The following is a 114,635-nucleotide window of genomic DNA, read 5'->3' as shown; positions in this document are numbered from 1 at the left end:
GCGGTCGGCCAGAGCGACGTGGTGGCCGCCGTCGGGCGTCCGGTAAACGTTTTTGACGCCGGAGAGCTTGCCCCGCTTGGAGATCGGCTCGCCGTCTATTTCCACGATGTCGAGGCTGAAGTCCACCGAGTCGGCCCCGGTGATGTGACTGCCGACGCCGAACCCGTCGGCAACGTCGCGCAGGTTGCGGATCGACGCGGGCTCGAGGCCGCCGCTGCAGAAGATGTCGACGTCCTCGTGGCCGCGGGCGTCGAGTTCCCAGCAGACTTCGCGGACGATGTGTCGGAAATCGCCCCGTCGCGAGCCGGTCGTGTCCAGCCGGACTCCGTCGAGATCGTCACCGAGCGTTTCGGCCGCCAACAGGCTCTCGCTCTTCTCGTCCCAGAACGTGTCCGTCAGCGCGATTCGAGGAACGTCCTCGCCGACGGCCTCGTCGAACGCCGTCCAGGCCTCCGCCTGGTTGCCCTCGCCGAAACAGAACATGAGCGCGTGGGGCATCGTGCCGCCGGCCGCTCGGCCCAGGATCTCGCCCGCCGCCACGTGAGAGAACCCGTCGAGACCGGCGAGCAGCGACGCGCGTTCGACCGTCGACGCGATCGAGGGGTGGACGTGACGCGCGCCGAAGGAGAGCACGAGCGAGTCGGGGGCTGCGAATCTGGCCTCGAGTGCGGCCGTCGCGAACCCGCTCGGTTGCGACAGGAAGCCCAGCAGCGACGTTTCGAGTTCGGCGAACTCGAGGTAGGGGCCCTCGATCCGGCAGACGGGACCGCCGTCGAACAGCTGTCCGTCGGGGAGCGCGTCGACGTCCACGGACCGACCCTCGAACAGCGTTGCGACGTCTTTCACACCGGTGAAAACCTCGGACTCCCCGGTCGGAAACTGGTCGGCGGTCACTTCGGCGACGACGTGGGGGTTCTTGCCCGCGTGCTCGAGCGTGGCCCGCGTGCGCTCGAAGTAGGCGTCGGTGGCGTCCCCCTCGAGAATCGCTTCCGGCGGGACGGTTCCAAACGGATTTGACATATCGTCGGTTTCCCGTGGGAGGCAAAAAAGCTACCCGTCTGCCGGCGAACGCGGCGTCGACGGCGGTGCCTCAATCGACGTCGCTGCAGTCGAGGAGGCGGGGGCCGTCTGAGCGCGGGTGACTGTCGGCCGGAGTGCCGGCGCGGGCTCGAGCGAACGGTTCACGGCCGGCTTGGTGGCGTGGATCCCCTCGAGGTCGTCGACGGTCGGCGCGCCGACGATCTCGACCGTCTCGCCGGTGACGGAGACGCGGTACGCGCCGGCGAAGGGGTCGCCATCGGGAATGCGGTAGATCCCATCGCCAGCGGTTTCGACGGAGTCAGCGCCGCGGTTCGTGAGCAGCCGGCGGTACGCGTCGGCGAATTCCGTCGCGTCCCCCGGGCTCTCCCAGGAGAGTCGCCAGACGTGGCCAGTTCGGTTGGAGTCGTTCGTGTGCTGGTAAACCCGAACGCTATCGCCGGCCCAGCCCTCGGTCGCGGGATGCGAGTAGTTGTACTGAGAGTACCCGGAAGCGCCCTCGGTGAGCGGGCGCTCGATCACCCCGTTGGCCCAGAGCGTCGCGAACAGCGTCGCCTCGCCGATCGTCTCCGTCTTGGGCTCGCCATCGGTGCTGTCACCGTCGCCGGAGCGATCCGTTATCGGCTGCCACTCGTCGCTCGAGCGGTCCGCGATATCGACGGCGACCGGCTCGGTATCGGGATAGCGATCGGGGTGGAGGAGCTGTGTGGTGCTCCGGGGCGGATTGGCGTGAGCGCGATCGATAGCGTCCCAGCCGCCGCGGTCGTGGAGGTCGGCGACGAACGTCGGTCCCTCGGCGTAGGGGACGTAGATGGAGAGGAAGAGACCGACGTTGAACGGGCGTTCGGCGAGCGCCTCTCCCGAGGCCGTCGAGAAGTGACGGTCCGGCAGACACTGCCAGTCGTCGCCACAGCGGCGATCGTACCGGGTCGGAACGTACGCAGCCTCGCCTTCGAGGAGCCCGTTTTCGGCTCGCAGCCCGTCGATGGTTTCGCTCTCGCGGCCGATGCCGAAGTGCTGATCCTGCAGCGCGTGGGTCAGTTCGTGGACCAGCGTTCGGCGGTTGATTCTGATATTCTGGGTATCGTCGGCGATAATGACGATCCGGTCGTTCACGTAGTAGCCCTGCACGGAATCCCCGTAGAGGTCGTCGAACGCGCGATTGACGTCCGTCTCGCCGTCGACCACGAACGCGCTCCGCCAGACTTCGTTCCTGAACGCCGACGCGTTCTCGGTGCCGGCCGCTCGCTGGGCGCGATACTCGGATCGGTTCATCACCTCGAGGTCGACGTCGCGTTCGTACTTCAGCCCGCGAACCACCTCGATTCGGGCCATCGAGCGGTATTTGACGGCCTCGAGTTGGGCCTCGGTGAGGCCGTCGCTGGTATCGAAGTCGAAGACGTCGTCGTGGGAATAGTCGCCCACGGACCCGAGTTCCCGGTCGGTGTCGAACGCGCCCGGGTTGCCGGGAAGCGCACAGCCCGAGAGGACGACCAGCACGAGAACGGCGACCAGTCTGAGCCTCATTGAGTCACTGTTCGACGAGACGGTAAAATGGGCGTCGATCGGTCCCGTCGGTGATCAGTCGCGGTCACGGCGCTCGCTGGGCGTCCGACGGCGGCCGACGACGATCCGGCTTCCCGCCCCGAACAGTACGATCGCGATCGCACTCACTGCGGCGGTCGGACCGAATCCGGGGATGGTGTCGATACTGCCGCCGGTGTCGCCCACCTCGCCGGTCTCGAGCGTATCCTCGCCCTCGGGTGCGGCGCCGGCTTCGACGTTCGACAGCTCGTCGACCGAGGGCGCACGGACGATCGTCAGCGTCTCGCCGGTCCGGTCGAGATAGTACGCGCCCGAATAGCCGCCGTCGTCGATCACGTAGGTATCCTGGCGACCGTCGACGGACTCGGCGTCATGATTCTCGAGCAGCTGGAGGTAGCCGTCGATGAACTGCCGGGTGTCCGTTCCGGACTGCCACTGCGTTCGCCAGACGTAGCCGGCGTGGCCGGCCGCCTCGGCCGGATCGCTCGTCGCATTGGCGTCGTCGTTCGTATAGATCACCAGTTCGTCGCCGGCCCACCCGTTCGTGTACGAGTGGTTGTAGTTGTACCCCGTCGTCCCACTCTGATAGAGGTCGGTGGCTTCGATCACCGAGTCGCGGTCCTCCGCGAGCGCATCGGCGGCGAACATCCCGACCATGCCCGCTTCGCCGACGGTATCGCTCCCGACCTCGCCATCGACCCGTAGCTGTCGCCAGTCGTCACTCGACCGGTCGGGGACCGAGACGTCGGCCGGTTCGCGCTCGGACCCGGGGTGGATCACGGCCGACGAGGTCCGGGGCGGGTCGTCGTATGCTGCGTCGACCGCCGACCAGCCCTCGCCCTGCTGGCGCAGGTAGTCGACGTAGTCGGGACCGTCGCTGTAGGGCTGATAGACGGTGAAGTAGATGCCCCAGTTGACGTCGAGCGACTGAGACTGCTCGCCGTCGCTGGGAGTGAGACAGGACCAGTCGGTCCCACACCGCCGCTCGTACTCGCGTTCGACCCGCCCCGCGTCGCCCTCGACCAGGCCGTCGATCGCGAGCGATTCGTCCTGCGTCGCTCCCTCGAGCGCCGACAGATTGAACCGCTGATCTTGCAGCGCGTGGACGAGTTCGTGCCCGAGCGTCAGTTCGTTCAACTCGGGCGTCTGGGGGTTCTCGGAGACGATGACGATCTCGTCGGTCGCGGGATCGTAGTATCCCTCGACGGCACCGCCGTACAGCGTCTCGGTCGCGTCGATCGCTGCGGTGTCCCGGTCGACCATGAACAGCGCTTCGTAGCCGACGTTCTGCTCGAGGCGGTTCGCAGACGTGATGTTCGTAAAGCGGTCGCCGTTGGTCTCCCGATACTCCTCGCGGGAGATGACGTCGACGCTGACCGCCTCCTCGAAGGTCACGTTTCGGATCCGTTCGACGCGGGCCATCGCCCGGTAGACGACTGGATCGAGGTCCTCCTCGTCGACGACCGCGTCGGACTGATCGTCGACGGCCAGCTCGTCGTCGTACCAGTAGCCCTCGACGTAGCCGACGGTGTCCTCGGTCGAGGGGTTCTCGGGGCGGTCGTCCTGAACGGACGCGGACGGGCCCGCGTCGCTCGAGGCGTCCGTCGCGGCGAGGGCGTGAGTCGAAGTGACGGGCGCGTCGGTGGACGGCGTCGGGCCCTCGGCAGCGGTCGCAGCTGCCGGACCGGCGAGGCCACCGATCACGAGTACCACGGCGAGCGCCACCGCGAGGAAAGAGCCGATACCGGACGAACGGACTCGCGCGAATCTCATTTAGATGCGATAGCCGCCCGTACGGACGGGAGTCCAAAAAGCACGACGGTTACGCCGTTCGGGCCGCCCGAAGCGAGCGACGGGGCGGTCAGTTCGCGTCGTTCGAGGCGAGACGGCGACCGAGAATCACGCCGCCGACGGCCGCCGCGAATCCGGCGAGCGCAGCGAGCGCGCGCCGGTGCATCGACGTCCAGAGCTGGTAGCTCCGCTCGCGCGCTCGGTCGTCGAACGGGCCGTGTGCGCCGAAGTCGCCGGTGACCGGCTCGTACAGGTTGTGATCTCGGTCGGGATCGACCGGTTCGTCGGTCTGCTGAGAGTCGTAGCCGCCGCGCGCGAGATAGTCGTCGAGTCGCCGAGGGATCAGGCGGTTCCCGAGAATCGCCGTCACCGTCGACCGCCCGACCCACAACTCGTCTCTGCCGTGGTCGACGGTCCAGCGGATCGCTCGAGCGGCGACCTCCGGCTGGTAGATCGGCGGGACGGGTTGTGGTTTCCGGGGTAATCGACGTTTCGTCCACTCGAACTGCGGGGTGTTCATCGCGGGCATCTGCACCATCGAGAGCTGCACGTCGCAGCCGTCGTGGATGAGTTCCGTCCTGACGGACTCGGTGAAGCCCTGTATCGCGTGTTTCGCGCCACAGTAGGCCGACTGAAGCGGAATACCGCGGTAGGCCAGCGCCGAGCCGACCTGGACGACCGTCCCCTCGTCGCGAGGGCGCATTCGCTCGAGCGCAGCCTGCGTGCCGTAGACGTAGCCCAGATAGGTGACCTCGGTGACCCGGCGGTAGTCGTCGGCGGTCATCTCCGCGGCCCGCGAGAAGACGGATACCATCGCGTTGTTCACCCAGACGTCGATCGGACCGAACGCGTCCTCGACGGTTTCGGCGGCGGCCTCGACCGCGTCGGGATCGGCGACGTCGGTCGGGACGACCACCGCCTCGCCGCCGGCCGCTTCGACGTCCTCGCGTGCGGCCTCGAGACCGTCTTCGCCGCGCGCGAGGAGGCCGATCTTCGCGCCGCGTTCGGCGAAGGCGCGAGCGGTTGCTCGCCCGACGCCGGCGGATGCGCCCGTGACGACGACGACTTCGGAGTCTGTGGATTCGGACATGGTTAGCTGCTGAGCGGGTTCAATCGGTCGACCGTCTCGAGGGTCGCGTAGCGCTCCCAGCCGCCGTAGCGGTCCGCGATCGGGCCGCGCGGGACGCTGAGGATCACGACGAGCGCGCCGGCGACGGCGGCGTTGATCGCGGCGATCGTCGGAACCCCGGCGAACAGCCACGGAGCGACGATGATCCACGCGGCGAGCGGGACGTTACAGAACCGGATGGCGCGGGCGGGTTCGGCGGTCGCGATCACCGTAAACGAAACGACCAGCGAGCCGACCAGGTGGCTGCTGTCGGCCATGAGTCCCGTCGTCCCGAAGAGGGTCGGCGAGAGCATGAGCCAGACGCCGAGCCCCATCGCACCGAGCAGGGTCCACGGGATCGAGACGCCCCAGAACGGCTCGCCGATCGGCGAGTCGCCGATCGGGCGCGTCGCCGTCTCGTCGACGCCGGCTTCGTCCTCGGGGATCGTCCCGCCCATCCAGAAGGCGGTCCAGAGGCTGTCGCCCTGACGCATCAGTCGGACGACGAACTGCCCCATCGCGACGACCTCGTCCACCGTCAGCGAAATCATCCAGAGCATGCCGAAGGCCGACAGGAGACAGAGGGTACACCACGTCCCGACCATGATCGGCTGGGTGATGACCAGCAGCACCTGGGCGAAGCCGAGCGGGATCACGACGACGCCGAAGAAGGCGACCATCCACGGCATCGTGCGCCACCGTCGTCGGTCGCCCATGAATCCCATCAGGGCCTCGACCGAGTAGGCCACCGCGCCGAGGCCGGCGTCGGAGACCGGGAACGCCTCCGAGACCTGCGACGTCAGTATCGCCTCGGTCCCGGGGTCGTACAGCGGATCCCAGACGCTCTCGATGTACCCCAACTGGAAGGCGGCCATGTACCACGAGGCGAAGAAGCCGAATATCCCGAGCGCGATCAGCGGCGCGCGCTGTGCACCCGTCGAGGGGTTGTACGACCAGCCCGGCGGGACGGTCGGGCCGTCCATCTCGGAGCGCATCACGATCAGCACCGAGAACGTGATCACCATGGTACCAACGAGCGCGTGGTTGGCGTACGCCGCCGCCGACGGCGCCCAGAAGGCGATCGGCGAGAACAGCACCCACAGGCCGACGAACCCGTTGGCGTAGTTGGCGTAACCGCTCTCGCGGTAGATCGTCAGGCCGGCGAGCGCGACGAGAACGAGCCCGCTGACGACGCCGTTCCAGATCATCAGCGCGCTCCCGTAGTCCAGCGCCGGCGTGCTCGCGACGAGCCAGATACCGAGCGAGATAACGGCGTACTGGGGCCATATCTCCTCCGTCGGGTGAGCGAGCATCATGTCGCCCGGCCGCATCGAGTCGCCGTCGTCATCCGCTCCGTTCCCGGTATCGCCGTTCTGACCGCCGCCGGTGTCACCGTGCCGACCGCCGCCGTCTCGGCGTCGCTCGCCGTCGTCACCCCTCGAGCGTCGCTTTCGAGCGTCGGTCGTCACGGCGGTCGATTCCCCGTTCGAGTCGTGATCGCTGTCGTCGTTCATGATCTCTCACTCTCACTCGTCGTCGGTCGATTGCCGGACGATCTCCCCGCTCGAGACGGCGTCGTCGAGCGATTCGTCGCGCCCGATCGGCAGCGATCCGGCGCTCGAGCCGCCCGCGTGGGCCAGCGAGAGCGCGCCGTTGAGCAGGCCGATGTGGCTGTACGCCTGCGGGAAGTTTCCGCGTTGCTCGCCGGTTTCCTCGTCGACCGCCTCGGCCAGCAGGCCGAGCGGGCTGGCGTACTCGAGGACGGACTCGAAGCGGTCGGTCGCCTCGTCGGTCCGACCGGCGAGCGCGAGCGCGGTGACGAGCCAGAAGCCGGTGACGACGAACGGATTGTCGGTCCCGGGAAGGCCGTCGTCTCCTTCGTATCGCCGGACGAGACCGTCGTCGGTCGCCAGCCGATCGATCGTCGCGTCGATCGTGCCCAGCACGCGATCGTCGTCCGGGGGGAGGAAGCCGACGACCGGGACGAGCAGGTTGGCGGCGTCCAGCGTGTCGTCGTCGCCGAACGCCCGCACGAAGCTGTTCGTCTCCGCACTGAACCCTCGCTCGAGGATCGCTTCCCGAACGTCCTCGCGACAGGCACGCCAGCGCTCGAGGGGCGCATCGACGCCGTCGGCCGCCTCGGCGATCCTGATTCCCCGATCGAGCGCCGTCCAGCACATGACCGCCGAGTAGACGAACCGTTCGGGGTCGCTGCGGACCTCCCAGATGCCGGCGTCGGGCTCGTTCCACCCCTCGCAGACGTAGTCGATGAGGTCGCTCATGACCGCCCAGTCCTCGGCGGTCACCGCCTCGCCGTAGCGGATGCTCTCGTAGATCGCGAGGATCAGCTCGCCGTAGACGTCGAGCTGGTGCTGGTTCTGGGCCGCGTTCCCGACGCGAACGGGTGCCGATCCCCGGTAGCCCTCGAGGTGATCGAGGACCCGCTCCTCGGGGACCGTCTCGCCGTGGAGGTTATAGACGGGCGACACTGCCCCGGGATCGTGTCGGCGACAGTGGTCCAGACACAGCTCGAAGTAGGAACTGGCCTCCGCGAGATGGTCCAGTTCGGACAGCGCCCGGACCGTGAACGCGGCGTCGCGGATCCAGTTGAACCGGTAGTCCCAGTTGCGCACACCCCCGATATCTTCGGGCAGCGACGTCGTCGGGGCCGCACACACCGCGCCCGTCTCTCGGTGAATGAGGAGCTTGAGAACGAGCGACGACCGGACTGCGAGGTCGTGCCATCGGTCACCGAGCGGGCAGTCCGCCTCGTCGCAGTCGTGGATCCACGCCCGCCAGTAGTCGACGACGGCCGCGAGCGTCTCCCGGTGCTGTGACGGCTCGAGGGGGACCGCATCGCCGTAGCCGAGGACCAGCCAACGCGTCTCGCCGGCCTCGATCGTCACCGCCCCGCTCGCTCCCTCGCCGTCGGGCGACGGCTCGAGCGGCACGTCGCTCGAGAGGACGACGCGGTCGTCGTCACCGGTCGCGACGACGCCGTCGGCGGTCGATTCGACGTCTGGCACGTCCCGCGCGTAGTCGAAGCGGGGGTCGAACTGCACCTCGAGTTCGATCGAGCCGTCCTCGCAGTCCAGTTTCCGGTAGATCGCGGGCGGCGAGGCGTCGGCCCCGGTCGCCTCGGTGACGGGCATGAAGTCCGTGACCGTCGCGCTCCCGCCGGCGGTTCGGAACGCCGTCTCGAGGACGTTGGTCCCGTCGCGGTACCGCTGGACGGACTCGAACGACTGCGTTGGCCGGACGGAAAAGCGGCCGCCGCGGTCGGCATCGAGCACCGCGGCGAAGACGCTCGGCGACTCGACGTGCGGGAACGGACACCAGTCGATCGAGCCGTCGTGACCGACGAGGGCGACCGTGTTCCCGTCACCGATCGCGCCGTACTCCTCGATTGGGTTGTACTGCATGGACAGGGGCGGTCTCGTTGTCAGCTCGGCCGGATAGCTCGCGACCGGTCAGACGGATCACCGGTTATCGCCGCATCCGCATTTCCGTTCGGCAGTCACACGAAAGGGCGGGGCGCGGACGACGTCCGTCACGGCGGCTCACTCGGTCAGTCGTCCGCCGATTGGACGTCCGACACCGGTTCGTCGCCCTCGCTGCGGAGCCGGAAATCGCCGCTGCCGTACGGAGACGCCGACCCCCGTCCGACGCCGATGGAGAAACCATCCCTCGCCGGCCCGCCGCGAACGTTTTTACGGTCCCGGGCGTATCACCGCGTAGACATGCACCTCGAGCCAGCGAACACGGCAGTGGTGGTCGTCGACATGCAAAACGGGTTCTGTCATCCCGAGGGCTCGCTGTACGCACCGGGCAGCGAGGACGTCATCGAGCCGATCGCGGATCTCGTCGACCGTGCCCGCGACGCCGGCGCGCGCCTGCTCTTCACCCGCGACGTCCACCCGCCGGAACAGTTCGAGGACGCCCACTACTACGACGAATTCGAGCAGTGGGGCGAGCACGTCCTCGAGGGCTCGTGGGAAGCCGAGATCGTCGACGAGCTCCCCGTCGAAGCCGCCGACAACGTCGTCGAGAAACACACCTACGACGCCTTCCACAACACGGAACTCGAGGGGTGGCTGAACGCGCGCGGGATCGACGATCTGGTGATCTGTGGCACCCTCGCGAACGTCTGCGTGCTCCACACCGGCGGCAGCGCGGGCCTGCGGGACTTTCGACCGATCATGGTCGAAGACTGCATCGGTGCGATCGAGGACGAACACCACGAGTACGCGCTCGATCACGCCGCGTGGCTGTTCGGCGAGGTCGAACCGAGTTCTGAGATCGAGTTCGCGTGAACCGGCGACGACGCGTCGGGACCTTCGCTTTTTCAAGCCGTCCGGTCCAACGAATCGGTATGGAACCACTGCAGTCACGCCGCACGGAATCGACGACCGAACCGCGCCTCGAGCCCGCGACGGACGGTGGCGGCGAATGAACAAACGGCGGCTGCGACCGGTGTACCTGGTGGGAATCGCGCTCAACGCGGTCGCGTTCGCGTACGCGGTCACGAACGGAACGTGGCTCTACGCCGGCGCGTTCGCGTTCGTGGCGGTCTATCTCGTCGTGCGCCTTCGAATGCTGTCCGCGGATACCTAGGACGCCATCGGAGACGCTCGCTCACGGACCGACACGAGTGGCGGGCGGCCGACTGCGACGACGAGTCGAGTTTCGAGTGGACACCGTTTACCGTCGTCCGGCCGACGAACGGGTATGAGCGGGATCCGAACCGGACGGACGGCGGCGACGAATCGGCTGCGACCCAGCCCGGAACCAGAGGGAACGATCGAATGAACGACCGACAGCTTCGGCCGGTGTACCTGATCGGAATGGGCGGAAGCGCCTACGCGCTTTGGTACTTTTACTCGGTGGGCGAAACCCTGCTCGCCGTCGCGTTCGCGGTCCTAACGGTGTTCTGCGTCGTCCGGCTTCGGAAGCTCTCGACCGACACCTGAGACCGGGCGGACGATTCGAGTCAGCGGTCCGCAAGCTGACCGACGTGTTCCGACCACCTCGAGGCTACGTCGACTGCCCGTCCGGCCTACTCCACGAGATGATGCCACTGACTAACCGTTCCGCCGTGGTCGTCGACGAACGCAGTGGCTTCCTCGTAGTCGGAAAAGGGGAGGTACTCGTCGCCCATCGCCCCGCGGACCCCGCTGTCGACGACGTAGTAACAGTCCGTCGCGTCCGCGAAGGCCGCGACGTCGGCGTGCGTCGAGATCCGGCGGCTGCCGTCGCGCTCGTTTAGTTCGTAGTCGACGCTCGAGTAGTCGGTGACGAAGGTGGCACGTACCGTCCAGCCGCGCGCATCGCGTCGGTCGCGGTAGTTCAGCAGTTCCGCGACGCTGTCGAAATAGGCCGGGCCGTCCCGCACCTCGGGCTTGTCGTCCGCGTAAAATATCTGTCCGGCGGGGCCGTAGTGATCGGCGATCGTCATCCCGCAGACGTCACACGTCCGGCCGTCGGTGAGGGCGATCGGTTCGGCGGGTTCCGCCTCGCCGGCGTCGGCGAGACAGCCGGCGAGACCCGCGCTTGCGAGCGCCGCCGTCCCGATCAGGATCTGCCGGCGGGGGGTCGACGTTCGATCCGGCCGTCGCCCCGTCATAGTCGTCGTCGGTTGACGGCGAGAGCCGCGAGCGCGATCGGGACGACGATCCAGGCGACGAGGGCGGCGGTCAGCGACCCCGTCGACAGCCCCGCCTCGGCGAGGACGGCGGCGAATCCGGCGTCGCCGCCCGCGCCCAGCGCCCCGAGGACGAGCGCCCGGAAGACGCCGGTCGGATTGGCCAGGACCATCGCGGAGACGGCCGCGTCGGGCAGCGAAAACGCCCCGATCACGCCCAGCGCGAGCAGATCGTGGACGAGGACGAACCAGGCCCACGCGAGGAGCGCGACGCCGAGCGCGTGGGTCTTCTCGCGAGCCAGCGTCGACAGCAAGACGCCGATCGCGAGGAAGACCAGCCCGAGGCCGACCGCGGCGAGCAGGAAGCCGACGTACGCCTCGAAGCCGCCGAACCCGTACTCGCGCAGGAGCAGGAGGCCGGCGATCCCGAAGCCGATGATCGTCGCGCTCGCGAGGACGGTCGCGCGGCCGGCGGCGGTGCCGAGGACGACCCACGACCGCGAGACGGGCAGCGAGAACAACGTCTGGAGCCAGCCGCTCTCCTCGCGGCCGACGATGGCGTCGTAGCTGAACGCGAGCGCGACCAGCGGCACGAGGTAGACGACGAGGGCCGCCAGGCTCGCGACGATCCGGTCGAAGCCGGCGGGACTCGCGTCCGCGCCGCTGAACGTCGCCATTCCGAGGGCGAAGACGGCGAAGATCGCGGTGAGTGCGATCGCCCAGCGGCTCCGTACCGCGAGTCGGTACTCCGTCTCCGCGACGACGAACAGTTGGCCGGCGGTCGAGCCGGACTCTCCGCCGTGAGCCACGCCCACGGCAGTCTCGTAGCCACCGTCCGGTTTCGGTTCCGCGGGGTTCGGCTCCGCGGAGTTCGATTTGCGAGATTCCGGCTCGGCGTCGGGAGCGGTTCCAGCCGTCTGGTCTCCATCGCGGTCGTCCCGTCGGCGATCGGGCGTCATGCCGGCACCTCCTCGGGTTCGGTATCGTCCGCGAGCGCCTCGTGGAACGCCGCCTCGAGGCCCGGTTCGCGGACCTCGAAGCCGTCGACGAGGTCCCGCCGCTCGCCGAGCGCGGCGACGAGGTCGAATGCGGCCTGGCGCTCGCAGGTGATCTCGATCGTGTCGCCGGTGTCGGTGACGTCGCCCCGTCCCTGAACGGCCTCGAGCAGGGCGGCGCGGTCGTCGGCGGGCTGACAGACGACGGTCACGCGATCGTCGACCCCCTGACGCAGGTCGTCGATGGAACCGGTCGCGCGCAGTCGGCCGTCCTGCAGGATGGCGACGTCCTCGCAGAGGCGTTCGATTTCGCTCAGGACGTGCGAGGAGACGACGACCGTGGCCTCGGTGTCGCGGTCGATCCGCTCGACGATCCGGTGAAACGCCGCCACGCCGCGGGGGTCCAGCCCCGCGGTCGGCTCGTCGAGGACGAGCACGGGCGGGCGGGAGAGCAGGACGGACGCGAGACCGAGCCGTCGGGCCATCCCGTTGGAGTAGCCCGAGACCGCGCGGTCGGCGGCGTCGGGGAGGCCGACGAGCTCGAGACACTCCGCGATCCGTTCGCGGCGGTCCGCGAGCCCGCGGAGACGGGCGTGGACGTCGAGCACTTCTCGACCGGTCATCCTCGACGGGAAGCCGCTGTGTTCGGGCATGTACCCGACACGCTCGCGGACCCGGTGACCCGCGGTTTCGACGTCGAGCCCGCCGACCTCGATCCGTCCCGCGTCGGGGCTGTCGTGGCCGACGAGGAGTTTGAACAGCGTCGTCTTTCCCGCACCGTTCGTGCCGAGGACGCCGAACGTCGACCCCGAGGGAACCTCGAAGGAAGGCCCGTCGAGGGCGACGACGTCGCCGTACCGTTTGTGAACGTCAGTTATCGTGATTCTCATAGTAGGACCTCCAGTGTTCGTGGGGCGAGTCGGCCAGCGGTCGGTGGTCGACGATCCCCGGCGTCTCGAGGACGGGGAACGAGCTCTCCGCCAGTTTGACCGCGTCGAAGGCCGGGCTCTGGGCGAAGACGGCCGCCTGCGGCTTCTCGTGGACCAGCCGCTCGACGGTGCCGGCGGGTCGGTGGCGGTTCTCGCTGATCCCGTCCTCGTCGAGGTCGGCGACGCGGGCCGCCGACCAGTAGTTGCCCCGGTCGGTACCGTTCCAGCTGGTCTGTGACTTCGTCTCCGCGAACGCCGCTTCGCCGTTCCGGATGAAACTGTTGCCCGAGACGGTCTCGCCGCTGCTGCCGCCGGTAATGTGGACGCCCACGTCGTTCGCGAGGACGAGGTTCGACGCGAGGCGGTTGTCCTGGGAGTTGTGGACGTACAGCCCGTTGCCGTTGCCGACGAGGTCGTTGCCGATTACCTCGCTGTCCTCGACGTCTTTGAGTAGGATGCCGTGACCGCTCGTGCCGTCGTTGTTCACGGCAGTGTTGTTCAGCAGCGTCAGCCGCTTCGAGACCATCAGCGCGAAGCCGACGTCGTTGTCGAAGGCGACGTTGTCCTCGAGGCGGTTGTCGTCCGAGTACATGTAGTGGACGCCGTAGCGCATGTCCCACATCGTGTTGCCCTCGGCGACGATTCCCTCGGCCCACTGGTAGTAGATCCCGTCGCGGACGGTCGTCACGGAGTTGTTTCGCACCTCGGCGTCCGTCGCTTCCCAGAGGTGGATGCCGTTACCCCGCTCGGCCAGCGGCACGTCCTCGCGGCCGGCGACGATGGAGTCCTCGACGGTCACGTCGTCGACGCTCCCGATCCAGACGCCGAACTGGATCTCGGTCAGTCGGAGCGCCGACAGCGTCGCGTTCGAGCCGTTGACCACGACGCCGCTGTCGGTGTCCGCTCGCTCGAGGCCGGAGTTACGGATCCAGACGTTCTCGAGGGTGACGTTCTCGGCCTGAATCTCGACGACCGTCCCCTCCCCGCCGCCGTCGATCACCGCACCGTCGCGTTCGACGGCCGCGATCGTCACGTCTCGCGTGTCGACGACGACCCGTTCGTCGAACCGCCCCTCGAGGCGAACGGTGTCACCCGGGTCGGCGGCGTCGACCGCCGCCTGTACCGAGTCGAACTCCCTGTCGTCGACGGTCGCGACGCCGTCGGATTGCGGTTCGTCGACGTCGTGGACGGCCGGCACGTCCGCCCGCCAGCCGTCGACGCTCTCGGACTCGGCCGATCCGCTCGTCGCGGCGACGGCCGCCCCCGCGAGCGAACACACGAGGACCACCGCGGCGGCGACGGCGAAGGTACCGTCCCTCATCGGGGATCACCCTCCGGCGACGGTCGCGAACGGTCGCTCACAGTCGGTTCGTCGGTCGGTTCGCCGGTGGGGGTCGGTTCGTCGGCTGGTTCGCCGACGGTGGTCGATTCGTCAGTCGTTTCGACGGCCGGGTCCGATCCGTCGTCTCGAGTTCGCTGGCGGCTTCCGTCGTCGCTGTCGCGACGGCGAATCCGATTTCGCCCCCGCTCCCACCCGTTTCGAAGGAGTCCGGGCAGATCGCCGACCGTGGCCGTCGAGTCTCGGAAGACGACGGCGACACCCAGCAGGGCGACCGCACCGACCAGCATGTAGCCGCCGGGACCGAACCAGGCGGTGCCGCTGATGTTCGCGACCTCGTAAGATCCCAGCAGCGGCGGCGTAAAGCCGTCGACGCCGTTGAGCGGCGCGTCGGGGTCCAGCGAGTGACCGGCCTGGTAGAGCCGGTACTGGATGATGGCACCCATCGCACCGAAGATCGCGATCGAGCTGGCAAACAGCGCGCTCAACCCGCGCGAGATCCGTCGACTCGGGAGGAGCGAAACGACCGCCGAGGCCGCGCCCATCCCGAGGAACACGACCGGACCGAGCACCCACTCGGGGACGTCGATCGCCTTCTCGTGGGGCTCGTAATTGGGCTCGGCGTACACCGGATCCGGGTAGTAGAACCCGACGTACTTGTTGAGCCCCCTGACCTCCTGCCAGTCCCCGCCGATCCGGGGGTGGGCGTAGAGCTCCACGACGAGCGCGTCGACGTACTGCGGTGCCGTCAGCGTGATCCGCCACACCGGAACGCGCAGGGCGAGCACGAACAGCACGGCTGCGACGAGCGGGAGGAGCCGTCTGCACTCGAGCAACCGCGTGAGGCGGGATCGGGTCATCGTGAGATCACTCCGCGGGTTCGACGATCAGTCGCGAGCGCATCTCGAGGTGGAGTGCGCTACAGAAGAACGCACAGTACATCCAGTAGACGCCCGGCTCGTCGGCGGTGAACGTCACTTCGCGCGTCTCCTGTGGTGCGAGCTTGATGTTGATGTCGTGCTCGGGGATCGCCAGCGAGTGGAGGATGTCGGCGGTCTGTTCGATGTTGGTGACGGTCATCGTCACCTCGTCGCCCTCCGTGACGGTGACCTCCTCGAAGCCGAACTGGTTGCGGGTCGAGTACATCTTCACGTGGACGCGACCGTCCTCGCGGGAGATATCGACGTCCTCGGTATCGACGAACTCCTCGTCGTAGTCCTCGGGGTCGTAGACTTTCGCGGGGTCGATCTTGTCCGCGCTGACGATCGAGGCGTCGTGGGGCTCGGCGTAGGAGGGCGTGTCCTTGACGAGGGACATCCCCTCCTCGTCGTCGCCGATGTAGATCAGCTGGTCGTTCTCGGGGTGCATCGGCCCGACCGGCAGGAACCGATCCTTCGAGAGCTTGTTCAGCGAGATCAGCCAGTCACCCTGCGGGTCGGCCGTGTACGACTCCGCGGCGATGAGGTGGCCGGGGTTGTAGTGGACGTCGATCTTCTCGATCACCGGGTCGGTCGACTCCTCGCTGGCCTCGACGGCGGCCTCGATGTCCCACTTGACGACCTGCGAGTCGATGAACAGCGTCGTGTAGGCGTGGCCGCGGCCGTCGTAGGCGGTGTGAAGCGGCCCCATGCCGAGTCGCGGGCGGCCGACGATCGATTCGTTGGGATCGTCGGCCTCGGCGAGCGTCTCGATGTCGACGACGGTCGCCGTCGGGTCGAGTTTCCCGCTGGCGATCGCGTACTGCCCGTCGGGCGTGACGCTGACGCCGTGGGGACTCTTCGAGACGTCGATGTAGCGGACGATGGGACGATCGCCCTCGTTCAGCGAGCTGTTTCGGGTGCCGTCGACGACCGGGACGCCGCCGATCTCCTCGTACTCGCCGGCCTCGACGGCCTCCTCGATGGCGGGCACGTCGAAGGCCTTCAGCCAGTCAGTGTCCGTCGAGGACATCTCGCTCTCGGTGACGGCGTGCTCGCTGTTGTAGCCGGTCGCGAAGAACCACCGGCCTTCCTTGCCGCCGTCGCCGTTGTCCATGTTGCCGTCGACCAGCACCTCCCACTCGACGTTCATCGTCTCGGGGTTGATCGCGGCGATGGTCGAGGTGTAGCTGTCCGGATCGGTGAGGTCCCGCCCGTCGTTGGGCATCGGGACGCGGAACTCGCCGACGCCGAAGACGTACTTCGTGTCCGGTAGCAGACAACAGGCACCGTGGGTCCCCTGCTGGTTCGGAATGTCGACGATCGCGTCCGTCTCGAAGTACTTCAGGTTGATCCGGGCCATCCGACCGTTCGCCTTGTCGTTGACGAACGCCCAGCGGCCGTCGTAATCGTTGTCCGTCTGACTCACGCGCGGGTGGTGTGCGTCACCCCACGAGTAGCCGCCCGCGTCCTCGAGCATCTCGCTCGTGCGGTCGTCGTAGCCGTAGCCGCGGGCGCTCTCGGGCTGGAACACGGGAATGCGCATCAGCTGTCGCATCGACGGGAGGCCGTACACGCGGATTTCGCCGGTGTGGCCGCCCGAGAGGAACGCGTAGTAGTCGTCGTGCTCGCCGGGCTCGACGTCGGTCTTGACGTCCGTCAGGGACGTCGATTCGTCATCACCGCCGAGCATCCCCGTACAGCCGGCCAGCGAGGCCATCGCGCCCGTCGCTGCCCCGGCCTTCACGAAGTCCCGTCTGGGGATCCGGGAGAACAGCGGATCGCGCTCCGAATCGCTCCCGGCGTCGATCGCGGATTCGGTCGAACGGTTCGTATCGGCGGGTCTGTCGTCGGCGTCGGTGGGTTGGGTCATTGTCGTTCAGGGTGTGGCTCGAGGCCACGGGTTCCGTCCGCGCACCCGGTGGAACGCGGTGGTACGGAGGCGGCAGATACCGACCTGCCGCCCCGCTCGGTACAGTTCACCCTCGAGAGTCCACCGTAATAGGTGAGAGATGAATTCCTACGAGGTGGAAAATAGACGGAACGTGTTCGGCGACAGCTAGTGGTTCGCTCTCGGCGGTCGGGTTTCCATCCCGCTACAGACGGGACATCTCGCATCGAACCGTCGCTCGAGGCAGCGTACTGGTTGCGAGTCGGCCGGCGCGCGACAAAACACGACGGTGAAAGAGACCCGCTGATCCGAACGGACGAGACGGCTACTCCGAGCGGAACACGCGGTAGGCACCCTGTCCGATCGCCACCGGCTTGGTCTCGCCGTCGGGAGCCGTGCTCTCGACGGTGATCTCGCTGACGCCGACGCTCCCGCCGACACGGATCACGTCCGCGGTCGCCACGAGGTCCGCCGTCGCGGGGCGGAGGTAGTTGACGTTCAGGTTGATCGTCGCGATCCGGACGCCGAAGGGGTCGTCGATCGCCGTCCGGAGCGCGAGCCCGCCCACGGTGTCGATGAGGGTAGCGGCGACGCCGCCGTGGAGGTCCGCCTGCTCGTCGTCCGCGGCGTTCGGCCGCATGTTCGTCAATTTCTCGTCGTAGGGGATCGACATCGTCATCGACCCGTCGCCGACGTTGTCGACGCTCGTGCCGAGCCACGAGAGGAAGTCCTGATTCTCGTCGAGGAAGTACTGGAGCATGCTCTCGAGGTCGTCGAACTCCTCGAGCGCGTCCATCGTCGGGGCGTCCTCTGACATAGCCACCCGTCTGTCGGCGAGGGTCTTGACGGCTACGTTTCCCGCCCTCTCCGTTGTCGAGGGTTGATTCGTTCCGAACCCGTACGTCGACCCATGACCGGTGACTCCGAAACCGGCGACGGCCCCGAGTACGACGTCGATTTCCGCGCCGATCCCGACGCCTACGAGATCGGTCGCGGCGAAGAGGGCGTGTTCAAGGTCGAACCCTACAAGAGCGAGTTGCTCCCGCTGTGGTCGTACCGGGACGAAGCGGCCGCCGAGGAAGCCGCCGAAGCGATTTACGAGCGGTACGAGCGCTATCGCGAGAACGACGAGTTCCCCGGGATGGACATGGCACGGAAGTACCTGCAGATGGGGTACACCCGGGCGATGCGGTACGCGAAGTATCCCGGCGGTCGGAAGTACGGCGACGACGGGGTCGAACGCGACCCACAGGAATGGGCCAACGCGGACAAACGAGCCGCTGCGCTCGTCTTCGAGGAATACTGGAAACGGGTCCGCGAAGACGACACCTACCAGCGGGCGAAAGCGCGCCACCGAGAGCGGACCGACTAATACGGTCCGGCTCACCCGCCGGACGCGGCGAGCAACTGTCGGTGCGGTCCGCGCTCACGGCTCAGCGCTCACCGCTCGTCACTCGAGCGAACACGCACCCGAACCCGCTCGCCGCGCTCGAACGACCGGTCCGGGCAGATCAGTTTCGCACCGAAGTCGCCGTCTCGAGCGCAGAACAGCGACAGCCCGGTGATCGACTCGCCGTTGGCGGTCACGGTCACGTCGTCCCACGCGATCGTGCGACCGTTCGCGACCCCGATCCGGTCGCCGTTCAGCGAGACGACGGTTTCGGAGGGGTCGTCGGCCTCGGTCGACCCGTTCTGCCGGAGCAATCCGCCGCCGTCGTAGTGTGGGAGTCCGCCGTCGAGGACGCCGCCCTGGTCGGCTCGGACGCCAACGAACTCCGCGCCGGGGTTCGGATGTGTCGGTGTGTCGAGCACTGCGTAGGTGTCTCCGACCGAGACAACGTGGCCGGTGCCGTCCCACTCGAGCGGCCGAACCGACGCCCCGAGTTCGATCGGAAGCGATCCCGACGCCCGGTAGGGGTTCTGGTCCGGACCGCGGAAGCCGACGTGGAGGTGGTTGTCGACCCACGGTGCGAAAAAACCGGCTCGAACGAGGCTGCCGAGCGAGTCGCCCCGTTCGACGACGTCGCCGGCCTCGACCGAGGGATCGACGTGGAGGATTCTGACCGTCAGTCCCGCGAACAGCCCGGACTCCGACGGCTCGAGCAGAATGAGATGGTCGTGCTCGGGCGCGTAGGGTTTCAGCGGGGCGCGGACCGCACGGGTCTCGCGGACAGTCCCGGCGACCGGGCTCGGTGCGGCGGTCGTTCGGCCGTCGACCAGCGTACCGGGATAGAGATCGATCGCACAGCCGCCGTCGTGGGCGGGGTACGGCGAGTTGTAGAGCGAGAACCGCTCGTACTGTACCAGCGCGGCCTCGGGAAGCGTCACGGCCATCGATTGTGGGTGTGTGAGTAGCGGGAGCGTTTAGATGCACCGGGTCCAACGTCCGGTATGCGCGTATTTCGCGGGCGGGCACCGACTCTCGAGCGCGATCGCGACGCGAGCCGGCGGCTGTTGTCGGTCGCCACCGACGGTGAATCCGCCGTCCGCGTCTGGGCTCCTCACCGCCAGGTCGCGTTCGGTCGCCGGGACGTTCGTCTCGAGGGGTATGACCGAGCCCGTGAGACCGCACGTGAGCGGGGGTTTCACCCAGTCGAGCGCGACGTCGGGGGTCGAGCGGTCGCATACGACGGGACGACGACGCTGGCGTTCGCCCGCGCCGAGCCGGTCGCGGACTTTCGCTCCGGGTCGACGGATCGGTACGAACGCGCTACAGCGGCCCTCGAGCGGGCGCTTCGATCGCTCGGGCTCGAACCGAGTCGGGGCGAACCCGACGACTCGTTCTGTCCCGGCACGCACTCGCTGTCGGTTGCGGACGCGAGCGGCGACGAACGGCAACGGCGAAAACTCGTCGGCATCGCTCAGCGCGTCCGGCAGGACGCCGCGCTCGTCGCGGGTATCGTGCTCGTAGACAATTGCGGAGCGCTCGCGAGGGTGCTCGAGGCGGTCTACGACGCGCTCGCCATGGGGCTCGATCCGGCGTCGGTCGGTACCGTCGCGGACGCTGGCGGCCCGTCGGATCCCGATACCGTTCGGACGGCCGTCGAGGACGCCCTGATCGGGGCGGAGACCGATGTCTCGGTCGAGAGCATCGGGGACGAACCGTAACCGAGACCGTTTTCGACCTGCGAACCGGCGGTGTGGCATGGGAGAGAGATACGACGAAGCCAGAGAACTCGCGTCGTTCGCCGGCACCGTCGCGGCCGCCGACCGGGACCCGGTGGTCGTCATCGCAGGGTGTGGAGCCGGGGCGACCATCGAGGGGCTGCGCGAGCACGGCGTGGCCGCCTACGGCTTCGATACGTCGCGATCCGCACTGGACGCGATGGACGAGGCGACGCAGGAGTGGGCGATCGAGGCGGATCTGCGCGACGACGACCTCGTTGCGTCGCTGCGCGAGGCGTTCGGGATCGACGGGATCGACGTCTTCGTCACGGAGTGTGTCCTGTCGTTCCTGACCCTCGAGGAGGCGACGGCGGCGCTGGCCCGGATTCGGGAAACGGACGGCGTCGGCGTGCTAGCCCACAAGGTTCGGATCGATCCCCCGATCGCTGCGCAGAACGGCGACATCGACGCGACGATACTGCCGCCGACGGAGTGGCAAGCGGCGTGTGACCCCGCGGATGCGGACATCTGGCGCGACGGGCTGGAGCGGTGGGAGCTGCCGCCGTCCGGGACGGACCCCGCCGACGAGACGTGACCGAAGACCCGCGCCGGTGAGTACCCGAGCAGTTCGTTTCGGCCGTCGCCGGCGAATCGGCAGTGAGGTAACGTTTTTCCGCTCCGACTCGTCGGACTCGAGTATGACGACACGAACGCGACCGGAGGGTATGCGATGACGGCGGACGACGAGTCGGCGACGGACCCGCTCTGGACGGACCTCCTCGAGGACGCGCAAGCCATCGCCGAGGAGTACCGCGAGGACGGCTGGGACGCCGTCGTCCTCGAGCCGGCCGACGTCTCGCCGGTCGAGCGAGACGAACGAGTCGGACTGGACGTCGCAGTCAGCGCGGCGGAGTACGAGGTCGTCCACGACCTCGTCGAGGAGGGAGGCGTCACGATCACGGCGGCCGACGTCTACTACCGCCCCCTGGCCGAGGACGGGAGCGATCAGCGAGTCGCGCTGACGGTCGAGCGCGACGACGCGAGCGAGACGGCGATCTTCGTTCCGCTCGAGTACGATGTTACGGCCTGCAAATCGGTCTTCGAGACGGCGCTCCTCGAGGAGGAGCTCCTGACCCACGTGACGACCGAGTCGGCAGACCAGTGGGTAAGCTTCTCCCACGACGATCCGTCGCTGTTCCTCGAGGAATCCGACGTCCGCGCGTGGAGCCCGGAGACCGAGTGACGGCCCTCACTCGTCGGTTCGAAACGACAGATCCAGCGACGGTGCGGAGTGCGTGAGCGACCCCATCGAGATCACGTCGACGCCGGTGGCGGCGTAGTCGGGCACGTCCGCGACGGAAATCCCGCCGCTGGCTTCGGCCAGCACGCCCTCGTAGTCGGCGAGTTCTGCGACTGCTCGCCGGGTTTCCTCGGGCGTCATGTTGTCGAGCAGGACGATATCGGCACCGGCGGCCGCAGCCCGTGGCGCGTCCGCGACTGTTTCGACCTCCACGTCGATCTTCGTCGCAAACGAGGTCTGCTCCTGGAAGTGAGCGATCGCCTCCTCGAGCCCCAGCTCGGCGATGTGGTTGTCCTTGACCATGACCATGTGGGAGAGATCGAGGCGGTGGGTATCGCCGCCGCCCGCGACGACGGCGCGTTTCTCGAGGCCGCGCAGCCCGGGCGTGGTCTTTCTGGTCGCGGCGATGGCAACGGTGTCCGATTCGGGTCGGTGCTCGCGGCCCGTGGCCGCTCGCGTTTCCGAGGCCCGTCGCGCCTCGCGGGCTGCGTCGACCGCTTCCCGCGTCCGCGTCGCGATCCCCGAGGCGTGGCCCGCGAGATTCACCGCGACGCGCTCGCCCCGGAGAACCTCGCGTGCAGCCCCCTCGACCCGAAGTAGTTCGTCGCCGGGGTCGACGTCGGCTCCCTCTGCGAGGCGTTCGGTCACGGCCACGTCGAGGTAGTCGAAGACGGCAGTTGCGGCCTCGAGACCGGCGGCAGTTCCCGATTCCTTCGCGACAAGCCTGCCGATCGTCTCGCCGGGGACCTGATTCGTCACGTCGTGGTGTCCGACGTCCTCACGGAGCCAGCGTTCGACCTGTGTATCAGTGATCATGGGCCTCTCAATCGTCGGCCGGCGGTTCGGCCGTCGATTCGTCGCCGTCTGTCGCGACGTAGTGACAGCCGACCGACTCCGTGTTCTCGCTCGCCGCCCGCGCGATCAACAGCGAGACGATGCTGGCGTTCCGCAGTTCGTAGAGGTCCCGCGCCGTCCGCGTGCGGATGTAGGCGTCAATCTCACCCTTGAGCCGCCGAAGGACAGAACTCGCACGGGCGATCTCCTCGGGATCGCGCTCGAGCCCCAGATACTCGTCCATCGTCTGCCTGAGGCGGGTGAACTTCTCGGCGGCGAAGCGCTCGGGGAGATCGGGATCCCGGTTTCGGAGTTCGGATGCCTCGACGGCCTCAGCTTCGAAACCGGTCGCAGCGTCGCCAGCTCGGAGCCCCCAGACGAGTCCCTCGAGCAAACTGGTACTGGCCAATCGATTCGCGCCGTGGACGCCAGTCCGAGCGCACTCGCCGACGGCGTAGAGCCGATCGAGGGAAGTGCGGCCGCGCTCGTCGACGTCGATCCCGCCACACAGGAAGTGCTCGCAGGGCGCGACCGGGATCTCGTCGCCCTCGATGCCGCGGTCGCGGCACTTCTCGGCGATGGCGGGGTACTCGACCTCGAACTCGAGTGGACTCACGTCGAGGACGACCTCACCGGTCTCCTCGCGTTCTGTCTCGACCGCGCGGGCGACGACGTCCCGGGGCGCGAGATCGCCCTGCGGGTGGTAGTCGTCCATGAACTGTTCGCCGTCACCGCTGCGCAGTACTGCGCCCTCGCCGCGCAGCGCTTCGGAGAGCAGGAACGGATCGTCGCCTGCATAGGCCGTCGGGTGGAACTGGACGTACTCCATGTCCTCGACGTCCGCACCCGCGAGCGCGGCCATGGCGATCCCGTCGCCGGTCGCGTCGTCGGGATTGGTCGACCGGCCGTAGAGCGCGCCGATCCCGCCGGTCGCGAGGATCGTCGCGCCCGCATAGATCGGGTGACCCACGGGTTCCTCGTCGCTGACGACGCCGTGGACGCGTCCCTCGGCGGTGATCAACTCGAGGGCGGCGGTATCCTGCCGGACCTCGATGCGCTCGTGGTCGTCGACGTAGTGCAGGAACGGCCGCAGGATGTGGGTCCCCGTCGCGGCGTCGACGTGGAGGATGCGGTACTCCGAGTGGGCGGCCTCGCGCGTGTAGTCGAAATTCCCGTCGTCGGCTTCGTCGAAGCCGACCTCGAGGGTGTCGACGAGCACGTCCTCGACGGCGTCGTCGGCGTTCTCGACGAGGACGTCGACGGCAGCGGGATCGGCCGTGCCGTCGCTGGCGTCGATGATATCTTCCTTGAGCGACGCCGGATTCCCGCGCGTCGTCGAGATGCCGCCCTGTGCCCAGTCCGTGCTGGCGTCGGCGGGTTTCGTCGCTTTCGTCAGGAGGAGGACGTCCGCGCCGTCCCTGGCGGCCGCGAGCGCGGCCGCACAGCCCGCGATCCCACTGCCGACGACGAGGACGTCCGCAGTCTCGCCGTCGGTCGTCGTCGCCGTGCTGGTATCGGTTTCGGTCATCTCAGATCTCGAGCATGCGATCGAGCGCGACGCCCGCGAGTTCCTTCTCCTCGGGGGCGACCTCGATCACGTTGTGTTCGCGTCCCTCGGCGAGCTCCTCGAGCACCCAGGTGAGGTAGTTGGGGTCGATCTGGCGCATGGCGTTGCAGTCCATGCAGGCGTCGCCACAGAGTGGCACGACGTCGACCTCGGGGTGCCAGCGCTGGAGGTGGTTCGTCAGGTGGATCTCCGTCCCGATGGCCCAGGTATCGCCGGGGTCGGCGTTCTCGATCGTTTCGCAGATCGTCGCCGTCGAGCCGGCCACGTCCGCCGCTTCGACGACCTCGCGGCGACACTCCGGGTGGACGATGACGTTGGCGTCCGGGTTGTCCGCCCGGATCTCCTCGATGTGCTCTTCGCGGAACCGCTCGTGAACCTGACAGTAGCCGTCCCAGAGGATGATGTCGCTCTCGGCGACCTCGTCGGCGTCTTTCCCCTCGGGGTCCCAGGGGTCCCACTCGGCGATCTCGTCTTCCATGCCGAGCCGGTGGGCAGTGTTCTCCCCGAGGTGTTTGTCGGGGAGGAAGAGGACCTTGTCGCCCTCGTCGAAGGCGTACTCGAACGCCTTGTGAGCGTTCGAGGACGTACAGACGAGCCCGCCCTGACTGGCACAGAAGGCCTTCAGGTCGGCGTAGGAGTTCATGTAGGTGATCGGGATGATCTCGTCGTCGGGCGCGGCCGCCGTGATCTCGGCCCACGCGCTGTCGACCTGGAGCGCCTCGGCCATTCCGGCCATCGGACACGAGGCCTCCATGCTCGGGAGGATCACGGACTGGTCGTCATCCGTGATGATGTCCGCGCTCTCGGCCATGAACGTGACCCCGCCGAAGATCACGTACTCCGCGTCGGCCTCCGCCGCCTCCTTAGAGAGCTGGTAGGAGTCGCCGATGAAGTCCGCGTGCTCGACGATCTCGCGTCGCTGGTAGTTGTGGCCCAGGATTACGACGTCGTCGCCGAGTTCCTCGAGCGCAGCCTCGATGCGGTCCGTTCGTTCCTCTTCCTCGAGGTCCCGGTATCGGGACGGGAGTTGCTCGAGGGTGTCGTATTTGAACAGACTCAGGTCGGTGTCCAGCTCCGCCGTTTCCATTTTGACCATCTTACGTCACCTGTGGATGTTTGCACATCAGTGCCGAGTATTGAATAACTTTTTCCTTCAATAATGGGTACCGAGGGAATACCATCGAGGTATACCACGATCGAAAACCGATGATCAGTTGTTCGTCCGAACCGATTGGTTCCGATCACTGACGGTCAGGAATCCGGTCAGTGGGGCCCTTTTCGGTGGGATTCGTAGGATCACTATGGCACTCGAGGACGCCTTCGCGAACTTCACGCGACGGGACTGGGAGGGCGAATCGGTTTCGGGAACGGTCCGACTCGCGGTCGTCGGGGTCGGCGGCTTCGCACGTCAGCGCGCATTACCCGCGATTCACAACGGGAGCTACTGCGAGGCGACAGTACTGGTCACGAGCTCGCCCGATCGTGCGACCGACATCGCCGAGGAGTACGACGTCTCACACGTCATCGATTACGACGCGTTCCTCGCGGGCACCCATACGGACGCTTACGACGGAATCTACGTCGCAACGCCGAACGCGTTCCACGGCCAGTACGCGACCGCGGCGGCCGACTTCGGAAAGCACGTCATCTGCGAAAAGCCGCTCGAGACGACCGTCGAGCGCGCTCGGGAGGTCGTCGACGCCTGCACCGACGCCGGCGTGACGCTGATGACCGCCTATCGGCTCCAGACCGAGCCGACGGTCCGGCGCACGCGGGAACTCGTCCGCGAGGGCGTGATCGGCGACGTCGTGCAGGTCCACGGCGGCTTCTCGCACCCGCTGCTCGAAACCGCGAGCCCCGACACGTGGCGGCTCGACCCCGACCTCGCCGGCGGCGGCGCACTGGTCGACCTCGGGATCTATCCCCTCAATACGATTCGCTTCCTCCTCGACTGCGAGCCGACGGGCGTCTACGCCACCACCTACTCGAGCGGCGGCCCGTTCGCGAACGTCGACGAACACGTCGCCTTCCAGATCGAGTACGAGACCGGCACGACCGCCTCCTGTACGGCGAGTTTCGACGCCCACGCCAGTAGTCAGCTCGAGCTGGTCGGTACGGAGGGAAAGGTCCACATCGAATCGCCCTTCGGCGGCGTCGTCCCCCAGGAGATGGTCGTCGAGAGCGGCGACATCCGGATGGAGTATACGGGACCGACGGTCGACGAAGTTTGCGAGGAGTTCGACTACTTCGGCCACTGCGTGCTGACGGGCACGGCTCCCGAACCCGACGGCGAGGACGGACTCGCAGACCTCCACGCGATCGAGGCCGCCTACGAATCGGCCGAGACGCGGTGTCGGGTCGCGCTCGAGTGAACCCTGTCCCGTTCAGTTGGGATTCGTTCGATAGCGGTCTCTCTTGGGGTGACTCGAATGCCTGCTCAGAGGTGACAGAAAGAAGAGAGACAGTTACTCTGGACACACGAAAAACGTGTTCAGCAAATGGAACGCAGGAAGAGCCTAGGCCGGGATTTGAACCCGGGCTCTCGTCCTTACCAAGGACGCGCTTTACCGCTAAGCTACCCAGGCGCGCACTTCTTCGTTGACCGGAGATGTCTTTATGGGTTTCGATTCCGACGGGCCGTGCGCCGAGTTGTCGTAATCCCCTTCTCGGTCGCGTCCGGCGATCACGGATCCGTCGCCGAGGTCGCCCGATCGGTCACGTGGTCCTCGAGGGACTGCTCCCGGATCGATGGCTCGAGATCGTCGAGGTACTCCTCGGCCGGGGGAAACGACGTGCTGACGGCGTCGGCGAGTCGCTCCGCGATGGCGAGGAGGCGCGGCGACGGGGTTTTGTCGACGGCGACGGCGCCGGTGAGAACGGCGAGTTCGAGCACGTCTCGCTCGAGGTTGGCGTCGATCGATGCCGGGTCCGTGCCGTCGGTCTCGATCCCCGCCGCGGTCTCGGTGTCGGCATCTCGATTGGACGAGGGTGTCTCGAGGTCGCTATCGCCGGCGGCGAGTTCGGTGCGGCGGGTCTGGTCCCGTCCGAACGACTGGACGGTCCGGACTGCTTTGCCGGCGGCGTCGGTGCGAGCCAGCAGGTAGAACCCGCGGGCGACGAGGATGTCGGCGGCGAGGATCGCGAGGTCACCGTCGCCGGCGTCGGCGTCGCTCGCCGACCAGGGTTCCTCGTGGGAGAGCGATCGGGTCAATCGCAGCCCCTCGTAGATGAGTTGGACGCCGGCCGCGTGAGTGACGACCCCGTCGAGTTCGCGATCCGGGTCCCCGTCGTCCGCCGGCTCCTGTCCCCCCTCGATCCCGGACTCGCTGTCGACGTACCGGTCGTCCTCGGAGACGCGGCCCTCAGCAGCCATCATCGCGGCGCTCTCGAGTGTGAGCGTGCCGGGGACCATCGACGCGCGCTCGAGGGTCGCTTCGATGTAGTCGTGTAGCTGTGACGGTTCGACGTCCGCGACGGCCTCGGCGGCGGCACGCCGACAGCTGTCGGCATTCTCCATTAGCGGGGGGTTACGACGGGGGAGCCAAAGACCTTTGGAAACGCCCGATCGACTGCTGACATGATCGATGTCGCCGCAGACGGACCGATTCGGACCGTGACGATCGACCGCCCCGAGGCGCGCAACGCACTGACAGTCGACGGCCTGGAGACGCTCGAGGCGGCGATCGACGAGGCCGAGGAGTCCGTGATTTACCTCCGCGGACGCGGCCCGGCGTTCTCCGCGGGGGCCGATCTGAACGAGGTCGCGGCGCTCGAGGGGGATCGCGACCGCGCGGCCGAGTTCGCGCGTCTGGGGCAACGCGTGGCCCGGACCATCGAAGACTCGCCGGCGGTCGTCGTCGCGGGGATCGACGGTCCCGCACGCGGGGGCGGCCTCGAGCTGGCGTTGGCCTGCGACATCCGGGTCGGGACTCCCGACTCGACCTACGGCGAACCGGGGGTCAGCTTCGGCCTGTTCGGCGCCTGGGGCGGCACCGTCCGACTACCGCGCGTGCTGGGCGAGGGCGACGCCCTCGAGTTCGCGCTCTCGGGCCGATCGATCGACGCCGAAGAGGCGCTCCGGATCGGCCTGATCTCGCGCATCGAGGACGACCCCCGCTCCGTCGCCGAGGAGATCGCGGGGAACGCCGCGGACGCGCTCGCTGCCCTGAAACGACGGATTCGGGACGACGGCGAGCGCGCCACGCAGGAACGACGCGAGGCCGACGCGTTCGCCGACCTCGTCGCCGCCCACGCCGACGATATCGACGCGCTGCTCGAGTAGGCGACGTCGTTCGAGTACCCGTTCCGAAACGATTTTTGAAAAGTGATTTGGTGAGTGACAACTACGGGGCGGATATGCCCGGCCCAGTGTTTCTGGACGCCGACCGCGTGACGCTCCGACCGATCGAGGAGGAGGATCTCGAATTCCTGCAAGCGAAGGTCAACGATCCGACGATTTGGCGGGCGATCGGGCGATCCCGCCCTCTCAACAGCGAGCAGGAACGCGACTTCTTCGAGAACGTGGTCTGTGGGGACGACACCGTCGATCTGCTGCTCGTCGCCGATTCGACGCCGATCGGAACGATCGGCTTCTTCGACTTCGACTGGGAAGCCCGGACCGCCGAGATCGGCTACTGGATCGCACCCGAGCACCACGACCAGGGGTACGGCACCGAAGCGACGGAACGCGTCGTTCGGTACGCCTTCGACCAGCTCGGTCTCCATCGGCTCTCCGCCCACGTGTTCGAGTTCAACGAGCCGTCACAGCGGCTTCTCGAGGGAATCGGGTTCACCCGAGAGGGCGTTCATCGCGACGGCGAGTTCGTCGACGGCGAGCACTGGGACGTTTACTGGTACGGCCTGCTCGAGGACGAGTGGCGAGAACGAGCGGACTGACGAGAGGGGTGGCGATTACTCGAGCGTCGGCGGTGCCGGCGGGACGTTCCGTTTGTGCTCGCTTTGCTCGTACATCTCGCGGACCCGTTCGACCGTTTCGTCGTCGACCTCGAGGAGCCGGCAGGTCGCGGCGACCGGAAGCGGCCCGTCGATGTGGGTCGCGAGTATCGAGTCGAGCGTCTCGTAGCTGAGTCCCAGTTCCTCCTCGTCGGTCTGGTTGGCCCACAGCTCCGCGGTCGCGGTCTTGGCAGCCAGTTCCTCAGGGACACCGACGTGACGGGCGAGCTGGCGGACCTGTCCCTTGTAGAGGTTCCCGATCGGGTGGCAGTCGACGGCCCCGTCGCCGTACTTGGTGAAGTAGCCCACGGCGGCCTCACTGCGATTGCCCGTCCCCAGAACGAGTCGACTCTCGTGGTTGGCGACGAGATAGTTCATGACCCCCCGGACGCGAGCCCGCGCGTTTCCGACCGCCTCGCGGTCGCCTTCGGCCTCGGGGTAGGCCGCCAGCAGCGAGTCGACGATCGGTTCGATCTCGATCACGTCGTACGTGATCTCGAGGTCCACGGCGACCCGTTCCGCGTCGCTCATGTTCTCGTCGCTGCTCACGGTCGCCGGCAGAACGAGTCCGTGAACGTTCTCCGCGCCGAGCGCCTCGACGGCGAGCGTGCCGGTCAGCGTGCTGTCGATCCCGCCCGAGAGCCCGAGGACGGCACCGTCTGTCCCCGCCGCGTCGACTTGGTCGCGAATGAAGTCCGTGATGTGTTCGCGCCGCTGCTCGAGCTCATCTTCCGAAAACCGAAGATCGATCATGGGAGAGAGTAGGGGTGCGACGGCCTAATAGGCTCCCCTCCCCGGAAAAAACTGACCGGACGGTCGATTTCGACTGACGGGTAGCGTACCAGTCATCAGAACGTGGGAGTCCGGTACGAGAAGCAAACTGCACGTCTCAGCCAACACACGTTGAGCATCGCCACCATCCCAATCCGGACACACTTCGTCTTGTCGTACGTCTCGCTATCACGGCAGAGACGTGCTGAGACTCCGCAGCGGCTGCACCTCGAGGCCGAACTCTCGGTCGTCGTACAAAAAATCGCTCGAGAGCGCTACGTTGAAGTGTAGTCGTCGAGTAAATCCGTGCGAGCGCCGATGGTCCAGTGGTAGGACATGAGCTTCCCAAGCTCATAGCCCGGGTTCGACTCCCGGTCGGCGCACTTTTCGAACGAGCGAAAACTCGATAGTGACAGCTTCGTCGTCTGAGACTCGAGAGAATACGTTTTGCGTCCGATTTCTAAAACCGACTCTAGTCGACCGCCCTACTCGTGAATGCCCATCGCTTCGATCTGCTCCTGATACCGGTTCCGGATCGTTACCTCGGTCACCTGCGCGACGTCCGAGACCTCGCGCTGGGTCTTCTTCTCGTTACAAAGTAGCGAGGCGGCGTAGATCGCGGCCGCGGCGTAGCCGGTCGGCGACTTGCCCGAGAGAAGCCCCTTCTCGGTCGTCGTATCGATGATCTCGTTCGCCTTCACCTGCACCTCTTCGGAGAGTTCGAGTTCCGAGCAAAACCGCGGCACGTACTTCTTCGGGTTGACCGGTTCCATCTCGAGGTTGAGTTCCTGTGCGACGTAGCGATAGGTACGGCCGATCTCTTTGCGTTCGACCCGGGAGACGGCGGCGACTTCCTCGAGCGAACGGGGGATGCCTTCCATGCGGCAGGCGGCGTAGAGCGTACTGGTCGCGACGCCTTCGATCGAACGGCCGCGAATGAGGTCTTCGTCGAGTGCGCGTCGGTAGATGACGCAGGCGACTTCGCGGACGGATCGCGGAATCGCCAGCGAGGAGGCCATCCGGTCGGTCTCGGAGAGGGCGAACTGAAGGTTCCGTTCGCCGGCGTCCTTGGTTCGGATTCGTTCCTGCCACTTGCGCAGGCGGCGCATCTGATTGCGTTTGTCCGAGGAGATCGAGCGGCCGTAGGCGTCCTGATTCTTCCAGTCGATGGAGGTCGTCAGGCCCTTGTCGTGCATCGTCTGGGTCGTCGGCGCGCCGACGCGTGACTTGTTCTGGCGCTCGGAGTGGTTGAACGCGCGCCATTCCGGGCCGTGGTCGATGTTCGTTCCTTCGACGATGAGACCGCACTGATCGCAGACGAGTTCGCCCTGATCCTCGCTCTTGACGAGCGTTCCCCCGTCACACTCGTCACACACCCGCTCACGCTCCGGTTCCTGCGTTTTTTCTGTCGTTTCAGGATCGCGCTCGCGTTGACGGGTGGGGCTTGCCATGTCGTGTAGATAACGATGTTGCAAGGACTTAAGGGCTCGCCACCAGCAAATCGCGCTTTAATCAGCGGATCGGTACCGCCAGTATCGACGAAACGACGGAATACGGTACGCTACAGGTACCCGAGGAGCGTTCCGGCCAGTACGAGCAGCCACATCGCCGTCCCGACCAGCAACATGTCGTTGAACTTTTCGTTTCGGGACGCCCGTTTGGCTGCGCCGCCGGCGATCAACCCGAGGGCGACGACGACGAGCATCCGTTGCACGACGACGTCGACCGGGAGCGAGTTGACGCCGAGCAGACTGTAGTCGATCCAGATCGCGACCGCGAGCGAACCGGCGGCGACGACGGCGGCGTCGAGTCGTCGCGTGAGTCCCCGAGCGAGCAGGTACGTCGCGACCGGAATTCCCACCCCGATCACCGGGTAGAGGATCGCGGCGATCTGATGGGGTGTCAGGAACGACGCCTGGCGCTCGAGGGCGAGGCCGCCCATTCGAACGCCGAGGAACAGCGCGACGATGGTAAAGAAGAGGAGGAGGTGGCCGGCCTCGAGGCGGTCGGCGGCGGCGGCGAGCCGCTGGCGGTCGACGTCGGTCAGGTGGTCGTCGATCGCGTCCGCCGTCCGATCGGTGATGTGGGCTTCGGTGGTGCTGGACGCGCTTCCACCGCGTCTCCCGGCTCGGATGCCGACGAGCGTCGGGACGACGAGCAGTCCGGCCAGTTCGACGAGGGTCGCCCAGCCGTCGGCGTCGGCGGAGTTCCTGTTGTCGAGGTAGATGCGGCTCACGTCCTCCTTGACGTCGACCTGCGGGTGTTTCATGAAGTCGGTCTCGACTTTGGTCTGAGCGTCCTGGGAGCCGTGGACTCGGTGGCGTAGCGTGAACCAGTCGAAGTGTTCCGAGTGGGTCTGCATCGCGACCCAGTCGTCGTCCTCGTTGGGGCTCTCGTAGAGCCGGATGTGGTAGCGCTGTCCGTAGTAGTCGCCGTCATCGAGCTGGCGCGTCTCGGTGATCCAGTAGCCGCTCTCGTTCGGTCCGGGATCGACGTAGGCATACCGGGTTCCACCGTCTGCCTGCCCCCAGTCGAGGTCGGGAAGGGCGACCGGGGTCTCGTTCGACGCCTCGTCCTCGTCGGTCGCGTTCTCGGTGGAGGCGTTGGCCGTCGTTTCGGTATCGGCTTCGGGCACGGCTTCCGTTTCGTTGTCGGTCTCGTTCTCATCGGTGAGCGAGAACGTATCCGGCAGTGCCTCCTCCTCGGACTCGTTCATCTCCTCCCAGTTACCGCCATCGGCCTCGGTCAACACACGCTCGACGTCTTCGATGTCGCCGCGGACGACCACGTTGATCGGGCTTCGCTTCTGGAAGCTTTTCGTCGAACTGAGGTACTCCCAGAAGCCGCTTTCGGAGTCCTCGAGCGTAACGAGCTCCGGCGTCGGCTTCGTCTGGGTCGGCTGGGCGGGCGTGTCCGCCGTCGTCTGGCTGGTCGACACCGAGAGCAACAGCGACGGCCCACCGACCAGCAGGAAGGCGAGAACGAGCAGCACACCCGCGATTACGATCGATCGGCGCATCTCCTACTCACTACCCACGGAGACCATATCAAACCATCCGTGACGGTTCTCGACGGCGTCCGACCCGATCAAACGTCGGGACCGACGGTCGTAACGGGAACGGGCGCGTCACGGACGACGCGCTGGGAGACGCTTCCGACGACGTTCCGTTCGTACTCGTCGCCGCTGGTTCCCATGACGATCAGGTCGGCGTCGACCGTCGCGGCGGAATCGAGGATACACTCGACCGGGTTGCCGGTGTCGACCGCCGTCGTCGTCTCGATACCGTGGTCGGCGGCACGGGTCGCCGCCTCGTGGGCGCTCGTTCGGAGGTCATCGCGGACTCGTTCGATGCGTTCGTCGTCGAGAACCAGAAAGGCGCGGTCGTCGACGACCGAGAGAACGTGGAGCGTCGCGTCCCTCGTGGCTGCGATATCGATCGCGTGGTCCGCAACGGTCGCCGCGTGGTCGCTGCCGTCCGTCGGGAACAGGATCGTCTCGTACATCGTTGGCTACTCGGATCACTCGAGCGAACGACCAAAGCGGTTCCCCACGTTCTCGCCCGATGGGAAGTCCGGGGTCGGCCTAGACGCCCGGAATGCCGAGCGCGTCGGGCGTGACGAAGCCGACTACCGCGAGCGCGTAGAGGATGCCGACTGCGACGATCCAGGCGACGAAGCCGATCGCGGCCGCGGATCCCCAGCCGCCGGGGTAGCGCCAGTTGATGACGCCGACCCAGATGATCAGCATCAACACCACGCCCAGAATTGGGATCCAGCCGACGAAAAAGCTCGTGATCGCCCAGGCGGCCGCACCGATCAGGGCGGTCACCGCCGCGTTGACGAAGCTCGCGTCCCTGTCCAGCACGAGCCGCGCACCCGCGAGGATGCCGATCGTTCCCACGATCAGACTCAGGACGAAGATGAGGATGGAGTCCGCGGCGGCCATGTTAGGGTTTCCAGCTCAGTTCGATCTCGACTGTTTCACGGTTCCCCCGGAGCATCGACGAGCGTTCGACGACCTCGACCGAGACGTCGATGTTGTGAGGCGGGCTGAGTGACACGTTCTTGTTCCCGACCGGAACGATCACCTCCTCGTCCTCGCCCTCGAACTCCCTCGCGAGGTCCTGAAAGTACGCGGCGAGTTCCTCTCGCGGCAGTGTCTCGTCGGCTGTCGTCCGTTGCGCCATGCGGATCAATCGGACACCTGTCCGCAAAAGTATGGGCCATGAACGCGCCGATAAGTGTCCCTTACTGGACTGAAACGCGCTGTCGCGGCCACTCGCTGGAACGGTGGCGCGACGAGGGCTAGAACAGATTCGCCTGCTGATAGACCGAAATTCCCTCGTTCGTGATCTCGTAGGGCTTCTTTTCCCGAGAGTGGTTCGCATCTCGGATCTTCTGAATCTCGATCGCGAGCCGGGTCTCGCGGAAGTCATCGGGCCGGACGTACTGCAGGACGAAGACGGCGTCCGTGAGATACTCGACGATTCCGTATCGCGAGGCGTAGGGCGTCTCCTCCGACGCCTCGCTGGTCAACAGCGCGGTAACGCCCGCCTCTTTCAGGCTCCGGGAGAAATCGTAGATTTCGTTCCGCCGTTTCGCCCGGTCCTCGTACATCATCTCGAGCAAGGAGACGGAGTCCAGCACGAGCCGCGAGGCGTCGAATTCCTCGACGAGCGCGGGGAGTTCGTTGCGGATCGACGCCAGACTGTTGGCCATCTCGATGGGATCGACGTCGACGACGGCCAACTCGCCGTCGTCGACGTACTCGTCGAACGCGTAGCCCTTCTCGGTCGCACTGTTGATGACCCGGTCGCGACTCTCCTCGAGCGTGATGAACACCGCACGCTCGCCTTGCTCGAGGCCGTGGTGGAGAAACTGGAGGCCGAACGTGGTCTTGCCGGTCCCGGCGCTGCCCATCGCGACGATCAGCGAGCGCTCGGGAACGCCGCCCTGAATCATCCGGTCGAGGCCGTCGATGCCGAGATCGAGGCGGGGCAGTTCGGAGTCGATCTCCTCGTCGAAGTCGGGTTCGTCACTCCCCTCGAGGACGAAATCGAGGTCGTCGAACCCTTCGGGGCCCGCTACCGGGCCGTCAGCACCGTCTTCGTCGTCGATCGCGGGTGTCTCGACGTCCTGCAGTGCCGAGCCGAAGCCCTCGTCGAACAGGGAGTCGTCCTCGGCGTCGTCGGGAGTCGCCGTTCCGTCCTCCTCGGACGGCAACTCGTCCTGCTGTTCGGTTGCCGGAGCACCACCGTCGGGCGGCCCATCGGAATCGGCGCTCTCCGCAGTATCCGAGGGATCGTCGTCGCGCGGAAACTCGGTCCACTCCTCGTCACCGTCCGTCTCCTCGTCCGCATCGCTCGCGTCTTCGCCCTCGAGCGCGTCTTCGAACCAGTCGCCGTCGTCACTCACGGCGATCACCCGCGGGTAGCCGGGACGGAGCGAAAACGCACGGGTCCCTCTCCGCCGCCAGCGACGGTACGACGACGGGGAGACGCGGGTGGACGGAAGCCATACTGGACACTGCGACGAGGTCGTCGCGATCGTTCACGTGACCGGAGTCACTCCATCCCGATTAACTTTGTTGCTGTCGGCCGGACAAGCGTGGGTTTTTGACGGCGGGGCGGGTAGCCGCCGACGATGGACGTCGCCGTCGGAATCGTCGCCCAACGTGACAACGAGCATGCACAGGCGCTGGCCGTCGACCTCGTCGACGCCCTCGAGCGCGACGGAGCGAGTGTCGTCGTCGACGAGTCGACCGGCGGTGCGATCGACGCGACCGCCGTCCCGGTCGCCGCGATGGCGGGTCGCGACCTCGTCGTGAGTATCGGCGGCGACGGAACGCTGTTGTTCGTCGCCCGAGAAGTCGGGTCGACGCCGATCCTCGGGGTCAACCTCGGCGAAGTCGGCTTTCTCAACGCCGTCGCTCCCGCCGACGCGCTCGGCGTCGTCACCGACCTCGCGGACGAACTCGCCGAACGGGGAAGCCTCCCGGAACGCGAACTGTCGCGGCTGCAAGCGAGCGGCGTCGACGCGGACTGGACGCTCGAGCCCGCACTCAACGAGGTCGTCGTTCACGGGCCGCGACGGGGGAACGGCGGCGGGGCGACTATCGAGGTCCAGGTCGACGGACAACAATACGTCGAGAGCCACGCGGACGGCGTTCTCGTCGCCACGCCGACGGGCTCGACCGCCTACAACTTGAGCGAGGGCGGACCGCTGGTTCACCCCGGGGCCGAGGCGCTCGTCGTCACGCAGATGGCCGCGACCGACTCGATGCCGCCGCTGGTCGTCGAACCGGATACCGAACTCGTCCTCACCGTCTCCGGAGCCGAGGCCGGCTACGCGATCAGCGACGGACGCAATCGACAGCGACTCGAACTGCCTGCGACGGTCTCCGTCTCACTCGCGGCGGAGCCGGTCAGGCTCGTCGGCCCGCAGGCGAACTTCTTCGACGGACTCGACAAACTCGAGTGAGCGGTCTCGATACTCGACCGGTCCCCTACCGGTCGCCCTCGACGAGTCGCTCGAGGTGTTCCGGCGGGACCGAGCCCCGGGCGGCGTGGCCGTCCGAGACGAACGTCGGCACGCCGGTGATCCCCTTCTGTTGAGCCTCGGCGAACCTGTCCTCGAGTTCCGCTCGGATGCCGTCGTCCGCGACCGCGTCGCGGATCTCGTCGACGGGGAGATCGGCGTCCGCCGCGAGGTCGGCCAGGACCTCGACGTCGCCGATGTCGCGTCCGTCCTGCCAGAGCGCCGTGTAGATCGACTCGTCGAATTCCGCCCACTGCTCGGGGTACTCCTGCTTGACGTACCACGAGGCGACCTGCGCGTTCAACGAGTCGACGTCGGTCGCGATCTCTTGGGCCATCTCGACGCCGTACTCCTCCTGCAGCCGGCGGACGTTCTGTCTCGCCTGCTCGTAGTACTCGTCGCCCTTGCCGTCGTCGGCGTCGTGGTCGATCGAGCCGTCCGCGTTCCGCTTCCCGCTACGGAGGTCGAAGGGGTGCCACTCGACGTCCAGCGGCTCGTCGCGCCCCTCGCGGTACTGCTCGAGCGAGCGCGTGCCGAGATAACAGAACGGGCAGACGTAGTCGGCGTAAATTTCGATGCGATCGGTCGTCGCCGGCGTCGATCCGGTGTCAGCGTTAGCCATGGGGATAGTAGGAACCTAATACGGAAAAGTCGCCGGTCACCGGCAGGGGACCACGAAGACGAGAAACGCGGTGGAGACGATCGGAACTCAGCTCTCGGTCCCAGTGGCGGCCGCATCGGCGGCGCTGGTGTCCGACTCGGTCACGTCCGGGAGGTTCGGATCCCGATACGGGTTGCGCCCGTAGGCCGGCAGTTCGTCGTCGAGTTGTGACTTGAGGACGCGACGAAGTCGGTTCAGACTCGTCGTGTCCAGCCCGTACTCGGCCGCGAGCCGCTTGAACCCCTCCTCGTCGGTGATGTCGTGGGCCCGATACCGGGCGAACAGGTCCTCCATCCGATCGGCCGAGAGTTCCTGCGCATCGATATCGTCGAGCCCGAAGTACTGCTGGCGGTCGACGTCGACGACGTGGCGGATCACCACCAGCGCCACCTTCGGGATCGCCCGCTGGCTGCCGAACTCGGTGAGATCGATCTCGTCCATGACACCCAGCGCGAGGTCTCGCTGCCACGGCGTCACCTCGAGGGCGTTACACAGCGCCTGCGTCGTCCGGAGCCGGTCGAGGTGGTGGGCCCGCTCGCTGTAGCCGGGCGTCGCCGCGTGCTGTTCGTCGTGGAGGCGGCGCACGCTCTCGGAGAGGTCCGCCTCGGGCGAGTCCGCGCGACCGATGACCGTCGCGCTCGGCGTGACGACGCCCCACCGGCGGACTGTCGAATCGCGCTGGACGTCCGCCCGCGAGAGCGACCCGGACCCGGGCCGGGCCTCGAGACGCCGCTCACCGTCGGAATCGGGTTCGATACCGTCTCCGACGGCCGACGCTCGCTCGGACGCTGGACCAGGATCGGCACCGTCGTCTTGCATCAGTTGTCGCTGAGAGGGGGAGAGTGAAAAAGGCTCGCTCCGTTCAGTGGCCGATTAACTGGACTGACAGCCGTTCTAACAGGTATGGTGCTGTCGGTGAGCTCCGAGGAAACCCGGGGCTACCGGTCTCTGCTCGGTGTGATCGACTCCGCAAAAGCCCTTCGTAGCTCTACCTTGTGACCAGAAGCACTTAAACGGCGACGCGGGTCGACGGGCGGCGCGGGCTACCGGACGGCCTCGATCAGCTCGTCGATGAAGTCGTCCAGCCGTTCGGTATCGGGCCCGGCTCGAGCGTGTACGTCCGGATCGATCGCTCGTGGCGGGTGTGCGAACTCGCGGCCTACGGCGTCGCCGACGGTGACATCGCCCTCGCCCGCCCGCTTGCGCTCGAGCAACCCGCGAGCGCGGTCGATTCGGTCGGCGTCGAAGACTGCGGGCGCTTGCTCGGTCAGGAACGTCTCGAAGTCGAGGGCCGGTAACTCGTGTGCGCCGCGTTCCCCGGTTTCCAGGAGGTAGTACGTGAACATGGCCGCCCGACAGATGGTCAGGTTTCGCTTCACCGTCGGTTTCGTCTGGGTCTCGCTGAACCGGTCGTCGTCGGTCGGCACCGTCGTCGTTCCGTCCTCCGTTTCGACGGTGTACGCGTCCGCGTCTGCCTCGACGATCGGGAAGATCTCATCGTCGGTGCGGACCAGGTGGTGCGAGACGTACTTGCGGTAGTTGTTCGTCGCGATCCCGCGCCACGTGTGATACAGGTCGATCGGGTTGTACGTTCGCTCGAGGTAGTCGACGAGGTCGGCGGGGTCGTACGCGAGGCGATAGCGAATCGGACTTCGCAACATGTCGATCGCACCTTCGTTCGAGTCGGCAAGCAAGCGCGCGAACGTCCGGACGTCCCAGCCCTGGTACTCGAACTCGCCGCGGTCTGCGACGATGGTTTCGGGTGGCCTCTCGAGATGGGCGTACCGGCGCAGATCGGTCGGGACGAAGACGAACCCGACGTCGTAGTCGCTGTCGGGACTCGCCGCGCCCCAGGCGTGGCTCCCGCGGGCGACCGCGAGCACGACCGCGACGTCGTACTCGCGTTCGATCGCCGTCAGGTGCTCGTCGACGGTCCGGTGGACGCGATTCGGAACGGGAGACATGGCCGTGGCTCGAGTCGTCGGAAACGGAACTGCGAGAAGACCGGCGTGCCGAATGCCCTTCGTAGCTTCACCTTGTGACCAGAGACACTTAAAGAGCGGTCGGGACCGAACCCGCCGAGAGGATCGTCCCGAAGTCGGCCGGCACGCGAACCGAAGACCCTCAGCGTCGCGGAATCCGTCGCACCCTCGAACGGGTTCGCTACGCGCCGATAGAACTCTGAAAGCCGCGTCGAATCGTCATAGCGTGCGCGTAATCGGATTGCGAGAGGACACCGACGATCTCCCCGGCCTCCTCGACGAGTACGTTCCCGGACTGGTTCACCACGGGGAGCGTGTCGAAGGCGTCGGCAGTCGATTCGATACGCGGGACGTCCTGCATAACCGCCTCGATGCGGGTCGATCCTCGGTCGTTCCCGCGCGCCGTCCGGAGATCCTCGAGCGTGACGACGCCGACGACCGCCCCGCTTGCGTCCGTGACGAGGTGAACGGAGTGGCGATCTCGAAGCAGCTGGTCGCCGAACTCCTCGATCGTCGCGTCGGCCGAGACCGTCGCGGGCTCCCTGGTCATGATGTCGCCGATCGTGATTCCCTCGAGCAGTTCGTCGAGGAGGACGGTTCGCGATTCCGTGGTCGCCGCGCCGTAGATGAAGAAGGCGAGGAGGAGGAGAATGAGCTGGAAGTTGAGAACCCCGACGATAGCGAACAGGAACGCGAAGAGGACGCCGACTCGCGCCGCGATCCGCGTCGCGCTCCCGTAGGGACGGGAACGAGCCAGGAGGGCGCGGAAGATGCGCCCGCCGTCCATCGGGAACGCGGGGAGGAGGTTGAATCCCGCGAGGAGTAGATTCGTGATCGCCAGATACCCGAGGACGAACCGGGTGACCTGCAGGGAGTCCGGCACGACGAGAACGGCGGCGTAACAGACGGCGGCGACGAGGACGCTCGTGATGGGGCCGGCGATGGCGATCCAGAACTCGCGGTCCCACTCCTTGGGCAGGGTCTTCAGCGACGCGATGCCGCCGAGGATCCACAGGGTGATCGACTCGATCTCGATGTCGTATCGTAGCGCGACCCACGAGTGGCCCAGTTCGTGCAGCGTGACGCTCACGAACAGCCCGACCGCTGCCGTGATGCCGATGAGCCACCGCGTCGTCTCGGCGCCGAGACGTGAGAGGTCGAATCCGGCGCCGGTGAGTCCGTCGATGAACCCGGCGTACAGTTCGATCTGCTGCCCGCTTCCGATGAGCCACGCGAGGATCGGGAGGAAGATCAACAACGACGTGTTGATTCGAATCGGGATATCCCAGATTTCCGTAATAGTGTAACTTCGCACAGTCGCTGGTGTCACTCCGGGGCCTTAGGTGACCTGAAAACGGATCACCGTTCAGGTTACCGGATCGCCGTGCAGATCACTCGAGTCGCGTGCCACAGCCGGGACAGAACTGAACCGCCTGAAAAATCGGGTGGAAGAACGTCCGCGCCGCTGAGAGGCGGAGCGTCGCAACTACCGAATCGGAGTCCTGGAGAACGACCGTCTTCCCTCGTATCTCTACCTTGTGACCAGAGACACTTAAAGAAACGACGGCTCGCTCGAGTCCGTACTGAACCCCACAGTCCCTCGAGCCAGTACCTACTGGTTCCGAAAGGTTGAATCGCCCGCTACCCTGAATGCGGGCAATGAGTCATCAGTTGCCGGACGTGCAGGCGACGTCGCCCGACGTGACCGTCGGCCTGAGTCAGGTCGGCGTCACCGGCGTCGACAAGCTCGTCAAGATCGCCCGCGAGGGCAAGCGCCCGATCGTCCTCACCGCCGAGTTCGAGGTCTTCGTCGACCTCCCCGGGTGGCGGAAGGGCGCGGACATGAGCCGCAACATGGAGGTCATCGACGAGATCCTCGAGGACGCGACCCGCGAGGAGGCCTACGGCGTCGAGGAAGTCTGCGGCGAGGCCGCCGAACGGCTGCTCGAGCGACACGATTACACGTCGCGAGCGGAGGTCTCGATGGAGGCCGAGTTCATGCGGCGCGAACAGACGCCCGCGAGCGACCGGGAAACGCAACACACCGTCGATATCGTAGCTTCGGCGACGGCGACCGACGAGGGGACTCGCGAGGAGATCGGTGCCACGGTCACGGGGATGACCGTCTGTCCGTGCTCGCAGGGGATGTCCACGTCCCGCGCGAAACAGACCCTCGAGGACCTCGGCGTCGAGGAAAAGACGATTACGGAGTTCTTGGAGGAGGTACCGCAACCGGGGCACTCCCAGCGAGGTCACGCGACGCTGACCATCGAAGCCAACGGCGATCCGTCGGTCGATCTGAACGACATCATCGACATCGCCCGTGACTCGATGAGCGCCCGGATCTACAACCTCGCGAAGCGGCCCGACGAGGATCACATGACCTACGAGGCCCACGCCGACGCGAAGTTCGTCGAGGACTGCGTTCGGGCGCTGGCCGAGGGCGTCGTCGACGAGTTCGATCACCTGGCCGACGACGCGGTGATCACGATGAGCCAGTCCAACGACGAGTCGATCCACCAGCACAACGCCCACGCCGAGCGCATCGTCGAAATGGGGACGCTCCGCGAGGAAGTCAGCCAACAGTACTGAGTTGAGACGGACTCCGGAGAGTCACGATCAGTTCGTACCTATTTATCAGCTATCGAATCAGTTACGATTCAGAACTCGAGCGGCTCCGCTTCCGTCCACCGCGGGGCGAACTCCTCGTGGACGTTCGCTGCGAACTCCGGATCCTTCAGGTCGATCATGCCGAAGGCCTCGCCCGAAGAGAGCGGGTTGGGAACCTGAATGCAGACCTCGACGCCGTCGATGATGTTGAACGAGCCCGTCACGTCGTCGTGCGTTCGGACGTCGAAGTCCTCGCGCTGTTGGAGGGTCTCTCGATAGCGTCGGCCCACCTCCTCCGACATCGAGGCGACCATCTCGCGGGTCATCAACAGGTCGATCGAGACGCCCCGATCGAGGGCGTCCTCGAGCTGGGCGTTGATCTCCTCGCTGACGGCCTGCATGTCCCACTGGGGGGACGGATGGGACGAGACCATCACGATATCGCGGTCGGCGGCCGCGAGCCGTTCCAGGAGGAGGTCGATCGTCTCCTCGGGGCCGACGGCGGCGGTCCAGAACTGCTCTTCGACCGGCTCGGCCGCGTCGAGCTCGTCGGCCAGATCGTCGACGATCGACTCGTACTGGTCGGCCTTCTCCTCAAGTTCGCGCTTCTTGTCCTCGAGCAGCCGATCGAGTGCCGTCGAGGGCTCGACCGCGACGTACTTTTTCGGCCGGCTCGCGGTCTGACTCCGGACCAGATTGTACTGTTCGATACTGTTGAGCACGTCGTAGATCCGCCCCATCGGAACGTCGCTCGCCCGCGAAAGTTCCTTGGCCGTTGTCGGGCCGGTGTTCAGTAACGATCGGTAGGCTCGAGCCTCGTACTCCGAGAGCCCGAGGTCCCTGAGACTGGCCATGTCACGACAGACCAACCGGAGGGCCATAAACGCTATGGTAGTTTGATACGGGATCGGTCTCGGCAGGTTCGTGGCCGAGCGTCAGTCCAGAACGGTCTGAATTCGTTCGCTCAACTCGTCGGGAGTTTCGGCGGGGTCCGATACCCGCTCGCCTCGTTCGGCCCGTGCGGTTCCCGCTTCGAGGTCGTCGGCATCGGGAACGACGACTTTCTCGTGGTCCGCGAGGCGAAGCGCCGCCCGGTGGAGGTCCGAGCTGGGGTCGGCGGCGACCCGGATCACCAGCGGCCCCTCGAGCAGCCGGGACGCGGCCGTCGCGTAGCGGGCGATCTGGACGCCGAATCGGTCGCTGGCCCCCGCAAAGGTTTCGAGCGTTTCTCGAGCGAACTGGCGATACCGGTCGTCGCCCGTGAGGACGGCCAAATCGATCAGCGAGTCCGCGAAGGCGACGTTGGCGTCGAGGGGCCGCAGCGGACGGTCGCACAGACCGACGCCCTCGGCGGGTCCGTCGAGGAACGAATCCCCGTCGTGGAGTCGTTCGATCGTCGCCTCCGCGACGCTCGTCGCGTCCTCGAGCGCGTCCGTCTCGAGGGTGCTAGCAGCCGTCGTCAGCGCCGCCAGCGCACGCGCCTGATTCGTGAGGAGACAAACGCGGTCGCCGTCGGCGGTGCGTTCCACGCGCTCGTCGAGTGCGTGGCCGGCGACGCCGTCCGCGAGCAGGTCCTCGCGGAGGGTCGCGAGCGCGCGCTCGGCGTACCGGCGGGCTCGCTCGTCGTCGGTGTAGGCGTAGTAGGTGAGCAGCCCCTCGATCGCCAGCCCGTTCGAGCCGGCGAAGACGCCCCGATCGACCGGCGGCTCGTCGGCGGCCGCTCGATCGGTCGCGTCGAGGCTGTGCGCATCGTCGTCGCCGGGGGCCTGGCTGTTCGCGAAGGCGTCGGCGTCCCCGTTCCATAGCGTCGTGGTCAGGAACTCGATCGTGCGATCGGCGGGTTCGCGGTACTCGTCCTTGCCGGTGTGGAGGTAGGCGTTAGCGAAGGCTCGCACGAGCGCGCCGTTGGAGTCGAGCAGTTTCTCGCGCTGGACCCCCGACCAGTCGCGATCGGTCGCGAAGCGATAAAAGCCGCCGTCGTACTCGTCGAGCAGGTTCGCGCCGACTGCGTCGTACGATCGCAGCGCCATCTCCCGGTCACGCTTCAGGGCGAACTCGAGGGCGTCGGGCAGCGGGAACTTCGGGCTCTTCCCCCAGCCGCCGGCGGTCTCGTCGTAGGTATCGGTGAGGTGACCGAGCATTCCCGTTTCGATGTCGGCCGTCAGCTCGCCGGCCGGCGGGTTGTCCTCTCGCAACGGCCGCGGGACTCGCGCCGCGCCGCTGCCTTTCGTTTCCCACATGGTCCGGACGCTGTCGAGCACCTGCCGCATTCCATCGGGGCCGAGGTACCCCGCTCCGGTCAGAACCTTTCCGTCGGGGGCGAGGAAGACCGTCGACGGAAACCCGCCCATGTTGTATCGGTCGCGAACACGCGGATGTCGGTCCACGTCGACTCGAACGGGAACGAAACTGTCGTTGATGTTGGCTGCGATTCGGGGCTCCGAATACGTCTCTTTGTCCATCTCGTGGCAGTGATCGCACCACGTCGCAGTCAGCGAGAGCAAGACGGGAACGTCGGCCGCGTCGGCGTCGTCGAAGGCGACCTGTCCCCACTCGCGCCACTCGACGCGCGTCGTATCGTCCATACCGGACCGAGGCGCGTGCCGAGGGTAAGCCCTTCGTTCGCACGCGCCGCGGGCCGGAGTCGCGGCTCGCGGCCTCGAGCGGCGTCGATTCCGATACTGGGACGAGAGTAAAGGATTTTCACCCTTCGGTATCTATATTCCGGTATGCTCCGGTGGATCCTCGCGCTGTTGCTCATCCCGTTCCTCGACGCCGTGTTGCTCGCGGTCGTCGTCACCCAGTTCGACTTCGTCGGCTGGGTCGGGATGATCTTGCTCGTCGTCCTGACTGGACTGGTCGGTATGCTTCTCGTCCGTGCCGAGGGTCGGCGGACGATCCGGAAGATACAGCGGTCGATGGCCGAGGGCAAACCGCCGACGAACGAGTTGCTCGACGGAGCCCTCCTGATCGCCGCCGGGGCGTTCCTGCTGACTCCGGGGCTGGTCACCGACCTCCTCGGGTTCCTGCTCGCCGTGCCGCTGACGCGGATCCCGATCCGAGCCGCGCTCAAGCGCTTCGTGATCGTCCCCTACGCGGACAAGAAAACGGGCGGCTTCGCCAGCGGGAACGTCTGGACGATCGGCTTCCCGAATCAGGAGGGGGCGGACGAGCGCTCAGAATCGACCGGCGACGGGACCTACGATCTCGGTGACGACGCCTACACCGTCGACGGGAACGACGACGACTCGTACACGATCGACTTCGGCGACGAGCGGACGGACGACGCGGACGACGACCGAGACGACGATCCCCTCGCTCGCTAGGGGTTCCCACGGGTGCGGGAGAAAGAAACCCTTAAACGTTCCACCGGGCAACTACCGAGTGCGAAGGAAAGCGGTGCGGGCCAATAGCTCAATTAGGTTGAGCGCCACTCTGATAAGGTGGAGGCTCTCGGTTCAAATCCGAGTTGGCCCATTTCTACTGCGAACAACGCGAACGTAGTGACCCGTGAGCAGCGGAAATACGATCAACTCGGATTTGAACTACGGAAGACGCATGCCCGTCTTCAGGTAGTTCAAATCGGAGGTCGCCCACTTCTCGCGACGAGCAACTCGGTGAGCCGCAGTATTGCTCCATCCCGATCACGTGACGTATCGCACGACCTCGCCTGAACTACACGTCCCGGAAGAACCGGCCGTGGAAACCGAACGGCTCCGCGTGCGGGAGAACGGCCCGCGCTCGGACATCAAGCGTCGCCGCGTCGAAGACCAGAAGCATCGTCCGCTCGCGGTCGACGTCCAGCGCGGTGGCAAGCACGACCCCCTCGTCTTCGGCCTCGGAATCGGGATGCTGGACGGGTATCGGTTCCTCGACGTAAACCGACTGTTCCCACCACTCTCTGGTAGCACCCGTCTCACAGTCCACTTTGACGAGTCCGTTCACCCCCTCGCGATGGGTCGCCTGGCCGTACGCGTACCGGTGGTGCCGGCCGACGACCGGGCGGGCGACGCGCGGCATCTCCATCCCGCCATCGTAGAGTCGCCGCCGGCGGACCGCGTTCGCGTCGGGATCGATACGATACCGCATCAGGTGGGCGTCGGGCACGGCCGGAAACCCCTCGCCCTCGAGTTCGGCAAGCGACATCGAATCGACGATATCGCCGTTCGGAAACTCCACGAGGTCGAGAACGACTGTCTCGCCGTCGACGTAGGCGTTGGCGTGGTGGAAGGTAAAGGCCGGATCGAGCGTCGGGTCGGCCACGAGCTCGCCGGTATCGCGGTCGACCACGAGCACGCGCGTCTCGCGGTCCGGCTGCCAGTCGAGCATGTCGGTCACGCCCTCGGAAAACGGGTTGAGCGCCCGGAGTACCGACAGTATGAGCGGTGATTCCACGATGATGACGTGATCTGCGGTGACGCTACAGTCGTGGATGTAGGCCGGCCCCGCCGCGTCGACGGACGCGATGAGTTCGCGCGTTCGACTGCCTCGTCGGAGACGGTAGAGGTGGTATTGCGGCGTCCGACCGAACTGCGTCGTGAATCCGACCAGTTCGTGGCGGTGGGGGTCGTCCACGAGATGGGCGGCCGCGATGTGTTCGGGCACGTCGTCGCGGAATCGAAAGCGCCCGCGCGTTTCGAGCGTCTCGGGATCGAACGCGACCCGGCACGGGGCCTCGGTGAGCGCGACGTACTCGCCGTCGATGCGGGCGACGTGGACGTTCGCGTTGTCGGTTGGGTCCGGCAGTCCCAGCGAGGTCACCGTCTCGAGGAGGCGCCGCCACCCGCGCGTGTCCGTGCCGAACTGGCCGGTCAACCGGCCGTCCATCGCATCTTCGTAGGCCCCGCTGCGGAGGAACCGATTCGAATAGCGGAGCTGGCCGTCGTCGAAGGCGTAACGGCGGAGCATCGCGAGCCCATCGAACCAGTGGTTGACGCGGCGGCCGCCGACCTCGAAACGGGCCGGCCCGTTGCGAATCAGCGTCCCGGAGAGCCAGTCCGGAACCGTGCCCTCGACCGTCGGGCGGTGATCGGTGACCTCGGTGGTCAGCGAGTGAAAGCCGACGCGGGATCCTGTCACAGCCGTGTATTCGTGCGAACGAGTATCAATCCACCGTGCGAATCGAACCGAATGCGTATCCACGGGCGATTCGGTCGATCTCTCGGTCGGCTCGCTTCAGCCTCGAGTGATCCGTCGGTTCGACTCACCGTCTTCCCGTCGTCACACTCGAGAGCGGCGAGTTCGCCGGACGAACGCCGAACCCACCGTCAGGCACCCGTAGCCGAGTGCCGCCGGGCGGCACGGAGGTGACGGATCGCCCCGACGGTGAAGGCGAGCGCGCCGAGGATCATCGGCGTGTCGCCGAGCGTTCGCGCCCACAGCAACGTCTGGACGTGGTCTTGCTCGTAGAACTCGAGGCTGCGCGCGGCGGCGTAGCCGTCCCGATAGGCGGTTCGAAGCTGGACGAATCCGAGAGGGAGCAGCGACGCGACGGACATGATCACGAGACCGACGTTCGTCAGCCAGAACGCCCCGCGGAACCAGGTTGGGTCCCACGCGGCTTCAGGCGCGATGACGCGCAGGATGTACGTTCCGAGACCGAGTGCGAGGAGGCCGAACGCGCCGAACAGCGACGTGTGCGCGTGGGCAACGGTCAGGTACGTGCCGTGTTCGTAGTAGTTGATGACAGGCAGGTTGATGAAGAATCCGAGGACACCGCCGCCGACGAAGTTCCACACGCTGCTGCCGAGGATGAACAGGAGCGGCAGCGTGTAGGGGAAGGATTCGCCCTGCGCCTTCAGGGATCGATACTCGCCGAGGCTTCGATAGAGCACGAACACGAGCGGGACGAGCTCGAGGGTCGAGAACGTCGTCCCGAGGGGGACCCAGAAGTCGGGAAGGCCGACCCACCAGTAATGATGGGAGACGCCGACGATGCCCGCCCCCATGATCGCGAACACTTCGAAGAGGATCGCATTTTCCGCATCGCCTTTCTCGATGAGGTCCATCGAAACCAGTGCGGCGGAAATCACGGCGGTGACGAAGAACTCGAAGACGCCCTCGACCCACATGTGGACGACCCACCAGCGCCAGAACTCCGTGACTGCCATGTTCGTCTCCGGCGTGTAGAGCATGCTCGCGGCGAACATGAGCGCGATCGAGCCGCCCGCGTACGTCATGAAGTGACCCAATCCGGTCGCCGGCTCGTCCAGTTGGCGGACGCCGCGCAACACTAATCCCGTCCAGCCGGCGAAGGCACCGAGCAACGCGAGCTTCCAGACGCGACCGACCTCGAGGTACTCGAGGCCCTCGGAGCCGAGCCACCACCAGCGTTCGCCGTCCTCGGGCGAGCCGAGTTTCCCGCGGGTGCCGAGCCAGACGCCCGCGAACGCGCCGACCGTCGCGAGGACGAGCGCGCCGAGCAGTGCGGTCGCGCCCGCGGCCTGCCAGGGCGGATCGCGGTCGGTGAACAGTCCCGGGAGGAAGAGCCCGCCGCCGAGCCACAGCGTCGTGATCCAGAGGATCCCGAGGTTGACGTGCCAGGCGCGGCCGACAGAGAACGGGAGCAGCGAGACGACGTCGACCCCGAGTGCCTCTCCGATTCGATAGAAGCCGGTTCGCTCGACGTAGTAGTGCGCCAACAGCGCGCCGACGAGCGTCTGGGCGACGAACAGCGCGCCGGCGACGGGGACGTACCACGCCGCGGCGTATTGGGTCGGCGTGACCGAGACGGCGTCGGGAGAGGGCACGTCGACGAGTTCGGTCGTCGGTTCGGCGAAGTCGAAGGCGTGGTATGCCCAGACGCCGAACCCGCCGCCGGCGATGAGCAGGACGACGCTGATCGTGCTCCAGACCAGGACCTGACCGGTGGGCCGGTTCCCGGTCGCAGGCACGTACGGCCAGTCGTTCGTGTAGGAGTGGTCCGAGCCGGGCCGATTAGTGTGGGCCATCCACGCCGTCCAGCACGCGAAGTCGGCGAGCCGCTCGGCGTGGTCGGCCGAGTCGACGAACTCCGACGGAATCCCGCGTTCGGGCGATCCGTCGTGGTACCGGTCGACGTACCGCTCCCGAATGCGCTCGTGAGCGGAGACTTCCGCCGCCGAGTACCGGGCGATCGATCCGTCGGGTGCGTCCGCGTCGAGTTCCCGTTCGACGCGTTCGGCGACGACCGCCCGCTCGTCGTCCGCGAGCGCCTCGAACGACTCCCCGCCTCGCTCGCGAGCGTAGTACTCGCGCATGAACTCGGCTTTCAGTTCCAGGGCGTCCGCGGTGAGGTCGACCCCGAAGTACGAGCCGTTGCCCAGGACCGAGCCGAAGTTCATGAGCCCGTTTGCCTGAAACACTTTCTTCCCGAGTTGCACCTGCTCGTCCGTGACGATAGGGTCCCCGTCCGGCCCGCGGATCTCGTCGGGGATCGGCGGTGCCCGCCTGTGAGATACCCACGCCCCGAGCCCCATCGCGACGAGGTTGGCGACGAAGAGCGCGACCAGCGCTTGTAACCCGGTCGAGCCGGATCGAAGCGCTGCGAGATCGAGACCGTCGTCCCCGATCTCGAGCGGCAGACTCGAGAGAATCGAGAGAAATTCGAGGAAGTCGCGCTCGAGCGGGATGATACCGTTCTCCACGTCGGTACGGGCAGATGCAACGACCGGAAGGAGGCGGGCGAGGGATCGATCGCCACCCACTGTGTCTGAGAGGATGGTTGTTGCCGCGAGTGCCATCGCTGCTGCCGGTCGTCCAGAATTCGCGTCCGTGGGGACCGCAGCGTCGACCGACTGGCTGCCTCCTCGTCGGGGGCGCTCCTCGATCCCGGTTGCGTCGGCCGACAATTCACCGACGATCGTCGGTATTTCCTCGGTCAGGGTTCGCTCGAGCGCATGGCCGACGAGGACGGCATCCTGCTGGAGAACGTCATCGAAAACGCACTCGAGAGACCGATCGCACTCGACGTCCAGTTCCCCGCAGAATCGCGACCACGCGTCCGTGACCGCGTGACCACCTGCAGCGTTCGCGTGGTAGTGGATCCGGATAGCGGGGGGTTTCGGAACGAGCCGAATCGACCGGGAGTCCTCCCGTAGACCCGCGTCGGGCCGGCGGACGGTCGGACGCTACGACTCCTCGAGCGACGCGCGGCGAACCTTCCCGGTCGCGGTTTTGGGGAGTTCGTCGACGAACTCGATCTCGCGGGGGTACTCGTACTTGGCGAGTCGTTCCCGCACGTGCTCTCTGATCGCCGTTCGGAGGTCGTCGCTCGGGTTCCGGCCCGAGGAAAGGACGACGAAGGCCTTCGGAACCTCGCCGCGCTCGTCGTCGGGGACGCCGATGACGGCGGCGTCGGCGACCGCGTCGTGGCCGGCGATGCTATCTTCGACTTCCTCGGGGCCGATCCGGTACCCTGCGGAGATGATGACGTCGTCCTTCCGGCTCTTGAACGAGACGTAGCCGTCGGCGTCCATCGTTCCGAGGTCTTCGGTCAGGAGCCAGCCGTTGCGAACCTTCCGCTCGGTTTTCGCGGGCTTGTTCCAGTACTCTTTGAAGCAGACGGGGTCGTTCTCGTACCGAACAGCGATTTCCCCAATTTCGCCGGGTTCGACTGTAGCTTCGGCCGTATCGGGATCGACGATCTCGATATCGTGTCCCGGACCGGCCAGCCCCATCGATCCCTCGCGGGACTCCGCGAGGGCGGTACACTCGCCGACGAGCAGGTTGGCCTCCGTCTGGCCGTACCCCTCGTGGACGACCGCACCGTCGAACGTCTCCCCCGCCCAGTCGGCGATCGTCTCGCCGAGCGACTCGCCGCCGCTCGCGATCGCCCGGAGCGAGCCCACGTCGTAGCCGTCCGTCTCCTCGACCTGCATCATCATCCGCAGGGCCGTCGGTGGCGCGAAGAAGTTCGTGATCCCGTAGCGCTCGAGGAGATCGAAGGCCGTCTCCGGGTCGAACTGACCGCCGTTGTACGCGACGACCGGCTTCCCGTAGAACAGCGCCGGAACGACGACGTCGAACAGCGAGGCGATCCAGGCCCACTCGGCCGGCGTCCAGAAGACGTCGCCCGCCTGCAGGTCCACGTTTCCGAACGTGGTGATGAACAGCGGCAGGTGTCCCAGTAGCATCCGGTGTGCGTGGCGAACGCCCTTCGGATCGCCGGTCGTGCCGGAGGTGTAGATGAGGACCGCGTCGTCCTCGGGATCGGTCTCGACGGGCTCGAACTCGCGAGAGTAGTCCTCGATGGCGTCCCAGAGGTCCGTTTCGTCGTCTCGTCGATCGACGTCGCCGACGGTCAGGACGGTCTCGAGGTCGGGGAGATCCGTACGGGCTTCCCGGAGGGTCTCCACGTTGGATTCGTCGACGACGGCTGCGATCGCGTCGCAGTCGGCCAGGCGATACCCGACCGCGTCGGGGCCGAACAGGGTCGACAGCGGGACGGACATCGCGCCGAGTTTCCAGCAAGCCACGTGGGCGATCACGGCCGCGGGCCGCTGTGGGGTGTTGACCCCGATGCGGTCTCCGGCTTCGACGCCCTGTTCGCGCAGGTGATTGGCGAGCTGATTCGTGATATTTCGGAGCTGCCAGAACGTGTACGTCTCCGTGTTCCCGTCCTGATCCTCGGCGAACAGGGCGACGCGACTCTTGTCCCCCGCCCACCGATCGCAGACGTACGTCGCCATATTGAACCGGTCGGGCACCTCCCACTCGAAAGACTCCCGAAGCTGCTCGTAGCTGTCCCACTCGTCTTCGTAGAAATGATAGGCGTCTAATCGCGTTCCGGCCGTCATTCTATCACTCGAGATGTGTTATCAGCGACCATAGTCTCAGTGGGACCCTTCCGACGGAACCGACGAAAAGTTTGCTACTAGATGCAGCGGACTCCGTAGTGAGCGATTCGGGACCGTCTCGCCACGGTAGATGCGACGAACCGCTGGTCGAGCGCCGGATCGGATCCCGTCTCGAGCACCCGTATTTGCGGAAAGTAACGAATTCAGACATAGTTTCTCGATATTATATATTCTATCATATATTTCCCGTACGAGGGAGGAACAGCAGGGGTACCATACTGTGAGCCGGCCGTCATCGTCGTGATCCCTCAGCGAAAACGGATCGTATGAACCCCACTGGGGAATTATCGGCAAAACCTATCGTTCACGACGAGCGGGGGTCACCCACAGGTTCGCGGATCGTTCTCGGAACGCCGTGTATAGCCAATATTCGGGATAAGCGACCAGAAACAGCACAAACTGGAACGCTAACGGAATTATCGAGACGGTTAGCGAACGGAACAAGATAGCTACCCAACACATAAATACTCTAGTATATAGGAAGAATAGACACTATTATTATACTATATCGACTGGCTATTCAAGACCACCCGGCCGGCCCGGAACTCGATTCCGATTACAGTCATATATGTGTAAAGGATGGGGCCCTACCGACCGATCTCGCAAACCAGTGTCCAGCCACGATTCCGGAGGAGTCACCGACGGCCGCCACGTGAGAGTCACCGATCGCTGGCCCGTCGTCCCCCGTTACGGGTTCGGGAGATCGATTCCCTCCACCCGGATGATCTCGGCCTCGACGTCCTCGAACAGGGCGCCCCACGCGCCGATCGAGACGACCCTCTCGTCCGTCTCGAGGAAGAGCGTGACCTGTCCAGCGAGGTCCGTGTACGTGGGGTCACGCGGCGGTTCGAGTCGGCCGCCCCACGTCGCCCGGACGAGGGTTCCGTGGAGGTCGACTCGCTCTCCGGTCTCGGTTCGGTGGCCGATCACTCGGAGTGTCATCTCCGCACCGTCGCGGAGCAGCGAGGCGGCATCGTGGACGAACCCCTCGATGCTCACGTAGGTCGGAGACTGATCGCGATCGATCGAGAGCCGGTCGTTGTGCGCCCACAGACACGTCCGGAAGTACCAGTGCATGATAAACGAGAGGATCTCGTCGCCGATCGTGATCCCGTAAGAGCGGTCGCTGTGGACGTTCGGAGCGAAGAACGCGTACCGCCGGTCGACGATCGCGAGGAAAGGGCCCGGAATCGGACACCGTCGAACCTCGAGGACGCCATCGAGGTCGGGAACGTCGGCGTCGCCGGCGTCGTAGACCGCGATCTGGATTAACGCACCGTTCGCGGCGGCGGTCTCGATCGACGGCCGCAACTCCTCGAGCTGGGCCGGCGTGGCGGCCAGCGCGACGGAGACGTTCGATTCCGCGATCGCGTCCCCGGACTCCGGAGGACCGTTTCGGTCCGCTTGAGGACGCTGATTCGCGAGTCCTGGGGATCCGGCCGTTCCCAGCGATCTTCGATCTCGCCGGCGGCGTCCGCGAGCATCTCGCTTTTGTGTCGCAGCCGATTGAGCACGTCGACCGGTTCGCGCGGCCGAGCGTACAACTGGTCCCGGTCGAGCGTCTCCACGAACCCCTCTTCCTCGAGCGACCGAACGATCTCGTAAATCCGCGAGGACGAGACCGACGACTCGTGAGCGATCTCGACGACTGGTGATGATCCTAACTCGAGGAGCGTCAGGTACGCCTCGGCTTGCTGACCGGTCAATCCGGCGTCCTCGAGCACGCGTTGGAGCGTTTCCGTGTCCATACGTGTGCTGGTTTCCGGGTGTACAAAAATCTATGTTCATGAACTTTTGAAGTTGTAAAAACACATTTACTATACACATATTTTATCGTTCAGTCTCGGTATTTACCACCGCTTCGTCTTTCGATTCGCGTGCGATTATTCGTTATGTACTGGTCGATATACAAATCGACTGGTAAGTATGGGGTCGATCGGAGCTCGAAAACGGTTCGCTCGGCGTCTGTTGAACGGGTCGAAAAGAGGGTTCCTACTGCGGTGGCCGCTGAGCCGAGACGACTGTCGCTTCGGTTCGTCGCGTCGAGCGGAGTCGATCCGCCCGTAATTTCCCCAGTGCGTCAGCGCCGCTCGGTCCCTGGCTCGACCGTGACAGTCGTCGACCGTCCCTCACAGGAGAGTTCGAACGTTCCCGGCTCGACCGTCGACCGTCCGCAGGAATCGGTCACGGCGAGTGCGTCGTTCGGTATCGTCACCTCGGCAGTCGTCGACTCGCCCGGCTTGAGGCCGACCCGCGTGAACCCGACGTGTTCGCAGACCGGCCGAACGCGCGAGCTCACCTCGTCTCGCAGGAAGAAATCGACCGCCCGATCGCCCGCTCGGTCGCCGACGTTTTCGACGGTGATCGAGGCGGTGACCGATTCGGCGGGGCCGATCCGGGGCTCCGAGACCGAGAGGTCGGAACACGCGAACTCGGTGTAGCTCTCGCCGTGACCGAACTCGTAGAGGGGGTCGTACGTGTCGGGGTGTTCGTCGGCACCGATCGGCGTCGGATGCGCGAAGTGGTTGAACGTCGTCGGCACGTCGGCCACGGAGCGCGGGACGCTGACGGGTAGTCGACCCGACGGGTTGTAATCGCCGAAGAGGACGTCCGCGATGGCCTCTCCGCCTTCGCTTCCCGGGTAGTACGAGTACAACAGCGCATCGGCGTTCTCGGCGCACCAGGACAGCGACAGCGGTCGGCCCGCGATCGCGACGACCACGAGCGGCGTCCCGGTCTCGTGGACCGCCTCGAGCAGCTCCCGCTGGGCCTCGGGCAAGTCGAGCTGCGATCGGGTCGGGAACTCACCGGTCGGTCCGACGAGACCGTTCGGTCCGAACTCGTGGTAGTACCACCCCTCGCCGACGGCGACGACCGCCACGTCCGCGTCCGCCGCCGCGTCATCGACCGTCTCGAGATCCCGTCGCTCCCGGAGGGTGGCCCCTCGCTCGTACCGGACCGTCGTCCCGTCGCCAGTCCGATCCATGATCCCATCGAGTACGGTCGTTCCGGAGGCCGGATCCGGCTCCTGGACGCTCCACCCGCCGTACTGGTTCCGAAGCGACGCCGCGTTCGGCCCCGCGACGAGGATCGAGTCGACTCCCTCGGACAGCGGGAGCACCCCGTCGTTCTCGAGGAGGGTCTGGGACTCGCGGGCCGCTCGCAGCGCGGCCGTTCGGTGGGCCGACGAGCCCACCGTGGTCCGGACCGTCTCGACGTCGACGTAGGGATCGTCGAAGAGGCCGAGCGAATCTTTGAGCTCGAGGATTCGGGAGACTGCGGCGTCGATCGCGGCCTCCGAGAGCTCGCCCGACTCGACGAGGTCCCGAACGTGGGCCGCGTACTCGTCGCGACCGATCGAGATCAGGTCGAGCCCTGCGTCGATCGTCGTCCGTGCGGAATCGCGCTGCGAGGCGGTCACGTGGTGATCCTCGTGGAGGTGATCGATTCCGCCCCAGTCCGAGGCGACCGCCCCCTCGAAGCCGAGCCGCTCGCGCAGGAGGTCGGTGAGGTAGCGCCGGGAGCCGTGGGCCGGCTCCCCGTCGATGGAGTTGTAACAGGGCATCACCACCGACGCGCCGGCGTCGATCGCTTCGACGAACGGCGGCACGAACAGCTGGTGGATCGTGCTCGCGGAACGGTCCACGGCTGCAGCGTCCTCGCCGCCAGCAGGGTCGCCGTACGCGGGGAAGTGTTTCGCCGTCGCGGCGACCCGCGGCCCGCGGTCCTCGGACTCGAGCCCGCGAACGGTCGCTCCCGCGAACGCCCCGCACAGTAGCGGGCTTTCACCGTAGGTCTCGAAGGTCCGGCCCCAGCGCGGGTCGCGAACGACGTCACAGGTCGGGCCGTAGTTCAGGGTCGCGCCGGTCGCCCGCATCTCCGCGGCCGTGATCTCGCCGGCCCGCTGCGCGATCGCGGGGTTCCGGGTGGCGGCGATCCCCAGTCCGTGGGGAAACACCGTCGCCCCGTCGACGTACGCGTGGCCGTGCACCGCGTCGACGGGAAGCAACAGTGGGATCCCGTGGCTCGTCTCTTCGATCGCGACCCGCTGGAGCCGGTTGGCGATCTCGGCGACCCGTTCGGGATCGTGATACCGAGAGACGCCGATCCCGAACGCCGCGATCGACCCGACGTGTTCGTCTCGGACGAGCGCCGCCGCGTCGTCGACGCTCAGTTCGACGTCTCCCATCGATCCGACGAACGCACCGACGAGTTGCCCGGCCTTCTCGGCCAGCGTCATGGTCTCGAGATCAGGTACTGCACAGTCCTCGCTCTCTGGAGGTCGCTCTGGAGCGGCCATTGTTGCTTTCGAAGGGGTCGGTGGCTATTAAAAGTGGGTGCTCACGACGGACGCGTCCGGTTCGAGCCGAGTCTGGATGCGAAAACGACCAGCAACGGTTACTCGGCGGGTGACGGCGGTGACGGAGACGCGGCGTCGTTCGGGCCGTCCTCGTCGGCCAGCGGCGGCGACGACCAGTACTCGTGGTCGTCGAGCTCGCGGAAACACGCCACCTCGTGGTCCGCCGCCGCATCGACGGGCTCCGGGCCGCTCCGCCGGCACGCCTCGCGCGCCTCGGGACAGCGGGTGTGAAACCGACAGCCGCTCGGCGGGTCCGTCGGATCCGGAATGTCGATCGTGCGGACCGGCGGCTCCGGCGCGTCGGAGCCGGCGTGGAGATCCGGCGTCGCCCACCGAAGCACCTTCGTGTAGGGATGTTTCGGGTCGTTGATGATCTGCTCTGCGGGGCCGATTTCGACCAGTTCCCCGAGATACATCACGCCGATCCGCCCCCCGGCGTGGGACGCCAGGTAGCGCGCGTTCGAGAGATCGTGGGAGACGAACACGAACGACGTGTCGAACTGCGCCTGTAACTCGAGTAGCAGATCCATCATCTCGACGCGCAGGGAGACGTCCAGCGCCGAGATCGCCTCGTCCGCCAGGATCAGGTCGGGATCCATCAACAGGGCGCGGACGAGTGCAACGCGCTGTTGCTCTCCGCCCGAGAGCTGGTGGGGATACCGCCCCGCGTAGTCGGCCGGCGGCGTCATGCCGACCCGCTCGAGCATCGAGAGCACCTCGCGGCGGCGGTCGCCGGCGCTCATGTCGGACTGCCAGCGCTTGAGCGGGGCCTCGAGGATCTTCCGCACCCGCCGATTGGGGTTGAGCGCGCCGCCGGGGTCCTGATGGATGATCTGGAGCGACCGGCGGATCTCGTCGTGAGGGATCTCGACGTCGCCGCGGCCGTCCTTCGCGTCCCAGACGTCCTGCCCGCGGTACCGGACGCTCCCCCCGGTCGGTCGCTGGAGCCCGATGGTCGTCTTCCCGAGGGTCGTCTTCCCACAACCGGACTCCCCGACGAGGGCGACGACGTCGTTCTCCTCGATATCCAGCGAGACGCCGTCGACGGCTCTGACGACCTCCGGCTCGCCGAAGTCGAGCAGTCCCTGGCTCTCCTCGAAGTGCACCTCGACGTCGTCCAGCGAGACGAGCGGCTCCCCGCTCATCGGTGCTCCTCCGTGATCGACGCCTGCGGATCCGCGTCGACGTCTACGCTGGTGAACGGAACCGCTTCGGCCGCGTCTTCCCAGTGGAAACACGCGGCCTCGTGGTCAGGGCGAACTTCCCTGAACGTCGGATCGTCGGCGACGCACGTCTCGTCGGCAAGCGGACACCGCGGGTGGTACGTACAGCCGTCGGGAACGTCAACCGGGTCCGGGGCCGCCCCCTCGATCGATTGCATCTCCTCGAGCGGTGCGTCGAGGTTCGGCGTCGCGTTCAACAGCGCCCGCGTGTAGGGGTGCGCCGCGTGCCGGAGAATCTCGTCCGTCGGGCCGACCTCGATCAGCTCGAAGGCGTACATTACGGCGATGCGGTCGGCCAGTTCGGCGACCAGCGGCAGATCGTGCGTGATGAACACCATCGTCAGATCGTACTTCTCCTGGAGGTCCTCGAGCAGGGAGAGGATCGACCGCTGCATCAGCAGGTCCAGCGCCGCCGTCGGCTCGTCCATCACGAGCACCTCCGGCTCGAGCACCAGCGACAGCGCGATCAACGCCCGCTGTTGCATGCCGCCGCTGAGTTCGTGCGGGTAGGCGTCGAGCACCCGCTCGGGCTCGAGGTAGAGGTCCGAGAGCAGTTCGCGAGCGCGTTCCATCCCCGCCGCGACGTCGTAGTCGTGGGCCTCGAGGGTCTCGACGAAGTGTTCGCGAACGCCCATCGTCGGGTTGAACGAGCTCATCGCGCCCTGGAACACCATGGAGATCTCCTCCCAGCGAAGCTGTTTCAGCTGCCGATCGCTGAGCCCGAGCACGTCGACGGGCTCGCCGTCCTCGGGATAGTATGTGATCTCCCCCGACAGAACGCCGGGGTCGACCACCGCGTCCAGCATCGAGGAGGCGAGCATCGATTTGCCGCTGCCGCTCTCCCCGACGACCCCGATGATCTCGCCGCGGTGGACGTCGAGGTCGACGTTGTCCATGACGCGGGAAACCCCGCGGTCCATCTCGAAGTAGACCTCGGCGTCCCGGATCTCGAGGACGTGGTCGGCCGTGCCGTCCGTACTACCCGTGCTCTCTGTACTGTGCGTTGCCGTCTGCGTGGATCGTGTGTCTTGGTCGGTCATTGCTCAGGCGGGTGGGTTGACCTCGCAGTCGGTGTCGTCTTCCTGGACCGTCTCGCCCGCGTGTCGGGTTCGAACGCGGGGGTTGAACAGCCTGTCCGTGCCCTGCGAGAGGAGGATCAGCGCCATCGAGAGCGCGACGATCGGGACCATCGGGGCGAGGAGCATGTACGCCTTGCCCGAGACGGTCAGAGCGTTGTAGAGGTTGTACGCCCAGTCGAGCATCACGCCCCAGTTCTCGGCCATCCCGCCGCCGAGCAGCCCAAGGTAGTACAGCGCGATGCTGTCGTAGACGACCCGTCGGGCCGCGTAGACGAAGTTGACCGTGATGTACGGCATCAGGTTCGGCAGGATGTCCTTTCGGATGATCTGCGGGGTCGAGATACCCATCGTGCGCGAGGCCTCGACGTAGGACTTCTCGCGCAAGGAGAGCACCTGCGAGTGGATCGTCCGGGCCAGACCCGCCCAGATGTTGATCGTGATGAGCACCCCGATCACGTACGGCGACGACGGCTGGATGATCGCGACGAGCACGACGACCAGCGGCAGGCCGGGGATCGACATCGCGATGTCGACGATCGTGTTCAGAACGGACTCGACGGTGCCGCCCTTGTAGCCGGAGACCGTTCCAACCACGGTTGCCATCGCCGTCGAGAAGACGCCGCCAGCGAGGACCATCTGCAACATACCGGGCGTCGCCCAGAGGAGGGCCGAGAGGATGTCGACGCCGTTGTCGAACGTGCCCAGCGGGTACTGCCAGTTCTCGAACGGACGCACGCTGCGTCGCTCATCGGTGATCCCGACCGGACTCCGCGGGACCTCGAGTTCCCAGGGCGAGCCGAGAACCCGAAGCACGTCGTTCAGCAGAGTGTAACCGGCCTGGTGGAGCCAGACGAGGAGGGCCGTCGCGACGAAGCCACCGAGGATCAGCAGCGCGACTTTCGTCCGCCAGTCGTCCCACGCCACTTTGAACGGAGCGACCACCGACTCGTCGAACGTCTCTCGAGCTCGCTGCCGCCGGGTGACGGCCGTGATCTCCGAATCGCCGAACATGTCACCGGTCCCGCCGTCGGTTCGGGGATCGTCGTCACCCGCGCGGTCGTCTTCAGTACGCTTCACCTTGATCACCCGATTTGATCCGCGGATCCAGCATGCTGTAGGTCATGTCTGCGACGAACGTCGCGATCACGACGCACACCGTGATCACGATGAACGTGCCCATCATGAGCGGGACGTCGGTGGCGTCGATCGCTTCGTACATCCAGTAGCCGACGCCGTGGTACTGGAAGATCTGTTCCAGGACGACCGACGATCCCAGCATGAACCCGATCGAGAGCAACAGGCTGGTGTAGAGGGGGAGGACCGCGTTTCGCCCGACGTATCGGAGCGCGATCCGTCGGGACGACAGGCCCCGAAGCTCGGCGACCCTGACGTAGTCCTCGCCGAGGGTCTGGATGCTGTTACCACGCATCGAGAGCGCGAGCAGTCCGTAGCCGGTGATGATATACGAGAGGGCCGGGAGGACCGCGTGCCTGAGCGCGCCCCAGACGAACGCGACGGTGAAGCCGGGATCGATCCGCGGCGGTTGTCGTCCCCGCGGCGGGAACAGCTCGAGGATCGGCGCGTCGCTGTAGCCGACCCAGAGAATCAACAGGAACGCGGCGACGAAGTAGGGAACCGAAGTGGTGACGATCCCGACGAACGTGTTCGCGATATCGAACCACGACCCTTCCCGGTAGGCCATGATCGCGCCGAGCGCCAGGGAGATGGCGAACATCCCGAGGGTCGCCAGCGACATCACGAGCAGCGTCCACGGAACGGCCTCGGCGAGCGTCGTACTGACGTCCTGGCCGGCCACGAACGAATACCCGAGGTTGCCCTCGAGCAACGCCGACATGTACGTGAGATAGCCCTCGAGCAGCGACGCCTCCGGGTCGAACATGAGCCGACTCTCGATCGATTCCCGAACGATTTCCGGGTCGATGTTGCTGTTCTGGACGATCCGATCGACCATGTGATCGACCAGGGATCCTGGAACGTTCCACGCCAGGACGAACGCGATGGTCACCACCGCCCAGAGCGTGAACAGTGCTTGTCCGGTCCGCTTGAGATACCAGTTCATGAGCGAGGAAGATGGAAGTGGCAGTCAGCCGTCGAATTTCAACAGACCGGGCGTGTCGTAGCCCTCGAGGCTCTCGTCGACCTTGGGGAGCCACCACAGCGGCCAGTACGAGGAGAAGTGTGGCGACTCCTCGGGAACCTCGAAGCGGTCGCCGTTGATGAACGACTGCTCGTACTTCTCCATGACGTAGATGCAGGGAACGTCCTCGTTGACGACGCGAGCCAGCCGTTCGACGATCGCTTCCTGCTCGGACTGGTCGGTCGTCGTCGCGAAGGTCTCGAGTTCGGCTTCGACGTCGATCGTCTCGCCGTCGAGTTCGACCTCGGTGGGGTAGTTCGCGAAGTGGCTCTCGGTGTCGCGCAGCCGATTGCGAAGGATGTAGTCAAGCGAGAAGTAGGGGTGGTTCATGCGCGGCGCGCCGCCTGCCGTGTGCTGGTCGACGAAGAGGTCGGGACCGGACCCCGCGTAGCTCCCCGGCCCTTCGGATCGGCCGTCGGCCGACGCGTCCCAGCCGGCCTGGTCGAGGTAGTCGACGATCGTTCTGGCCGCGTCCGCCCAGTCGGACCAGGTCTGGGGGAAAGTGAGCTCGATCCCGATCTCGCCCATCTCGTACCCGGCCTCGTTGAGTAGCTCTTCGGCCCGCTCGGGGTCGTAGTCGTAGACGGTGAAGCCGTCCGGTTCGGTGGACCCGAGCCAGTCCTCGACGCTGGCCCACGTGAGCCCGGTCGGCGCGGGATGGTGGCTGACCTTCGTGCTTTCGCCGATGTTCCCGATCACTGCCTCCCGGTCGATCGAGTGATAGAGCGCCTGACGGACCTCCCGCTGGTCCCAGGGTTCCTGCTCGTGATCGAACCAGATCGCCATGCCGAAGCCGCCGGGGACCCGGTACTCGTGAAGGTGGTCCGGGAACTCGTCCAGGACGGCCGGCGGCGCGAACAGGCTGTGCTGGCCGTCCGTTTCCCCGCTGATCAGCGACTCGTGGGCGGCGTTGTTGCCGTCGCGGAATTCGACCCGGTAACCGTCCCAGTTGTACCGGTCGGCCAGGACGTGATCGGCATACTCCTCGAGCCCGTCGCGCGGTTCAGTCTGCGAATACGTATCGTTGTGTTCGGTCAGCGCGATCGGACCCGACGGATCGGGCTCGGCGACCTCGACACCTGCGGGGTCCTCCTCCCAGTTTTCCCCCTCGAAGTCCGCCGGCGAGTAGGCGGCCTGCTCGGCCAGCAGCGCGTACTCGACGAGGTCCGTGTTCGTTCCCTCGGGGTAGGAGATGGTCAGTTCGTACTCGCCGGTCGCTTCGACGCCGTCGATGAACTGCCAGACCGGCTGATCGGCCGCTTCGAGGACCTCGAGTTGGAAAGCGAGGTCCTCGGCGGTAACGGCGTCACCGCTGCCCCACGTGAACTCCTCGGAGAGGGTGAGCGTCATCTCGCCGCCATCGTGGTCCCACTCCTGAACGAGGTGCGGATAGAACTCGTCGTCGTCGATCAGGTACTGGGTCCACTGGGCGAACAGGCCGAACCGGTCGTGCGGGATCTCCCAGCCGGCGAGGAGGTTCCAGTGATAGTTACTGGCGGGGAAGTTCACCTGCGTACCGACGAACCAGTCGCCACCGTCGTCGCTGCCGCCGCCGGTACAGCCGGCGAGCGCAGCGGCACCCGTCGCACCCGCAATCGATACGAACTCTCTTCGGGACACTATATCGCTATAGTCCCCACTTGTTTGGCTGCGAACCATACGATACCCTAGTCAAAGTTAATCATACATAAGTGTAGGGATATATTTTAATTAAATCCATATTAGTACCTTTTCAAAAACGCAGCGCGCGAAAACCTCTTGCTGCAGGTGAGAGATGCTGATAAACGGGTTCACCGAAGCGTCGATTCCGACGACGACGCTCGAGCGACGGCGGACACAACCGTGCTCACGACGCCTCGGCCAACCAATCGGCGGTGTCCGCGGCTAACTCCCCCAGCTCACCGTCGGCGTCCTCGGCCACGGCTCGAAGCGGTTCGACCGCGTCCGTCGCCTCGGCAAAGCCCAGCGCGCGAACCGCGTGTATACGGACGACGTCCGCGTCGTCCTCGAGCCGATCGATCAGCGCCTCGATCACCGGGGCAGCAGCCGCCGACTCCTCCCTGGCGACGTTTGCAACGACGTCGATGGTCGCTGCTCTGGCGAGCGGCGGCTCACGCGCGAGAGCAGGTGGCAGTTCCTCGAGCCGGTCCGCGATCGCGTCGGGATCCAGTGCGGTCACCTCGACGAGCGCGTGGGCGGCGAATTCCCGTATCACCCTGGCACGCGCCTCGTCTGTCGCGATCTCGTCCCGCCGGGAGGCCAGCAGGTTCGTGATCGACTCTCGCTTTTTGCGGGGCAGGTCTTGCAGCTCTTCGGACTCCGGGGCCCACACCTCGGGTGGATCGACCAGCACGTCGAAGAGCACGTCGGCTTCCGATACGAATTCGGCCGGGTCGTCCTCGAGCAGCGGCGTCAGCGCTCGCGCCGCCCGGTACCCGGTCTGTGGCGGGTGCTCGTCGAGCTTTCCGACGAGCGCGGGAACCGCCGGACGGACCGCGTCGGGGTGCTCGGGAGCGATGCGCGCGAGGACGGCGGCGGCGGTGCTCCCCGCGACGGCGAACTCGTCGTCCAGGCGCTCGACGACGTGCTCGCTGATCGCCGCGACGCGACCGGGATCGTCGATCGCGACGAAGCGCACGCACCGCAACGCGACGTTGCGAACCTGTCCCTGCTCGGCGTCGAACAGCGCGACGATCGTCTCGAGGTCGACCGCCTCGGGATCGGTCCGTGCAGTCTCGAGGATGGCCTCGTCCTCCGGAATTCCTGTGGACATGGCTACTATCGTTTAGCCACAGGTAAAAGAATCCATCGGTGGAGGGAGTTAACTCAATACAGCTTCATTGTGATAGGTCGAGTAAACGGCGGGCACAGCCGTTACAGTCGCTTGCACTGCCAGAGGACGAGGACGAGTCCGAGGCCGGTAACACCGAGGATAGCGAAGACGACCGTCGAGACGACGAACGCTCCCGTCGACTGGTCACCGAGTACCATCGCCGCCAGGTTCAAGACACCCATCACGGTGACGGCGACGAGCATGAGGTAAAACGACGAGGCGCGAGCACACACGACGTCCCAGAACTCGTCCCGCGTACTCATCCCGATCCCTCCGACGTCCGAACGATTGCTCCCTGCACGAGCGACCCTGCTCACCGGACGGTATTAAAACATCACCTCGTCGACGAGTCACAGCCGACGGCGTCGAAGATCGCGACCGACGCTTTCCTCGAGGTTCCGCGCCTCGATCCCCTCGGTCGACCGCTTCGTGGCCCGAACCGGACCGTCTCGGTCACGGGACGATCGGGGCCAGCAACGGCTCGCGAGACACGAGGAGGACGACGTTGTTGCTAGCGAAGAGGGCGTACATGACGACCGCTCCCGTCACGAAGCCGACGTCGAACGGCCTCGAGAGGAGGGAACCAATACCCACGACAAAGCCGGCGTAGATGAGGGCGGCGAGGACGACGCCGGCCATTCCGAAGAGATCGTGCAGGAAGACCGTCACGGGATTCAGTTCGGACGCGTACGGAACGGTAAAGAACAGGATCGTCGCGACGAGATCCACGAACCAGACGCCGAAAAACGCGGCACGAAGGCTCGTCGTCCCCGGCCGCTCTAGCTCGATCTCAGCGGAGTCCGTTTCCATCATCGTGTATAGACCGACGCGTCTGCGAGCATTACGCGTTGTACTTGCTGATTCCTGCTCCGTCACGAGTTGACAACCGCCGATAGTGCTGGGAACCACCGGCCATGAGCGGCCCACGGAGTCGGACGACGGAGCGCGGCGTCCGCCTCAGTCGTCGGACGGAAGCGGCTCGAAACCGGGGTCGGGACAGTCGTTCGGTTTCGACGGAAGGCGTCGGTGCGCGTGTAACTCGCCGTCCGTTGCGGCGGTCAACAGGATGTCGTCCGGTTCGATATCGTCGAATCGATCGACCGGTAACACGAGCTGGTCGACGACCTCCTCCCCGTCCTCGAGCAGGAGAACGACGTGTTCCCCGTCGACGATTCGGTCGACGACGCCGACGTACAGATCAGAGCCCTCGAGTAGGTCGCCGATCTCGACATCGGCCGGGGACGAACCGGGAGCGGTCGACGGCGTGCTCCCCGGGTTCGGTGCGTGATCGGGTCGATTCGGTGGGTCCCCGGTACTCGCACCGACGGTTGTCACCGCGGCGACCGCCCCTGCACCGAGGGCACCGACCGTTCGAAGAACTGTCCGTCGCTGTCGTCGGGATCGTTCCGACATACCCCCCTTGGCCTCGGCTTCCGATATAAACCCTCGCCGAATACCACGACCCGTACCCGTCCGGTCGACCGAGCCCGTCCGTCGACGGGACACACGTTCATAGAACCATATCCATATTGATCATTCTGTGAAATGCTATACTATTTGTTGAGACAGCTGCGTCGAACGGTCACGGCGTTCGACCGAAGATAGGGAGAGGTTCAGCCTGCTAACTGCGGGAGACGAAGCCGTCGTTGAACGCCTCGATAGGTGATTCGAGATCGATCGAGACGCTACTACGTCACGGCGCAGTGTGTCCGACGACTGCTGCCGAGTAATCGCATCGGTACTGCATATATGAAAATTCGAGAATAATTACTAGTATAGTATATGTTCCCCGAACAACACTGAATCGGCGAGGAAAAGCCGGGACCGGCGATACCCATAACAGTCGTACGTTTATTATGCGTTCGCCCGGTCCGGTTCGAGTGTCTTCAGGAATCCTCGCAGTCGCACGTGCCGGTCTCAAGCAGCCTGGCGACGTCGTACTGTCGACCACACTCCTCGCAGAGGACCTGGACGTCGGCGAGGACCCGGTGGGAACCGAGTTGCAGGTGCCCGCCGTCCCGCAGTCGAGCGAGTTTGCTCTCGGTGACCGCGATCGTCCGCTGGCGGAGTCCCTCGATCGTTCGGGACTCCGTCTCCCGGACGTCCGCCTCAGATTCCGGGAGCGACGCGTCCCGATAGCCGGTGAGGTACGACCGGATCGCCCCGTAGGAGACGAATTCGTCTTGCAACGTCTCGACGTCGACGTCCGCTCGCTCGAGTCGCCGCCTGGCCGCAGTTCGTTCGCCGCGACTTCCTTCGTCGCCGTCGAGAAGGGCGTAGAGCCGACTGACGTCGTCGGTAATCGTGTCGACACCGGCGTCATCGAGCGCGGCCCGGAGGAGCCGTTCGTTGAACGAGTCGGCGAGCCCTCGGAGACTCGATCGGTCGTCCGGACGGGTCCACTGAGCCTCGAGTTCGTCGCCGAGGCCCTCGAGTTCGTATTTCCGGATGAGACGCAGGACTTTGGGATCCGGTCCCGGCGCTGCGAGGTGATCGGTCATCGGGTCGAATATTCAAGGAAACCAGCAAAACCGTTTCGGTAACGGGCACGGTCTGTTTCAGTATGCGAATCGCAGAATTCGTTGGTCGAACGAATAGGTCCGAATAGCGGGACACATGACGAGCGATGAGGCCGACTCGCTCGAAAAGATCATCCGATCCGGCCGACGTTTCGACGAGTGAAACGCGGACCGCCGAGATCCGGTCCCCGATCGCTGGGCGAGCCCCCGTGATCAGTTCCGAGGTCCGGGAATCCGGACCGGAAGTCACGGTTCGTCGGCGTCGTCAGCCGTACGCGAGCGTGACCCTGATTTCGCCCGCCTTGTCTCGAAGTCGGGTCGGGAGCTCGTCGTGAACGTAATCGTCGGTGAATCGGCTGGTCGGCCCGAAGACGCTCAGCGACCCGAGGAAGTCCTCGTCGGGGGTATAAACGGGCACGGAGACGCCGCGAAGTCCTTCCATGTGCTCCTGGTTGTTCACCGCGTACCCCCGGTCGCGGACCTGTTCGAGTTCCGCGAACAGCGCGTCGGGGTCGGTGATCGTGTTCGGCGTGATCGCCTCGAGGCCTACCTCCTCGATATAACGGGAGACGCCGTCGTCGTCCCGCTCTGCGAGAACGACCTTGCCCGCCGCCATCGAGTGGAGGGGTCGTCGGTGACCGATCATCGTGTTCGTGAGACTCCCGTAGCGGTGGACGTAGACGGCCTCGTCGTCCTCTTCGACGATGAACACCGCACGTTCGTCCGTCTCCTGACCGAGTTCGAACACCGCGCGCTTGGCAGCCGTGTATCCCACTCTCCGGGACCGAGCCTGCTCACCGAGCTCGACGAAGCGAAACCCGACGTAGTAGTTCCCGTCGCGTTCGATCACGTACCCGAGATCGGTGAGCGTCTGCAGGTGCCGATAGACGGTACTCTTCGGGAGGTCCGTCCGCTCGGTGAGGTCCGCTATCGTGACACCTTCCTCGTCTTTGAGCGCCTCGAGGAGTGCGAAAGTCTTTCGCGTCGTCGAGACGCCCACGTCGTCGGCTGCGGTCTCGTCTCGATTCGTATCCATATCCGATGCTATTCGCACGGCGCAATCAATGTTCCGGATATTGAAACGGATAGCTTGTCGGACGGGATAGTCGTCCCCGTATTCGAACGCGAATCGAAACGAGAGAGAAACCGAACCGCCGGATCCGTCGCTACTGGTAGGCCTGGATGCCGGTGAACTCCTCGCCGAGGACGAGGGTGTGGATGTCGTGCGTGCCCTCGTACGTGTAGACCGTCTCGAGGTTGGCCATGTGGCGCATCGGCGAGTAGTCGGTGGTGATGCCGTTCCCGCCGAGCATCTCGCGGGCGATGCGGGACTGATTCCGAGCCATGCGGACGTTGTTCCGCTTCGACATCGAGACGTGCTGCGGTCGCATGTCGCCGCGTTCCTTGAGTTCGGCGAGCCGGTAGGCGAGCAGCTGGGCCAGCGTGATCTGCGTGCCCATCTCCGCGAGCTTGCGCTGTTGGAGCTGGAACCGGCCGATCGGGCCGCCGAACTGGTCGCGGTCTTTCGCGTACTGGCGCGCCTCCTCGAAGCAGTCTCGAGCGGCACCGACCGCACCCCAGGCGATGCCGTAGCGGGCCTGCGTGAGACAGGACAGCGGCCCTTTCATTCCCTCGACGCCGGGGAGAACGTTCTCCTCGGGGACGTGGACGTTATTCAGGCCGATCTCGCCCGTGATCGAGGCGCGCAGGGAGAGCTTGTCGTCGATCTTGTTGGTCGTGATGCCGTCGCGGTCGGTTTCGACGAGGAAGCCGCGAACCGGGTCGTCCTCGGCCGACTTGTCGCGCGCCCAGACGATCGCGACGTCCGCGATCGGCGAGTTCGTGATCCACGTCTTCGAACCGTTCAGCACGTAACCGTCGCCGTCCGCCTCGGCCCGGGTCTCCATCGCGGACGGGTTCGAACCGTGTTCGGGTTCCGTCAGCCCGAAGCAGCCGATCGCCTCGCCCTCGCCCATCGCCGGCAGCCACTCCTCTTTCTGCTCCTCGCTCCCGTACGCGTGTATGGGATACATAACGAGGGCGCCCTGAACCGACGCCATCGAGCGCAGCCCCGAGTCGCCGGCCTCGAGTTCCTGCATCAGGAGTCCGTAGGCCGTTTCCGACACGTTGGGCGATCCGTACCCCTCGAGATTCGGAGCGTAAAAGCCCATTTCTCCCATCTTCGGGATGAGCTCCTTCGGGAAGGTCCCCGCCTCGAAGTGGTCACCGATGTCGGGTTTGACGTGCTCTTCGACGAACTCCCGGGCCGTGTCCCGGATCATCCGCTCTTCCTGGTCGAGGTCCTCCTCGAGCTGAACGAAATCCAGCATACCTAATCCTAGGGAAAAGGCACAATAGGTATTGCGGTACGGAGTATCACGTGACAATCGACAAATCGTATCGGGTTCCCCGTCTGAAGCGCGCTCGAGACCCGATCGGACCTCTCAGTTACAGTGCTGACGAACGTGCTGCTCGCAAAGATCGGCGTACACCTGCGGATAGCCACGGGTCGTCGAGGAACTCCCGAGTCTCATCAGAGCAGAACGACAAAACCGATCCGGCACCACAGTCGAAAGTGCTCGTCCGCATGAACGCGAGAGAATTCACTAGAGAACGGCCCCTTGTATTTCCCGTCCCCTCCGTGGTGAAATTAGCAACTCGTTTCTAAGAGCGAAGAGTTTATGACCCGGAAAGATAATGAAGTTCCCGTGTCTGGAAATATGAGCGACGACGGAAGTCGCCGGCGAACGTTCCTGAAGGGGACTGCCGGCGCAATTGGTCTCACAGCACTGGCCGGCTGTTTCGAAAACTCCGGAACGTCCGGTAACGGTAACGGCAACGGAACCGGCGGTTCGGTTCCCGGAGAGGACGGCGAGATGATCATGACCACGTCGACGGAAACGACCGCGGCGTACTCCATGAGTCAGGTCATCGCCAACGCGGTTACGCAGAACTCCGATCTCGACGTGCAGGCCCGTCCGAGCGAGGGCACCAACGCCAACATCGGCCGTCTCGGAAGCGACGACGCCGACATTTCCTACATTCAGAACTGGACGGCGAGCAAGATCGCGAACGAGGAAGATCCCTTTACCGACCTGAGCTACCAGCCCCAACAGGCCTTCCATCTGTACGACCTCGCGTGGTTCCTCTGTAGCGCAAACGACGGCTGGACGAACGTCTCCGACATCGGATCGGGCGACAGCATCTCGCCGACGCCGAGCGGGTCCGGGACCGCCGAGATGCTCGAGTACGCGCTGAGCTTCGTCACGGAGGACTACGACCGAATCAGCCTCGACTATGGCGAGCAAGGCAGTGCGATGAGCGAGGGTCGTCTCGACGCCGGCGCCGGGACGTTCATCAACGGCAGCGTCGAGCCCGGATGGCTCCAGCAGATGAAGGGAACGGTCGACCTGCGGCTGCTTCAGTGGTCCGACGACGTCGTCTCGGAACTCGAGGACGACCCCGCGATCATCATGAACTCGGTCGACACGACCGGGCTGGAGAACTACGCCTACGCGCCGGACACGCTGCACACGCCGGGGCTGTCGTACAACTTCGTCGTCCGCGACGACTTCAGCGACGAGACCCTCACGGCGTTCCTGGAGACGCTCTGGGAGCAACGCGAGGGACTGAGCGAGTCGAACGCCCTGCTCGGCCCGATGGCCGAGGGCGAACACTGGACGACGAACGGCTACACGACCATCCCGTTCCACCCCGCCGCCGCGGAGTTCTACCAGGACAAGGGCGTCTGGAACGACGACTACGAAATCGGAGAGTAACACCCCCGATCGACCCCGTTCGACGGTATCACTGAACACTCCTAACTGCGATACACAACCATGAGCGAAACTGCAACTGACACGGAGGTACCACGCCCTCGAGAGGCCCTCGACGACTTCCGTCGCCGCCCGGCAGTCGAACAGGTGCTGGTCTTTCTCATCACCGGGATGGCCATCGGACTGACCCTCGGAACGATCTTTTTCGCGTACGACCGGCCGATCGTCCGAACGAGATTCGCAGTCGCCTTCTTCGGCGTCGGGATCAGCCTCTACTACCTCTCACAGGCACTGACACTGATCGAGAACCCTACCGACGAGAGCGCGAGGTCCGCCTTCACGCGCTTGTTGAGTACCCGGCAGTACGCATTCGTCAGACGGGTCGACTCCCTCGTCTGTCTCATCGCCGCCGTCGCGGGGCTGGGAACGGGCTACTACGTGTATACGGCGTACTTTCGGCTGTCCCGCGAGGCCATCGTGTTCGGCTTCACCAACACGGACCTCTACGTCGGCCTCGTCCTCATCGGATTGACCATCGACGCGACGCGTCGCGCGTACGGGTGGTCGATCTCGCTCGTCGCACTGACGTCAGTGTTGTACGCCCTGTTCGGGGAATCGATGCCCGGCTTCCTCTCCCACCCCGGCTTTACCCTGACGGACGTCGTGACCTTCGGTGCGGTCCGCATCTCCGGCGTGTTCAGCTTCATCATGGAAGTCGGTGCCACCTGGGTCGCCATCTTCATCATGTTCGCGGGGCTGGCCCGCGCCTACGGCGCGCTGGACGTCATCCTCGGTGCCGGCCAGAAGATCGGGAACAACCTCCGGAGCGGCGTCGTCCACGTCGCCGTCATTTCGAGCATGGCGATGGGGTCGATCACCGGCAGCGCCGCGGCTAACACCGCGACGACCGGGTCGTTCACCATCCCGATGATGAAGCGCCAGGGCGTCCGCTCCGACTACGCGGCGGCCATCGAGAGCGTCGCCTCCTCGGGCGGGCAGATCATGCCCCCGGTCATGGGCGTGGCCGCCTTCCTGATGGCGGACATCATCGGCGTCTCCTACGTCGAGATCATCCGCGCGGCGCTCATCCCGGCCCTGCTGTTCTACTTCAGCGCCGGCATCGCCGTCCAGTTCGCCGTGTTGCGCTTCGGCTGGGTCACCGAGGACGTCAACGAGGGCGGGATCCTCGGCTCGCTGTTCAGCGCGAGCACGTTGCTCACGGTACTGTACTTCGCCGTCCTGTGCGGAACGTTCTACGCGGGACAGTCGATCCTCTCGCTCGGGCTGCTTCCCTCGGCAGTCGTCGCCGCCGCGGTCCTCGTCGTCGCCCGCCTGCTACAGGCGGTCGTGGTCACTGATAACCTGAAGGCGGCCTTGAGAGAGTTCGTCGGTGCGCTGGTGCGGTTCTTCGACGGCGGCCACTTCGGCATCCCGATGGCAGTCCTGTTGTACACGCTCGTCGTCATGGAACTCTCGCCGATGGCCGCGGGGCTCTACACCGTGATCACCATCGTCGCGACGATGTTCGTCCGCGACCAGTTACTGCTCGTCGGGCGGCGACTGTTTCCCGACCAGTTCGGTCGGACCACCGACGAAACCGGCGATGAGACGGCGAATTTCGGTACAGCGAGCGCCGTGGCGCTGCTCCGGACGGGCTACACGACGTTCAAGGGGTTCAAGCGGGGCGCGCTGGACATGGCACCCCTCGTGGGCGTCCTGGCCGCGATGGGGCTCATCATCTCCATGCTCACCCAGACCGGGCTCACCTCCGTCATCAGCGTCCGAATGGTGGCGCTGGGCGGCGGCGTCCTCCTGGTCGTCCTCCTGTTGGCGATGATCACGAGCATCCTGTTCGGGCTGGGGATGCCGACCCCGGCGGCCTACATCCTGGTCGCGACGCTCCTGACTGCGCCGCTGCAGGACCTTGGCGTCAGCGAGATCACGGCCCACCTGTTCGTGTTCTACTTCGCGATGCTGTCGGCCATCACGCCACCCGTCGCGGTGGCCGTGGCCGTCGGCTCGCGGATCGCCGACAGCGCGTTCATGACGTCCGCCAAACAGGCGCTCCGTATCGGTGCCGCCGGATTCCTCATCCCGTTCGCGCTGGTCGCAAACGACAGTCTCGTGAACTGGTCGCTGACCGCCACGCCGGTCGCCACGTTCGCCGTGTTCGTCGGGGTCGTCGCGCTGACGGCCGTCACGATCGGCTACGACGGCCGAAACGTGCTCAGTCTTCCCCAGCGGTTCGTCTACCTCGTGCTGGCGTTCACCGCGATGTACGCCCCGGCGATGAGTTACGCCGTCGGTGACAGCATGGCGGTGATGGTGCAGGTGGCCGCAGCGGTCCTCGCCCTCACCGGTCTCGGGCTCGCCCACTTCGAGCGGTTGCCGTCCGCGTTCGCGGCCTCCGCCGGAGACGGGAACTGACGGCCACGTAACCCGGCTGTTGGCCGGGTCAGACGGCTATTCTACTCGCGAGGGTTTCGCGAACGACCCGAGGACGTGGGATCGACGAGTAACAATCCTTTTGTGGACCTCAGACGACGCCTACACAACGTATGACAAACCTCGTGACAGACGTCGCCGAGACGGTGGACGCGAACCCGGACTCGGCCGCGATCGCGTACGACGGAACCGAACTGACCTACGACGAATTCTGGAAGCAGGCCGGCCAGTTCGCCCAGGCCCTCGAGGATCGGGGCATCGGCGAGGGCGACCGCGTCGGGATCTATCTCCCGAACCTGCCCCAGTTCGTCACCGCCTTCTACGGCACCCTGCGCGCCGGCGGGATCATCGTCCCGATGAATCCCCAGTACAAGGCCCGCGAAATCGAACACATGCTTGGCGACAGCGGAGCGAAAGCGGTCGTCGCGCTGGCCGACCTCGTGCCGAACGTCCTCGAGGTGCAGGACGACACGGCCGTCGAACAGGTCGTCAGCGTCGGGGCCGACGTCGACGGCGCGACGGAGTTCAGCGACTTCCTCGCTGCCGACACCAAGGACGTCGTCGATCGCGCGGACGACGACATCGCGGTCCAGCCCTACACGTCCGGGACGACCGGCACGCCGAAGGGCGTCCTGTTGACCCACCACAATCTCGCCTTTACCACGCGGGCCAACGCCGACGTCCCGCCGGGCGGGTTCCAGGCCTCCGACCGACTCATCGGCACCCTCCCGCTGTTTCACATCTACGGCATGTCCGTCGTGATGAACGGCGCGATGTACAGCGGCGGCACCTACTACCCCGTCCCCGAGTGGGACGCGCCGACCGTGATGGGGCAACTCGAGGACGACGACATCACGATCATGTTCGGCGTCCCCGCGATGTTCAACGACATGATCAACCAGCCCGACGCCGAGAGCTACGAGTTCGAGGCGCTCCGGTTCGCCAACTCCGGGGGCTCGAGTCTCCCGATCGAAGTCCTCGAGCGGTTCGAGGAGCTCTGGGGCGTCCAGCTCAACGAGGGCTACGGCCTGACCGAGACGAGCCCGGTCACGCACGCGAACACGGACGACGCGCGCCGGAAGGGGAGCATCGGCCAGCCCCTCGAGGGCGTCGAGGCGAAGATCGTCGACGAGGACTTCGACGAGGTTCCCCGAGTCGAAGAAGGCCCGATCGACGAGGACGAAGCGGATCTCCACGAGATCACTGGCGAACTCGTCATCCACGGGCCGAACGTGATGAAGGAGTACTACGGCCTGCCCGAGGCCAACGAGGAGGCCTTCACCGAGGACGGCGGCAAACGCTGGTTCCACACCGGCGACATCGGCTACTGGGACGAGGACGACTTCTACTACGTCGTCGACCGCGAGAAGCACATGATCGTCACCGGCGGCTACAACGTCTACCCGCGGGAAGTCGAGGAGCTCCTCTTCGAGCACGAGGACATCGCCGACGCCGCCGTCGTCGGCGTGCCCGACGACCGCCGCGGCGAGACGGTCAAGGCCTTCGTCGTCCCGACGCCCGACGCCGAAGCGACGCCGGAAGACATCAAACAGTACTGCCTCGAGAACCTCGCGGAGTACAAACACCCGCGCGAAGTCGAGTTCGTGCAGGAGCTGCCGCGGACGACGACCGGGAAGGTCCAGAAGTTCGAGCTTCGGGACGAGTAACCGCCGGTTCGGCGGACCGGGTTCGCGCCGACCGCGCTCGAGCAACGGGCGCGTTTCCAGTGCCGATATACCGTCAGCGGGACGTTAACAAAAACAAATTTCGAGCATATCCGAAGCTACTTTGTAAGACGACTCCTAGCAAACAATCATGGCATTCCAGTTATCAGCCGAGCACGAGGCGATCCGTGACGCCGTCCGCGAATTCGGCGAAAACGAGATGGTGCCGGTCGCCGAGGAGCACGACCGGGAGCACAAGTATCCCGAAGACCTCCGCAAGAAGGCCGCCGAGTACGACTTCGTCGCGCCGAACATCCCGATCGAGTACGACGGCGCCGGGATGGACAAGATCTCCTCGACGATCGTCACCGAGGAACTCTGGCGCGCCGACCCCGGGATCGGCTCCGCGGTCGGCTCCGCCGGCTTCGGCACCGACATGATCATCGAGTTCGGCGACGAGTGGATGAAAGAGGAGTGGCTGCCCAAGATCGCCAACGGCGAGACGGCCTCCTGTTCCATGATCTCCGAGCCCGCCCACGGCTCGAACGTCGCCGGCATCGAGACGGTCGCCGAGAAGGACGGCGACGAGTACGTCCTCAACGGCAACAAGATGTGGATCACCAACGGGACGGTCGCGGACGTCGGCGTCCTGATGGCCAAGACCAGCCCCGACGAGGGTCACCGCGGTATCACCGCGTTCCTCGTCGAGATGGACCGCGACGGCGTTTCGACGGACAAGATCACCAACAAGCTGGGCATCCGCGCCTCCGACCTCGCCGAGGTCGTCATCGACGACGTCCGCGTTCCCGAGAAGAACGTCATCGGGGAAGTCGACAAGGGCTTCTACCAGCTGATGGAGTTCTTCGCCTCCGGCCGCACCAGCGTCGCCGCGCAGGCCGTCGGTGCCGCCCAGGGCGCGCTCGACGCCGCCATCGAGTACGCCAACCAGCGCGAGCAGTTCGACCAGAAAATTTCGGAGTTCCAGGCCATCCAGCACAAGATCGCCGAGATGGCAACCAAGGTCGAGGCCGCCCGCTCGCTGACCTACCGCGCCGCGACCCAGGTCGAGCAGAACAACCAGGACGTCGCCGCGCAGTACTCGAGCATGGCGAAGTACTTCGCCAGCGAGATCTCGGTCGAAGTCGCCGACGAGGGTATTCAGGTCCACGGCGGCTCGGGCTACGTCACGGACTACCCCGCCGAGCGCTACTACCGCGACGCCCGCATCACGAAGATCTACGAGGGCACCAGCGAGATCCAGAAGAACATCATCGCCGACCAGATCCTGTAGACTGCAGTCGACAAATCTCGATAACGTCGCAAAATCTCTCGTGATTTTTACAGTAGGAAGGTAGAGAGTGGTTCTCCCTGAGATCGACCGATGAAACCTTCCTCAGTGGTTTTGGATTTACTCGAGTCAGAATTTGACTTTCAGAAAACAGTAACCGAACGCCGACATATCACTCGAGTTCGTCCCCGGTCAAACTCGAGTGTCGACGCGAACCGCGAGTCACTCGAGCGCAACCTGGTTCGTCCCTACTGCTCCGGCACCTGAAACTCGACGGCCGCGCCTTGCCCGTAGCCGACGCACATCGTCGAGAGGCCGAGGCCGCCGCCCCGGCGCTGCAGTTCGTGGATCAGGGTGACGGGGAGGCGAGCGCCCGACGCACCCAGCGGGTGACCGATGGCGATCGCGCCGCCGTTGACGTTGAAGATATCGTCGTCGAAGCCGAGTTCGTCCCGGCAATAGATCGTCTGACTGGCGAAGGCTTCGTTGAGTTCGACGAGATCGTAGTCGTCGGCATCACGGCCGTTTCGCTCCCAGATACCTCGTACCGCGGGAACGGGTCCGATACCCATGACCGTGGGGTCGACGCCCGCGACGTTGTGGCCCTCGATTTCGGCCATGACCTCGAGCCCTTCTTCCTCGGCGAACTCCCTGCTCGTGATCAGGACGCCCGCAGCGCCGTCGGAGACCTGCGAGGCGTTGGCGGCGGTGACGGTGCCGTCGTCCTGAAACGCGGGCGGCAAGCCGGCGATCTTCTCTTTCGTGGTGCCGGGACGGAGCCCCTCGTCTTCGGTGATGGTCCCGTCCTCCGTCTCGATCGGGACGATTTCCTCGTCGAATTTACCTGCCTCGGTGGCCTCGCAGGCCCGTTGCTGACTGCGAGCGCCGTACTCGTCTTGCTCTTCCCTGCTGATGTCGTACTCTCGAGCGACCTTCTCGGCGGTCTGGCCCATCGCGAGACCGGCCGCGTCGTACTGTTCGGCGATCCCCGCGTAGGAGCCGATCCCCTTCCGGCGCTCGTTGCGGGACATGTTCTCGACGCCGCCCGCGACGATGACCTCGCGCTGGCCCGCTCGGATGGCGTCGCTCGCGCTCATGATCGCCTCCGCCGAGGACGCACAGAGCCGGTCGATGGTCGTCCCGGGGACCGACTCGCCGAGGTCGGAACACAGCGCGATGACCCGCGCGATGTTGTTGCTCTGCTCGTTGACCTGCTTGGCACAGCCCCACCTGATGTCGTCGACGTCCTCGCCCGAGAGCCCCGTGCGCTCGAGCATTGCGTCGACGAGCGGGACCGACAGCTCCTCGCTACCGGTCTCGGCGTAGACGCCGCCGTGTTTTCCCTGCGGAGTCCGAACTGCCTGCACGATAACTGGCTGCCGATCGCTCATTGGTACTGCGTGGCTCGCGCTCCGGCATTAAAGTAGCTCCGTTTGTCGCTATTCGAACGGGGAGCGAAGCGACCCGTGAGCGGTCCGATACTGTACGAGCGCGGATCGTACGAAAGGGAACGCTTTTGATCGCGTCGTCTGTGGGTTCGCACATGCAAATCGCAGTCCTCGGAGCCGGCAGTATGGGACACGGGATCGCACAGGTATCCGCGATGGCGGGCCACGACGTCGTCCTGCGGGACATCGAGGAGGAGTTCGTCAAGGACGGCCTCGAGGGGATCCGCACCAACCTTCAGGGCGGGGTCGACCGGGACAAGCTCAGCGAGGACGAGATGGAAGCGGCCCTCGAGCGCATCGAGGGGACGACGGACCTCGCGGAAGCGGTCGACGACGCCGACCTCGTCGTCGAGGCGGTGCCCGAGGATATGGACCTCAAACAGGAAGTGTTCGCGGACGTCGAGGAAGCCACGGGCGAGGACACGATCATCGCCTCGAACACGTCCTCGCTGTCGGTGACCGAGATGGCGAGCGCCCTCGAGCACCCCGAACGGGCCGTCGGCCTGCACTTCTTCAACCCGCCCCACATCATGGACCTCGTCGAGATCGTCATCGCCGAGCAGACCGACGACCGCACGGAGGAGTTCGCGGTCGACTACGTCCGGGGCATCGAGAAGGAGGACGTCGTCGTCCGGGACACCGCCGGCTTCGCCACCTCGCGGCTCGGCCTCGCGCTGGGGCTCGAGGCGATCCGGATGGTCGAGCAGGGCGTCGCCAGCCCGGCCGACATCGACGAGGGGATGGAGATCGGCTACGGGCATCCGATGGGGCCGCTCGAGCTGACCGATCACGTCGGGCTGGACGTGCGCCTGCACATCGCCGAACACCTCCGCGAGGAGCTGGGCGAGCGGTTCAAGCCGCCCCAGTCCCTGCGCCGGAAGGTCCGCGCCGGCAACCTCGGCAAGAAGACCGGCGAGGGCTACTACGTCTGGGAGGACGGCGAGCGCGTCGGCATGAGCGGCGAGTGGGGAGCGGACGAGTAAGTCGGGGGGCGAAGCGCACCGCGCCGCTGGGGGCGACCCCTACTAGTTAGGCACATCGCTTGTTTCGGTTCCCCCGTTACTGACTGGTACCGTCCGACACTACGGGCGGCGGCCCCGGGGGCGCACGTGGGAAAACGACGGGGCCACCTTTCCACTCGATCACCACTCCTGCGTGCAGGCCGGGCGAGTTGAGATCCCCCGTCCGGCCATTTTCACAGCACGAGACGGTATCGACGAGCGCAGCCGACGGAGCGTTCCCGTCGTCGCTCGCGGATCGAGGAGCCGGTCGAATCGTCGCTAATGCAGGCACTTTTAGCCGCGCCTGAGCAAGGGAGACGTATGTCTCTGGAGCCGAGCGCTGATCCGGCGGCCGATCGGCGGGCGAACTACGACTACCGGAGCGACGACGTCGATCGGCCGGCGCTGGTCGAGGACCTCGAGGCGTTGCTCGACTGCGAGGTCCGTGCCGACTCCTACTCTCGGGAACTGTACGCGACCGACGCGAGCGCATACGAGATGATGCCGATCGCCGTCGCCTTCCCCGAGTCGACGGCTGACGTGGCGGGGCTCCTCGAGTACTGCGCCGAGCGGGAGATCCCGGTTCTCCCGCGCGGTGGCGGAACGAGCCTCGCCGGGCAGACGGTCAACCGGGCCGTCGTGCTGGATTTCACTCGCCACATGAACGAAATCCTCGATATCGATCCCGACGGGCGCGCCGCGACGGTCCAGCCCGGGACGATCCTCGGGACGCTGAACGAGGCCCTCGAGCCCCACGACCTGAAGTTCGCCCCCGATCCGGCGTGGGGCGACAAGAGCGCCATCGGCGGCGCGATCGGGAACAACTCGACGGGCGCGCACTCGCTGAAATACGGGAAGACCGACGCCTACATCGAGGAGGTCGAGGCCGTCCTCGCCGACGGCACCGTCACCCGCTTCGGCGAGGTCACGCTCGGGGAAATCGGCGAGCGAGCCGATCCCGAGGGCGACCTCGAGGCCCGGATCTACGCCGAGGTCGAGCGCATCCTCGAGGAGGACGCGGACCGGATCGAGGAGGCCTACCCGGATCTCAAGCGAAACGTCTCCGGGTACAACCTCGACCGGCTGGTGGCCGAAGCACGGGGGAAGGAACTGCCGAGTGGGGAGAGCGCGACGACGGAGTCGTCGCGACACGGAGGCGGTGAAACCGCCGAAGCGACCGGCGAGCCCGGAACCCTCAACCTCGCGCGCCTGCTGGCCGGCAGCGAGGGGACGCTCGCGATCGTCACCGAGGCCACTGTCTCGCTCGAACCGGTCCCCGAGACGAAGGCCGTCTCGCTGCTGTGCTATCCCGACCTCCGCGAAGCGATGCGGGACGTCGAGCCGATCCTCGCACACGACCCCGCGGCGGTCGAGGTGCTGGACGACGTGTTGATCGACCTCGCGCGCGACACGGCGGAGTTCGGGCCGGTCACCGAGATGCTCCCCGAGGGTACCAATGCCGTCCTGCTCGTGGAGTTCTACGCCGAGGACGCCGATCACGGGAGAGAGCAGGTCGCCGGGCTACTGGCCGACCGGGTACCGTCGGCGACGCCCGCGGGGGCGCCGGCCGACGATGCCCCGAAGAGCGACGCCGAGACGCTCGCGATCGAGGCCCTCGAGGCCTACGACGACGCCGAACGGGCCAAGCTCTGGAAACTCCGCAAGTCCGGCCTGCCGATCCTGCTCTCGCGGACGACCGACGAGAAGCACATCTCCTTCATCGAGGACACCGCGATCCCGCCGGCGCGGCTCCCCGAGTTCGTCGAGGGCTTCGAAGAAATCCTCGAAGAACACGGCACCTACGCCAGTTTCTACGCCCACGCCGGCCCCGGCGTGCTCCACGTCCGACCGCTCGTGAACACGAAGACCGAGGTGGGCCTCGAGCAACTCCACGGCATCGCGGACGACGTGACCGACCTCGTCGTCGAGCTAGGTGGGTCCGTCTCGGGCGAACACGGCGACGGCCGCGCACGGACCCAGTGGAACCGGAAACTGTACGGCGACGAACTCTGGAATACGTTTCAGGACCTCAAAACGGCGTTCGATCCCGACTGGCTCCTCAATCCGGGGCAGGTCGTCTTCCGCGAGGACGATCCGACGGATCTGCGGGAAAACCTGCGGTTCGATCCCGACTACGAGTTCGAGACGGGGTTCGAGCCCGCCCTCGAGTGGGACAACGACAACGGCATGCAGGGCATGGTCGAGCTCTGTCACGGCTGCGGCGGTTGTCGCGGCGAGCAGGAGACGACGGGCGGCGTGATGTGTCCGACCTACCGAGCGAGCCGCGAGGAGATCACGGCGACCCGCGGCCGGGCGAACGCGCTCCGGCAGGCAATGAGCGGCGATCTCGACCCCGACGAGGCCGTCTCCGACGAGTTCGTCGAGGAAGTGATGGACCTCTGTATCGGCTGCAAGGGCTGTGCCATCGACTGTCCCAGCGAGGTCGACATGGCGAAGCTCAAGGCCGAGGTCACCCACGAGCACCACCAGCGCAACGGCGCGAGTCTGCGGGATCGGCTCTTCGCCAACGTCGCGACGCTCTCGAGATGGGGGAGCCAGTTCGCGCCGCTGTCCAACGCCCTGCCGAAGCTTCCGGGCGCGCGCAAAGCGCTCGAGGCGACGATCGGCATCGATGCCGATCGGGCGTTGCCGACCTTTCACGCGAACACGTTCCGAGACTGGTTCCGGAAGCGAGGCGGTGCGAGGGTCAGCGAAGCCGACGCCACCCGCAGAGCCGTCCTCTACCCCGACACCTACACGAACTACAGCCATCCCGAGGCCGGGAAGGCGGCCGTCCGGGTCCTCGAGGCCGCCGGCGTCCACGTCGCCGTCCCCGACGATCTCGGCGACACGGGTCGGCCGGCGTTCTCGAAGGGCTTTCTCGACAAGGCGAGAGACGCCGCCCGCGAGAACGTGAACGCGCTCGCTCCGCGGGTCGCGGACGGCTGGGACGTCGTCGTGATCGAACCCTCCGACGCGGTCATGTTTCAGAGCGATTACCTCGATCTGCTCTCCGGCGAGCCCGCCGAGACGCTCGCAAGCGCGACCTACGGCGTCTGCGAGTACATCGACGCGTTCCGGCTGGACGAGGCGATCGCGTTCGACGAGGGCGCGGCGACGCAGGACCTCGTCTATCACGGCCACTGCCACCAGAAGTCGGTCGCGAAGGACCACCACGCGGTCGGCGTCCTCCGGCGGGCCGGCTACGCCGTCGACCCGCTCGACTCCGGGTGCTGTGGCATGGCCGGCAGTTTCGGCTACGAGTCCGAACACGCCTCGATGAGCGACGCCATCGCCTCGATCCTGTACGAGCAGGTCGACGACAGCGACGGCGAGCGCGTCGTCGCCCCCGGCGCCTCCTGTCGGACGCAACTCGAGAACAGACCCGGCGCGCCCGAGGAACCGCCCACGCCGATCGAGGTCGTGGCCGAGGCGCTCGAAAGACGGCCGTAGCGTCGCTCCGGTACCAGCTCGGCACGCTGGGCGGACGGCTTATTCTCGCTCGAGTCCTCAGAGTACGCGATGATGAACGACGAATCGGCCCCCGAACGCGAGACGCAGCGCGGTCGCCCGCAGACCGAAGCGAGTTACGGGATTCCGGACCGCACGGACGAGATGCTCCCGTGGGCGTTCGTCACGGAACGCATGCGAGACGCGCAGAGCTACTGGGTGACGACGATCCGACCCGACGGGAGTCCCCACGTTCGGCCGACGTGGGGGGTCTGGGTCGACGGGACGTTCCACTGCGGCGGCGGCGAGCGAACGCGATGGGTTCGAAACCTCTCGACGAACCCCGAGATCGTCGTGCATACCGAAAGCGCCACCGAAGTCGTCGTTCTCGAGGGGCAGGCCGAACGGATCGATAACGAGACCGCCGAGCCGGAGCAGATCGGCGAGTTGGACGCGGCCTACGAGGACAAGTACGATACGCCCCACGGGACGCCGTTCTTCGCCGTTCGACCGGCCACTATCTTCGCGTGGAGCGACTTCCCGACGGACGCGACGCGGTGGGTGTTCGACGGGTAGCGCGTCGGAGCGACGCGACCGGCGCTAGATCCCGACCAGATCGTCGTAGCGAGCGCCCGTCTGCTTCAGCGTCTCGGTCGAGTAGAGCCGTTCGTGATCGACGGGGAGGTAGTCGGCGGCGAGTTCGTCGATCTTCGCGTCGACGGCTTCGGGATCGCGGCCGTGAATCATCGTGAACAGGTTGTACGGCCACTCCTGATCGGGACGGCGGGGGCGGTGATAACAGAGCGTCACGTAGGGCAGGCCGCCCGCGCGCTCACCCAGCTCGTCGAGCTCGTCGTCCGGCACGTCCCAGACGACCATACAGTTGGCGTCGAACCCGGTCACGACGTGGTTGATCACGCAGCCGATGCGCTTGATACAGCCGTCGTCCCGCAGCCGTTCGAGCGCCGCGAGCACGTCTTCGACCGCGTAGCCCACGTTCGCGGCGATGTCTCGGTAGGGCGTGGCCGACAGCGGGAACCCGTCCTGGATCTCGAGGAGGAGTTCCGCCTCGAGCGGCGACAGGTCCCCTGCAGCTTCCTCGCTGATCCGGGTTGCGGAGGAGTCGGTTCGATTCGCGAGCGACTCCCGCGCGAAGCGATCGGCGTTGACGACGGGGAACTCGAGGTCGATGTAGTAGTCGGTCAGCATCGGCAGGTTAAGTACCGGACAGCCGGTCCGGGACTCGATGTCGGCGAGGATCTCGTCGCGGGCGTCTTGCGAGCCGGCGGTGACGACGAACCACATGTTCCACTCGTGGTCGCGGGCGTAGTTGTGGTTGACCTGCCGGTAGTCGTTGATCACGGCCGCGACCTCGCCGAAGCGGTCCGCCGGTGCCTGGACTGCAGCGAGCGTCGACGAGCCGATCACGGGCGGGTTGAGGACGGCGCCGAACCGGCGGACGATCCCCGCATCCTGCAGGGCGCAGACGCGGTCGATCACCGTGGACTCGTCGATCCCGAGGTCGGCTCCGACGGCGCGAAACGGGCGCTCTTCGATCGGGACGCCGCTCTGATAGCCGTCGATCAGCGCCGCGTCCACGTCGTCGATGGCCTCGCGCCAGTTCCCCGACAGGGTACTCATTGGTCGTTCTAGGGAGAAGGGGGCTGTATCGTTTTCGGGTCTTCCCGCTCGCTCACCACGACGACCGACGAGAGACGTCCCCGCCGTGACACTGCAACGAGTAACACTGTCGGACGCTCCATTCGCCGTTCTGGCGAGCCAACAGCGGGTCGTCGAGCACCGGACTGTAACGATTATTAGTGTGCGTATCGTTAGCATAAAACATGATACTGACCGAATCGATCCAGATCGAAGGCGACGACCGAGAGCGGATCTACGAGTACGTCGAAACCCACGGCGCAGTCGATCGAGACCGAGCGCGAGAAGCGCTGTTTCCGGCCGATCCCCCCGGGAACGCACAGCACGCGAGAGCGTTCCGGCACAGCGTCGCGCTCCTGAAACGGGACGGCTATCTCGAGGAGGACGACGACGGCACGCTCCGCATCGCCATCGATATCGAGGAGACCGGCGAGGAGTACACGACCGGGGACGTAGAGGTCACGATCAGACCGGCGAGACAGGAAGACCTCTCCGGAATCGTCGGTGCGATACGACAGGTCGTCGAGGAGATGACCTACATCGAGGCCGAGAGCGTCGCGGACGAACTGGATCACGAGAACGTCCTGCTTCGCCACAACGAGTTCGAGTCCCGGCTGTTCTTCGTCGCGTCGGTCGACGGCGACGTCGTCGGCTGGGCCCACATGCACCTCCCGAACCTCGAGAAACTCGGCCACACCGCGGAGCTCACCGTCGGCGTTCTCGAGGAGTACCGCGGGATGGGGATCGGGAACCAGCTGCTCGACCGGGCGCTCGAGTGGGCTCGAGGGAACGACCTCGAAAAAGTGTATCAGAGCGTTCCGTCGACCAACGAGGACGCGATCGACTTCTTCGAGGATCGCGACTGGAAGATCGAGGCCGTCCGCGACGACCACTACAAACTCGACGACGAGTACATCGACGAGGTGATGATGGCGATCGATCTGTAACGCGACGGCCTCGCGTCCCTCGTCGCATTCGGGAATCGACCCGCCCGCGTGGTAGCGTTGGAGGACGCCGGAAACGCGGGGTTTTTGCGCCGTCCGTCCGAAAAGCCGTACATGGCGCAGGCATCCCAGGAGTTCGGCGAGTGGCCGTTGAAACGCCTGATGACGGAGGTCGTCGGCTCGGGCCCGAAGTCAGCCGACGATATGAGCCGCGAGCAGGCTCGCGAGGCGTTCCAGCGAATTCTCGCCGGCGAGCCCGATGCGACCACGCTCGGCGCGTTCTGGCTGGCGAACCGCTGGAAGCGCAACAACCCCGAGGAGCTGGCGGCCTACACCGACGTCATGCGCGAGGAGTCGGTCGTCACCGCCGAACCGGACTGCGATCCGGTCGACTGCGGCGCGAACTACGACGGGAAGCACAGTTCCGCCGTCCTCGGCGTCGGGGCCGGCATCGTCGCCGCCGCCGCGGGAACCCCCGTCGTCGCCCACTCCGGCGATCGCGTCCCCACGCAGAAGGCCACGGCGTACAAACACGTCCTCGACGAACTCGGCGTTCGGACGGCCCTCGAGCCCGCGGAAAGCGCCGACATGGTCGACGAGACCGGCTTCGGCTTCTACTACCAGCCCGAGTTCAATCCCGGGATCGACGACCTCTTCGACCGGCGCGATCAGATGGGCGTCCGCACGTTCGTCAACACCATCGAGACCGTCGCTAACCCCGCGAACGCCGACGTGCATCTGGGCTCGTTCTATCACCTCGCGTTCGCGAAGAAGATGACCGATACGATCGCCGAGAGCGAGCGTCTCGACTACTCCCGTGCCATCTTCTTCCAGGGAATGGAGGGCTACGACGACATCCGGCCCGGCTACACGAAAGTCGCGGAGTGGGACGACGGCGAGGAGCTCGAGGACTACGAGATCGAGACCGCCGAGTACGGCATGGCGATGGAAAACGAGGACCTGGAAGTCAACGACGTGACGGCCGACTCCGCGTCGATCACCGAAGCGGTTCTCGCCGGCGAGCGCGAGGACCACTTCGCCGACGCCATCGCCCTCAACGGCGCGTTCCGGATGTACGCCCGCCAGGACGTCGACAGCCTGGCGGAGGGCCTCGATCAGGCCCGCGACGTCATCGCCGACGGCAGCGCGCAGGCGGTGCTCGAGGAACTGCAGGCGTTCTGAGGCATCACCAACTCCAGACTCGACTATATATTGAGCGATACATTTCGGATATCGAACGTAATCGGGTTCGGATCGTAAGGCGACGGTCCAGCGATACCTTCTGAATAGCCGTTTCCGGATCAACTACCGATACCGAATCGCCGCTCGTTACGGGCGAAAGTGGGCACCTAAACCAGCTCCGGCAGGTGGTTGGTCGTCTTCGACGCCACGAGTGCCACTCGGTCGAACAGCGGACCCACACCGGCTCGTAATATCAGAGATTAGGATACTATTCGAAAAAGTCATTTTCCAAATGTATTCACAGCGTTCCCCTCGGCCGCGCACAGAGTGTATAAAACGTCCCCGTACGGCAACATCGGCGCCGGGACCTCGAGGGGGCCTCGAGCCGGGTACCGAACAATACACCTTTTTGATTGGTGCTCGTACCCACTGCGCATGGACGAATCACTGGAGACTGTCCTGGTGGAGTTCGACGACGACCGCGGCGTCGGCACGCTCACGATGAACCGACCGGACGCGCTGAACGCGCTGAACGGCCAGCTCAGGGACGACATCGTCGCGGGTCTCGAGGCCCTCGAGGAAGAAAACGAGGGCGCCGACGGTGTCGCACTGCGAGCGGTGGTCCTCGAGGGCGCCGGCGAGAAGGCCTTCTGTGCGGGGGCGGACATCGGCGGCTTCTCCGACGAGTCGGCGGGTGACACCTCGGCGCGGTCCCATTACGACGTCATCCGGGACTTCCCGACCCCCGTGATCGCGAAGATCGACGGCTACTGTCTGGGCGGCGGGCTCGAGACCGCGCTGGCCTGTGATTTCCGGCTGGCCAGCGAGGGCTCGACGTTCGGTTTCCCCGAAGTGAACCTCGGCATCCTCCCCGGTGCCGGCGGGGTCCAGTACGTCAGCAAGCTTGCTGGCCCGGCGGTCGCGAAAGAGCTGGCGATGACCGGCGAGCACATTTCGGCGGAGCGAGCGGGCGAGGAAGGTATCGTCAATCACGTCTACCCCGACGACGAGTTCGAAGACGAGGTCGAGGAGTTCGTCACCGACCTCGCCGGGCAGGCCCCGCTGGCGATTCAGGCGATCAAGAAGTCCGCCGATATGGCGGTTCACTCCGGGCTCGAGGAGGGGCTGGCGTACGACCGCACGCTTTTCGAGGGGCTCCTGCAGACCGAGGACCACGCGGAAGGCGCGGCGGCGTTCGCGGAGGATCGCGAGCCCGAATTCGAAGGCAAGTAACGGCGGAGGACGGACGAACGGCGTCTTACTCCGGATCGCTTTTTTGCCCTGCGGTGGCGCGCGCTGTGTCGCGGTGAGTGACGAACGAACCGCGACACAACTTTGCGCGAGGGATGAGCGAGCGCCGGGAGGCGTGAGCGAATCGGCTGGGGAGGACGTGGAATCCCTCGTTGCCACGATAGCAGCGCACTCTGTTTCGGTCGAAGATATCCGGTGAACGGTCGTTAGAATCGACAAGCGAGTCCGCCCTGTTATCGTGCCCGCACGGAGTACCCACACCCTCCCAGTCGATTCGCTCGTTACACTCGCTCATCCCTCGCGCGAGATCATCGATCGACCGTCGCTACCGCTCCGACCGATCGACAGCGCACGCCACTGCAAACGGTTCGTCGGTCCGAGTAAAACCGAGTCGGTACGGGAGCAAAACCGACCTATCAGTCCCACTCCTCGCCGATGCCGCGCAGCGAGAACGGACCGACGGGGAGGTTGTACCCCTCCTCGAGCGCTTTGTCGACCTGTTCTTCGGTCGCGATACCCTCGTCGACGATCTTCTGGGCCTCCTCTCGCATCGCCGCGTGACAGCGGTTAGCGAGGAAGCCGTAGGAGCCGGGGTCGTCGTCGATGGTGACGCTGGTCTTCCCGAGTTCGTCGACGAGCTCCTCGGCGCGTTCGACGACGGCCTCGTCGGTCTGGGGTGCCTGGACGATTTCGACCATCGACATGACCGGGACCGGGTTGAAGAAGTGCGTGACCGCGACGCGGGAGGGATCGGAGACGCCGTTCGCGATCGCCGTCACCGAAAAGCCGCTCGTGTTCGAGTACAGCGGCTGCTCGTCCGTCACCTCGTCCAGATCGCGGAAGACCTGGCCCTTGATCGCGAGGTCCTCCGTGACCGCCTCGATCACGAAATCCGTGCCGTTCGTCGCCTCGTCGAGATCCGTGGTGAACGACAGCCGCTCGAGGACCTCGGCTTTCTCGTCTTCGGAGAGGTACCCCCCTTCGACGGCATCGTCGAGTCCGTAGTTGCCCGACACGACCCGTTCGCGGGCCTCCTCGGCCAGTTCCTCGTTGATTTCGCGGACGGCCACCTCGTAGCCGTTCCGTGCGAGTACCTGTGCGATACCGGCGCCCATGATGCCGCCACCGACGACGGCAGCACGCTTTTGTGCCATGACAGCATCCTTCACGGGTACTGACTTAGTTCTTATCAACACGCGTGGAGACGCCGATCCGTGACCGATTTCACCGGTCCGTACGCCGCGGCTGCTCGGATACGACGACCGGGCAACTCCCCCAGAGAGTGTCAACATCCCGAAGCTATTTCACCCATGATATGGTGGGGTATGACATGGCAATCGGAGAGTATCGAGACGTCCCGGCGGAGATGGACGATATCGAGCGCGAAGTAGCCGCGGCACAGTATCCCGAGGGCTGCCTCGTGGTCGGCCTCGGAGTCGGGGTCGTCCTCCCGCTGGTGACCGTACAAGCGCTCCTCCTCGTCGCGCCCGTCCTCGGCGGCGTCGTCGGGTTCGCCCTCGGACGACGGATTCGCGACTACGAGATCCAGCGGCGGCGGGCCGACCGTACCCCGGAGGAATGAGCGGAGCAACCGACGGCCCGTCGGAGACGCTCTCCTCGAGTATCGGCGTCGTCGGCGTGCTGGCACTGCTGGTCGGCAACGCGATTTCGGTCCCGATATTCGTGCTGCCGGGGCCGCTGGCGGGGAGTGCGGGACCGGCGCTCGTGTTGGCGATCGTCCTCGCGGCGATTCCGGCGAGTTTCGTCGTCCTGTACAACGCCTTGCTCGGATCGGCGATGCCGGTCGCCGGGGGACTGTACGTCTACATCTCTCGGCTCACGGCCCCCTACTGGGGGTTCCTGGTTCCCGTCACGATCCCGCTGGTCGCGTGGGCGTCGTTGCTCATTACGGCAAGGGGTTTCGCCGAGTACACCCGGATCTTCTTCGACGTACCGTCGACGCTGCTCGTCTACGTGCTGCTCGCGTTCGTCCTGGTCGTCAACCTGATCGGACTCAGGGTCGTCGCACAGGTACAGATCGTCTTCTTCGTCGGCCTCCTGATCGCACTCCTGACGGTCATCGTCCCCGGTGCGGGCGCGGTCGACCCCGCCAATTACGCGCCGTTCTTCCCGGACTACGGCGCGTTCGGCCTCGCGGTGGTCGCACTGTTCTATCCGTTTCTCGGATTCGGATTACTGATCGAACTCGGCGAAGAGATCGACGATCCCGGGCGGACGATCCCGCTCGTACTGGGGCTCGGCATCGGTATCGTGGCGCTGGTTTACGTGGCGCTAATCGCCGTCCTCGTCGGCGTCGTTCCGTACACGCAACTGGGCACCGAGGCCGACCTCGCGCTCGTCGCCTCGCGATACCTCCCGTGGTGGGGTGAGTACGTCGTCGCCGCCGGGGCCGTCTTCGCGGTCGTCACGACGGTGAACACGACGCTGCTCGTCTTCTCGCGGACGCTCATGCGGGCGAGCCGCGACGGGGTTCTCCCGGCACCGCTGTCGCGGATCCATCCGCGGTTCGAGACGCCCCACTACGCGGTCGCGGTCCTCGGCGTTCCGCCGTTCCTGCTCGTCCCCCTGGCCGGCGAGATCGTCGGTCTCTCCGTGTTTATCGGGCTGGCCAGCCTCACCGCGTACTTTTTCTGTGCGATCGGCCTCTGGAACCTGCCGCGCGAGTTCCCGAACCACTACGCCAACGCGCCGTTTCGACTCCGCCGGTATCGCGGCCTCCTCCTCGCGGTACTGGGCGGTGCTGTCGTCACGGGCGCGTTCTGGATCGTCACGCTCCTCCAGCGACCCGTCGTCGGCGTGGTTCTCGTCGGCTGGTTCGTCGTCGCGTACGTCTACTACCGATACCGACTGCGGAAGACCGATCGGATCGAACTCTACCGAACGATGACCTCCCTCGAGCGACACGAACGCATCGACGAAGACGCCGGCGAAAGTACCGACTGAGGCCGTCCGGACGCTCTCGAGACGGGATCGAGCGGATACGACACTGGATACACATTTAATAGCCGCCGTCCATAGATTGTGGTATGGCAACGGAGTACACACCGGCGGCGATGATGGACCGGGACTCGAAGTCGAACCGCTACTATCGCAACGCGGTCGAGCGCCACTGGGATCCCGGCGAGATCGACCTCGAGCGGGACGTCGAGAACTTGCTGACGTACATCGACGGGGCGGAGGGCTACGACCGGGAATCGTGGTACGGAACGCTCAACGGCATCGCGAAGTTCGGTGCAGGGGAGGACGCGGTCACCGAGGATCTCGCGCCGCTGGGGACGGTGCTCGACAATATCGACGATCAGCTGTTCCTGACGACCCAGATGTACGAGGAAGCCAAGCACGCGGACTTCTTCGACCGCTACTGGCGGGAGGTCGTCTGGACCGTCGAAGACGAACTGGGCTGGGAGCGGTCCGATCCCCGCCACGAGCGGTGGTTCAACGACCCCTACGTCGAACTGTTCGACCGCAACCGGAAGGCGCAGTTCCGGCTGCTCGAGGAGGACACGCCCGAAAACCGCGCGAAGGCGTACTGTCACTACCACCTCACGGTCGAGGGGATCCTCGCGCAGACGGGCTACTACGGGATGCAGACCTCCTACGGCGGCGACTTCGAGGAGCTTCCGCATCTGCCGGGGCTCGTCCAGGGCTTTACGAAGATCCGCAGCGACGAGGGCCGCCACGTCGGCTTCGGCATGAACCAGTTGAAGAAGCTCATCGCGGAGGGCGTCGATCCGGCGATCGTCGAGGATACCGTCAACGAGCTCGTCCCCCTGGTTCAGGGGATCACCGAGGATAATCGGTTCCAGCCCGACGATCCGGGGGAGCGCGCCGGCCTCGAGGAGGGGAAGCTCGCCGCCTACGCGGTCGAGAAGCACACGGATCGAATGCGACAGATCACGGACGCCGCGGCCGATATCCCGGACGTCGACGAGCTAGTGTCCCTCGAGGGCGACGACTGAGAGTCCGGCAGCGGTCGTCGCGACGGATCCGAACGGCGACAGTAGATTTTTGAAACGCGACAGGGACGTGGTATCATGCAACTCGATTCGGTTCGGATACTCGATCTGTCGCGCTTGCTTCCGGGACCGTACGCGACCCAATTGCTCGCCGACGCCGGCGCAGACGTCGTCAAAGTCGAGGACACCGATGCGGGCGACTACGCGCGGTATACGCCGCCGACGACCGATCGCGACGTCGGCGCGCTGTTCGACAGCGTCAATCGCGGCAAGCGAAGCATCGCGCTCGACCTGAAATCGGAGGCGGGGACGACCGCGTTCTACCGGCTCGTCGAGGAAGCCGACGTCGTCTTCGAGCAGTTTCGACCGGGGGTCGCCGACCGACTCGAGATCGATTACGAGACGCTGCTCGAGTACAACGAGGACCTCGTCTACTGCTCGCTTTCGGGGTACGGGGGGACCGGCCCGTACGCCGAACGCGCGGGCCACGACCTCAACTACGTCGGCGTCGCCGGATTGCTCGACATGACCCGCGAAGACGAGTCGATGGCCCCCCAGATCCCGGGCTACCAGATCGGCGATCTCGGCGGCGGGCTGTTCGCGGCCTTTAGTATCATCGGCGGGCTGCTCTCGCGAGAGCTGGGCAACGGCGGCGAATATATCGACGTGTCGATGACCGACGTGGTCGCCTCCTTTTCGCAGGCCGTCGCCCACGAGGCGCTCACGGGCGGCGATCCTCGGCCCGGCGAGACGGCCCTCACCGGAGGGGTTCCGTGGTACGACGTGTACGAGACCGCCGACGGGCGGTACGTGACCCTCGCGGCGCTCGAGCCGAAGTTCTGGACGGCCTTCTGCGAGGAGGCCGGCCGCGAGGACCTCGTCGACCTCCACGGGACCGAGGACTCGGCCGAACTGACCGCCGTTCGGGAGGAACTCGAGGCACTGTTCGCGACCCGGTCGCGGGACGCGTGGCTCGGGGATCTGAGCGACGAGACGATGGTCGGGCCGGTGTGTACGCCGGCCGAGGCCGTCGACCACCCGCAGCTCGAGGCCCGCGGGCTGATCGAACGGCCCGACGACGCACCGCCGCGGATCGGCTTCCCCGCGAGGGGGTCGAACGTGCCCGAAAGCCACGACGAATCGGTCCCGGGTCACGGTGAGCATACCGACGAACTGCTCGCGTCGGTCGGATACGACGAGGACGACCGAGCCGCCCTTCGCGACGCGGGCGTCATCCGCTGAGACCGTGCCCCCCGCACGAGAACGTCCTCGTCCCAAATCATAAGGTACTGGACAGAATACTGAGAACGACTATGATGAGCGTCGAGTTAACACTTGACAAGCTTCTCGAGCGGGCGATCGACCTGTTCCCGGACCGGGAACTCGTGACGAAACTGCCCGACGGGAGCACGCATCGATACACGTACGCCGACGCCGGCGAGCGAATCAATAAGCTCGCGCACGCGCTCGACGACCTCGGTCTCGAGGCGGGCGAGCGGGTCGGCGTCGTCGCGACGAACCACTACCGGCACTTCGAACTGTACTTCGGGCCGGCCTGCTCGGGGCGCTCGATCCACATGTGCAACATGCGGCTGCCCGATCACCACTTCGTCCACACGATCGACGACGCCGAGGATCGGGTGATCTTCGTCGATCCCGGGCTCATCGAGAAGGTCGAGGCCAACGCCGACGAGCTCGAGACGGTCGAGCAGTACGTCGTCCTCGACGACGAGGTCCCGGACACGAGTCTCGAGCCGGTCACGGACTACGAGTCCCTGCTCGAGGACCAGCCCGCGGAGTACGACTGGCCCGACATCGACGAGGACGCGGAGTACGGCATGTGCCACACGTCGGGGACGACGGGGCTTCCCAAGGGTGTGTCCTACTCGCACCGGGCGATGTACTTGCACAGCATCATGTGCGGCCACACGGACGCCAACGGTGTCGGGGAGAGCGACGTCGTCCTGCCGGTCGTGCCGATGTTCCACGCGAACGGCTGGGGGATCCCCTACGCCGCGACGTTCGTCGGGGCCAAGCAGGTCTTCCCGTCGGTCCACACCGATCCGGAGTCGATCGCGCGCCTCATCGCCGAGGAGGACGTGACGTTCTCAGCGGCGGTGCCGACGATCTGGCTCGAGATGGCCGAGTTCTTAGACGAGAACCCCGAGGTCGACATCTCGAACATCGACCGGCTGACGGTCGGCGGCTCCGCGCCGCCCGAGTCGCTCATTCGCCGCTACGACGAGGAGTACGACGCGCCGATCATCCAGGGCTGGGGAATGACCGAGACCTCGCCGCTGGGGACGCTCAGCACGCTTCGCAAGGAGGCCGCGGACCTCCCGAGCGACGAACAATACGAGTACCGGACCAAGGCAGGGTTGCCCGTTCCGGGGATGCAGACCCGTATCGTGGACGACGACGGCGAGGAAATTCCCGCCGACGGGGAGACGATGGGCGAGTTGCAGGTCCGCAGTCCCTGGGTGACCGACGGCTATCACGACCGGCCCGAGGAGAACGAGCAGGCCTTTACCGACGACGGATTCCTGCGGACCGGCGACATCGCCACGCGGGACGAACTGGGCTACGTCGACGTCGTCGACCGCGACAAGGACGTCATCAAGTCCGGGGGCGAGTGGATCTCGTCGGTGCAACTCGAGAACGAATTGATCGGCCACGAGGACGTCACCGAGGCCACCGTCATCGCGGTCGAGCACGAGCGCTGGCAGGAGCGGCCGATGGCGGTCGTGGTGCCGCGAGACGGGGCGACGATCGACGCAGACGACCTCGAGGCCCACCTCGCGGAGACGTTCCCCTCGTGGTGGCTGCCGGACGTCTACGAGTTCGTCGACGAGATACCGAAGACGTCGACCGGAAAGTTCGACAAGAAGACGCTTCGCGACCAGTTCGACGTGGTCCTCGAGGCCGAAGACGACGAACCGGCGCCCCAGCAGTGAGCGGTTCCGGCGATAGACAGATTTCACTATGGTAGCAAACACGACAGGCGGCGTGAGTTTCGACACCGACGAGGAGACCGAACTGATCCTCGACAGTCTGGACGAGTTCATCGAGCGCGAGGTCGACCCGATCGTCGAGGAACTGGGAGACGTCTACACGAATCCCAGGAAGGGCCACCACGAGAACGGGCGCTGGACCGACGAGGTGCTCGAGGCCCGCGAGGAGATCCGGCGGCGATCGGCGGAGGGCGGCTTCTACGCGATGAACCTGCCCGAAGTGGCGGGCGGCGAGGGCGTCTCGCCGGTCACCTGGTACCGAGCGAAGAAACACCTCGCATCCCACGGCGGCGGGCTCGAGCGCTACGCCCTCGCCGGGCCGGAGGGGCCGAAGCCGCTCCTGTTGCAGGCCGAGGGCGAGCAGGTAGAACGCTACCTCGAGCCGACCGTGCGGGCCGAGAAGTCGACGGCGTTCGCCCAGACCGAGCCGGGCTACGGGTCGGACTCGCCGAACATGGAGACGACGGCGGAGAGGGACGGCGACGAGTGGGTCATCAACGGGCGCAAACAGTGGATCACCAACGCGCCCTACGCCGACTTCGTCCAGTTGTTCGCCCGGACGACCCCACAGGAGGAGGCCGGCCGCTACGGCGGCATCACGTGCTTCATCGTCGAGCGCGACGAGTACGAACTGGGGTCGTACAACAACGCCGTGGGTGCCGAGGGGTCGCAGGCCGAAATTATACTGGACGACGTCCGGGTTCCCGACGATCGCGTGCTCGGCGAGGTCGACGAGGCGTTCTACGCCGCGATGGAGTTCCTCTCGCTGGGGCGCCTCGAGTTAGGGGCCGAAGCCGTCGGGTACGCAGAGTTCCTGCTCGAGGACGCGACCGAGTACGTCACCGAGCGCGAGGCGTTCGGGCGATCGATCGGGAACTTCCAGCAGGTCTCGACCAAGCTCGCGGAGGGGCGGGCGAAGACCTACGCCGCGGACGCGGCGGGGCTCAAACTCGCCTGGAAGATGGCCGAAGGCGAGCGGACGGTGATGGACTCCTCGATACTGAAGTGGTTCGCGACGAACGTGCTGTGGGAGGTCGCCGACGCGGCCGTCCAGGTCCACGGGGCCAACGGACTGGCCGAGGAGAATCCGTATATGGATATCGTCCACCAGGCGCGTATCCTGCGGATCGTCGAGGGGACCGACGAGATCCAGCTCAACACGATCGCGAAGTCGATGGGGGTCACGGACTGATCGTCGATGGTCGCATCACCGACACACACGACCGCTGCCGGCCTCGCGAGGGCGATCCGCGACGGCGAGTACTCGCCGACCGAGGTCGTCGACGCCGTCCTCGAGCGCATTCACGAACGAAACGAGCGAACGAACGCGTTCGTCACCGTCACGGACGACTTGGCCCGCGAGATGGCCGCGGAGGCCGAGCGCGCGATCGCGGACGGCGAGGTGCTCGGGCCGCTGCACGGCGTCCCCGTCGCGATCAAGGACCTCGACGACGTGGCGGGCGTCCGAACGACGTCGGGCTCGCTGCTCTTCGAGGACCGCGTCGCCGAGTCCGACTCGCCGTTCGTCGCCCGGCTGAAGGCGGCGGGTGCCATCGTCGTCGGGAAGACGAACACGCCGGAGTTCGGGCTCGGCACGACGACCGACAACCGCGTCGCCGGGCCGACGGGGACGCCGTTCGATCCCGATCGCGTCTCCGGGGGCTCCTCCGGCGGAGCCGGCGCAGCGCTGGGCGACCGGCTCGTGCCGCTCGCGCCGGGTTCGGACGCCGGCGGGTCGGTTCGGATCCCGGCGAGCTTTTGCGGCGTGTACGGGCTGAAGCCCACGCAGGGAGTGATCCCGAACGTCAGTCGACCGAACGGGTTCGCGAGTCACACGCCGTTCTCGACGAAGGGGCCGATGGCCCGGACGGTCGAAGACGCCGCGGTCTCACTGGACGTGATGGCGGGCACCCATCCGCGCGATCCGTTCTCGGTCCCGAAGCGAACGGAGTACCGCGATGCAGTCAACCGTCCCATCGACGGGATGACGATCGCCTACAGTCCGGACATGGGCGTCTATCCCGTCGATCCCGACGTGCGTGCGGTTCTCGAGGACGCCGTCTCGGCGCTCGAGCGCGCCGGCGCGACCGTCGACCGCGTCGACCCAGATTTGGGCCACACCAACGAGGAGATACTGGACGCTTACTACACGATGGCGACGGTTCGGTGGCAGTCGCTGCTGGACAACCTCGAGGACGAGGGGTTCGATCCGCGAGCCGACGACCGCGACCGCCTGCGGCCGTATCTGGTCGACCTCATCATGGACGCCGACGAGCCGACGACGCGGGAGTACAAGCGCGCCGACGTCGTCCGGACGCGGGTACTCGACGGGTTTGCGGACCTGTTCGCGGAGTACGACCTCCTCGTGACGGCGACGCTCGGGACGACGGCGTTCCCACACGGCGAGGAGCCCGTGGAAATCGACGGCGTCGACATCGAGCCGTACCGCGGGTGGGTACTCACGCAGCCGTACAACCTCACCGGCCATCCCGCGGCCTCGATTCCGGCCGGCTTCGTCGACGGGCTCCCCGTCGGGATGCAGATCGCGGGCGAGCGACACGCCGACGACGACGTCATCGCCGCCAGCGCCGCGTTCGAACGCCAGCGGCCGTGGCACGGCGAGTATCCCGAGTAACGGGCGAGCGGTAGGATTAGAAACTGAAGAGGTCGATCCCGCCCGTGACGCCGACCACCTGTCCGGTGACGTAGGAGGCCTGCTCCGAGCAGAGGTAGGTCACCATGTTGGCGACGTCCTCCTCCGTGCCGAGGTGGCGCATCGGCGTCGCCTCGGCGATTCGGGCGTAGTACTCGTCGACGTTCTCCCGGAGTTCGTCGGGGCTCATGTCTGCCCAGTCGCCGACGACGATGTTCGGTGCGATGACGTTCGACGTTACTCCGGACTGGGCACCCTCGAGCGCCATCGTCCGACCGACGCCGATCATGGCGGCCTTGGTCGCCGAGTACGAAAACTGGCCGAAGCCGCCGTACCAGCCGGCCATCGAGGACATGTTGACGATCCGGCCCCAGCCACGCTCGCACATTCGCGGGAACAGTTCCTTGCTGATGTTGTAGGTACCCGTCAGGTTGATCTCGACGTCGCGGTCCCAGATTTCGTCGTCGTAGTCGCCGACGCGCGAGCGCGCGTCGACCATTGCGGCGTTGTTGACGAGGATATCGACGCCGCCGAAGGCGTCTCGAACCTCGGCCATCGAATCGGCGACGTCCTCGCGGTCCGTGAGGTCGCACTCGAGGGCCATCGCCTCGCCGCTATCGGCCGTCTCGTTGATTTCCGCAGCGGTCTCCGCTGCGCCGTCCGCGTCGACGTCGAGGACGACGACGTTCGCGCCCTCGTTCGCGAGGAGTCGGCAGTCTGCGCTTCCGATGCGTCCGGCGCCGCCAGTGACCACGGCGGTCCTGTCCTGGATTCCGAGATCCATTTCCCGAGCGAATACTATGGTATCTGACTTAATTATTGTGGAGAGCTACCAGACCCCACGACCGAGTAGCGAGCCAATCGGGCCTGAAAGAGTCCAACGAGGACACTGACGAATATATGCACAACATCTATGATGGATCGCGAAATACTCAGAGACACGTCATGAACTCCGCAGTCATCGTCGACGCCGTCCGGACGCCGTTCGGGAAGCGCGACGGTTCGTTCAGGGACACGCACCCGCAGGATCTCGCCGCGAAACCGCTCGAGGCGCTCCGGGAGCGCAACGGGTTCGAGCCGGAGACGATCGAGGACGTGATCTACGGCTGTGTCACGCCGGTCGACGAGCAGGGCCTGAACATCGCCCGGCTCGCGCCGATGATCGCCGGCTGGGGCGATATCGTTCCCGGGGTACAGCTCAACCGGATGTGCGGTTCCGGCCAGCAGGCGGCCAACTTCGCCGCCGCGAACGTCATGGCCGGCCAGCACGACGTGCTCGTCGCGGGCGGGGTCGAGCACATGACCCGCGTCCCGATGGGCTCGGACGGGGCCGACGGTGCCGACGGGAACGGGTCCCTCACTGACACGTACTTCGAGCACTTCGACGAGGTGACTCACCAGGGCGAGGGAGCCGAACGGATCGCCGAGGAGTACGGCTTCGCGCGCTCGGAGCTCGACGAGATCGCCGCCGACTCCCAACGGCGCTGGAAGGACGCCTGGGACGAGGGCCGCTACGACGATCAGATCGTCCCGGTCGAAACCGAACTCGACGGTGAAGAAGTCGTCGTCGAGCAGGACGAACATCCCCGACCGGGGACCGACGTCGAGACGCTGTCGGAACTGCCGCTGTCGTTCCGCGAGGAGGGCAACGGCTTCCACCACCCCGGGAACTCCTCGGGGATCGTCGACGGCTCCTGTGCGATGCTCATTACGAGCGAGGAAGCGGCCGCGGAACACGGCTGGGAACCCATGGCCCGCATCCGCCAGACGGAAGTCGTCGGCGTCGACCCGATCACGATGCTGAAGGGGCCGATTCCGGCCACCGAGAACGTCCTCGAGAAGGCCGACATGACCGTCGGCGACGTCGACCTCTTCGAGGTCAACGAGGCGTTCGCGTCGGTCGTCGCGGCCTGGCTCGAGGAGACCGGCGCGTCCTGGGAGGACGTCAACGTCAACGGCGGCGCGATCGCCCACGGCCACCCGCTGGGCGCGACCGGCGCGATGCTCCTGACGAAACTGGTCCACGAGCTCGAGCGCACCGGCCAGGACACCGCGCTGTCGGCGATGTGCATCGGCTTCGGGCAGGGCGTCGCGACGATCCTCGAGCGGGTCTGAGCCGATAAACCGTCCGTAGCGGACGCGGACGGGCTCCGGAGGGGCCGGTCGAGCCCCGATTCCGTAGCCGCGGCCAGCCCCATCGGTTGCCATTGTATGCGATCAGTTACCTATAGCTTTACAATGCTGTATCCAATCATAAATGGTATGGAGTACCACGACTCCGAGAAGGCGAAGGAAGTTGCGGGCCGCGTAGAGGCGTTCATGGACGAGGTCGTGATCCCGCGCGAGCGCGAGGCGCTCGCCACGGGCGAGGAGATCACCATGGACGAGATCCACGAGATGTGGGAGATGGCCAAGGAGCGGGACCTGTTCGCACCGCAGGTGCCCGAGGAGTACGGCGGCCAGGGGCTGGACTTCAGCGACATGCTACCGTCGTTCGAACAGGTCGGCCGCTCGCTGATCGGCGCGCTCGCCATTCGTGCGAACGCACCCCAGGAGGGGAACATGCACACCCTCGAGATGGTCGGCACGGAAGAGCAGAAAGAAGAGTGGCTCCGCCCGCTCGTGCAGGGTGACATTCAGACGGCGTTCGCGATGACCGAGCCCAAGGTCGGTGCCGGCTCCGACCCGAAGATGCTCCAGAGCTCCGCCGTCAAGGACGGCGACGAGTGGGTCATCAACGGCCACAAGTGGTGGACCTCCGACGGGCTCGGTGCCGACTACTATCTGGCGATGCTCCGAACCGACCCCGACGCCCATCCCTACGAGGGCACGTCGATCATCATGGTGCCGCGGGACGCCGACGGCGTCGAAGTCCAGCGAAACATCCCCCACCTCGGCGGGCACGGCATCACCGAGCGCGAGGGCGGCCACGCCGAGGTGAAATTCGACAACGTTCGCGTCCCCGTCGAGAACACGCTCGGCGAGGAAGGGGAAGGCTTCCGGATCGCTCAGATGCGACTCGGCGGCGGTCGACTCACCCACTGCATGCGGTACTCCGGGATGGCCGAGCGCTCGCTCGACATCGCGAAGGCCTACCTGCAAGAGCGCGAGGCCTTCGGCTCGAAACTCGAGGACAAGCAGGCGCTGCGCCACCGCATCGCCGACGCCGAAACCCGCCTGCACGCCGCCCGCTGTATGGTCCGCCACGCCGCGCGCGAACTCGACCGCAGCGACGCCCGCATCGAGGTCGCGATGTCGAAGATGTTCACCGCGAACGTCACCAACGATACGATCGACCTCGCGCTGCAGTGCTGTGGCGGCAACGGGATCGGGAAGGACATCCCGATCGCGCACTTCTACGAGAACGTCCGCGCGTTCCGCATCGTCGACGGGGCCGACGAGGTCCACCGCCGCTCGATCGCCCGCTGGGCCTTCGAGGACGTCGACGAGGCCGAGATCGAGAACACCCTCCAGTTCGACGAGGACCTGCGCATCGACGCACTCGACGACTGATCACGAGCCTATCGCTCCGGATCTCCATTTCTCTCTACGGCCTACCGCCGGTCGAGGGCGGATCACGGGCTCGGTTCGAGGACTGGTCGGGCGAGACGCGGCACTGCGAAGGGTGGGGCGGCGTCCCCCGTGACACTTACACCCATAGTTATTTACGCCCGGATGGGAATATCGCGACTATATGAGTGGAGATACCATGCGACAGCGATCGGAGGGCGGCGGGCTGGAAAACATCCGCGAGGCGTCGGACGCGGTGGAACAGTCCACGCTGTCGATAACCGTCGAGAAGATTTACGAACGGTGGCGAACCGGCGGTGCCATTCTCGTGCTGGCGGTTACCAGCGTCCTGCTGTACCGGGTCGACGGCCACCTGTCGATCGACTCGCAAGTGTTCGCCGGGATCACGCTCCTCCTGCTGATTTACTTCCTCGCGACGCTCCGAACGGACATCAGCATGGAGTGACGGTGGCCGACGTCGGTTCCCGAGGCCGGTCGAGGAGGAGGTATTTTGTACGTCCTGCCGAATGATTCGACCATGAACGGCGGGACGATAGCACCGTGATCGACTGGAAACTGGACGGATTCCTGCCGACCCAGCGGCAACCGGAACCGGTACTGGAGACTGCGGACGACCGCGACGTGTTGCTCGCCCGCGGCGGCGCGGCGGCGATCGATCTGTTCGTCTGTTACGTTTTGATCGAACTACCGTTGATATACGGCTTCAGCGTGGTGTTCAGCGGACCGTACGAGGCCCTCGGCGGGTTCGCGATCGCGCTGTCGCTCGTCCTCCTCGTACCGATTTACGCCAGCTACTCGTTCGTCCTCGAGTGGCGCTACGGTCGGACGCCGGGGAAGGTAAATCGCGGTCTGCTCGTCGTCACGGCGGACGGCCGGCCGTGCACCTACCGCGCCAGCGCCGTGCGGAACCTCTTCCTGTACGTCGATCTACTCGGCGTCCCGCCGCTCGTGATCGGCCTGCTGTCGGCGCTGGTGACCGACGGCCGTCGCCTCGGCGACCTCGCCGCCGGAACGATCGTCGTCCGCTCGACGGCGCCGACGGATCGGGACGTGGCGGCCTCGAGCGACGTAGACGCGAGTGCAGCCGCTCGAGCGGACGACACACGGAAGAACTGACCGCAACGATCGGTGAGGCAGCCGCCCGTCTCAGGCGATCCGGACGCCGGACTCGCTGTCGAACAGCTGGATGGAATCCGACTGGAAGACGAGCCCGTACTCCTCGCCGTTGCCCTCGAAGTCCGGGTCGGTGACGACGACGATCTCGCCGAACTCGGTGTCGAAGAAGCTGTGCGTCGCATCCCCCAGGGGCTCGTCCAGCAGGTGCGTCGCCGGGATGCCGGCCTCGGGATCGTCGCTCACCTGAATGTACTGCGGTCTGAGGCCGACCCGGACGTCGTCGCCGGCCCACCCCTCGAGGCCGTCGCGGGCGAGGTCGTACTCGTAGCCGCCGACCACCAGCTCGGCGGTCCCGTTGACGGACGTGACGCTGCCCTCGAAGAACTGGGTCGACGGCTGGCCGATGAACTGGCTGACGAACTGCGAGTTGGGTTCGTCGTACACCTCCTTCGGCGGGGCGACCTGCTCGAGTTTCCCGTCGTTGATGACGGCAACGCGGTCGGACATCGTCATCGCCTCCTCCTGATCGTGAGTGACGTACAGCGTCGGACAGCCGATCTCGTCGGTCACTTTCTCGATGACCGGCCGCAGCTCGGCCTTGAGCTTGGCGTCTAAGTCCGACATCGGCTCGTCGAACAGGAAGACCTCCGGATCGCGCACGAGCGACCGGCCGAGCGCGACGCGCTGTTGCTGGCCGCCCGAGAGGTCCGCGGGCATCTTCTCGAGCTGGTCGGTGATCTGGAGCAACTCGGCGGCCTCCTGAACGCGGGCGATGCGCTCTTCCCGCGAGAAGCCCGTGATCTTGAGCCCGTAGGCCATGTTCTCCTGGACGCTCATGTGCGGGTAGAGCGCGATGTCCTGGAAGAGCAACGCGATGTTGCGCTCCTGGACCGGCTTGTCCGTCACGTCGCGGTCGCCGAATTTGATCGTGCCGCTCGTGGGCTTGTTCAGCCCTGCGACGCAACGCAGCGTGGTGGTCTTGCCACAGCCCGAGGGACCGACGAGCGTCACGAACTCGCCGTCCTCGATGGTCAAGTCGACGTCGTCCACCGCGACGATTCTGTTGCCCGATTCCTCGTACACTTTCGTCAGATTCCGAATTTCGATGTCTGGCATATGTTGGTATACCTCGTGGTGTTAGTTATAAATACGGTGCACGGTCAGAGCGCTCTGACCTGGAACCCCTTCAGCAGGTAGCTCTGCATGAAGTAGGCGAACAGCAGCGGTGGCAGCGTCATGGCGAGCGAGATCGCCATGAGGTAGGCGTCCGGCAGGAACTGCGCCTGTCCCATCGCCCGGAGGATGCCGGGTGCGAACGTCGTGGTGTCGGTCTGGGGCAGGAGGATCTGCGCGAACGTGAAGTCGTTCCAGGCGAGCGCGAAGGCGAACAGGGCCGCGGCGATGATCGCCGGTCGGCACTGGGGGACGACGACGTCGCGGAAGCCCCGCCACCGCGACGCGCCGTCGACCCACGCCGCCTCCTCGTGAGCCTCCGGGATCGTCATGATGTACTTCCACATCAGCCACACCGCGAAGGGCATCGAGATCGCCGACAGGGCGATGATGAGCCCGATTCGGGTGCCGAGCAGCCCGATGCTCCGCCAGATCTGGTAGAGCGGGATGCCGATGACGATGGGACTGAAGAGGTAGCCGATCAGGAGGATCCGCGCGAAGTTCTCCTTCTGCGGGAACTCCAGGCGCGCCAGACCGTAGCCGGCGATCAGCGAGACGAGAACGACGGTGACGATAGTCCCGATGGCCACGACGACCGTGTTGAAGATGTAGGTGTACATCCTCGGCTGCGTCAGGACCACGAAATTGCCGAGCGTGAAGATGTCGGGGGTAGGGAAGTACGTGACGGCCTCTTCGACGGTCTCGTACTCGGTGAACGCGAGCTGGGTGACCCAGTAGATCGGCCAGGCCCCGACGAGCACGATTATCGCCGTGCTGATGAGCTTCAGTGTTTCGAAGATGCTGGTCTCGCCGTCGTATGAGAGGCCGAAGATGCCTCCCGGTGGTTCGCTCTGACTCATGTGGTCGTTTCCACCTCGTCGCTCGGGTTGAAGAGTTTGAAGTAGGCGACCGCCGCCACGAACAGGAAGAGGAACATGACGACGGAGATCGCGTTCGCGAGTCCGTACGCCTGATCGGTGTAGACGGTCTTGTAGGCGAGCACGGGGAGTGTGGTCGTCGCGTTACCGGGGCCGCCCTGCGTGAGTTGCCAGATGATGTCGAACTTGTTGAACATGAAGATCGACCGGAGCAGGACGACGACCAGGATGATCCCCATGATGCGCGGGAACGTGATGTCCCGGAACATCTGCCACCGGTTCGCGCCGCAGACCTTCGCCGCTTCGTAGAAGCGGTTGGGAATCGCCCGCAGCTGCGCGAGCGTGAAGATCGTGATGAAGACGGAGAACTTCCAGCTGCCGATGAGGATCAAAAGCGGCATCGCCCACGTCTGTGATCCTAACGGGGCTTCCCGGGCCTCCCACAGACTGAGCCACTCGGCGCCGATCATCTGGAACACGCCTCCCTGCGGATCGAACACCCGAAGCGCGATCAGCGAGACGATGATCGTCGGAATCAGATACGCCGTGAAGACCACCGCGGTCAGAAGCTTCTGCCCGCGCGTGACGCGATTCAACACGAGCGCCATCCAGAGGCCGACGGCCAGCTGTAGGAGCGTGCTGCCGACCATGTAGACGATTCCGCGCCACAGCGAGCCCCAGAACGTGGAAATGTTCATGACCTCGCGGTAGTTATCGAGGCCGGCCCACTCCCACACCGGGTTCAGCGTGTGAACGTTGTGTAACGATGCCCAGAACGCGAATGCGATCGGAAGCACCGCGATGAGTAAGTACAGTACGACGACGGGGAGTACCGTCCCGATCCCGACGACGGTCTCCCGCTCCACGGGGAGATCGTCCCACGGGATGAACTCCCTGCGAGGTCGAATCGTTTCTCCAGTCTCACCAGCCATATATACGTCTCCTCTGCATCTATGCTTGTTAATCTCACGGTTATTCATACACGATTCGCCCCGCACGAACGCGATCAAACGAAGAGCCGACCCGTCCGAGACCGACTACGAGAACTGCTCCTTGGCCTCCGTGAGAGCCTCCTCGAGTTGGCTGCGGCCCCACTCGTAGGTTTCCTGAACGGTATTGGACTCGGTGACCACACGGTTGACCATCTCGCCGTAGAACCACTGGCGCTGCATGTACAGCGCCTCGGGCGAGGAGACGTCGGCTTCGTCGACGTTCGCGTAGTGGTTGCCCCAGATCTCGTCCTGGACGTACTGGAGCTTCTCGAGCAGGTGCGGATGGGCCTGCATGATACCCTGGTTCTGGAACGCGTCTGAGTCCAGTACGTCGGCGTAGGTCGGCAAGAACCGGCCCGGATCCGCCTCGTAGAAGCTCACCGTCTGCTCCATGCTGTCGGCGTAGAGCCACTCGAACCACTCCTTGGCCTCCGACGTGTTCTCGGCGCTCGCGAAGAGGTGGTAGCCGTCGGGGGCCGGAGAGGAGAGCCAGTTCTCCTCCGTGTCGATTTCGCTCCAGGTCGGGTACGGGATGATCTGGGTGGCCTCGGCCAGCCCGCGCAGGGCGTCGCTGTCCTGGGCTTCGGCCGTGAGTGCGGTGACACCGACCGGCCAGGCGTTGAGGTGGTAACACTGAGCGTACTGGCCCTGAACCCACCCGCCGAGCGACTCGGCCCAGCCGATGCTGGTCGGGTCCGGCGAGTACTGCGCGAGGTCCTTCATGTACTGCAGGACCATCGTCACCTCCTCTTCGGGGAAGTATACCTCGAGTTCGTCTCTCGCCTCGGGGTCGCTCCAGCGGATTCCGAGCCCGGAGACACCGGCGCTCGCCAGGAGGACCTGGAACTCGTCCTGGCTCTTGCCGGTCGGCATCCCGGCCAGGCCGTAGCCGCGCGCGTCGTGTTCGTCCGACTCGTCGATCGCTCGGGCGTTGTCAAGGACGTCCTGGAACGTCTCCGGTTCCTCCAGCCCGAGGTCGTCGTAGATGTCCGCCCGGTACTGGAAGTTCGAGATGTACTGGCCGTGTGGGACCTGATAGAAGTCGTCGCCGCCGAGGAACGCTCCGCCGGTCATCACTTCCCCGTTGACCTCCTCGATCGCCGAAACCACGTCGTTGACCGGCTCGAGCTGGTCAGTCGCCCAGATGTCGGCCACCTGGTCGAACGTGGAGGTGTTCGCGTCCGGCGGGTTGCCCGACTGGATCAGCTGGGCCAGCCGGCCCTCCTGCGTACCGGACATTCCGCCCTCCTCGATGTTCATCTGGATGTCAGTCTGCTCTTCGAAGTCCGACTCGAGGTCGCCCCAGAGGGGTTCCCAGGAGTCGTTGTAGTAGTCGGTGATGAAGTGGACCTCACCGTCACCCTCGTCGCCGCCACCACCACCCAAGCAGCCTGCCATCGCTGAAGCGATTCCTACACCAGCACCTGTAAGCACCCGACGCCTATCGATAGTGTCCCGTGTCATCTGTACTCAAGGACTATTGTCCATTGATAACATCCGGACAGACCCATATAAACGTTCATGTTTTTTCCATATGGATGTCGGCGTTTTTTTCGGGAGATGTGGATAGTCAACAGATAGCTCCAACAGCCATTTTTGTTAGTCATGTGGATACGGCCACATTTGGAGACGCGATCGGACGGAAAGAGAGCGGAGGCTCGACCGCGGCAGAACGGCCGTCCTTGGTCCGCATAGGGACGTCCCTCGGGGACGGCCCGACACTCACTGTGATCCGACAGTTTTCGAAACCCAGCCCGTCGCGCCGTCGGGTTTCGGACCGTCCTCCTCGGGGATCTGGAGGTCCCCGTTGCCGTCGCGGGCCCGGACGATCACCTCGTGCGTCCCAGTCGCCCCGTATTCGTGGCGCCACTGCCGCCAGACGTCCTCGCCCGGAAGTGGCTCGGACAGTTCGGCTTCGACCCAAGTGTCGCCGCCGTCGGTCGAGACCTCGACCGCCTCGATACCCCTGGTACCGGCGTACGCGTGGCCGGCGACCTCGAAGCGGCCGCCGCCGAGACGGTTGTCCTGCCAGAGCTTCGCCACCGTCTCGACCGGACCCGTGCCGTGCCAGCCGCGGTACTCCCAGTAGCCCATGGTGTCCTCGTCGCGAACCTCGATCTCAGTGAGCCACTTCACGTTGATCTCGCCCCAGTGGCCCGGGACGAGCGCGCGAAGCGGGGCCCCGTGGGCTCGCGGCAGCGGACGACCGTTCATTCGGTACGCCAACAGCCCCGGCCACAGCGCCTCGAGCGGGAACTCGTTGTAGTAGCCGTCGGCACCGTGCAGGACGACGCGGTCACCGCCGGGATTCGCCGCCTCGAGAAGCTGTCGGACCGGCACGCCGCCCCAGAGGGCGGTGTCCATCTGCCGGCCGTTGAGCTGGTCGCCGACGCACCGCAGCGTGACGAACCGGTCCTCGAGCGCCATGGCCTCGATATCCGCGACGTCGTACTCCGCCTCCTCCTCGACGGCCCCCGTGATCGAGAGCGTCCACTCCGCGCGGTCGACGTCGGGATTCACGTTGGCGATGTCGACTTCGTAGAAGTCCGTGCTCACCAGCGGCTCGAGCCCGTCGACGGCGAGCGACCGGTCTTCCGCCTGTGTGAGTAACTCTCGAACCTCGGGTCGAGCGTCCTCGGGGATCTCGAGGCCCGACGGGAACGGTTCCTCGCCGGAGCCGCGAACGAGGAGGCCGAGCACGGTCACGCCGATCGCCGATCCGACGGCTCCGAGGACGCGCCGCCGGCCGAGCGAGCCGAGCGCGGCGTCCTCACCGGCGACGAATTCGGCCGCTCCGGCCGTTGCCAGCAGGACGAAACCGGCCCCCGCGGCGGTGCCGGCACTCGACACTGGCGACCCCGTTAACCCGTACGCGACCGCACCCGGCAGCGCCGCCCCCGCGACCGCGCCGGCGACGGGCCTGCCGCCTCGGAGAGACGACACGGCGGGAACCGGGCCGCGGCCCCAGAGGAGTACCACGCCGGGCAACGCGACCAGTCCGAAAAGGACGCACGTGAGCGCGATGGCCGTCAGGAACGCCAGCCGGTGACCGAACGTCCCGAGCTCGGTGATCGCGAACGTCACGAGCGCCTCGGGACTGACCGTGACGACGACTCTGTCGATCGGCGTCGCGACGAAGGCCGGCCGTCGGCCGACGGAGAGGTACGATCCCCCCACGGCGGCGAGTCCCGCGGCCAGCGCCACGACGACCGCGGGGAGCCACGGACGGATGCGGGCCGCCGTTTCCCGTGTGCGAGTCATTGTGTGACAATAGGCGTCGTCGGCTATCAAAGCTTCCCCAAACGCCGCTCGGTCGTGCCCCGTGTTACTTCGACGGCGATCGCATCAGCGCGTCAGTCGACGGAACCCCCTCCGACCGCTAGTCCGCTTTCACTCCCGCTCTCGAGACCTCGGGGTTCCGCAACAGCGGGAGCGAGACGATCGTCAGGCAGCTCAACACGAGCGCGGCACAGAGCACGTACGTCGTCTGGTAGCCGAACCAGAGATCGACCGCCGGAATCGCGACGAGCGGACCGAGGCTGAGTCCGACGTCGCCCATCACCTGGTAAACGCCGCCCATCCGCCCGAGTTCGTCGCCGGGCGTGAGATCACCCATGATCGCGAGCATCGCGGGCGCGGCCGCGCCCATGCCGCCCCCGACGAGCACGATCGCCCCGAGCAACGCCTCGATGGTCGGCACGTAGGCGATGATCAGGAAGCCCCCGCCCATCGCCAGGAACGCGGGCACCGTCAGCAGCGTCCGATCGTCGACCATGTCCGACACCCAGCCGGTGACGACCGTCATCGACCCCGCGGTGAGCACGCCGAGTCCCATCACGATGCCGCTGATGCCCGCCGCACCCAGAGCCGAGAGCTCGAGGCCGGAGTCGCTGGCGTAGCGGGCCAGCGTCGAGAGGATGATGCCGCCCCACAGGAGCCGAACGGTGAAGTTGCCGTAGCCGATCAGGACGACGGTCGGATTGCTCGCGAGCAGCGAGGGGACTTCCCGAAGCTTCGCGCCTCGACCGTCGGCCCCGGCGTGGACGTCCGGGAGGACGAGGGTGGCGACGGTGCCGGCGATCAGCGCGAGCACGCCGGCAACGAGAAACGCGGTCTGCATGCTGGCGAGGTCGGTCAGGAGCCCGCCGACGACGAGGCCCGTCGGGAAGCCGAGCGACTGGCCGCCGCGCATGTAGCCGACCCACCGGCCGCGGTTGTCCGACGTCGTGACGTACGTGATCGTCGCGAACGCGCCGATGAAGACGAACGCGCTGCCGACGCCCCAGAACAGCCGGGCCAGGACGAAGACGACGCCCGGGAGCGACACGTCGCCCAGCAGCGGCACCGTGCCGAGATCGGTCGGCGGCGTGTGGAGGCCGACGACGTACCCGAAGGGAGCCAACGCCTGGGTGAACAGCCCGAAGATCATCGGTTTCCGCGCGCCCACCCGGTCGATGATCGTCCCGGCCGGCGTGTTCATGAACAATCGCGCGATCCGATTGGCCGAGAGGATCACGCTCAGCATGACGGCGCTGATCACGAGTTTCTCGTCGAGCAGCGGCAGCGTCGGAAAGGCGACGCCCGTCGCCACCCCGCCGAAGAAGACGCCGGCGATGACTGCGAGCGCGATCGTCCGTATCTCGGACGTCGAATAGGAGGGCTGGTCAGACATTCGAGCGATAGTCACCGATTCGAGGGCTCGCGTACAAGTGGCTCACGATTCGATGCCGCGTTCCTCGAGGAGTTCGTCCCGTAACGCCGTCTTGCGGATCTTCCCGCTCCCCGTCTTCGGGAGCTCGGGACGGATCTCGACGACCCGCGGGTGTTTGTAGGGCGCGAGTTCGTCGAGCACGTACGCCTCGACGTCGTCTTCGGTCAGGTCCGCGCCCGCTTTCGGCGTGATCGCGGCGGCGACGGTCTCACCCCGCCGGTCGTCGGGGAGGCCGAAGACCGCCGCCTCGTGGATGTCCGGGTGTTCGTAGAGCAAGTCTTCGATCTCCCGCGGGTAGACGTTGTACCCCGCGGTCAGGATCATCTCCTTCTCCCGGCCCTTGATGTAGTAGTAGTTGTCCGCGTCCCGCGTCCCGATGTCGCCGGTTCGCAGGTAGCCGTCCTCGGTGAAGACCGCCTCGTTCGCCTCGGGGTTCTCGTAGTAGCCCTTCATCACCTGCGGGCCGGCGATGAGGATCTCGCCCTCCTCGCCGGGGCCGACCTCGTTCCCGTCCTCGTCGACGACCTTCGAGCGCGTGTGGCCGACGGGTTGCCCGACGCTGCCGGGCCTGTTTCCGAGCGAGGACCACCGGATCGTGTGGGACGTCGCGGTCGTCTCCGTCAGCCCGTACCCCTCCGAGAGCGGGACGCCGAACGCCTCCTCGAAGCGCTCCTGGGTCGGCTTCGGGAGCTTGTCCCCGCCCTGCCCCGCCTTGATCAGCGTCGAGAGGTCGTGCTCGTCCGGGTCGTAGGCCTCGAGCAGATCGACGAACATCGCGGCGACGCCGGTAAAGGCCGGGATATCGTGCTCGTCGAGCTTTGCGAGCACCCGCTCGGGGTCCCACTGATCGGGGCGAAGCAGGTGCAGCGTCCGACCGGCACAGAGCGACGCCATCATCTGGATCATCCCCGTGATGTGGTACATCGGCAGGACGATGATGCCGTCCCCCTCGATCGGCCCGGCGCTGTAACTCGAGACGGCCTGTGCGATCTGGACCCGGAAGTTGCGGTGGGTCAGCAGGACGCCCTTCGGCTTGCCGGTGGTTCCCGAGGTGTACGGCTGAAGCAGGACGTCGTCGTCCTCGCGATCGGCGACCGCCGCGGTCGCGTCGCTAGCGAGTTCCGGCAGGGACGCGTGGTCGCTGTCCGGCGTGGCGCTGACGATCGCCGTCTCGAGGCCGGCCACTGCCTCGACGACGTAGTCGTTGGCGTCGCCCTCGATCAGCACCGCCTCGGCATCGGCGTGGTCCAGTTGGTATTCGATCTCGCGGCGGCGGTATTCGGGGTTCAGCGGGCTCGCGATCACGCCGGCGCGGCAGCAGGCCCAGATGACGGTACAGAAGGGGATTCCGTTGGGCATGTAGACGCCGACCCGATCGCCGGCCTCGAGACCGAGTTCCCGGAGCCCGTTCGCGAACCGCGCGGCGCGATCCCCGAACTCCCGGTAGGTGATCGTCTCGCCGGCGTGTTCGATCGCGACCGCGTCGGGCTGTTCCGCGATCGCTCGCTCGAGCAAGTTGGCGACGTTGCCGTCGTAGGGTGGCTCCAAAAGCGTCTCCGCGGAGACGATATCGAGTTCCATGTTGCCAGTGATTTGTCGTTCGACCTGAAAAGTATATGGGTACTGGTAGCAGGGAACAGGTTCCGGCGCTCGTCCCGTCGGCGCGGACGAAGACTCGGGACGAGATTCTCGAAGCGAACGGGTGGCGCGTTACTCCTCGAGGCGTGGTATCCCCTTGATCGTGACCGTCTCGCCCACCATGTACGAGGAGGCCGGGCTGGCGAGGAACTGCGCGAGGTCGGCGACCTCCTCGGGTTTGCCGATCGTCCGGTCCGGCGTGGTGCGGGCGATCTCGTCGGCGTCGTCGTCGACACCCATCTGGGTGCGGACGCCCTCGGTCGCGACGAGCCCGGGTGCGATGCAGTTAATCCAGATACCGTCTTCGGCCCAGTCGGCCGCGACGGAGGTGGTGAAGTTGACGACGCCGGCCTTGGCCGCGCCGTAGTGGCTCATCGACCGCGAGCCCCGGGTACCCGCGACGCTGGCGAAGTTGACGATCCGGCCGCCGCCGTTGTCGCGCATGTACTCGACGGCGATCTGCGAGCAGTGGAACGTGCCGTGGAGGTTGATGTCGACGATGGTCTTCCACCCGTTCTCGCTGATCTCCGAGGGCGGGGCCTGAAAGCTCGCCCCCGCGTTGTTGATCAGGATGTCGAGGCCGCCGAATTCCGCGACGGTTTCGTCCACGAGGTCCTGAACCGCACCGCGATCCGTCACGTCGCACTCGATCGCGATCGCCTCTCCCGGTCGCTCGCTCTCGTTGATCGCCTCGGCGACCGGCTCGACGTTGTCGATGTCCCGCGAGGTGACGACGACGTTCGCACCGTCGGCGGCGAACCGCTCGACGATCGTCTTCCCGATCCCGCTCGAGGAGCCGGTGACGATCGCGGTCTCCCCGTCGACGCTGAACTGGTCGGTCGTCATCGCCGTCCCTCCGCGGTCGCAGCGCGTTCGACTGACCGTTCGCTCGAGCCGAGTGTGATAGTCACTGCCATGAGCGTCTACGGGTTCATCGACCGCCGATATAAGCTATTCGACCATCCGGCGTGCGGTGGCGCGTGCTGTACCGCGGTGCGGCCTCGCTGGCCGCATCGCGGTTCGAAATCACGCGAGCGAGTCGGTTGGGGAGGGCGTGGCTATTCACTGTTGCCACGATAGCAGAACACTCGGTTCCGTTCCGACGCTAGTAACCCGGCTGGCAAATCTACCCCGCTCGAGCGTCCCCAATCAATTGACATCCAAGAGGGGTACTGTTATGTCAGTCGTACGTAAACCGTGGTGGCAATGGAACGCGGCCACCACGGACTCGCAGACCGCGGCGACGCACCGACCGAACAGCCGACGACGACCGCTCGAGCCACGGAGGACACCGATGCCGAATAAGTCACTCGCGGAGCTCGAGGCGATGGTCGGCGACTCCCGGGTCACCGCCGAGGGGTTCCGCATCGAACCCGGTAAGGTCGAGGAGTTCGCTCGAGCGATCACCTCGGACGACCCGGTCTTCCGCGACGAAACGGCCGCCGCCGAACGGGGTCACGACCGCGTGCCCGCGCCGCTCACCTACACGCAGGTCGCCCGGTTCCCGCGGTACACGCCAGCCGATGTGGAGGGCAAGGGGTTCGACCTCGGCTTTCAGCCGGAGTACGTCCTCCACGGGGAGCAGGCCCACGAGTACGAGCGCCCGATCTACGTCGGCGACGTCCTCGAGGGAACGACCACCCTCGCGGACGTCTTCCAGCGCGAGGGCGGCCGTGCGGGGACGATGACCTTCGCCGTCTTCGAGACCGAGTATCGGACGCAGGACGGCGACCTCGTCCTGACTGACCGGTCGACCGCGATCGAAACCGAGGGGGCGGTCGACGACGGCGACGGTGATGCGGGCGACGGCAGTGACGAACCCGAGAACGACGACACCGACGCAGCGACGAACGGCGGAGCCGCCGGCGCCGAGTCGACAGCGCCCTCGGACACGACCGACGAGTTCGACCGCGTCCGCACGGTCGACGACCTCGCGGTCGGCGACACCGGCCCGACGGTCGTCGTCGCGGACCTCGAGCGCCAGCACTTCGTCAAGTACGCGGGTGCCAGCGGCGATTTCAACCCGATCCACTACGACGAGCCCTACGCGACGGCCGCGGGCAACGAGAGCGTCTTCGGTCAGGGGATGTTCACCGCCGGGATCACCTCGCGGGTCGTCACGGACTGGTTCGATCTCGCCGACGTCGCGAGTTTCGGCCTGCGGTTCCAGTCGCGCGTCTTCCCCGGCGACACCGTCGTCGCGACCGGCGACGTCGTCGAGGTCGATCGCGACTCGGGGACGGTCGAGACGGAACTCGAGGCGCGGACGACCGACGGCGAGACGCTGCTGACCGGGACGGCGACGGCCGATCTCGAGTGAGATCGGCCCGACGCGGTTACGCCGGGACGAACACCGGGATCGCAGCGTCGTCGGAGACCTGCCAGAACGTGACCGCGACCGGCGCACCGACCTCGAGGGACTCGGGATCGGCGTCGATCAGCGCGAGCAGCCGCGGCCCCTCGGCCAGCTCGACCGCACCGACGACGTAGGGCGTCCGCTCGGCGAATCCGGGCTCGCCGGGGACGTGGCAGACGGTGTAGGTGTAGATCGTCCCGACGCCCTCGCTCGCCGCGAACGGCGGGTCCTCGGCCCCGCACGCGGTGCAGACCGCCCGCGGGTACAGCTGGCGGTTCCCGCAGTCACACTGCTGATAGCGAAGCTCGCCCTCGAGCGTCGCCGCCCAGAACGGGGCCGTCGCGCCGGTCGGGACGGGAACCGGCCCGTCCCATTCCTCGCGACGGTCTTCGACCGGGGCGCTCATGCTTCCCTCCGTAAGACGACGGTGCTACTCGAGGACAGTAGTCCACCGGTGCCGTGGGCGACCGCGACCTCGGCGTCGTCGACCTGCCGCTCGCCGGTGTAGTCGCCCCGGAGCTGGCGGACGGCCTCGATGAGGACGAAGACGCCGAAGTGTCCGGGGTGGCAATAGGAGAGCCCGCCGCCCTGCGTGTTCATCGGGAGCTCGCCGCCCGGCGCGGTGGTACCGCCCTCGACGAACGCGCCGCCCTCGCCCTTCTCGCAGAAGCCCAGATCCTCGAGCGTGACCAGCGCGGTGTAGGTAAACGAGTCGTATATCTGGGCGACGTCGACGTCGTCGTGGGCAATCCCCGCTTGCTCGAAGGCCTTCGGCCCCGTTACCGCCGCGCCGGTCGTCGTCATGTCCGGCATCTCGCTGATGTCCTGCCGGTGCGTGCTCGTGGAGGCGACGCCGGCCACCGAGACGCGGGGGACGTCGAGTTCGCCGGCCTTCTCCTCGCTCACGAGCACGACCGCGCCGCCGCCGTCGGAAACCAGACAGCAGTCGAGCAAGTTGAACGGCTCGGCGATCCGCCGGGACTCGAGGACGTCTTCTACCGCAATCGGGTCTTGGTGGGCCGCCTTGGGATTCATCGACGCCCACTCGCGGGTCGAGACGGCGATCTCCGCGAGCTGTTCCTCGGTCGTCCCGTACTCGTGCATGTGTCGGCGGGCGGCCATCGCGTACGCCCCCGGCGGTCGAAAGAGCCCCGTCGGACGGACGAAGCCGTCGATCGGGTGCGTCTCCTCGAGCGACTGCTCGCTGCCGGGCCCCGTCTTGCGCGTCGAACCGTAGGCGATAACCACGACGTCTGCCTCGCCGCGGGCCATCGCATCGCCGACGTGACCGCAGAAGTGTTCGAACGACGATCCGCCGATCTCGGTCCCCTCGAGAAACGAGGGGTCGTCGAGATCGAGGTACTCCGAGAGCACCAGCGCCGGCATGTAGTCGTCGCCGCCGGCGACCGCGACGCCGTCGACGTCCGAGAGGGAGCAACCGGCGTCCTCGAGGGCGCGAACGGTCGCGATCGCCGCGTTATCGAGCCAGTTTCGGTCGGGCGTCTCGCCGAGGTCGCTCTCGGCGACGCCGGCGACGATCGGTTCAGCCACGGGTATTCCTCCGTCCAGCGGATCGTACCATGCGCGTCCGATATCCCGACCGGGTCCAAATAAGTTGTGGGAAGTGACGTCACACCATTCGGCTCCCGGCCGCGTCGTCCGTTATCGGACCGCGCGGCGCTGCCGGTGTGTCGCGCGTACTGCTAACCGAGACGTGTGGCCCCGTATACGGCCCGCCCAGCGGCGGACTCGAGCACCCGTTTCGGTGCGGAGGAAATCGATACCGGGCGACCGAACGGCGGTTCAGACGCCGTTTCCCATCGGTCAGGGGTACTATTTTATATTACTGCGTGATATCATGGGCCATGGATTTGGCAAGCGTTAGCGAGAATTCGAGAGAAGGGAACGTCGCGCGGTTACACGACGAAACGACCCGACACCACGGCGATGCACAGGCGATCGAGTACCACGGCCGGACGCTGACCCACGCGGAGCTGCAGGCCGAAAGCTCGCGGTTCGCCGGCGGGCTGGCCGATCTCGGAATCGAACCCGGCGACGTCATGTTGCAGTACCTCCCGAACTGTCCGCCCTACCTGATCGGCGCGCTCGGCGCGTTCAAGGCCGGCGCGATCGTCTCGCCGGTCAACCCCCAGTACCGCAAGCGGGAGCTGACCTACCAGCTCGAGGACACCGAGGCGACGGCAGTGCTCACCCACGAGGCGTTGGAGCCGTTTCTCGAGGAGGCGCTCGCGGAAATCGACTGGGAACCGATCGTCATCTCGGTCGGGACGGACGCCGACGGCGACGATACCGACGTCCACGCCTTCGAGGACGTCCGGGGGGAGGAGACGTTCGTCGAACGGGCCGACGACGACGTCGCGCTGTTACCTTACACCTCCGGAACGACGGGCAAGCCCAAGGGCGTCCAGCTCACCCACCGTAACTTCCGCGCCCAGACCTTCTCGGTGCTCTCTCAGGAGGGTGCGATCGACGACGAGGACGTCCGCAGCCTCGTCTGGCTGCCGCTGTATCACATCACCGGCTTCACCCACACCGCGTGGCAGCCGCTGGTCCGCGGCGGGAGCGTCTACCTGCGGAGTGCGGCCAACTGGGACGGCGACGCCGCGATGGAACTGATCGAGGAGGAGGGGATCACCCACTACGTCGGCGTCACCGCGATGTACGTCGACATGATCAACAGCGAGGAGTTCGGCGAGTACGACCTCACCAGCCTCGAGTCCGCCGGCGAGGGCGGTGCGAAGATGTCCGTCGCCGTTCAAGAGGAGTTCGAGGCGGTCGCCGGCGTCGACATGGCGGAGGGGTACGGACTGACCGAAACGAACGGCGCGACCCACTCCCAGAGCGGCTCGACGTTCGGCCTGCGTCACGGGACGATCGGCCAGCCGACCCGGATGACGGAGGCCAAGATCGTCGACTCGAGCGGCGAGACGGTCGCCGTCGGCGAGGAG

100 protein-coding genes and 3 tRNA genes (2 of these 103 running past the window's edge) are annotated in these 114,635 nt (G+C 66.0%); 39 read left to right on the top strand and 64 right to left on the bottom strand.

The features are described 5' to 3' along the window. The 6 genes from LDB05_RS17215 to LDB05_RS17190 form a co-directional block, all read right to left on the bottom strand. A protein-coding gene (locus LDB05_RS17215) for a nicotinate phosphoribosyltransferase (RefSeq protein ID WP_226005209.1) crosses the window boundary here: on the bottom strand, positions 1–1,020 show its 5' portion. It extends 141 nt beyond the left edge of the window; only the first 1,020 of its 1,161 coding nucleotides appear in the window; it begins with the start codon at positions 1,018–1,020; its stop codon lies beyond the left edge, outside the window. Between the two features lie 30 nt (positions 1,021–1,050). After that, on the bottom strand, positions 1,051–2,565 hold the full coding sequence (locus LDB05_RS17210) for an Hvo_1808 family surface protein (protein WP_226005208.1): 1,515 nt from the start codon (positions 2,563–2,565) through the stop codon (positions 1,051–1,053). 54 nt (positions 2,566–2,619) lie between these two features. Continuing rightward, entirely contained in the window at positions 2,620–4,356 is a 1,737-nt protein-coding gene (locus LDB05_RS17205; RefSeq protein ID WP_226005207.1) for an Hvo_1808 family surface protein, read from the bottom strand. 88 nt (positions 4,357–4,444) lie between these two features. Beyond that, on the bottom strand, positions 4,445–5,464 hold the full coding sequence (locus LDB05_RS17200) for an SDR family oxidoreductase (protein WP_226005206.1): 1,020 nt from the start codon (positions 5,462–5,464) through the stop codon (positions 4,445–4,447). Positions 5,465–5,466: 2 nt separating this feature from the next. Further along, a complete protein-coding gene (locus LDB05_RS17195) occupies positions 5,467–6,996 on the bottom strand; it encodes a vitamin K epoxide reductase family protein (RefSeq protein WP_226005205.1) in 1,530 nt (509 codons plus the stop codon). A 12-nt stretch (positions 6,997–7,008) separates the two neighbouring features. Continuing rightward, complete coding sequence (locus tag LDB05_RS17190) at positions 7,009–8,904, bottom strand: glycoside hydrolase family 15 protein (RefSeq protein WP_226005204.1); 1,896 nt, start codon at positions 8,902–8,904, stop codon at positions 7,009–7,011. 318 nt (positions 8,905–9,222) lie between these two features. Between LDB05_RS17190 and LDB05_RS17185 the strand changes: the two genes are divergently transcribed. The 3 genes from LDB05_RS17185 (at position 9,223) to LDB05_RS17175 (ending at position 10,452) form a co-directional block, all read left to right on the top strand. Continuing rightward, on the top strand, positions 9,223–9,795 hold the full coding sequence (locus LDB05_RS17185; protein ID WP_226005203.1) for a cysteine hydrolase family protein: 573 nt from the start codon (positions 9,223–9,225) through the stop codon (positions 9,793–9,795). A 136-nt stretch (positions 9,796–9,931) separates the two neighbouring features. Then, on the top strand, positions 9,932–10,096 hold the full coding sequence (locus LDB05_RS17180) for a hypothetical protein (RefSeq protein WP_226005202.1): 165 nt from the start codon (positions 9,932–9,934) through the stop codon (positions 10,094–10,096). Positions 10,097–10,287: 191 nt separating this feature from the next. Beyond that, positions 10,288–10,452, top strand: coding sequence for a hypothetical protein (locus tag LDB05_RS17175; protein WP_226005201.1), 165 nt, complete (start codon positions 10,288–10,290; stop codon positions 10,450–10,452). An 86-nt stretch (positions 10,453–10,538) separates the two neighbouring features. On the opposite strand, the gene LDB05_RS17170 is transcribed toward LDB05_RS17175, so the two are convergent. The 7 genes from LDB05_RS17170 to LDB05_RS17140 form a co-directional block, all read right to left on the bottom strand. After that, entirely contained in the window at positions 10,539–11,105 is a 567-nt protein-coding gene (locus tag LDB05_RS17170) for a nitrous oxide reductase accessory protein NosL (protein WP_226005200.1), read from the bottom strand. After that, a complete protein-coding gene (locus LDB05_RS17165) occupies positions 11,102–12,082 on the bottom strand; it encodes an ABC transporter permease (RefSeq protein WP_226005199.1) in 981 nt (326 codons plus the stop codon). Before LDB05_RS17165 ends, LDB05_RS17170 begins: the two co-directional genes overlap by 4 nt. Further along, entirely contained in the window at positions 12,079–13,008 is a 930-nt protein-coding gene (locus LDB05_RS17160; RefSeq protein ID WP_226005198.1) for an ABC transporter ATP-binding protein, read from the bottom strand. Before LDB05_RS17160 ends, LDB05_RS17165 begins: the two co-directional genes overlap by 4 nt. After that, positions 12,989–14,368, bottom strand: a complete 1,380-nt coding sequence (nosD, locus tag LDB05_RS17155) for a nitrous oxide reductase family maturation protein NosD (protein ID WP_226005197.1) — start codon at positions 14,366–14,368, stop codon at positions 12,989–12,991. The genes LDB05_RS17160 and nosD overlap by 20 nt, the downstream gene beginning before the upstream one ends. Continuing rightward, entirely contained in the window at positions 14,365–15,246 is an 882-nt protein-coding gene (locus LDB05_RS17150) for a hypothetical protein (protein ID WP_226005196.1), read from the bottom strand. Before LDB05_RS17150 ends, nosD begins: the two co-directional genes overlap by 4 nt. A 7-nt stretch (positions 15,247–15,253) precedes the next feature. After that, positions 15,254–17,176: a TAT-dependent nitrous-oxide reductase gene (gene nosZ, locus LDB05_RS17145; protein WP_226005195.1), complete on the bottom strand. Its 1,923-nt coding sequence runs from the start codon at positions 17,174–17,176 to the stop codon at positions 15,254–15,256. Between the two features lie 343 nt (positions 17,177–17,519). Further along, on the bottom strand, positions 17,520–18,011 hold the full coding sequence (locus LDB05_RS17140) for a PaaI family thioesterase (RefSeq protein ID WP_226005194.1): 492 nt from the start codon (positions 18,009–18,011) through the stop codon (positions 17,520–17,522). Between the two features lie 93 nt (positions 18,012–18,104). Between LDB05_RS17140 and LDB05_RS17135 the strand changes: the two genes are divergently transcribed. Beyond that, positions 18,105–18,566 (top strand): DUF4385 domain-containing protein, encoded by a 462-nt coding sequence (locus LDB05_RS17135; RefSeq protein ID WP_226005193.1) that lies wholly within the window; start codon positions 18,105–18,107, stop codon positions 18,564–18,566. A 68-nt stretch (positions 18,567–18,634) separates the two neighbouring features. On the opposite strand, the gene LDB05_RS17130 is transcribed toward LDB05_RS17135, so the two are convergent. Then, complete coding sequence (locus LDB05_RS17130) at positions 18,635–19,528, bottom strand: DUF8155 domain-containing protein (RefSeq protein ID WP_226005192.1); 894 nt, start codon at positions 19,526–19,528, stop codon at positions 18,635–18,637. Between the two features lie 57 nt (positions 19,529–19,585). Between LDB05_RS17130 and LDB05_RS17125 the strand changes: the two genes are divergently transcribed. From LDB05_RS17125 to LDB05_RS17115, 3 genes are all read left to right on the top strand, one after another. Next, positions 19,586–20,302 (top strand): lipoyl protein ligase domain-containing protein, encoded by a 717-nt coding sequence (locus LDB05_RS17125; protein ID WP_226005191.1) that lies wholly within the window; start codon positions 19,586–19,588, stop codon positions 20,300–20,302. A gap of 37 nt (positions 20,303–20,339) precedes the next feature. Continuing rightward, positions 20,340–20,894 (top strand): class I SAM-dependent methyltransferase, encoded by a 555-nt coding sequence (locus tag LDB05_RS17120; protein ID WP_226005190.1) that lies wholly within the window; start codon positions 20,340–20,342, stop codon positions 20,892–20,894. A 135-nt stretch (positions 20,895–21,029) separates the two neighbouring features. Then, positions 21,030–21,542, top strand: a complete 513-nt coding sequence (locus LDB05_RS17115) for a DUF7529 family protein (protein WP_226005189.1) — start codon at positions 21,030–21,032, stop codon at positions 21,540–21,542. Between the two features lie 6 nt (positions 21,543–21,548). Here LDB05_RS17115 and nadC read toward each other — a convergent pair whose 3' ends face one another. The 3 genes from nadC to nadA are packed head-to-tail and all read right to left on the bottom strand — an operon-like array spanning position 21,549 to position 25,096. Beyond that, entirely contained in the window at positions 21,549–22,415 is an 867-nt protein-coding gene (gene nadC, locus LDB05_RS17110) for a carboxylating nicotinate-nucleotide diphosphorylase (protein ID WP_226005188.1), read from the bottom strand. Between the two features lie 7 nt (positions 22,416–22,422). Beyond that, positions 22,423–23,961, bottom strand: a complete 1,539-nt coding sequence (locus LDB05_RS17105; RefSeq protein ID WP_226005187.1) for an L-aspartate oxidase — start codon at positions 23,959–23,961, stop codon at positions 22,423–22,425. A 1-nt stretch (position 23,962) separates the two neighbouring features. After that, positions 23,963–25,096, bottom strand: a complete 1,134-nt coding sequence (nadA, locus tag LDB05_RS17100) for a quinolinate synthase NadA (protein ID WP_226005186.1) — start codon at positions 25,094–25,096, stop codon at positions 23,963–23,965. Between the two features lie 205 nt (positions 25,097–25,301). On the opposite strand from nadA, the gene gfo6 reads away from it, so the two are divergent. Further along, positions 25,302–26,372 (top strand): D-xylose 1-dehydrogenase Gfo6, encoded by a 1,071-nt coding sequence (gene gfo6, locus LDB05_RS17095; RefSeq protein WP_226005185.1) that lies wholly within the window; start codon positions 25,302–25,304, stop codon positions 26,370–26,372. A gap of 141 nt (positions 26,373–26,513) precedes the next feature. On the opposite strand, the gene LDB05_RS17090 is transcribed toward gfo6, so the two are convergent. Together LDB05_RS17090 and LDB05_RS17085 are read right to left on the bottom strand one after the other, a co-directional pair. Then, positions 26,514–26,585: transfer RNA gene (locus LDB05_RS17090), tRNA-Thr, on the bottom strand. Positions 26,586–26,683: 98 nt separating this feature from the next. Then, the gene (locus LDB05_RS17085) at positions 26,684–27,517 is read right to left on the bottom strand and encodes a DUF7114 family protein (protein ID WP_226005184.1); all 834 of its coding nucleotides are present in this window, start codon (positions 27,515–27,517) and stop codon (positions 26,684–26,686) included. Positions 27,518–27,577: 60 nt separating this feature from the next. Between LDB05_RS17085 and LDB05_RS17080 the strand changes: the two genes are divergently transcribed. After that, a complete protein-coding gene (locus tag LDB05_RS17080) occupies positions 27,578–28,282 on the top strand; it encodes an enoyl-CoA hydratase/isomerase family protein (RefSeq protein WP_226005183.1) in 705 nt (234 codons plus the stop codon). 74 nt (positions 28,283–28,356) lie between these two features. After that, positions 28,357–28,896, top strand: coding sequence for a GNAT family N-acetyltransferase (locus LDB05_RS17075; protein WP_226005182.1), 540 nt, complete (start codon positions 28,357–28,359; stop codon positions 28,894–28,896). 15 nt (positions 28,897–28,911) lie between these two features. On the opposite strand, the gene LDB05_RS17070 is transcribed toward LDB05_RS17075, so the two are convergent. After that, positions 28,912–29,706 (bottom strand): NAD+ synthase, encoded by a 795-nt coding sequence (locus LDB05_RS17070; protein WP_226005181.1) that lies wholly within the window; start codon positions 29,704–29,706, stop codon positions 28,912–28,914. A 330-nt stretch (positions 29,707–30,036) separates the two neighbouring features. On the opposite strand from LDB05_RS17070, the gene LDB05_RS17065 reads away from it, so the two are divergent. Continuing rightward, positions 30,037–30,107, top strand: a tRNA-Gly gene (locus tag LDB05_RS17065). A 102-nt stretch (positions 30,108–30,209) separates the two neighbouring features. On the opposite strand, the gene LDB05_RS17060 is transcribed toward LDB05_RS17065, so the two are convergent. The 6 genes from LDB05_RS17060 to LDB05_RS17035 form a co-directional block, all read right to left on the bottom strand. Next, positions 30,210–31,175: a transcription initiation factor IIB gene (locus LDB05_RS17060; protein ID WP_006183920.1), complete on the bottom strand. Its 966-nt coding sequence runs from the start codon at positions 31,173–31,175 to the stop codon at positions 30,210–30,212. A 110-nt stretch (positions 31,176–31,285) separates the two neighbouring features. Continuing rightward, positions 31,286–32,743 carry a hypothetical protein gene (locus tag LDB05_RS17055; protein ID WP_226005180.1) on the bottom strand — a complete coding sequence of 486 codons (1,458 nt, stop codon included), beginning with the start codon at positions 32,741–32,743 and terminating at the stop codon, positions 31,286–31,288. Between the two features lie 68 nt (positions 32,744–32,811). Beyond that, complete coding sequence (locus tag LDB05_RS17050) at positions 32,812–33,228, bottom strand: universal stress protein (protein WP_226005179.1); 417 nt, start codon at positions 33,226–33,228, stop codon at positions 32,812–32,814. 79 nt (positions 33,229–33,307) lie between these two features. Then, positions 33,308–33,670 (bottom strand): hypothetical protein, encoded by a 363-nt coding sequence (locus LDB05_RS17045; protein ID WP_226005178.1) that lies wholly within the window; start codon positions 33,668–33,670, stop codon positions 33,308–33,310. Position 33,671: 1 nt separating this feature from the next. Next, positions 33,672–33,911: an amphi-Trp domain-containing protein gene (locus LDB05_RS17040; protein WP_226005177.1), complete on the bottom strand. Its 240-nt coding sequence runs from the start codon at positions 33,909–33,911 to the stop codon at positions 33,672–33,674. A 118-nt stretch (positions 33,912–34,029) separates the two neighbouring features. After that, entirely contained in the window at positions 34,030–35,139 is a 1,110-nt protein-coding gene (locus LDB05_RS17035; protein WP_425498576.1) for a KaiC domain-containing protein, read from the bottom strand. A gap of 228 nt (positions 35,140–35,367) precedes the next feature. Between LDB05_RS17035 and LDB05_RS17030 the strand changes: the two genes are divergently transcribed. Next, a complete protein-coding gene (locus LDB05_RS17030; RefSeq protein WP_226005175.1) occupies positions 35,368–36,204 on the top strand; it encodes an NAD(+)/NADH kinase in 837 nt (278 codons plus the stop codon). Between the two features lie 25 nt (positions 36,205–36,229). On the opposite strand, the gene LDB05_RS17025 is transcribed toward LDB05_RS17030, so the two are convergent. From LDB05_RS17025 to LDB05_RS17010, 4 genes are all read right to left on the bottom strand, one after another. Next, the gene (locus tag LDB05_RS17025; RefSeq protein ID WP_226005174.1) at positions 36,230–36,883 is read right to left on the bottom strand and encodes a DsbA family oxidoreductase; all 654 of its coding nucleotides are present in this window, start codon (positions 36,881–36,883) and stop codon (positions 36,230–36,232) included. Between the two features lie 87 nt (positions 36,884–36,970). Then, entirely contained in the window at positions 36,971–37,741 is a 771-nt protein-coding gene (locus tag LDB05_RS17020) for a DNA-directed RNA polymerase subunit epsilon (RefSeq protein WP_226005173.1), read from the bottom strand. Between the two features lie 224 nt (positions 37,742–37,965). After that, the gene (locus LDB05_RS17015; protein WP_226005172.1) at positions 37,966–38,886 is read right to left on the bottom strand and encodes a nucleotidyltransferase domain-containing protein; all 921 of its coding nucleotides are present in this window, start codon (positions 38,884–38,886) and stop codon (positions 37,966–37,968) included. 199 nt (positions 38,887–39,085) lie between these two features. After that, entirely contained in the window at positions 39,086–40,219 is a 1,134-nt protein-coding gene (locus LDB05_RS17010; RefSeq protein ID WP_226005171.1) for a site-2 protease family protein, read from the bottom strand. 344 nt (positions 40,220–40,563) lie between these two features. Here LDB05_RS17010 and mptA point away from each other — a divergent pair, with 344 nt between their 5' ends. Next, positions 40,564–41,496 (top strand): GTP cyclohydrolase MptA, encoded by a 933-nt coding sequence (gene mptA, locus LDB05_RS17005; RefSeq protein WP_226005170.1) that lies wholly within the window; start codon positions 40,564–40,566, stop codon positions 41,494–41,496. A gap of 68 nt (positions 41,497–41,564) precedes the next feature. Here mptA and LDB05_RS17000 read toward each other — a convergent pair whose 3' ends face one another. Both LDB05_RS17000 and LDB05_RS16995 read right to left on the bottom strand, forming a co-directional pair. Then, positions 41,565–42,368 carry a TrmB family transcriptional regulator gene (locus LDB05_RS17000; RefSeq protein WP_226005169.1) on the bottom strand — a complete coding sequence of 268 codons (804 nt, stop codon included), beginning with the start codon at positions 42,366–42,368 and terminating at the stop codon, positions 41,565–41,567. 81 nt (positions 42,369–42,449) lie between these two features. Continuing rightward, positions 42,450–44,099: a DUF255 domain-containing protein gene (locus tag LDB05_RS16995; RefSeq protein ID WP_226005168.1), complete on the bottom strand. Its 1,650-nt coding sequence runs from the start codon at positions 44,097–44,099 to the stop codon at positions 42,450–42,452. Positions 44,100–44,243: 144 nt separating this feature from the next. Here LDB05_RS16995 and LDB05_RS16990 point away from each other — a divergent pair, with 144 nt between their 5' ends. Together LDB05_RS16990 and LDB05_RS16985 are read left to right on the top strand one after the other, a co-directional pair. Then, positions 44,244–44,840, top strand: a complete 597-nt coding sequence (locus tag LDB05_RS16990; RefSeq protein ID WP_226005167.1) for an FxsA family protein — start codon at positions 44,244–44,246, stop codon at positions 44,838–44,840. 77 nt (positions 44,841–44,917) lie between these two features. Continuing rightward, positions 44,918–44,991: transfer RNA gene (locus tag LDB05_RS16985), tRNA-Ile, on the top strand. A 198-nt stretch (positions 44,992–45,189) separates the two neighbouring features. On the opposite strand, the gene LDB05_RS16980 is transcribed toward LDB05_RS16985, so the two are convergent. Together LDB05_RS16980 and LDB05_RS16975 are read right to left on the bottom strand one after the other, a co-directional pair. Beyond that, positions 45,190–46,593 carry a carotenoid oxygenase family protein gene (locus LDB05_RS16980; protein WP_226005166.1) on the bottom strand — a complete coding sequence of 468 codons (1,404 nt, stop codon included), beginning with the start codon at positions 46,591–46,593 and terminating at the stop codon, positions 45,190–45,192. 188 nt (positions 46,594–46,781) lie between these two features. After that, a complete protein-coding gene (locus LDB05_RS16975) occupies positions 46,782–49,235 on the bottom strand; it encodes a nitric-oxide reductase large subunit (RefSeq protein WP_226005165.1) in 2,454 nt (817 codons plus the stop codon). Positions 49,236–49,391: 156 nt separating this feature from the next. Between LDB05_RS16975 and LDB05_RS16970 the strand changes: the two genes are divergently transcribed. Beyond that, positions 49,392–49,592, top strand: a complete 201-nt coding sequence (locus tag LDB05_RS16970) for a hypothetical protein (RefSeq protein WP_226005164.1) — start codon at positions 49,392–49,394, stop codon at positions 49,590–49,592. Positions 49,593–49,622: 30 nt separating this feature from the next. On the opposite strand, the gene LDB05_RS16965 is transcribed toward LDB05_RS16970, so the two are convergent. From LDB05_RS16965 to LDB05_RS16895, 16 genes are all read right to left on the bottom strand, one after another. Beyond that, positions 49,623–51,290, bottom strand: coding sequence for an acetate--CoA ligase (locus LDB05_RS16965; protein WP_226005163.1), 1,668 nt, complete (start codon positions 51,288–51,290; stop codon positions 49,623–49,625). A 747-nt stretch (positions 51,291–52,037) separates the two neighbouring features. Beyond that, positions 52,038–52,691, bottom strand: coding sequence for a TrmB family transcriptional regulator sugar-binding domain-containing protein (locus tag LDB05_RS16960; RefSeq protein ID WP_250160944.1), 654 nt, complete (start codon positions 52,689–52,691; stop codon positions 52,038–52,040). Further along, positions 52,619–53,098 (bottom strand): TrmB family transcriptional regulator, encoded by a 480-nt coding sequence (locus LDB05_RS16955; RefSeq protein WP_226007931.1) that lies wholly within the window; start codon positions 53,096–53,098, stop codon positions 52,619–52,621. Before LDB05_RS16955 ends, LDB05_RS16960 begins: the two co-directional genes overlap by 73 nt. A 332-nt stretch (positions 53,099–53,430) precedes the next feature. Further along, positions 53,431–55,650, bottom strand: coding sequence for a glycoside hydrolase family 3 N-terminal domain-containing protein (locus LDB05_RS16950; RefSeq protein WP_226005162.1), 2,220 nt, complete (start codon positions 55,648–55,650; stop codon positions 53,431–53,433). Positions 55,651–55,748: 98 nt separating this feature from the next. Then, positions 55,749–56,855, bottom strand: a complete 1,107-nt coding sequence (locus LDB05_RS23500) for an ABC transporter ATP-binding protein (protein ID WP_343232869.1) — start codon at positions 56,853–56,855, stop codon at positions 55,749–55,751. After that, entirely contained in the window at positions 56,852–57,973 is a 1,122-nt protein-coding gene (locus LDB05_RS23495; protein ID WP_343232868.1) for an ABC transporter ATP-binding protein, read from the bottom strand. Before LDB05_RS23495 ends, LDB05_RS23500 begins: the two co-directional genes overlap by 4 nt. A 3-nt stretch (positions 57,974–57,976) precedes the next feature. Then, complete coding sequence (locus tag LDB05_RS16940; RefSeq protein ID WP_226005161.1) at positions 57,977–59,089, bottom strand: ABC transporter permease; 1,113 nt, start codon at positions 59,087–59,089, stop codon at positions 57,977–57,979. Beyond that, entirely contained in the window at positions 59,076–60,092 is a 1,017-nt protein-coding gene (locus LDB05_RS16935) for an ABC transporter permease (protein ID WP_226005160.1), read from the bottom strand. Before LDB05_RS16935 ends, LDB05_RS16940 begins: the two co-directional genes overlap by 14 nt. A 24-nt stretch (positions 60,093–60,116) precedes the next feature. Next, positions 60,117–61,790, bottom strand: a complete 1,674-nt coding sequence (locus tag LDB05_RS16930) for an ABC transporter substrate-binding protein (protein WP_226005159.1) — start codon at positions 61,788–61,790, stop codon at positions 60,117–60,119. A 226-nt stretch (positions 61,791–62,016) separates the two neighbouring features. Next, a complete protein-coding gene (locus LDB05_RS16925) occupies positions 62,017–62,943 on the bottom strand; it encodes a HEAT repeat domain-containing protein (protein WP_226005158.1) in 927 nt (308 codons plus the stop codon). A gap of 101 nt (positions 62,944–63,044) precedes the next feature. Beyond that, positions 63,045–63,266, bottom strand: a complete 222-nt coding sequence (locus LDB05_RS16920; protein ID WP_226005157.1) for a hypothetical protein — start codon at positions 63,264–63,266, stop codon at positions 63,045–63,047. Positions 63,267–63,456: 190 nt separating this feature from the next. After that, positions 63,457–63,816 (bottom strand): hypothetical protein, encoded by a 360-nt coding sequence (locus tag LDB05_RS16915; protein ID WP_226005156.1) that lies wholly within the window; start codon positions 63,814–63,816, stop codon positions 63,457–63,459. Between the two features lie 144 nt (positions 63,817–63,960). Then, complete coding sequence (locus LDB05_RS16910; RefSeq protein ID WP_226005155.1) at positions 63,961–64,416, bottom strand: hypothetical protein; 456 nt, start codon at positions 64,414–64,416, stop codon at positions 63,961–63,963. Positions 64,417–64,889: 473 nt separating this feature from the next. Further along, positions 64,890–65,504, bottom strand: coding sequence for a rod-determining factor RdfA (rdfA, locus tag LDB05_RS16905; protein WP_226005154.1), 615 nt, complete (start codon positions 65,502–65,504; stop codon positions 64,890–64,892). A 283-nt stretch (positions 65,505–65,787) separates the two neighbouring features. Next, complete coding sequence (locus tag LDB05_RS16900) at positions 65,788–66,558, bottom strand: IclR family transcriptional regulator (RefSeq protein ID WP_226005153.1); 771 nt, start codon at positions 66,556–66,558, stop codon at positions 65,788–65,790. A gap of 130 nt (positions 66,559–66,688) precedes the next feature. Continuing rightward, positions 66,689–67,852 (bottom strand): acyl-CoA dehydrogenase family protein, encoded by a 1,164-nt coding sequence (locus tag LDB05_RS16895; RefSeq protein ID WP_226005152.1) that lies wholly within the window; start codon positions 67,850–67,852, stop codon positions 66,689–66,691. Between the two features lie 390 nt (positions 67,853–68,242). Between LDB05_RS16895 and LDB05_RS16890 the strand changes: the two genes are divergently transcribed. From LDB05_RS16890 to LDB05_RS16875, 4 genes are all read left to right on the top strand, one after another. Continuing rightward, complete coding sequence (locus LDB05_RS16890; RefSeq protein WP_226005151.1) at positions 68,243–69,301, top strand: substrate-binding domain-containing protein; 1,059 nt, start codon at positions 68,243–68,245, stop codon at positions 69,299–69,301. Positions 69,302–69,361: 60 nt separating this feature from the next. Next, positions 69,362–71,725 (top strand): TRAP transporter permease, encoded by a 2,364-nt coding sequence (locus LDB05_RS16885; protein ID WP_226005150.1) that lies wholly within the window; start codon positions 69,362–69,364, stop codon positions 71,723–71,725. Between the two features lie 131 nt (positions 71,726–71,856). Beyond that, entirely contained in the window at positions 71,857–73,410 is a 1,554-nt protein-coding gene (locus LDB05_RS16880; RefSeq protein WP_226005149.1) for a long-chain-fatty-acid--CoA ligase, read from the top strand. 148 nt (positions 73,411–73,558) lie between these two features. Further along, positions 73,559–74,698 carry an acyl-CoA dehydrogenase family protein gene (locus LDB05_RS16875; protein ID WP_226005148.1) on the top strand — a complete coding sequence of 380 codons (1,140 nt, stop codon included), beginning with the start codon at positions 73,559–73,561 and terminating at the stop codon, positions 74,696–74,698. A 245-nt stretch (positions 74,699–74,943) separates the two neighbouring features. Here LDB05_RS16875 and LDB05_RS16870 read toward each other — a convergent pair whose 3' ends face one another. After that, positions 74,944–76,086, bottom strand: a complete 1,143-nt coding sequence (locus LDB05_RS16870; RefSeq protein WP_226005147.1) for a thiolase family protein — start codon at positions 76,084–76,086, stop codon at positions 74,944–74,946. A 152-nt stretch (positions 76,087–76,238) separates the two neighbouring features. Here LDB05_RS16870 and LDB05_RS16865 point away from each other — a divergent pair, with 152 nt between their 5' ends. The 3 genes from LDB05_RS16865 to LDB05_RS16855 all read left to right on the top strand — a co-directional run bounded on the left by LDB05_RS16865 (position 76,239) and on the right by LDB05_RS16855 (position 81,170). After that, positions 76,239–77,126: a 3-hydroxyacyl-CoA dehydrogenase family protein gene (locus LDB05_RS16865; protein ID WP_226005146.1), complete on the top strand. Its 888-nt coding sequence runs from the start codon at positions 76,239–76,241 to the stop codon at positions 77,124–77,126. 339 nt (positions 77,127–77,465) lie between these two features. Then, positions 77,466–80,597: an FAD-binding and (Fe-S)-binding domain-containing protein gene (locus LDB05_RS16860; RefSeq protein ID WP_226005145.1), complete on the top strand. Its 3,132-nt coding sequence runs from the start codon at positions 77,466–77,468 to the stop codon at positions 80,595–80,597. Between the two features lie 72 nt (positions 80,598–80,669). Beyond that, positions 80,670–81,170 (top strand): pyridoxamine 5'-phosphate oxidase family protein, encoded by a 501-nt coding sequence (locus tag LDB05_RS16855; protein WP_226005144.1) that lies wholly within the window; start codon positions 80,670–80,672, stop codon positions 81,168–81,170. Positions 81,171–81,194: 24 nt separating this feature from the next. Here the strand turns inward: LDB05_RS16855 and ahbB are convergent, their stop codons facing one another. Continuing rightward, complete coding sequence (gene ahbB, locus LDB05_RS16850; RefSeq protein ID WP_226005143.1) at positions 81,195–82,235, bottom strand: siroheme decarboxylase subunit beta; 1,041 nt, start codon at positions 82,233–82,235, stop codon at positions 81,195–81,197. 203 nt (positions 82,236–82,438) lie between these two features. Here ahbB and LDB05_RS16845 point away from each other — a divergent pair, with 203 nt between their 5' ends. From LDB05_RS16845 to LDB05_RS16835, 3 genes are all read left to right on the top strand, one after another. Next, the gene (locus LDB05_RS16845; RefSeq protein WP_226005142.1) at positions 82,439–83,200 is read left to right on the top strand and encodes a GNAT family N-acetyltransferase; all 762 of its coding nucleotides are present in this window, start codon (positions 82,439–82,441) and stop codon (positions 83,198–83,200) included. 111 nt (positions 83,201–83,311) lie between these two features. After that, positions 83,312–84,379, top strand: a complete 1,068-nt coding sequence (locus LDB05_RS16840) for an anthranilate phosphoribosyltransferase (RefSeq protein ID WP_226005141.1) — start codon at positions 83,312–83,314, stop codon at positions 84,377–84,379. 435 nt (positions 84,380–84,814) lie between these two features. Next, positions 84,815–85,612, top strand: a complete 798-nt coding sequence (locus LDB05_RS16835; RefSeq protein ID WP_226005140.1) for an enoyl-CoA hydratase/isomerase family protein — start codon at positions 84,815–84,817, stop codon at positions 85,610–85,612. Positions 85,613–86,046: 434 nt separating this feature from the next. Here LDB05_RS16835 and LDB05_RS16830 read toward each other — a convergent pair whose 3' ends face one another. Beyond that, a complete protein-coding gene (locus LDB05_RS16830; protein WP_226005139.1) occupies positions 86,047–86,784 on the bottom strand; it encodes a 3-hydroxyacyl-CoA dehydrogenase family protein in 738 nt (245 codons plus the stop codon). A 176-nt stretch (positions 86,785–86,960) separates the two neighbouring features. Between LDB05_RS16830 and LDB05_RS16825 the strand changes: the two genes are divergently transcribed. From LDB05_RS16825 to LDB05_RS16795, 7 genes are all read left to right on the top strand, one after another. Further along, complete coding sequence (locus LDB05_RS16825; RefSeq protein ID WP_226005138.1) at positions 86,961–87,212, top strand: hypothetical protein; 252 nt, start codon at positions 86,961–86,963, stop codon at positions 87,210–87,212. Then, complete coding sequence (locus LDB05_RS16820) at positions 87,209–88,594, top strand: APC family permease (protein ID WP_226005137.1); 1,386 nt, start codon at positions 87,209–87,211, stop codon at positions 88,592–88,594. The genes LDB05_RS16825 and LDB05_RS16820 overlap by 4 nt, the downstream gene beginning before the upstream one ends. 83 nt (positions 88,595–88,677) lie before the next feature. Beyond that, complete coding sequence (locus LDB05_RS16815; RefSeq protein ID WP_226005136.1) at positions 88,678–89,610, top strand: ferritin family protein; 933 nt, start codon at positions 88,678–88,680, stop codon at positions 89,608–89,610. Between the two features lie 75 nt (positions 89,611–89,685). Further along, a complete protein-coding gene (locus tag LDB05_RS16810; protein ID WP_226005135.1) occupies positions 89,686–90,849 on the top strand; it encodes a CaiB/BaiF CoA transferase family protein in 1,164 nt (387 codons plus the stop codon). 74 nt (positions 90,850–90,923) lie between these two features. After that, entirely contained in the window at positions 90,924–92,561 is a 1,638-nt protein-coding gene (locus tag LDB05_RS16805; RefSeq protein ID WP_226005134.1) for a long-chain fatty acid--CoA ligase, read from the top strand. Between the two features lie 28 nt (positions 92,562–92,589). Further along, complete coding sequence (locus LDB05_RS16800; RefSeq protein ID WP_226005133.1) at positions 92,590–93,810, top strand: acyl-CoA dehydrogenase family protein; 1,221 nt, start codon at positions 92,590–92,592, stop codon at positions 93,808–93,810. Between the two features lie 6 nt (positions 93,811–93,816). Then, on the top strand, positions 93,817–95,253 hold the full coding sequence (locus LDB05_RS16795) for an amidase (RefSeq protein ID WP_226005132.1): 1,437 nt from the start codon (positions 93,817–93,819) through the stop codon (positions 95,251–95,253). A gap of 16 nt (positions 95,254–95,269) precedes the next feature. Here the strand turns inward: LDB05_RS16795 and LDB05_RS16790 are convergent, their stop codons facing one another. After that, on the bottom strand, positions 95,270–96,055 hold the full coding sequence (locus tag LDB05_RS16790) for an SDR family NAD(P)-dependent oxidoreductase (protein WP_226005131.1): 786 nt from the start codon (positions 96,053–96,055) through the stop codon (positions 95,270–95,272). A 161-nt stretch (positions 96,056–96,216) separates the two neighbouring features. On the opposite strand from LDB05_RS16790, the gene LDB05_RS16785 reads away from it, so the two are divergent. The 4 genes from LDB05_RS16785 to LDB05_RS16770 all read left to right on the top strand — a co-directional run bounded on the left by LDB05_RS16785 (position 96,217) and on the right by LDB05_RS16770 (position 99,918). Next, positions 96,217–97,386 carry a thiolase family protein gene (locus tag LDB05_RS16785; RefSeq protein WP_226005130.1) on the top strand — a complete coding sequence of 390 codons (1,170 nt, stop codon included), beginning with the start codon at positions 96,217–96,219 and terminating at the stop codon, positions 97,384–97,386. Between the two features lie 147 nt (positions 97,387–97,533). Then, positions 97,534–98,784 carry an acyl-CoA dehydrogenase family protein gene (locus LDB05_RS16780; protein ID WP_226005129.1) on the top strand — a complete coding sequence of 417 codons (1,251 nt, stop codon included), beginning with the start codon at positions 97,534–97,536 and terminating at the stop codon, positions 98,782–98,784. Positions 98,785–98,965: 181 nt separating this feature from the next. Next, entirely contained in the window at positions 98,966–99,247 is a 282-nt protein-coding gene (locus LDB05_RS16775) for a hypothetical protein (protein WP_226005128.1), read from the top strand. 95 nt (positions 99,248–99,342) lie between these two features. Beyond that, positions 99,343–99,918 carry an RDD family protein gene (locus LDB05_RS16770; protein WP_226005127.1) on the top strand — a complete coding sequence of 192 codons (576 nt, stop codon included), beginning with the start codon at positions 99,343–99,345 and terminating at the stop codon, positions 99,916–99,918. Between the two features lie 30 nt (positions 99,919–99,948). Here LDB05_RS16770 and LDB05_RS16765 read toward each other — a convergent pair whose 3' ends face one another. The 8 genes from LDB05_RS16765 to LDB05_RS16730 form a co-directional block, all read right to left on the bottom strand. Next, positions 99,949–101,034 (bottom strand): ABC transporter ATP-binding protein, encoded by a 1,086-nt coding sequence (locus LDB05_RS16765; RefSeq protein ID WP_226005126.1) that lies wholly within the window; start codon positions 101,032–101,034, stop codon positions 99,949–99,951. Between the two features lie 44 nt (positions 101,035–101,078). Further along, the gene (locus LDB05_RS16760; protein WP_226005125.1) at positions 101,079–101,951 is read right to left on the bottom strand and encodes a carbohydrate ABC transporter permease; all 873 of its coding nucleotides are present in this window, start codon (positions 101,949–101,951) and stop codon (positions 101,079–101,081) included. Then, the gene (locus LDB05_RS16755) at positions 101,948–102,901 is read right to left on the bottom strand and encodes a carbohydrate ABC transporter permease (RefSeq protein ID WP_226005124.1); all 954 of its coding nucleotides are present in this window, start codon (positions 102,899–102,901) and stop codon (positions 101,948–101,950) included. Before LDB05_RS16755 ends, LDB05_RS16760 begins: the two co-directional genes overlap by 4 nt. 105 nt (positions 102,902–103,006) lie before the next feature. Further along, on the bottom strand, positions 103,007–104,359 hold the full coding sequence (locus tag LDB05_RS16750) for an ABC transporter substrate-binding protein (RefSeq protein WP_226005123.1): 1,353 nt from the start codon (positions 104,357–104,359) through the stop codon (positions 103,007–103,009). Between the two features lie 324 nt (positions 104,360–104,683). Further along, complete coding sequence (locus LDB05_RS16745; protein WP_226005122.1) at positions 104,684–106,222, bottom strand: molybdopterin-dependent oxidoreductase; 1,539 nt, start codon at positions 106,220–106,222, stop codon at positions 104,684–104,686. Positions 106,223–106,340: 118 nt separating this feature from the next. Next, complete coding sequence (locus tag LDB05_RS16740) at positions 106,341–107,633, bottom strand: MFS transporter (RefSeq protein ID WP_226005121.1); 1,293 nt, start codon at positions 107,631–107,633, stop codon at positions 106,341–106,343. Between the two features lie 42 nt (positions 107,634–107,675). After that, on the bottom strand, positions 107,676–109,253 hold the full coding sequence (locus LDB05_RS16735; protein ID WP_226005120.1) for a class I adenylate-forming enzyme family protein: 1,578 nt from the start codon (positions 109,251–109,253) through the stop codon (positions 107,676–107,678). 129 nt (positions 109,254–109,382) lie between these two features. Continuing rightward, on the bottom strand, positions 109,383–110,156 hold the full coding sequence (locus tag LDB05_RS16730; RefSeq protein ID WP_226005119.1) for an SDR family NAD(P)-dependent oxidoreductase: 774 nt from the start codon (positions 110,154–110,156) through the stop codon (positions 109,383–109,385). A gap of 448 nt (positions 110,157–110,604) precedes the next feature. Between LDB05_RS16730 and LDB05_RS16725 the strand changes: the two genes are divergently transcribed. Further along, positions 110,605–111,630: an FAS1-like dehydratase domain-containing protein gene (locus tag LDB05_RS16725; RefSeq protein WP_226005118.1), complete on the top strand. Its 1,026-nt coding sequence runs from the start codon at positions 110,605–110,607 to the stop codon at positions 111,628–111,630. 16 nt (positions 111,631–111,646) lie between these two features. Here the strand turns inward: LDB05_RS16725 and LDB05_RS16720 are convergent, their stop codons facing one another. Together LDB05_RS16720 and LDB05_RS16715 are read right to left on the bottom strand one after the other, a co-directional pair. Further along, positions 111,647–112,072, bottom strand: coding sequence for a Zn-ribbon domain-containing OB-fold protein (locus LDB05_RS16720; RefSeq protein WP_226005117.1), 426 nt, complete (start codon positions 112,070–112,072; stop codon positions 111,647–111,649). Further along, positions 112,069–113,217, bottom strand: coding sequence for an acetyl-CoA acetyltransferase (locus LDB05_RS16715; protein WP_226005116.1), 1,149 nt, complete (start codon positions 113,215–113,217; stop codon positions 112,069–112,071). The genes LDB05_RS16720 and LDB05_RS16715 overlap by 4 nt, the downstream gene beginning before the upstream one ends. Positions 113,218–113,531: 314 nt before the next feature. On the opposite strand from LDB05_RS16715, the gene LDB05_RS16710 reads away from it, so the two are divergent. Beyond that, a protein-coding gene (locus tag LDB05_RS16710; RefSeq protein WP_226005115.1) for a class I adenylate-forming enzyme family protein crosses the window boundary here: on the top strand, positions 113,532–114,635 show its 5' portion. Its footprint extends 483 nt past the window's final position; 1,104 of the gene's 1,587 nt are visible here — the first part of the coding sequence; it begins with the start codon at positions 113,532–113,534; its stop codon lies off the right edge, out of view.

Origin of the sequence: Natrinema salinisoli, from assembly GCF_020405205.1 — an archaeon.
In the GTDB taxonomy this organism is placed as follows: Archaea; Halobacteriota; Halobacteria; order Halobacteriales; family Natrialbaceae; genus Natrinema; species Natrinema salinisoli.
This window is presented reverse-complemented; position numbering and strand designations above follow the sequence as displayed.

Excerpts from the sequence above, each read along its gene's own strand:
- LDB05_RS17210 (WP_226005208.1), bottom strand. The coding sequence starts at position 2,565 with ATGAGGCTCAGACTGGTCGCCGTTCTCGTGCTGGTCGTCCTCTCGGGC.
- LDB05_RS17205 (WP_226005207.1), bottom strand. The coding sequence starts at position 4,356 with ATGAGATTCGCGCGAGTCCGTTCGTCCGGTATCGGCTCTTTCCTCGCG.
- LDB05_RS17200 (WP_226005206.1), bottom strand. The coding sequence starts at position 5,464 with ATGTCCGAATCCACAGACTCCGAAGTCGTCGTCGTCACGGGCGCATCC.
- LDB05_RS17195 (WP_226005205.1), bottom strand. The coding sequence starts at position 6,996 with ATGAACGACGACAGCGATCACGACTCGAACGGGGAATCGACCGCCGTG.
- LDB05_RS17190 (WP_226005204.1), bottom strand. The coding sequence starts at position 8,904 with ATGCAGTACAACCCAATCGAGGAGTACGGCGCGATCGGTGACGGGAAC.
- LDB05_RS17185 (WP_226005203.1), top strand. The coding sequence starts at position 9,223 with ATGCACCTCGAGCCAGCGAACACGGCAGTGGTGGTCGTCGACATGCAA.
- LDB05_RS17180 (WP_226005202.1), top strand. The coding sequence starts at position 9,932 with ATGAACAAACGGCGGCTGCGACCGGTGTACCTGGTGGGAATCGCGCTC.
- LDB05_RS17175 (WP_226005201.1), top strand. The coding sequence starts at position 10,288 with ATGAACGACCGACAGCTTCGGCCGGTGTACCTGATCGGAATGGGCGGA.
- LDB05_RS17170 (WP_226005200.1), bottom strand. The coding sequence starts at position 11,105 with ATGACGGGGCGACGGCCGGATCGAACGTCGACCCCCCGCCGGCAGATC.
- LDB05_RS17165 (WP_226005199.1), bottom strand. The coding sequence starts at position 12,082 with ATGACGCCCGATCGCCGACGGGACGACCGCGATGGAGACCAGACGGCT.
- LDB05_RS17160 (WP_226005198.1), bottom strand. The coding sequence starts at position 13,008 with ATGAGAATCACGATAACTGACGTTCACAAACGGTACGGCGACGTCGTC.
- nosD (WP_226005197.1), bottom strand. The coding sequence starts at position 14,368 with ATGAGGGACGGTACCTTCGCCGTCGCCGCCGCGGTGGTCCTCGTGTGT.
- LDB05_RS17150 (WP_226005196.1), bottom strand. The coding sequence starts at position 15,246 with ATGACCCGATCCCGCCTCACGCGGTTGCTCGAGTGCAGACGGCTCCTC.
- nosZ (WP_226005195.1), bottom strand. The coding sequence starts at position 17,176 with ATGACCCAACCCACCGACGCCGACGACAGACCCGCCGATACGAACCGT.
- LDB05_RS17140 (WP_226005194.1), bottom strand. The coding sequence starts at position 18,011 with ATGTCAGAGGACGCCCCGACGATGGACGCGCTCGAGGAGTTCGACGAC.
- LDB05_RS17135 (WP_226005193.1), top strand. The coding sequence starts at position 18,105 with ATGACCGGTGACTCCGAAACCGGCGACGGCCCCGAGTACGACGTCGAT.
- LDB05_RS17130 (WP_226005192.1), bottom strand. The coding sequence starts at position 19,528 with ATGGCCGTGACGCTTCCCGAGGCCGCGCTGGTACAGTACGAGCGGTTC.
- LDB05_RS17125 (WP_226005191.1), top strand. The coding sequence starts at position 19,586 with ATGCGCGTATTTCGCGGGCGGGCACCGACTCTCGAGCGCGATCGCGAC.
- LDB05_RS17120 (WP_226005190.1), top strand. The coding sequence starts at position 20,340 with ATGGGAGAGAGATACGACGAAGCCAGAGAACTCGCGTCGTTCGCCGGC.
- LDB05_RS17115 (WP_226005189.1), top strand. The coding sequence starts at position 21,030 with ATGACGGCGGACGACGAGTCGGCGACGGACCCGCTCTGGACGGACCTC.
- nadC (WP_226005188.1), bottom strand. The coding sequence starts at position 22,415 with ATGATCACTGATACACAGGTCGAACGCTGGCTCCGTGAGGACGTCGGA.
- LDB05_RS17105 (WP_226005187.1), bottom strand. The coding sequence starts at position 23,961 with ATGACCGAAACCGATACCAGCACGGCGACGACGACCGACGGCGAGACT.
- nadA (WP_226005186.1), bottom strand. The coding sequence starts at position 25,096 with ATGGTCAAAATGGAAACGGCGGAGCTGGACACCGACCTGAGTCTGTTC.
- gfo6 (WP_226005185.1), top strand. The coding sequence starts at position 25,302 with ATGGCACTCGAGGACGCCTTCGCGAACTTCACGCGACGGGACTGGGAG.
- LDB05_RS17085 (WP_226005184.1), bottom strand. The coding sequence starts at position 27,517 with ATGGAGAATGCCGACAGCTGTCGGCGTGCCGCCGCCGAGGCCGTCGCG.
- LDB05_RS17080 (WP_226005183.1), top strand. The coding sequence starts at position 27,578 with ATGATCGATGTCGCCGCAGACGGACCGATTCGGACCGTGACGATCGAC.
- LDB05_RS17075 (WP_226005182.1), top strand. The coding sequence starts at position 28,357 with ATGCCCGGCCCAGTGTTTCTGGACGCCGACCGCGTGACGCTCCGACCG.
- LDB05_RS17070 (WP_226005181.1), bottom strand. The coding sequence starts at position 29,706 with ATGATCGATCTTCGGTTTTCGGAAGATGAGCTCGAGCAGCGGCGCGAA.
- LDB05_RS17060 (WP_006183920.1), bottom strand. The coding sequence starts at position 31,175 with ATGGCAAGCCCCACCCGTCAACGCGAGCGCGATCCTGAAACGACAGAA.
- LDB05_RS17055 (WP_226005180.1), bottom strand. The coding sequence starts at position 32,743 with ATGCGCCGATCGATCGTAATCGCGGGTGTGCTGCTCGTTCTCGCCTTC.
- LDB05_RS17050 (WP_226005179.1), bottom strand. The coding sequence starts at position 33,228 with ATGTACGAGACGATCCTGTTCCCGACGGACGGCAGCGACCACGCGGCG.
- LDB05_RS17045 (WP_226005178.1), bottom strand. The coding sequence starts at position 33,670 with ATGGCCGCCGCGGACTCCATCCTCATCTTCGTCCTGAGTCTGATCGTG.
- LDB05_RS17040 (WP_226005177.1), bottom strand. The coding sequence starts at position 33,911 with ATGGCGCAACGGACGACAGCCGACGAGACACTGCCGCGAGAGGAACTC.
- LDB05_RS17030 (WP_226005175.1), top strand. The coding sequence starts at position 35,368 with ATGGACGTCGCCGTCGGAATCGTCGCCCAACGTGACAACGAGCATGCA.
- LDB05_RS17025 (WP_226005174.1), bottom strand. The coding sequence starts at position 36,883 with ATGGCTAACGCTGACACCGGATCGACGCCGGCGACGACCGATCGCATC.
- LDB05_RS17020 (WP_226005173.1), bottom strand. The coding sequence starts at position 37,741 with ATGCAAGACGACGGTGCCGATCCTGGTCCAGCGTCCGAGCGAGCGTCG.
- LDB05_RS17015 (WP_226005172.1), bottom strand. The coding sequence starts at position 38,886 with ATGTCTCCCGTTCCGAATCGCGTCCACCGGACCGTCGACGAGCACCTG.
- mptA (WP_226005170.1), top strand. The coding sequence starts at position 40,564 with ATGAGTCATCAGTTGCCGGACGTGCAGGCGACGTCGCCCGACGTGACC.
- LDB05_RS17000 (WP_226005169.1), bottom strand. The coding sequence starts at position 42,368 with ATGGCCAGTCTCAGGGACCTCGGGCTCTCGGAGTACGAGGCTCGAGCC.
- LDB05_RS16995 (WP_226005168.1), bottom strand. The coding sequence starts at position 44,099 with ATGGACGATACGACGCGCGTCGAGTGGCGCGAGTGGGGACAGGTCGCC.
- LDB05_RS16990 (WP_226005167.1), top strand. The coding sequence starts at position 44,244 with ATGCTCCGGTGGATCCTCGCGCTGTTGCTCATCCCGTTCCTCGACGCC.
- LDB05_RS16975 (WP_226005165.1), bottom strand. The coding sequence starts at position 49,235 with ATGGCACTCGCGGCAACAACCATCCTCTCAGACACAGTGGGTGGCGAT.
- LDB05_RS16970 (WP_226005164.1), top strand. The coding sequence starts at position 49,392 with ATGGCCGACGAGGACGGCATCCTGCTGGAGAACGTCATCGAAAACGCA.
- LDB05_RS16965 (WP_226005163.1), bottom strand. The coding sequence starts at position 51,290 with ATGACGGCCGGAACGCGATTAGACGCCTATCATTTCTACGAAGACGAG.
- LDB05_RS16955 (WP_226007931.1), bottom strand. The coding sequence starts at position 53,098 with ATGGACACGGAAACGCTCCAACGCGTGCTCGAGGACGCCGGATTGACC.
- LDB05_RS16950 (WP_226005162.1), bottom strand. The coding sequence starts at position 55,650 with ATGGCCGCTCCAGAGCGACCTCCAGAGAGCGAGGACTGTGCAGTACCT.
- LDB05_RS23500 (WP_343232869.1), bottom strand. The coding sequence starts at position 56,855 with ATGAGCGGGGAGCCGCTCGTCTCGCTGGACGACGTCGAGGTGCACTTC.
- LDB05_RS23495 (WP_343232868.1), bottom strand. The coding sequence starts at position 57,973 with ATGACCGACCAAGACACACGATCCACGCAGACGGCAACGCACAGTACA.
- LDB05_RS16935 (WP_226005160.1), bottom strand. The coding sequence starts at position 60,092 with ATGAACTGGTATCTCAAGCGGACCGGACAAGCACTGTTCACGCTCTGG.
- LDB05_RS16925 (WP_226005158.1), bottom strand. The coding sequence starts at position 62,943 with ATGTCCACAGGAATTCCGGAGGACGAGGCCATCCTCGAGACTGCACGG.
- LDB05_RS16920 (WP_226005157.1), bottom strand. The coding sequence starts at position 63,266 with ATGAGTACGCGGGACGAGTTCTGGGACGTCGTGTGTGCTCGCGCCTCG.
- LDB05_RS16915 (WP_226005156.1), bottom strand. The coding sequence starts at position 63,816 with ATGATGGAAACGGACTCCGCTGAGATCGAGCTAGAGCGGCCGGGGACG.
- LDB05_RS16910 (WP_226005155.1), bottom strand. The coding sequence starts at position 64,416 with ATGTCGGAACGATCCCGACGACAGCGACGGACAGTTCTTCGAACGGTC.
- rdfA (WP_226005154.1), bottom strand. The coding sequence starts at position 65,504 with ATGACCGATCACCTCGCAGCGCCGGGACCGGATCCCAAAGTCCTGCGT.
- LDB05_RS16900 (WP_226005153.1), bottom strand. The coding sequence starts at position 66,558 with ATGGATACGAATCGAGACGAGACCGCAGCCGACGACGTGGGCGTCTCG.
- LDB05_RS16895 (WP_226005152.1), bottom strand. The coding sequence starts at position 67,852 with ATGCTGGATTTCGTTCAGCTCGAGGAGGACCTCGACCAGGAAGAGCGG.
- LDB05_RS16890 (WP_226005151.1), top strand. The coding sequence starts at position 68,243 with ATGAGCGACGACGGAAGTCGCCGGCGAACGTTCCTGAAGGGGACTGCC.
- LDB05_RS16885 (WP_226005150.1), top strand. The coding sequence starts at position 69,362 with ATGAGCGAAACTGCAACTGACACGGAGGTACCACGCCCTCGAGAGGCC.
- LDB05_RS16880 (WP_226005149.1), top strand. The coding sequence starts at position 71,857 with ATGACAAACCTCGTGACAGACGTCGCCGAGACGGTGGACGCGAACCCG.
- LDB05_RS16875 (WP_226005148.1), top strand. The coding sequence starts at position 73,559 with ATGGCATTCCAGTTATCAGCCGAGCACGAGGCGATCCGTGACGCCGTC.
- LDB05_RS16870 (WP_226005147.1), bottom strand. The coding sequence starts at position 76,086 with ATGAGCGATCGGCAGCCAGTTATCGTGCAGGCAGTTCGGACTCCGCAG.
- LDB05_RS16865 (WP_226005146.1), top strand. The coding sequence starts at position 76,239 with ATGCAAATCGCAGTCCTCGGAGCCGGCAGTATGGGACACGGGATCGCA.
- LDB05_RS16860 (WP_226005145.1), top strand. The coding sequence starts at position 77,466 with ATGTCTCTGGAGCCGAGCGCTGATCCGGCGGCCGATCGGCGGGCGAAC.
- LDB05_RS16855 (WP_226005144.1), top strand. The coding sequence starts at position 80,670 with ATGAACGACGAATCGGCCCCCGAACGCGAGACGCAGCGCGGTCGCCCG.
- ahbB (WP_226005143.1), bottom strand. The coding sequence starts at position 82,235 with ATGAGTACCCTGTCGGGGAACTGGCGCGAGGCCATCGACGACGTGGAC.
- LDB05_RS16845 (WP_226005142.1), top strand. The coding sequence starts at position 82,439 with ATGATACTGACCGAATCGATCCAGATCGAAGGCGACGACCGAGAGCGG.
- LDB05_RS16840 (WP_226005141.1), top strand. The coding sequence starts at position 83,312 with ATGGCGCAGGCATCCCAGGAGTTCGGCGAGTGGCCGTTGAAACGCCTG.
- LDB05_RS16835 (WP_226005140.1), top strand. The coding sequence starts at position 84,815 with ATGGACGAATCACTGGAGACTGTCCTGGTGGAGTTCGACGACGACCGC.
- LDB05_RS16830 (WP_226005139.1), bottom strand. The coding sequence starts at position 86,784 with ATGGCACAAAAGCGTGCTGCCGTCGTCGGTGGCGGCATCATGGGCGCC.
- LDB05_RS16825 (WP_226005138.1), top strand. The coding sequence starts at position 86,961 with ATGGCAATCGGAGAGTATCGAGACGTCCCGGCGGAGATGGACGATATC.
- LDB05_RS16820 (WP_226005137.1), top strand. The coding sequence starts at position 87,209 with ATGAGCGGAGCAACCGACGGCCCGTCGGAGACGCTCTCCTCGAGTATC.
- LDB05_RS16815 (WP_226005136.1), top strand. The coding sequence starts at position 88,678 with ATGGCAACGGAGTACACACCGGCGGCGATGATGGACCGGGACTCGAAG.
- LDB05_RS16810 (WP_226005135.1), top strand. The coding sequence starts at position 89,686 with ATGCAACTCGATTCGGTTCGGATACTCGATCTGTCGCGCTTGCTTCCG.
- LDB05_RS16805 (WP_226005134.1), top strand. The coding sequence starts at position 90,924 with ATGAGCGTCGAGTTAACACTTGACAAGCTTCTCGAGCGGGCGATCGAC.
- LDB05_RS16800 (WP_226005133.1), top strand. The coding sequence starts at position 92,590 with ATGGTAGCAAACACGACAGGCGGCGTGAGTTTCGACACCGACGAGGAG.
- LDB05_RS16795 (WP_226005132.1), top strand. The coding sequence starts at position 93,817 with ATGGTCGCATCACCGACACACACGACCGCTGCCGGCCTCGCGAGGGCG.
- LDB05_RS16790 (WP_226005131.1), bottom strand. The coding sequence starts at position 96,055 with ATGGATCTCGGAATCCAGGACAGGACCGCCGTGGTCACTGGCGGCGCC.
- LDB05_RS16785 (WP_226005130.1), top strand. The coding sequence starts at position 96,217 with ATGAACTCCGCAGTCATCGTCGACGCCGTCCGGACGCCGTTCGGGAAG.
- LDB05_RS16780 (WP_226005129.1), top strand. The coding sequence starts at position 97,534 with ATGGAGTACCACGACTCCGAGAAGGCGAAGGAAGTTGCGGGCCGCGTA.
- LDB05_RS16775 (WP_226005128.1), top strand. The coding sequence starts at position 98,966 with ATGAGTGGAGATACCATGCGACAGCGATCGGAGGGCGGCGGGCTGGAA.
- LDB05_RS16765 (WP_226005126.1), bottom strand. The coding sequence starts at position 101,034 with ATGCCAGACATCGAAATTCGGAATCTGACGAAAGTGTACGAGGAATCG.
- LDB05_RS16760 (WP_226005125.1), bottom strand. The coding sequence starts at position 101,951 with ATGAGTCAGAGCGAACCACCGGGAGGCATCTTCGGCCTCTCATACGAC.
- LDB05_RS16755 (WP_226005124.1), bottom strand. The coding sequence starts at position 102,901 with ATGGCTGGTGAGACTGGAGAAACGATTCGACCTCGCAGGGAGTTCATC.
- LDB05_RS16750 (WP_226005123.1), bottom strand. The coding sequence starts at position 104,359 with ATGGCAGGCTGCTTGGGTGGTGGTGGCGGCGACGAGGGTGACGGTGAG.
- LDB05_RS16745 (WP_226005122.1), bottom strand. The coding sequence starts at position 106,222 with ATGACTCGCACACGGGAAACGGCGGCCCGCATCCGTCCGTGGCTCCCC.
- LDB05_RS16740 (WP_226005121.1), bottom strand. The coding sequence starts at position 107,633 with ATGTCTGACCAGCCCTCCTATTCGACGTCCGAGATACGGACGATCGCG.
- LDB05_RS16735 (WP_226005120.1), bottom strand. The coding sequence starts at position 109,253 with ATGGAACTCGATATCGTCTCCGCGGAGACGCTTTTGGAGCCACCCTAC.
- LDB05_RS16730 (WP_226005119.1), bottom strand. The coding sequence starts at position 110,156 with ATGACGACCGACCAGTTCAGCGTCGACGGGGAGACCGCGATCGTCACC.
- LDB05_RS16725 (WP_226005118.1), top strand. The coding sequence starts at position 110,605 with ATGCCGAATAAGTCACTCGCGGAGCTCGAGGCGATGGTCGGCGACTCC.
- LDB05_RS16720 (WP_226005117.1), bottom strand. The coding sequence starts at position 112,072 with ATGAGCGCCCCGGTCGAAGACCGTCGCGAGGAATGGGACGGGCCGGTT.